This window comes from Nocardia lijiangensis NBRC 108240, from assembly GCF_001613045.1.
GTDB lineage: Bacteria > Actinomycetota > Actinomycetes > Mycobacteriales > Mycobacteriaceae > Nocardia > Nocardia lijiangensis.
This window is the reverse complement of the sequence record NZ_BDBP01000037.1, coordinates 1-91644: the sequence shown is the minus strand read 5'-3', so window position 1 is coordinate 91644 and position 91644 is coordinate 1. Positions and strand designations below refer to the sequence as shown.

At 64.4% G+C, this 91644-nt stretch carries 96 protein-coding genes, 1 pseudogene and 3 CRISPR repeat arrays; of the genes and pseudogenes, 42 read left to right on the top strand and 55 right to left on the bottom strand.

Going from position 1 to position 91644, the window contains the following annotated elements:
* The 5 genes from NL1_RS39475 to NL1_RS37570 all read right to left on the bottom strand — a co-directional run.
* A partial coding sequence (locus NL1_RS39475) for a tetratricopeptide repeat protein (RefSeq protein ID WP_067839796.1) occupies positions 1–1701 on the bottom strand: 1701 nt, incomplete at its 3' end.
* Between the two features lie 35 nt (positions 1702–1736).
* Positions 1737–2207 carry a Het-E N-terminal domain-containing protein gene (locus NL1_RS15170; RefSeq protein ID WP_156094865.1) on the bottom strand — a complete coding sequence of 157 codons (471 nt, stop codon included), beginning with the start codon at positions 2205–2207 and terminating at the stop codon, positions 1737–1739.
* 204 nt (positions 2208–2411) lie between these two features.
* Complete coding sequence (locus tag NL1_RS15165) at positions 2412–2897, bottom strand: DUF4760 domain-containing protein (protein WP_067839790.1); 486 nt, start codon at positions 2895–2897, stop codon at positions 2412–2414.
* Positions 2898–3134: 237 nt separating this feature from the next.
* Positions 3135–3887 carry an ESX secretion-associated protein EspG gene (locus tag NL1_RS15160; protein ID WP_084510614.1) on the bottom strand — a complete coding sequence of 251 codons (753 nt, stop codon included), beginning with the start codon at positions 3885–3887 and terminating at the stop codon, positions 3135–3137.
* Positions 3884–5755 carry a hypothetical protein gene (locus tag NL1_RS37570; RefSeq protein ID WP_156094864.1) on the bottom strand — a complete coding sequence of 624 codons (1872 nt, stop codon included), beginning with the start codon at positions 5753–5755 and terminating at the stop codon, positions 3884–3886. Before NL1_RS37570 ends, NL1_RS15160 begins: the two co-directional genes overlap by 4 nt.
* 184 nt (positions 5756–5939) lie before the next feature.
* Here NL1_RS37570 and NL1_RS15150 point away from each other — a divergent pair, with 184 nt between their 5' ends.
* Complete coding sequence (locus NL1_RS15150; protein WP_067839784.1) at positions 5940–6248, top strand: hypothetical protein; 309 nt, start codon at positions 5940–5942, stop codon at positions 6246–6248.
* Positions 6248–8695: a TPR repeat domain-containing protein gene (locus NL1_RS15145; RefSeq protein WP_067839782.1), complete on the top strand. Its 2448-nt coding sequence runs from the start codon at positions 6248–6250 to the stop codon at positions 8693–8695. The genes NL1_RS15150 and NL1_RS15145 overlap by 1 nt, the downstream gene beginning before the upstream one ends.
* Positions 8696–8751: 56 nt before the next feature.
* Here the strand turns inward: NL1_RS15145 and NL1_RS15140 are convergent, their stop codons facing one another.
* The 8 genes from NL1_RS15140 to NL1_RS15115 all read right to left on the bottom strand — a co-directional run bounded on the left by NL1_RS15140 (position 8752) and on the right by NL1_RS15115 (position 13718).
* Positions 8752–8934 carry a hypothetical protein gene (locus NL1_RS15140; RefSeq protein WP_067839779.1) on the bottom strand — a complete coding sequence of 61 codons (183 nt, stop codon included), beginning with the start codon at positions 8932–8934 and terminating at the stop codon, positions 8752–8754.
* Between the two features lie 368 nt (positions 8935–9302).
* On the bottom strand, positions 9303–9908 hold the full coding sequence (locus NL1_RS40200; RefSeq protein WP_373862560.1) for a DUF3558 domain-containing protein: 606 nt from the start codon (positions 9906–9908) through the stop codon (positions 9303–9305).
* Entirely contained in the window at positions 9905–10300 is a 396-nt protein-coding gene (locus NL1_RS15135; protein ID WP_067839776.1) for a hypothetical protein, read from the bottom strand. The genes NL1_RS40200 and NL1_RS15135 overlap by 4 nt, the downstream gene beginning before the upstream one ends.
* A gap of 143 nt (positions 10301–10443) precedes the next feature.
* On the bottom strand, positions 10444–10941 hold the full coding sequence (locus NL1_RS15130; RefSeq protein WP_067839773.1) for a DUF4254 domain-containing protein: 498 nt from the start codon (positions 10939–10941) through the stop codon (positions 10444–10446).
* Between the two features lie 641 nt (positions 10942–11582).
* Positions 11583–11816 (bottom strand): hypothetical protein, encoded by a 234-nt coding sequence (locus NL1_RS15125; RefSeq protein ID WP_156094863.1) that lies wholly within the window; start codon positions 11814–11816, stop codon positions 11583–11585.
* Positions 11798–11998, bottom strand: coding sequence for a hypothetical protein (locus NL1_RS37565; RefSeq protein WP_156094862.1), 201 nt, complete (start codon positions 11996–11998; stop codon positions 11798–11800). Before NL1_RS37565 ends, NL1_RS15125 begins: the two co-directional genes overlap by 19 nt.
* A gap of 32 nt (positions 11999–12030) precedes the next feature.
* Complete coding sequence (locus NL1_RS15120) at positions 12031–12498, bottom strand: DNA-directed RNA polymerase subunit beta (RefSeq protein WP_067839766.1); 468 nt, start codon at positions 12496–12498, stop codon at positions 12031–12033.
* A gap of 200 nt (positions 12499–12698) precedes the next feature.
* Complete coding sequence (locus NL1_RS15115) at positions 12699–13718, bottom strand: hypothetical protein (RefSeq protein WP_245673286.1); 1020 nt, start codon at positions 13716–13718, stop codon at positions 12699–12701.
* 193 nt (positions 13719–13911) lie between these two features.
* Here NL1_RS15115 and NL1_RS15105 point away from each other — a divergent pair, with 193 nt between their 5' ends.
* The 4 genes from NL1_RS15105 (at position 13912) to NL1_RS15090 (ending at position 17804) form a co-directional block, all read left to right on the top strand.
* On the top strand, positions 13912–14808 hold the full coding sequence (locus NL1_RS15105; protein ID WP_084510611.1) for a radical SAM/SPASM domain-containing protein: 897 nt from the start codon (positions 13912–13914) through the stop codon (positions 14806–14808).
* Entirely contained in the window at positions 14808–15911 is a 1104-nt protein-coding gene (locus NL1_RS15100) for a mevalonate kinase family protein (RefSeq protein WP_067839754.1), read from the top strand. Before NL1_RS15105 ends, NL1_RS15100 begins: the two co-directional genes overlap by 1 nt.
* Entirely contained in the window at positions 15856–17193 is a 1338-nt protein-coding gene (locus NL1_RS15095) for a phosphomannomutase/phosphoglucomutase (RefSeq protein WP_067839751.1), read from the top strand. Before NL1_RS15100 ends, NL1_RS15095 begins: the two co-directional genes overlap by 56 nt.
* A 173-nt stretch (positions 17194–17366) precedes the next feature.
* Complete coding sequence (locus NL1_RS15090; RefSeq protein ID WP_067839749.1) at positions 17367–17804, top strand: NUDIX hydrolase; 438 nt, start codon at positions 17367–17369, stop codon at positions 17802–17804.
* Positions 17805–18082: 278 nt separating this feature from the next.
* Here NL1_RS15090 and NL1_RS15085 read toward each other — a convergent pair whose 3' ends face one another.
* From NL1_RS15085 to NL1_RS15055, 8 genes are all read right to left on the bottom strand, one after another.
* On the bottom strand, positions 18083–18847 hold the full coding sequence (locus tag NL1_RS15085) for a restriction endonuclease (RefSeq protein ID WP_084510610.1): 765 nt from the start codon (positions 18845–18847) through the stop codon (positions 18083–18085).
* Positions 18826–19245 carry a HEPN domain-containing protein gene (locus NL1_RS36545; protein WP_084510609.1) on the bottom strand — a complete coding sequence of 140 codons (420 nt, stop codon included), beginning with the start codon at positions 19243–19245 and terminating at the stop codon, positions 18826–18828. Before NL1_RS36545 ends, NL1_RS15085 begins: the two co-directional genes overlap by 22 nt.
* A 784-nt stretch (positions 19246–20029) precedes the next feature.
* On the bottom strand, positions 20030–20716 hold the full coding sequence (locus NL1_RS15080) for a hypothetical protein (RefSeq protein WP_156094861.1): 687 nt from the start codon (positions 20714–20716) through the stop codon (positions 20030–20032).
* A complete protein-coding gene (locus NL1_RS15075; RefSeq protein WP_067839741.1) occupies positions 20713–21147 on the bottom strand; it encodes a hypothetical protein in 435 nt (144 codons plus the stop codon). Before NL1_RS15075 ends, NL1_RS15080 begins: the two co-directional genes overlap by 4 nt.
* Before the next feature lie 185 nt (positions 21148–21332).
* Positions 21333–21770 carry a hypothetical protein gene (locus NL1_RS15070; protein WP_067839738.1) on the bottom strand — a complete coding sequence of 146 codons (438 nt, stop codon included), beginning with the start codon at positions 21768–21770 and terminating at the stop codon, positions 21333–21335.
* Positions 21771–21853: 83 nt separating this feature from the next.
* Complete coding sequence (locus NL1_RS15065; RefSeq protein WP_067839735.1) at positions 21854–22072, bottom strand: hypothetical protein; 219 nt, start codon at positions 22070–22072, stop codon at positions 21854–21856.
* A 69-nt stretch (positions 22073–22141) separates the two neighbouring features.
* On the bottom strand, positions 22142–22876 hold the full coding sequence (locus tag NL1_RS15060; protein ID WP_067839732.1) for a DUF2786 domain-containing protein: 735 nt from the start codon (positions 22874–22876) through the stop codon (positions 22142–22144).
* 98 nt (positions 22877–22974) lie between these two features.
* Positions 22975–23850 carry a hypothetical protein gene (locus NL1_RS15055; protein ID WP_067839729.1) on the bottom strand — a complete coding sequence of 292 codons (876 nt, stop codon included), beginning with the start codon at positions 23848–23850 and terminating at the stop codon, positions 22975–22977.
* A gap of 625 nt (positions 23851–24475) precedes the next feature.
* On the opposite strand from NL1_RS15055, the gene NL1_RS15050 reads away from it, so the two are divergent.
* From NL1_RS15050 to NL1_RS15020, 7 genes are all read left to right on the top strand, one after another.
* Positions 24476–25186 (top strand): adenine nucleotide alpha hydrolase family protein, encoded by a 711-nt coding sequence (locus NL1_RS15050; protein WP_084510607.1) that lies wholly within the window; start codon positions 24476–24478, stop codon positions 25184–25186.
* Between the two features lie 4 nt (positions 25187–25190).
* Positions 25191–25559 carry a hypothetical protein gene (locus NL1_RS15045; RefSeq protein WP_156094860.1) on the top strand — a complete coding sequence of 123 codons (369 nt, stop codon included), beginning with the start codon at positions 25191–25193 and terminating at the stop codon, positions 25557–25559.
* Between the two features lie 286 nt (positions 25560–25845).
* On the top strand, positions 25846–26184 hold the full coding sequence (locus tag NL1_RS15040) for a P27 family phage terminase small subunit (RefSeq protein ID WP_067839722.1): 339 nt from the start codon (positions 25846–25848) through the stop codon (positions 26182–26184).
* A gap of 158 nt (positions 26185–26342) precedes the next feature.
* Positions 26343–26687, top strand: a complete 345-nt coding sequence (locus tag NL1_RS15035) for a WXG100 family type VII secretion target (RefSeq protein WP_067839719.1) — start codon at positions 26343–26345, stop codon at positions 26685–26687.
* The gene (locus tag NL1_RS15030) at positions 26677–26964 is read left to right on the top strand and encodes a WXG100 family type VII secretion target (protein WP_067839716.1); all 288 of its coding nucleotides are present in this window, start codon (positions 26677–26679) and stop codon (positions 26962–26964) included. The genes NL1_RS15035 and NL1_RS15030 overlap by 11 nt, the downstream gene beginning before the upstream one ends.
* A gap of 6 nt (positions 26965–26970) precedes the next feature.
* Positions 26971–28272 carry a putative toxin gene (locus tag NL1_RS15025; protein WP_067839713.1) on the top strand — a complete coding sequence of 434 codons (1302 nt, stop codon included), beginning with the start codon at positions 26971–26973 and terminating at the stop codon, positions 28270–28272.
* Positions 28269–28892 carry a hypothetical protein gene (locus NL1_RS15020; RefSeq protein WP_067839710.1) on the top strand — a complete coding sequence of 208 codons (624 nt, stop codon included), beginning with the start codon at positions 28269–28271 and terminating at the stop codon, positions 28890–28892. Before NL1_RS15025 ends, NL1_RS15020 begins: the two co-directional genes overlap by 4 nt.
* A 16-nt stretch (positions 28893–28908) precedes the next feature.
* On the opposite strand, the gene NL1_RS15015 is transcribed toward NL1_RS15020, so the two are convergent.
* Positions 28909–29322, bottom strand: a complete 414-nt coding sequence (locus tag NL1_RS15015; RefSeq protein ID WP_067839707.1) for a hypothetical protein — start codon at positions 29320–29322, stop codon at positions 28909–28911.
* A 162-nt stretch (positions 29323–29484) separates the two neighbouring features.
* Between NL1_RS15015 and NL1_RS15010 the strand changes: the two genes are divergently transcribed.
* Genes NL1_RS15010 through NL1_RS14995 form a run of 4 tightly spaced genes read left to right on the top strand, consistent with a single transcriptional unit; the run spans position 29485 to position 33614 of the window.
* Complete coding sequence (locus tag NL1_RS15010) at positions 29485–30096, top strand: helix-turn-helix domain-containing protein (RefSeq protein ID WP_067839704.1); 612 nt, start codon at positions 29485–29487, stop codon at positions 30094–30096.
* Positions 30093–31400 carry a PBSX family phage terminase large subunit gene (locus NL1_RS15005; protein ID WP_218024420.1) on the top strand — a complete coding sequence of 436 codons (1308 nt, stop codon included), beginning with the start codon at positions 30093–30095 and terminating at the stop codon, positions 31398–31400. The genes NL1_RS15010 and NL1_RS15005 overlap by 4 nt, the downstream gene beginning before the upstream one ends.
* Positions 31390–32943, top strand: a complete 1554-nt coding sequence (locus NL1_RS15000) for a phage portal protein (RefSeq protein ID WP_067839701.1) — start codon at positions 31390–31392, stop codon at positions 32941–32943. The genes NL1_RS15005 and NL1_RS15000 overlap by 11 nt, the downstream gene beginning before the upstream one ends.
* Positions 32944–32954: 11 nt before the next feature.
* On the top strand, positions 32955–33614 hold the full coding sequence (locus NL1_RS14995; RefSeq protein WP_067839699.1) for a hypothetical protein: 660 nt from the start codon (positions 32955–32957) through the stop codon (positions 33612–33614).
* Between the two features lie 100 nt (positions 33615–33714).
* On the opposite strand, the gene NL1_RS14990 is transcribed toward NL1_RS14995, so the two are convergent.
* Positions 33715–34668 (bottom strand): hypothetical protein, encoded by a 954-nt coding sequence (locus NL1_RS14990; protein ID WP_067839696.1) that lies wholly within the window; start codon positions 34666–34668, stop codon positions 33715–33717.
* A 387-nt stretch (positions 34669–35055) separates the two neighbouring features.
* On the opposite strand from NL1_RS14990, the gene NL1_RS14985 reads away from it, so the two are divergent.
* From NL1_RS14985 to NL1_RS14965, 5 genes are read left to right on the top strand one after another with little or no spacing between them, the layout of a single operon-like run.
* Positions 35056–36120 (top strand): major capsid protein, encoded by a 1065-nt coding sequence (locus tag NL1_RS14985; RefSeq protein WP_067839693.1) that lies wholly within the window; start codon positions 35056–35058, stop codon positions 36118–36120.
* Entirely contained in the window at positions 36117–36521 is a 405-nt protein-coding gene (locus tag NL1_RS14980; protein WP_156094859.1) for a hypothetical protein, read from the top strand. The genes NL1_RS14985 and NL1_RS14980 overlap by 4 nt, the downstream gene beginning before the upstream one ends.
* Positions 36521–36880, top strand: coding sequence for a hypothetical protein (locus tag NL1_RS14975; protein ID WP_067839687.1), 360 nt, complete (start codon positions 36521–36523; stop codon positions 36878–36880). Before NL1_RS14980 ends, NL1_RS14975 begins: the two co-directional genes overlap by 1 nt.
* Before the next feature lie 21 nt (positions 36881–36901).
* Entirely contained in the window at positions 36902–37201 is a 300-nt protein-coding gene (locus NL1_RS14970; RefSeq protein WP_067839685.1) for a hypothetical protein, read from the top strand.
* Positions 37201–37566, top strand: coding sequence for a phage tail termination protein (locus tag NL1_RS14965; protein WP_067839682.1), 366 nt, complete (start codon positions 37201–37203; stop codon positions 37564–37566). The genes NL1_RS14970 and NL1_RS14965 overlap by 1 nt, the downstream gene beginning before the upstream one ends.
* A 37-nt stretch (positions 37567–37603) precedes the next feature.
* Here NL1_RS14965 and NL1_RS36535 read toward each other — a convergent pair whose 3' ends face one another.
* A complete protein-coding gene (locus NL1_RS36535) occupies positions 37604–39487 on the bottom strand; it encodes a caspase, EACC1-associated type (protein ID WP_245673287.1) in 1884 nt (627 codons plus the stop codon).
* Positions 39477–39887: an effector-associated constant component EACC1 gene (locus NL1_RS40195; RefSeq protein WP_373862559.1), complete on the bottom strand. Its 411-nt coding sequence runs from the start codon at positions 39885–39887 to the stop codon at positions 39477–39479. Before NL1_RS40195 ends, NL1_RS36535 begins: the two co-directional genes overlap by 11 nt.
* A 257-nt stretch (positions 39888–40144) precedes the next feature.
* On the opposite strand from NL1_RS40195, the gene NL1_RS14955 reads away from it, so the two are divergent.
* From NL1_RS14955 to NL1_RS14925, 7 genes and pseudogenes are all read left to right on the top strand, one after another.
* Positions 40145–40819, top strand: a complete 675-nt coding sequence (locus NL1_RS14955; protein WP_067839677.1) for a phage tail tube protein — start codon at positions 40145–40147, stop codon at positions 40817–40819.
* A 1-nt stretch (position 40820) separates the two neighbouring features.
* Positions 40821–41222: a hypothetical protein gene (locus tag NL1_RS14950; protein ID WP_067839674.1), complete on the top strand. Its 402-nt coding sequence runs from the start codon at positions 40821–40823 to the stop codon at positions 41220–41222.
* A gap of 8 nt (positions 41223–41230) precedes the next feature.
* Positions 41231–41674, top strand: a complete 444-nt coding sequence (locus NL1_RS14945) for a hypothetical protein (RefSeq protein ID WP_067839671.1) — start codon at positions 41231–41233, stop codon at positions 41672–41674.
* Positions 41613–45260, top strand: coding sequence for a transglycosylase SLT domain-containing protein (locus tag NL1_RS14940; protein ID WP_218024419.1), 3648 nt, complete (start codon positions 41613–41615; stop codon positions 45258–45260). Before NL1_RS14945 ends, NL1_RS14940 begins: the two co-directional genes overlap by 62 nt.
* 35 nt (positions 45261–45295) lie before the next feature.
* A complete protein-coding gene (locus NL1_RS14935) occupies positions 45296–46183 on the top strand; it encodes a hypothetical protein (protein ID WP_067839665.1) in 888 nt (295 codons plus the stop codon).
* Positions 46180–47316: pseudogene (locus NL1_RS14930) on the top strand (Gp37-like protein); the annotation flags it as partial. The gene NL1_RS14935 and the pseudogene NL1_RS14930, both read left to right, overlap by 4 nt.
* Before the next feature lie 92 nt (positions 47317–47408).
* Positions 47409–47936, top strand: a complete 528-nt coding sequence (locus tag NL1_RS14925) for a Gp37-like protein (RefSeq protein WP_444980020.1) — start codon at positions 47409–47411, stop codon at positions 47934–47936.
* Between the two features lie 63 nt (positions 47937–47999).
* On the opposite strand, the gene NL1_RS14920 is transcribed toward NL1_RS14925, so the two are convergent.
* Together NL1_RS14920 and NL1_RS36530 are read right to left on the bottom strand one after the other, a co-directional pair.
* Positions 48000–49124 (bottom strand): restriction endonuclease, encoded by a 1125-nt coding sequence (locus tag NL1_RS14920; protein ID WP_067839657.1) that lies wholly within the window; start codon positions 49122–49124, stop codon positions 48000–48002.
* 335 nt (positions 49125–49459) lie between these two features.
* Positions 49460–49924: a DUF4279 domain-containing protein gene (locus NL1_RS36530; protein WP_084510604.1), complete on the bottom strand. Its 465-nt coding sequence runs from the start codon at positions 49922–49924 to the stop codon at positions 49460–49462.
* 178 nt (positions 49925–50102) lie between these two features.
* Here NL1_RS36530 and NL1_RS14910 point away from each other — a divergent pair, with 178 nt between their 5' ends.
* Genes NL1_RS14910 through NL1_RS14885 form a run of 6 tightly spaced genes read left to right on the top strand, consistent with a single transcriptional unit; the run spans position 50103 to position 54597 of the window.
* Positions 50103–50696, top strand: a complete 594-nt coding sequence (locus tag NL1_RS14910) for a phage gene 29 protein family protein (protein WP_084510603.1) — start codon at positions 50103–50105, stop codon at positions 50694–50696.
* Positions 50697–50727: 31 nt separating this feature from the next.
* On the top strand, positions 50728–52134 hold the full coding sequence (locus tag NL1_RS14905; protein WP_084510602.1) for a peptidoglycan DD-metalloendopeptidase family protein: 1407 nt from the start codon (positions 50728–50730) through the stop codon (positions 52132–52134).
* The gene (locus tag NL1_RS14900) at positions 52131–52430 is read left to right on the top strand and encodes a hypothetical protein (RefSeq protein WP_067839645.1); all 300 of its coding nucleotides are present in this window, start codon (positions 52131–52133) and stop codon (positions 52428–52430) included. Before NL1_RS14905 ends, NL1_RS14900 begins: the two co-directional genes overlap by 4 nt.
* The gene (locus NL1_RS14895) at positions 52427–53224 is read left to right on the top strand and encodes a hypothetical protein (protein ID WP_067839642.1); all 798 of its coding nucleotides are present in this window, start codon (positions 52427–52429) and stop codon (positions 53222–53224) included. Before NL1_RS14900 ends, NL1_RS14895 begins: the two co-directional genes overlap by 4 nt.
* A gap of 57 nt (positions 53225–53281) precedes the next feature.
* Positions 53282–54211 carry an MBL fold metallo-hydrolase gene (locus NL1_RS14890; RefSeq protein ID WP_084510601.1) on the top strand — a complete coding sequence of 310 codons (930 nt, stop codon included), beginning with the start codon at positions 53282–53284 and terminating at the stop codon, positions 54209–54211.
* Between the two features lie 59 nt (positions 54212–54270).
* Positions 54271–54597: an LtfC-like domain-containing protein gene (locus NL1_RS14885; RefSeq protein ID WP_067839639.1), complete on the top strand. Its 327-nt coding sequence runs from the start codon at positions 54271–54273 to the stop codon at positions 54595–54597.
* Between the two features lie 540 nt (positions 54598–55137).
* A CRISPR array of direct repeats spans positions 55138–56557; the repeat unit is 30 nt; unit sequence GTTGCCAACCCTCGCAGGGGCGATGAGGAC.
* A gap of 114 nt (positions 56558–56671) precedes the next feature.
* On the opposite strand, the gene cas2 is transcribed toward NL1_RS14885, so the two are convergent.
* The 8 genes from cas2 to cas6 form a co-directional block, all read right to left on the bottom strand.
* Positions 56672–56935, bottom strand: a complete 264-nt coding sequence (cas2, locus tag NL1_RS14880; RefSeq protein ID WP_067839809.1) for a CRISPR-associated endonuclease Cas2 — start codon at positions 56933–56935, stop codon at positions 56672–56674.
* A 2-nt stretch (positions 56936–56937) separates the two neighbouring features.
* Positions 56938–57918: a type I-B CRISPR-associated endonuclease Cas1b gene (gene cas1b, locus NL1_RS14875; protein WP_067839636.1), complete on the bottom strand. Its 981-nt coding sequence runs from the start codon at positions 57916–57918 to the stop codon at positions 56938–56940.
* Positions 57919–58416: a CRISPR-associated protein Cas4 gene (locus tag NL1_RS14870; RefSeq protein ID WP_067839633.1), complete on the bottom strand. Its 498-nt coding sequence runs from the start codon at positions 58414–58416 to the stop codon at positions 57919–57921.
* Position 58417: 1 nt separating this feature from the next.
* Complete coding sequence (gene cas3, locus NL1_RS14865; protein WP_218024418.1) at positions 58418–60775, bottom strand: CRISPR-associated helicase Cas3'; 2358 nt, start codon at positions 60773–60775, stop codon at positions 58418–58420.
* 14 nt (positions 60776–60789) lie between these two features.
* Positions 60790–61464 (bottom strand): CRISPR-associated protein Cas5, encoded by a 675-nt coding sequence (cas5, locus tag NL1_RS14860; protein ID WP_067839627.1) that lies wholly within the window; start codon positions 61462–61464, stop codon positions 60790–60792.
* A complete protein-coding gene (gene cas7i, locus NL1_RS14855; protein WP_067839624.1) occupies positions 61461–62513 on the bottom strand; it encodes a type I-B CRISPR-associated protein Cas7/Cst2/DevR in 1053 nt (350 codons plus the stop codon). The genes cas5 and cas7i overlap by 4 nt, the downstream gene beginning before the upstream one ends.
* Positions 62510–63646, bottom strand: coding sequence for a hypothetical protein (locus NL1_RS14850; RefSeq protein WP_156094857.1), 1137 nt, complete (start codon positions 63644–63646; stop codon positions 62510–62512). The genes cas7i and NL1_RS14850 overlap by 4 nt, the downstream gene beginning before the upstream one ends.
* A 257-nt stretch (positions 63647–63903) precedes the next feature.
* Complete coding sequence (gene cas6 / locus NL1_RS14845) at positions 63904–64632, bottom strand: CRISPR-associated endoribonuclease Cas6 (protein ID WP_067839619.1); 729 nt, start codon at positions 64630–64632, stop codon at positions 63904–63906.
* A 234-nt stretch (positions 64633–64866) separates the two neighbouring features.
* A CRISPR array of direct repeats spans positions 64867–67348; the repeat unit is 30 nt; unit sequence GTTGCCAACCCTCGCAGGGGCGATGAGGAC.
* 1040 nt (positions 67349–68388) lie between these two features.
* Here cas6 and NL1_RS14840 point away from each other — a divergent pair.
* Positions 68389–68931 carry a DUF4760 domain-containing protein gene (locus tag NL1_RS14840; RefSeq protein ID WP_156094856.1) on the top strand — a complete coding sequence of 181 codons (543 nt, stop codon included), beginning with the start codon at positions 68389–68391 and terminating at the stop codon, positions 68929–68931.
* Between the two features lie 398 nt (positions 68932–69329).
* On the opposite strand, the gene NL1_RS14835 is transcribed toward NL1_RS14840, so the two are convergent.
* The 14 genes from NL1_RS14835 to NL1_RS14775 are packed head-to-tail and all read right to left on the bottom strand — an operon-like array spanning position 69330 to position 77576.
* Positions 69330–70526 (bottom strand): tyrosine-type recombinase/integrase, encoded by a 1197-nt coding sequence (locus tag NL1_RS14835; RefSeq protein WP_245673283.1) that lies wholly within the window; start codon positions 70524–70526, stop codon positions 69330–69332.
* Positions 70527–70537: 11 nt separating this feature from the next.
* On the bottom strand, positions 70538–70768 hold the full coding sequence (locus NL1_RS14830) for a helix-turn-helix transcriptional regulator (RefSeq protein ID WP_245673281.1): 231 nt from the start codon (positions 70766–70768) through the stop codon (positions 70538–70540).
* A complete protein-coding gene (locus NL1_RS14825; RefSeq protein ID WP_245673279.1) occupies positions 70769–72484 on the bottom strand; it encodes a replication initiator in 1716 nt (571 codons plus the stop codon).
* Entirely contained in the window at positions 72481–73119 is a 639-nt protein-coding gene (locus NL1_RS14820; protein WP_067839610.1) for a hypothetical protein, read from the bottom strand. The genes NL1_RS14825 and NL1_RS14820 overlap by 4 nt, the downstream gene beginning before the upstream one ends.
* Entirely contained in the window at positions 73116–73283 is a 168-nt protein-coding gene (locus NL1_RS37555; protein WP_156094855.1) for a hypothetical protein, read from the bottom strand. The genes NL1_RS14820 and NL1_RS37555 overlap by 4 nt, the downstream gene beginning before the upstream one ends.
* Complete coding sequence (locus NL1_RS14815) at positions 73280–73954, bottom strand: DNA cytosine methyltransferase (RefSeq protein ID WP_067839607.1); 675 nt, start codon at positions 73952–73954, stop codon at positions 73280–73282. Before NL1_RS14815 ends, NL1_RS37555 begins: the two co-directional genes overlap by 4 nt.
* The gene (locus NL1_RS14810) at positions 73951–74244 is read right to left on the bottom strand and encodes a hypothetical protein (protein ID WP_067839604.1); all 294 of its coding nucleotides are present in this window, start codon (positions 74242–74244) and stop codon (positions 73951–73953) included. The genes NL1_RS14815 and NL1_RS14810 overlap by 4 nt, the downstream gene beginning before the upstream one ends.
* Positions 74241–74444 carry a hypothetical protein gene (locus NL1_RS14805; RefSeq protein WP_067839601.1) on the bottom strand — a complete coding sequence of 68 codons (204 nt, stop codon included), beginning with the start codon at positions 74442–74444 and terminating at the stop codon, positions 74241–74243. The genes NL1_RS14810 and NL1_RS14805 overlap by 4 nt, the downstream gene beginning before the upstream one ends.
* Complete coding sequence (locus tag NL1_RS14800; RefSeq protein WP_067839599.1) at positions 74441–74764, bottom strand: hypothetical protein; 324 nt, start codon at positions 74762–74764, stop codon at positions 74441–74443. Before NL1_RS14800 ends, NL1_RS14805 begins: the two co-directional genes overlap by 4 nt.
* Positions 74761–76059 (bottom strand): FtsK/SpoIIIE domain-containing protein, encoded by a 1299-nt coding sequence (locus NL1_RS14795; RefSeq protein WP_067839597.1) that lies wholly within the window; start codon positions 76057–76059, stop codon positions 74761–74763. Before NL1_RS14795 ends, NL1_RS14800 begins: the two co-directional genes overlap by 4 nt.
* Positions 76056–76250, bottom strand: a complete 195-nt coding sequence (locus tag NL1_RS14790) for a hypothetical protein (protein WP_067839594.1) — start codon at positions 76248–76250, stop codon at positions 76056–76058. Before NL1_RS14790 ends, NL1_RS14795 begins: the two co-directional genes overlap by 4 nt.
* Entirely contained in the window at positions 76250–76486 is a 237-nt protein-coding gene (locus NL1_RS14785; protein ID WP_067839591.1) for a hypothetical protein, read from the bottom strand. The genes NL1_RS14790 and NL1_RS14785 overlap by 1 nt, the downstream gene beginning before the upstream one ends.
* The gene (locus NL1_RS14780; protein ID WP_084510615.1) at positions 76486–77094 is read right to left on the bottom strand and encodes a DUF2637 domain-containing protein; all 609 of its coding nucleotides are present in this window, start codon (positions 77092–77094) and stop codon (positions 76486–76488) included. The genes NL1_RS14785 and NL1_RS14780 overlap by 1 nt, the downstream gene beginning before the upstream one ends.
* Before the next feature lie 26 nt (positions 77095–77120).
* Positions 77121–77576: a hypothetical protein gene (locus NL1_RS14775; RefSeq protein ID WP_067839585.1), complete on the bottom strand. Its 456-nt coding sequence runs from the start codon at positions 77574–77576 to the stop codon at positions 77121–77123.
* A gap of 180 nt (positions 77577–77756) precedes the next feature.
* Here NL1_RS14775 and NL1_RS14770 point away from each other — a divergent pair, with 180 nt between their 5' ends.
* A complete protein-coding gene (locus tag NL1_RS14770) occupies positions 77757–78506 on the top strand; it encodes a DUF5919 domain-containing protein (protein ID WP_067839582.1) in 750 nt (249 codons plus the stop codon).
* Entirely contained in the window at positions 78503–79303 is an 801-nt protein-coding gene (locus tag NL1_RS14765; RefSeq protein WP_067839579.1) for an inositol monophosphatase family protein, read from the top strand. The genes NL1_RS14770 and NL1_RS14765 overlap by 4 nt, the downstream gene beginning before the upstream one ends.
* A gap of 184 nt (positions 79304–79487) precedes the next feature.
* Here the strand turns inward: NL1_RS14765 and NL1_RS14760 are convergent, their stop codons facing one another.
* The 5 genes from NL1_RS14760 to NL1_RS14740 all read right to left on the bottom strand — a co-directional run bounded on the left by NL1_RS14760 (position 79488) and on the right by NL1_RS14740 (position 84445).
* Positions 79488–80495: a hypothetical protein gene (locus NL1_RS14760; RefSeq protein ID WP_067839576.1), complete on the bottom strand. Its 1008-nt coding sequence runs from the start codon at positions 80493–80495 to the stop codon at positions 79488–79490.
* Positions 80496–80558: 63 nt separating this feature from the next.
* The gene (locus NL1_RS14755; RefSeq protein WP_067839573.1) at positions 80559–81476 is read right to left on the bottom strand and encodes an HNH endonuclease; all 918 of its coding nucleotides are present in this window, start codon (positions 81474–81476) and stop codon (positions 80559–80561) included.
* Positions 81477–81864: 388 nt separating this feature from the next.
* Positions 81865–82587: a hypothetical protein gene (locus NL1_RS37550; protein ID WP_156094854.1), complete on the bottom strand. Its 723-nt coding sequence runs from the start codon at positions 82585–82587 to the stop codon at positions 81865–81867.
* A gap of 571 nt (positions 82588–83158) precedes the next feature.
* A complete protein-coding gene (locus NL1_RS14745; RefSeq protein ID WP_156094853.1) occupies positions 83159–83566 on the bottom strand; it encodes a hypothetical protein in 408 nt (135 codons plus the stop codon).
* 309 nt (positions 83567–83875) lie between these two features.
* Positions 83876–84445 carry a tyrosine-type recombinase/integrase gene (locus tag NL1_RS14740; protein ID WP_067839563.1) on the bottom strand — a complete coding sequence of 190 codons (570 nt, stop codon included), beginning with the start codon at positions 84443–84445 and terminating at the stop codon, positions 83876–83878.
* Positions 84446–84618: 173 nt separating this feature from the next.
* On the opposite strand from NL1_RS14740, the gene NL1_RS14735 reads away from it, so the two are divergent.
* Positions 84619–85119 (top strand): hypothetical protein, encoded by a 501-nt coding sequence (locus NL1_RS14735; protein ID WP_067839560.1) that lies wholly within the window; start codon positions 84619–84621, stop codon positions 85117–85119.
* Positions 85120–85366: 247 nt separating this feature from the next.
* Here the strand turns inward: NL1_RS14735 and NL1_RS36525 are convergent, their stop codons facing one another.
* Positions 85367–85657 (bottom strand): helix-turn-helix domain-containing protein, encoded by a 291-nt coding sequence (locus NL1_RS36525; protein ID WP_084510598.1) that lies wholly within the window; start codon positions 85655–85657, stop codon positions 85367–85369.
* A 1228-nt stretch (positions 85658–86885) separates the two neighbouring features.
* Here NL1_RS36525 and NL1_RS40190 point away from each other — a divergent pair.
* The 3 genes from NL1_RS40190 (at position 86886) to NL1_RS14725 (ending at position 88459) form a co-directional block, all read left to right on the top strand.
* On the top strand, positions 86886–87191 hold the full coding sequence (locus NL1_RS40190; RefSeq protein WP_156094852.1) for a transposase family protein: 306 nt from the start codon (positions 86886–86888) through the stop codon (positions 87189–87191).
* 29 nt (positions 87192–87220) lie between these two features.
* A complete protein-coding gene (locus NL1_RS36515; RefSeq protein ID WP_162272731.1) occupies positions 87221–87709 on the top strand; it encodes a transposase in 489 nt (162 codons plus the stop codon).
* Between the two features lie 231 nt (positions 87710–87940).
* Positions 87941–88459 carry a hypothetical protein gene (locus NL1_RS14725; protein ID WP_084510595.1) on the top strand — a complete coding sequence of 173 codons (519 nt, stop codon included), beginning with the start codon at positions 87941–87943 and terminating at the stop codon, positions 88457–88459.
* A 1047-nt stretch (positions 88460–89506) separates the two neighbouring features.
* A CRISPR array of direct repeats spans positions 89507–91366; the repeat unit is 29 nt; unit sequence GTGCTCCCCGCGCGAGCGGGGATGAGCCC.
* Between the last annotated feature and the right edge of the window lie 278 nt (positions 91367–91644).

Below are 91644 nucleotides of genomic sequence, written 5' to 3'. Positions count from 1 at the left end.
TGCGGATGTCCGGCCCGCGTCTAGGTAGGCCAGGCCAAGGCTACTACGGGAGGCCAGGGTATCGGGGTGGTCGGGCCCGAGGATCCGCCCTTGATCGGCGAGGTTCTGTTCGTGCAGCGCGATCGCCTCGGATGTCCGGCCCGCCAACCTGTAGGCCACGGCGAGATTCCTGCGGGAGGCCAGGGTATCGGGGTGGTCGGGCCCGAGGATCCGCTCACGATCGGCGAGGTTCTGTTCGTGCAGCGTGATCGCCTCGGACACCTGGCCTGCCGACCTGTAGGCACGGGCGAGGTTGTGGCGGGAGGCCAGGGTGTCGGGGTGGTCGGGGCCGAGGATCCGCTCACGATCGGCGAGGGCTTGTTGGTGGTGGGCCCGGGCGCTGTCGTATAGGCCCTGGTCGAGCAGGAACAGCCCAGTGCGGCTGCGGATTGCGGCGCTGGTAGCGGTAGGGAGTTCGTTATGGGCGTGAGTTGTGAGAGCGTCGATGTGGGGCAACAGCGCCCGCCAGATCGGCCAAGTGACCGGATCCTCGTGGTCGGGCAGGCTGCTGTGCAGCATATTGGCTGCACTGGTGTGGGCTCGTTCGATCGCGGCTGGGTCGTGGTGCGGGTCAGCGGGGTCGGGGGTGCGGGCCACGGCTTGGACCAGCCGATGGATCGACAGCCCTGCACCGCTCGGGTCGGGGGTGATCATGTTGTAGGCCGCGAGGATTCCGAGCGCGGCGTCGACAGTGGTCTGATCGGCTACACCCCGGCAGAGGGTGAGGGGGATGTTGTCGGGTGCGTACCAGGCCAGAGTGCGCAGCAACTCCACCGCCGCAGGCTCGGTCTCGCTGATGCGGTCTAGGGTGACCCGCCAGATCCGGGCGATCGTGCGCTGCGGATCGGTGCCGGCCGCGGCTCGGTCGAACGTAAGACCGGGCTGGTCGATCAGCAACTGCATATAGGCGCGCGGAGTGGTGAACCGCTGATGCGCCAGATACGCCCCGGCCTGCTCGACCGCCAGCGGCAGATTCCCCAACGCGGCGCACAACTCCGCAGCCCCATCTAGATCCCCCGGCCCGCCCGCGGTGATCAACCCGACCAGCAGCTGCTCCGCGTCGTCGGCGGCGAGGACGTCCAGCGAGACCACCACCGCTCCGGCCTGCCACGGCACCGACAAACGGCCGGTGATCAACACCCTGCCCGTCCGGGCTCGCGCCAGCACCGCCGCGATGTCGGCCGGGTCCTCCACGTTGTCGAGGATCAGCAGCCACCCATTGTGGCTGGCCAGCCACTGCAAGCCCCGCTCGGCCAAGTCCTCGACCGTCAGCACCTCGGCCAGCGCGGGCTGTAGCCGGGCCGCGAACCCGGCCAGCCCACGCTCCACTCCGGCCGGGGAGTCCGCGCGGATCCACACGATCGGCGCACACCCGTGCTGGCGGGTGCCCGCCCAGTAAGCCGCCAGGCTGGATTTCCCGACCCCGCCCAGACCGTGTACCGCCGCCACGACCACTGGCTCCCCGCTGGTGACCGCGGCGTCCAGCCGGGCCAGCTCGGCCTCGCGGCCGACGAACCATCCCGGCCACGACTCCAGGTTGTCGATCCCCAGCGGCGCCTCAACCTCGGCCATCGGCCGGTACGCCTCTACTGGCAGCTGCACCACCCGCGTCTGGGTGATGAAGTCGCCGCCGACCTCGACGTCGGTAATCGAGACCGTCACGGGCGCGGCGAACGCGGGCCCGGGTGTCGCCGCGCTTAGCGAGGGTCCGGCCGCTCCGAGACCACCTGCACATCGGTCACCGAGAACTCCCCGGCGGCCTTCACGTCCTCGGCGATCACGCCGCTGGCACCGGAGGCCCGGATCCCGCGAACCTCGACCCGGCCGGCATCCACCCGCTTCAGCTGTACGCCCACCAGCTCGGCGGCCTTGGGCGAATGCTGCTCGATCGCCCCCAGTAGCACCTGGACCGCGGCCGCAAGCTCCGCATCCGCGCTCGCGCCGACGGCTGCCAGCTCCTCGGCCAGCACCGCCTGCCGCGCGGGGACCTGCGGACGGGACTCCACCACCTCTACATCCACCGCCGAATACCGCCGGGCCAGGACGTCTTTCACCTTCTGGTAGGCATCGCCAACGGCCAGTTTCGCTGTCTCGCTCACTCCTGTCGCCAGACCAGCCGATACCGCGGACGCTGCAGCCATCGCTGCTGCCATGATCTCCGGGCTCATCCCGGGCCACCCCTCTCCATCGAGACCGCCCCGCTCGACCACCGGACGGTAAACCCGCACAAGCTAGCGTAAACCCCTGCCACGCACAGTCCTTCGAACCTCCCACACCACGGTGCGTCTTGGGACTGACTCGATAACCGTAGTTATCTGGCAACTGATCGGCACAACCGTCCGGGTGCAGGGGCCTCTCCTCCGGGCGTTCGACTACGGCCCGGCCTCGCCGGGCGAGGACGGCGCGCGGAGGGCGCGTCGCCTACGGAGGTCGTCGACGAGTGCTTGCAGTTCTTCGTAAACAGCGGGATTGGCTAGGCGCTGGCGCTCGGCCTCTATCCACTCCCGGAAGTCCTCGCACGCTCGAATGAGTCGACCACCGATCGTGCGGTCCACGACTTTCGCGTCGAAGACCTCCATGTTCACTGCGGCCGCAAGGTATTCCATATAGCCGAAGTAGGACGTCAGTTGGTGGAACTCGGCACTGTTCACGATTGCTGCCCGTTCCGGGAAGGACGGGTCGCGTTCGATTTCGCCGTACAACTCGTGCTGACGCTGAATCGTCGAGGTGATGTAGTTGATCGTCGCCTGTTGCCGCTGGCGCCGGTTCTCTCGACGAGTCTCCCGCACCAGTCTGGCGAGGCCGAGTACCGCCACCATCAGTGCCAGCGCGGGCACGAGAGCCAGGAATGTGTCCACGTGTCGAAGATGACATGCGCATCTAGCGTGTGCACGAAAACCCGCGAAAGCCACGCTGGGCCGACTGCGACCTGACTTTCGTTAGGTGCCCGTAGAGCGTGGAGCCTTCGACGCCGAGGATATCGACGATCTGCTGCACAGTGTGCTGACACTCGTCGTTGCGGGTACTCATCTGTGACCGCACAGAGCACGGACTTGCATCCACGGCTGCGTCCAGAACGGACATTGAGTTGTGGTTCAGTCGGCGCGGTTACGCAACTCGCGTGCGATGACTTCGGCGGAAGCTGGGGTGACTGTCGTGTCGTGATGAGTGACGTCGATCAAGTAGCGCCCGGCAGCGGCCGGGATGGAGTCGCTGACGTCGATCCAGCTGACGTGTGCGGGAGGGTGCGGGCGTCGGTCGTGAAGGTACCGTTCGATTCGGAGATAGCCTTCGGCAGTTCGTGGTAGATGCAGCAGAGTTCGTATTCGCTCTTCGACCGGTTGTTGTCCGGTATTCGCTGTTGTCCAGGAGCTGGGGGCTTCCTCGCCACGCACACGCGGTGTGTAGCCGACCAGCTGTCCGGCAGCGCCCGCGGATACGGTCGGCATGGTGGCGGCGACGTGGTTGCCGAGATTGTGGCGTTGCGTCACAACGAGTTTGATGTTGCCACCGAAATCGGCTGTGGGTCCGGACTTTTGGAACAGGATCACGCCCAGATCGCCGATGGCGGCGGCAAGTGACCGAAGGCGCTTGGCGGAGTTGTGAGACCATCCCGCGCAGACGATGCGTAAGTCGGGGTTCGCCAGTACGCGTAGCGGGCCGGTCAGATCGGGGTTGTCTCTGTGGGGGTAGCGGGCGCTGATCTCTGCGCGAAGGAGAGCGTGCTCGTCTCCATTGGTAGGAGTTTCGATAATGCTGATCGGGTAGGGGTACACGTCGAGCCCGGTTTCAGCCCATACCCACGCGAATTCGTCGGGAGTGAACTCCCACACGGTTTGGGTCTTCACCGGCCGGTGCCCTCCACCGGGTCGTCCATGATGGGGCCGGTGCCTGAGAGCCTGACGGGCTCGGGTTCGTTGGCGCCCGGAGGGGTGACTGGGTCGTCGTCCATGATGGGGCCGGTGCCCGACAGCCTGACTGGCTGTGCCTCGTCGGCGTTTCCGGTGGTCTCTGGGGCATCATCCATCGTGGGACCCGTGCCACTGAGCGCCGTCGGTTGAGGCTCCTCCGAAATGCTGGAGGGATCGTCGTGGCTCTGGTCTCCGTTTTGAGCGTCGACGCTTCCTGGTTGACGTGAGGCAGTGTCCGATACAGCAGTCGGTGTGCTACTCGGGTTCGCCACCGGCGCTGGACTATTCGGTTCAGGCGTGGAGGCGGGTGATGTGTTCGCCGACCGGGACTTGGGGTAGTCGTCGGTGTACTGGGTGGTATTACCTGACCGGTCGACGGCGCTGAGCGCGGGTGAGACGGAAGCACGGTCGACGGGTGTGGACGGGGTGTCGAATCCGATGCTGGTTCCAGAAGCCTGATCGTCGCCGACGACGCCGACCGGAGCTTCGAGGTTGGCGGTCCAGTCGGAGTGCACCCTGCGGAGATAGTCGGGTGCGTGATGCTCGGCGTCGTCGTCTTTGCGTCGCTGTGCACCTGCGCCGGGAGCCATTGGCCCCATCGGTCCACCCATCCCACTTCGGGGGGTGCCAAACCCGCCACGGGTACCTGAGCCTGCGGGCGCCCCTGGGCTGTTGACGCCCGGCACGCCGCTGCCGGGGAGGCCAGGAACCGATGAGCCTGGTCCGCCGGGCCGTGGGTTGATGGTTCCGGGCCCACTGGGTCCGCCATCGATTCTGGGTCCGGGTGTTGTCGAACCAGGCGAGCCTGGTCCGGTATTCGTGCCAGCAGGTGTTGTGGTGCTGGCGGGAGATGTGTTCGTTGCCGGGTTTTGTGCCTCGACGCCTGCTGGAATGGTGGGCACGCCCGCAGGGTTGGTGTCCTCGGGACCGTTTCCCCCCGGGGTGGTCGGGGCGTTGGTCGGTGTGCCGCTTTCGGTGGGTGAGTCGGTTCCTGGCCCGCCGGGCTGCGGGGTGGGGCTGTTGCCTGTTGGTGGGGCGCTGTCGTCGCCGCCGGTCAGGTTCGGGACATCCGCGTAGCTGGGTACTCCGGACCCTTGGGGCGGAATGGATCCCTTGTACACCGAATTAAGCACCTGAATGGCCTCTTGCCGAGCGCGTTCCCGAGCGGTCGCTACTTGATCGGCGTGTTCCGGATTAATCAGGCCGGGCAGAATCGACTCGACTTGGTTGTCGGGGTCCGGGGTGACATCGGTCACCGAGGCTGGTGGGGGCTGCACTGCCACGCGTACGGCCTCGGCTGCCCATGCGGCCGCATCCAACCGGTTACCCACCGAGTTGAATACCTGCCCGACCTGGTTGGTGACGCGTGTGAACTGTTCCGTCGCGGCTTGTGCGGCGTCGGCGCTGGCGCCCTTCCACAGACCGTTGCCGAAGATCCGGCTCATGCCCATTCCCAGTGTCATGCTGGCGACGTTGACCAGATCGGAGTAGCTGTCGAACCACACCTTTCGCAGTGTCTGCAAGTTCGCAGGACTCAAGCCGCCGTCGCCGTGTACCGCGGCGTACAACTGTTCGTGAGTCATACCCTCGAAACGGTCGTCAGTCGTCGCGAAATCAGGATCCGAGCCATGGCCGAGGTCGTCGAGCCGACCGTCGGTAGTGCTGGTTCGGGTCTGGGCATCCGTCGACTTCTGCTGGGCTTGCTGCGAATTGTGCAGCGCCACAGGATCCTGGAGTCCGGTGGCGACGAGACTCGGTGGAAGCACTGCCTGTCCCGGCAGCGACGGCTCGTTCGGTGCGCCCACCGATCCCCCTTACAAGATCGCAAACCTCGCCCTTGTTGCGAGCCTATCACCGGGCCGAGGTCCTGATCGCGGCTCGATTGGTCCGCTGTGGTCGATGTGGCAGAATCGGCCAGCGGGTTAGGGGCATTGGCCAGTGTGTCCGCGCCATGAGAGCTTGCACCGCATCGAGGGGGATGAGCGCATTATGTTCGAGGCAGATGTCCAGGAGCTGGGTCGGCTGTCAGGCACCGTGAATAGCGTCGCCGAGGAGATCGACAAGATCGATGTGCGCACCAGCGGAAACAAGCTCGCCGAAGCACTGCCCGGTTGCCCGGTTGGTCCTGCGTGCGTGCAGTCGGGAGAGTTCATCGAAGGCGCCTGGATGCGGATCTCGCAACGCCTGCAAGAACTTTCCACGCTTGTGTGGCGCACGGCGGGCGAGTACCAGATCACCGACGAGCAGTTCAAGCAGCGGCTGAACAGGATGGACTTCCAGGTGCGAGGCGAGCGCTGATGCCGACGAGACGGCAAGTCAACGACTGGAAGCTCGGGAAGCTGTCGGAGTGGGCCGGTGAGCTGGAGAAGTCCACACAACAATACGAGTCCCAATTGGGGCGGATGCTTACCCATTTCACCAACGCAACCTGGTCGGGTGCTGCCAAGGACGCCGCATCCGACAGATTCACCGAAGAGCACGACCAAGGGCGGCGGCTCACACAAGAAATCCTCGACGTCGCCACAGCGCTGCGCGCAGCCGATTCCCGCCTCTCCCACGAACGCCAAGCCCTACTCGATCGTGTTGCCACCGCCGAGGGCGACACGACATCACCGCTAGCACTTCGGGTCACCGACAGCTGGGTAGTCGAAACCAAAGAGGTCGTTCGACCCGGCACCTCCGACGAGGACCTCCGCAAGGTCAAGGACCAGATCGACCACCACCAGGGTCTGATCAACGCCGCCTACTACAGCCTCACCGGGGCCTCTAGTGAAGCCGCGACGGCGATCACCGTCGCATCGCAGGAGATCCGTGTCCGCGGCGACCAGCTCGCCAGCGGAATCGACGCCCCCGCCACCGATTTCAGCGAAGCCGCACGGATCGGTGCCGAAGACGGAAAAGCTCTCGCCGAAGCATTGAATCCGAACGGCACAGTGGACCGAACGGTCCTCGACCGCATAGCCAGCCAACTTCCCGCGGGCGTCCTCAGCGACCATGACCTACAAGTCCTCGCCGCCGGCGGCGAAGTCTCCACACTGCCCGCGTCGGTCCAGGACTATTACCGCGAGTTCTACCAGAACTCAGGCAAAGACGGGCTCCTCGCGCTCAACGAACACCTACGCAAACAGGAAGAAGCAGGGAACCCGCTCGCCGCCGGACGGCGCGATGCACTGGCCAACGGCTTGATGGTGGTGTCGAACGAGAAGATCGGCACCGGCCGCAACCCGGATGGAACCTTGCGCTCCCCAGGTAGCTACGAAAACGTACCCAAGTCGGTCCGGAGTCTCATCGAGACACGATTCCCCGTATCCGACGACGGCGCCGACCCGCGGCCCGGATCCAGACCATACCGCCTGCCACCGGAATCAGCGCGTCTCGCTGAGATCGCGGAAATGTCGGACCTTCTCGCCCAATCGAATCCGGGATACCCGCCCGGAACCAAGATGGGCACCGAGCTGATCGAGCAGTCCGCGTATCTCATGTCCGATGCCAAGGACGACCTCAAGGGCGTCCCCTACGTCGGTGATGTATCAAGCCAATTCGAATCCACAGCTGCCCGACTCGTCGACATCGGCGGCCGGAACGAGGAATCCGCGTATCAGATCCTCACCGGCGAGGGCATGCCGGAGGACTACAAACCCGACAAGGCCGTCAACGCCCTCCTCGGAAACGACTGGAGCAACGTCGACAACGGTCGCGGCGCGGCACAGTTGCTCGACTGGATCGGGCCGGACTCCCACAGCCCCGACGAAACACAGGCAGATCGCGCTCGGGCCGCTCTGAAGGAACTACCCGGATTGCTTGCGCCCCAAGAGAACGGCGTGCTCACGGGGGACTATCGGGAGTACAACGAGAACTTCGGCAAGAACCCGGAGCTTGCCACAGCGCTCAGCAAGGCGTTGCAGGGCAACCTTGGTGCGATCGGAGATGTGAACAATCCCCGGGGGTTCGACGAAACTGATGTCATCGAGCAATTCGGCGGCCCTGACCGCGTAACACTCTTGGCCAGCGATGCGGACCGGTTGTTGATGCTAGCGAATGCCAGTGAAGAAGGAAGAGTCGGCCTCCAGGCAGCCGTCAATCTGCATCAGCAAGAGTTGATCACCAAATCCATGGGTGGTGATCCGAACCAGAACGCTCAAATCGGTTCCTACCTCGGTACGCTTTCGGGGCGTATAGATGCAGGAATGAACAACGCGTTGCTATTTCAGGAGCATCAGAAGATAGCCGAAGAGAACAGCAGTCTGCAGTCGTCATACGATGCGAAGCTGAAGGGTGCTGAAATTGCATCCGAACTAGTGCAAGAAGTCATTCCATTCAAACGCGGTGGACCGGTTGGCGAAGCTGCGGGCCAATTGATAATTGGCGAAGCTGCCGATGCGCTAATCGGTGCAGTCATCAGCGAACCCGACTTCAAGTCCGTGCCGATCGAAAGTTGGGAAGACATTCAGAATGGCGACTTGGCGAATCTGAAGTCGCAAATTCTGATGGCCGAATGGCAGGCTTCCGGGGCTTTGCCGCCTGGGTTCGTCGATCAAAACGGCCGTCCGATTCCGTGGTCATCCCTCAACTCCAATCTCCAGACTGAAGGTACAAACCTTATCAATAGTCGCGGATTCACCATGTTCGGCGCTGAGTTCGGAGACTCTTATGGTGATCAAGGTGGCAAGTTCTTCACGCAGGAAGATCAGTTGAACGCCTTCCTCGACGGTAAGTACACACCTGCGGCCGAGGGTGGCAATTGATGGAAAGTTGGCGAATACTCGCGACATGTGCGGCCGTGGGCGTCGTCCTGTCGTCATCAGCGTGTGCGTCGCCCGGTGAAGAAGGCAAACCGCAACCCGTGAAATCCGATCACCATGTCGGTGATCTGTGCAGTCGAATCCTGGACTTCACACGCAGTCTTGGCTTCCATGATGTTTACATTGACGGCCCAGTCGTGGAGAGCGCCCCTATCGGCAAACAAGGAAGCTGCGAGGTTCACGGACCCACTTCGTATGGAACAACGACAAGGGCGGTCACAGCAGTTCTGACGCTGTCTCCCGACGGGATCGGGCCAAGGGTTCCCCAGGTGGACAAGTACCAGCCAGTAGTAGGCTCCTCGAGCGAGGTTTGGTTTGCCAACCTGGGCCCCCAACATCATTACTCGGCGAACATTAATGGTTGGTCCGGAGGGCTAACGGTGGACCCAGGTGGATTGAATACCGCAGCCGGGCCGATTGCGATCGATGAGGAAACATCCAGGTTGTCGGCTGAGTTCCTGGCGACGCTGATACGAGAGCTCGGACAATGGGCTTAGTCCAAGAATCGAACTCCGAATCACAGGAAATCCTCGAGGCGTCGTCGGCGAAGCTACTCAGGCAAAGCGGATTCTACGACTTCTGATACTTCTCGGATCCGATCGCAGCCACGGTCTGGCGTAAAAGCGCCGCTGTTGGCACTCACACGCACACTGATGGTTCCCTCATGGAAGACCATGACCATCGTGCATCTATCCGTCTGCGGATCGGCATAGACGATCGCTTCACGACCACCAACCTGTGTGTCCTGAGCCCTCGCTTGCTCACGTCGACGGAACTCACCGAGGGTGATATTGCTCGACCACACAGCCATCGAGCCGACAACTAGAGATTGGCCGCGAACATCTCCACGTCGGTCGAAGTCACAACCTATGAAAGAGTATCCCTCGAAAATAAAATCGGATCGCTTACGCGTGGCCGGGTCGAATCCCGCCCGGCTGGCGGTCGAATCACCAAGCTCGGCGCAAGGATCATAATTCACCGGTTGTCGACCGTTATTGATCTGACTAGGCGCGGGGGGCACGGATACTTGCATACTCGGAGGAACTGAAGCAGTTGGAGATTCCGCCGCCTGCGGTTGCATCTCATCATTTGTGGAACACCCTGCGAGGGCGATGGTGGAAATTGCAGCGAGAACAACTAGGTGCAGTCTAGTCACGGGCGCATATCTCCAGGAATAGCATTGGCGGCAACAGTCAATGCCCGAGCATTGATCTGATCGGCTTCTTCGATCAGATTTCCGGCACGCAGATATGCCTCCTGGAGACGCATCGCGCCTTCGATGAGTTGGTTGATTACGCCGATCCCTTCCTGTGCCTTGTTCAAAAAACCGTTCTGTAGCTCCAGCCCGGACTGAAAGCCGCCGAACCCTGCCACGGTCATCCCATCCTGCATGCGGTCACGTACACTCATGAAAGTTTGAATCGCCGAATCGTATAACCGGACTGCTTCGCGAACCACCGATTCGTCATAGTGGATCACACCCGCGCGTGCGGCCTCGTTGAATGCGTTGATCTGGGCTTGGCCGTAGTCGATTTGCGTTGATGCCATCAGGTACCCCCAATCCAGTGCTTTCCGGACAGGGTATCAGCCCATCCGCTGGAACCGGCTGCACGTCACCCAGCCGGTTATCAGTATCGATGGCTCGGCCAGCTGATGGTCCGAGGTCCGCCTGCGCCTCGATACCAGTCCAGCTATCGCTGAGCTTGGTCTGAGATTTCAACCGGCTCTTCGTCTGCCGCAGGCTGTGAGAAGTCCGGCAGTCGGCGAGTCCGGGAGGCGATCTCGAAAGCGAGGTCACTGTAGGCGTGAGCAAGCTCAGCAAGTCGATGTCGGGCATTGAGAAGGCGCGACGTCGAGATCGGCCGTTGGGAGGCGGCGCTGGCGTCGACGGAAAGCTTGGCGAGGCGATCGATGATCATGCCAACGGTCTCGGAATGCAAGTGTGCGGCATCGAAGGCAGGTGGCTGCTCCGCGGCCACCCACGCGTCGATACGGCATATCAGTTGTGCACGCTCGCCGTCGATCACGTCGGCGTCGGTGTGCACCTGTACCTGGTACAGGCTGGCCAACTGCTGAGCGGCATACAGGACCGGGTGCTCGAGGACGAGGATCCCGGCGCACGCGCTCAAGACCATGTCCTTCGAGGGCAAAGGCGTTCTCATAGGTTCCTGACTCAAGTTGTCGTTCATGGATTCGAGCCGGGTCTCAACGGAACACCGACAGCAGAGCTAGTCGTCGTCGCGGCGCCGACATGCCAGTCCCGGGGTGCTGGAATAGGTTGCTGGAGTCGGCTTCACCGAGGAGGTTCCGGCCACAGCCAGGGAGGCAGCGTGCGCCGAGCGGTCTCGTCATCGTCGGCCAACTCGCCGTTCGGGCCACGATATTCCGGCCTGTCGAGCATGATTACCCGGAACAGGTGTGCGAGTAGCTTTCGCATGCGTGCCAATACTGTTGTCTGCGTGGTCATTTCCCAAACCTGAAGGGGACTGCGGCGAGCGAGCTCGACACCGAGGTCGGACGCTCCAGTCACAATCGCGACGGTGGTAGAGGTCGCGGCCGTCGTCGGTCAGCTCGTAGGCCGGTTCGGGGCGGCTCCTGTCTGATGGCCCGCGAACCTCGGTACGAACGTGTCCCTCGCTAACCAGCCATCGCAGCGTGAGAGTGAGGGGCCGATCCGGTGCCGCCTGCGAGGTCCCGTGCTGAGCAAGCGCGGCCCGCCTCGGCCAACGAGTCAGCGCCGCGAGTTGCGCGCGACGAATTCTTCGCGTTGGGAGTGCGATTGCGATGTGTCGTTTGTCATTTCGTTGGCTCCTGTACGGGGATGGACGCATTAGGGTTGCAGGTACAGCCGCTCATTAGGGAGGCGCCGATATCCGTTCGCCTCCAAGTCCACGGTTACCGCGTCGACGTAGTGGCGGTCGCGGTGCTCAGCAACGAAGATCAGCGCAGCAGTCAGGCATGCCGCGAAGTCCATCCGCAGCCCGTGCAGGAATACCGACAGGTGCACATCCGGTTCGCTCGGCAGCGGTGACACCGCGTCGGCGGTCATATCACCGTCTGCCACTGCGGTTTGATCACGGCGTCGGCCGCCATCGACACTGCCCACAGCATGCCAGCGGTGAAACCGATGCGGCCCGCTTCCGGTTGCAGCACCGCGAGCAGGTGGCACACGGTGCGGTAGTAGTCCACTCGAGTGCGTGGGGTATCGGCGGCGGTGGCCCCGCTCCGGCTGGTCTGGCCGGTCATGACGACCTCCCTATGCGGTGGAATGCGGGTCATCAACGCGCTTGCGATCCGCTGCGGCGAGTGGCACGGCGGATGGAGTCGATGATGACCACGCCTGAAGGGCGGTAGGGTTCGCGGGGCGGCTCCACCCAGCGACGAAAATTCATCTGCTGGTCGTGTGGCGACGGGAGCGCGATCTCACCACCGGCCCGCACCACCGAGACATTGAGGCGGAATAGCTCGGCGAACAACTTCACCTCATCGGGCAAGTCCGGGCGGATGAGGAATGTCCATCGCTGCGAGCGAGGATGAGAGATGATCGGGCCGACGCTGATCTGCCGATGCTGTAGATCGGTTTTCACGATCTGACCGAGCGCCGCTGGCATGGTCAACGCCCACACGATTCCGGCATTGACGACAATGCGGCCAATCTCTGGGTGCAACGTCGCCGGTAGTCCGCACGTCCTGCGGTAGTAACGGCAGCGGGCCGCCGGAGTTTCCGAAGACGTTCGTTGCTCCATGGGATCCTCGTATCGCATCGGTGGGTAAGGAGCACCGCGACACCAGGAATCCATCAGCCGGTGGCCAGTATCGAAAGGCCACCGGCTGCGGCGACTACCAGCGACGAGGGGATCGATGGCGTCCCGGTGCCGGATGCTGAAACCGACGCTAGGTGTGTGGCCGTCGACCAGGAACCGTTTCGGCGTTGCCTCAGCGTTGCCTATTGCGTTGCGGGGGTCGCTGTCAAAACCTCGTTGTAGAGACGGCGCAGCGCGACGCTGTGTCGGTCGGCGGGCAACTGCGCCAGTGCTTTCCGTGCATGCGCGATTCCTTCGACGCGATCGCCGGATTTCGTGAACGCGAGCCCGCGGTGTATTTCGAGGTGCGTGGCGAAGCGGGCGAACTTCGCTGGCATCGTGCGCAGTGCTTCTTGTTGGACGTGGTCGGCGTGGTGGTCGCCGAGCCGGGCCAGCACAAGGGAGGTGTCGACGTGCATGCGCCACTCGGGCATGGTGTAGTCGGATGCTTCGCTGGTTGTTCCGACCGCGTCGAACACACGCCGGGCCTGATCCATCGAGGCTCGGGCAGCGGGTGCGTTGCTGTTGAGCGCGTAGGCGTTGGCGAGCGACACCAGCGCCATCAGTCTCCCGACCGTCGCGGTCTCCGACATCTTCGCGGCTTCGGCAGCGAGCTGCTGGCAGGTGGACAGGGCGGTGCTCGGGTGCGCCATGCTCAGCGCCGACCGGCCACGTACCCACACCTGAGTGGTCGTGTCGTCCGATCGGTCGGCGGCGTCGACGGCGGCCTGGTACCAGCGGGCGGTGGCGGTCGCGTCGGCGACATCGGCCAGCGGCGCGCCGTGCAGCACCATCAGCCGCGAGGCGATCGCCCACATCTGGGGATTCGCCAACTGCGGGCGGATGTTGATCAGGTCGGCGGCTATGCGGGTCTGCATTTCGGCCGCACCGACGGTGAGGGCGTCGGTGGCGTGGCGCTCCATGCGCTCGACCCAGCTGTCCAGACCTATCGGCGTGGTTTCTTCTTCGAACATGCGCCGGACAGCGTCAGTGACCGCGCTAGGGACGACAGCACCAGCGGCGAGGCCACCGAGCAGTGTTCGACGGCTGATGTCCACTCCGAGTTCTCCCTCGTACTTGTCGATGATCCATTCAGGGGCGACCTTGGGGCTGGTTTCGATCCTGCTCAGGTATCCCTTATCAAGCAGTATGCGGCGACTCATCTCCCGAAGCGATAGGCCCGCGTCCTCGCGTGCCTCCCTCAGCATTTCCCCTGTCACCTGCATCTATCGCCCCCATCGGATTAGGCAACGCTCCGGCAACGCCATAGTGCTTCTCTGAATGCTCTCGTCGTTCGACCCTGGTGTCTAGAAGTTCATTGCCCCGCAACATTTTCGGGCCAACCGAGGAGGTCGAATGCTCCCGTGTAACGGTGCGGCTCACCAGTCTCTGCTGAGAACAACGACGCCCGCGACGGTGGTGCCGCTACCGCGCTATGTCGAGATCGAAACGTCACGCAAGTGCAACCGAACCTGCTCGTGGTGCCCCAACGGCGAACACACGGCCCGCCGAACACAGCAGCTGATGAAATGGGAACTCTACAAGAGCATCATCACGGAACTCGGCGAGCTGGGTTTCGATGGCTGGCTGGCGTTCCACAACTACAACGAGCCGCTGCTGAACCCGCGACTGATCGAAGAGATCGCACTCGCGGTTTCGTCTGCGCCGCAGGCTCACCCGGCGATCTACAGCAACGGCGACGCGCTCAACCGAGACCTGTTCGAGCGCCTGGTCGTCGCGGGCGTCGAGTACATCCGCATCACCCGCTACCCTCACCAGGCGGACACGCCCGCTACCTTCGAAGCGATCCAGAAATGGTTGCGACAGGCCGGGCTCGCCGACCAATTCCCGTGGGAATTCCGCACTGTCCGACAGGGATTCGCCGCGACCACCGAATCGGGCACCGTGCGCGTGGAAGTCATCTCGCCCGATATCGTCGGCACCTATAACACCCGCGGCGGCTCGGTCACCCTGCTACCGCTGCACGTCGCTCAACGCACGACGCCGTGCCTAATGACCAGCACCAGCGCCGTTGTCGACTACCTCGGCCGCATGAAGATGTGCTGCTGCGTCTACCCCGACATCCCGGACCATCGAGGCTACGTCGTCGGCGACCTCAATGACGCGACGTTCATGCAGCTGTGGGAATCGGATCAGATGAACGCCTACCGCACCGCACACCAGGCAGCCGACTGGTCACTGTCACCGGCCTGCCGTAGCTGCACGCAGCCGCTACCGGAGACGAGGCTGTGATGGCATATCCCGGATACCGTTCCTCGGTCACCGCCTCCGCGCCCGGACGCGTCTGCTTGGCAGGTGAATCGCTGGACTGGATGACCGGCGACCCCTCGATCGTGTCCGCAATCCCTTTGCGCACCAACGTCACCGCGTATTCCAGCCACCGGCCCGGCCCGATCGAGTTGCGAGCTGGCGCACCGCTGTGGAGATCACGGTCGATCACCCTTCCAGAGCTGGGCAGCTACGTAGGCGACGACCTCGACCATCTCCAAGCAACCGCGCGGGTACTGGCACGGCGCTGTGGTGAGCGGTTGACGGGCACGATGATCGAATCGACAACTGGCCTGCCGATCGCCGCCGGCGTGTCCTCGAGCGCGGCCGTCACCGTCGCCGCCTCGGCCGCGTTGCTCCTATTGGCCGACCGAAGCTTGCCACGCCAGGATGTGGTGGCCGCGATGGCATACCGGGCCGAGTCGATCGAACTCGAAACCGGCGCAGGATGGATGGACTTTCTCGCCTGCACCTACGGCGGTGTGCGCCAGGTCTTTCCCGGCCAGCGGCCACGCGCCGTCGAGCTCACCGACCGCATCGGCATGCCGATCGTGCTCATCGACACCGGGCAACGGCATTGCACCGCAGAGGTATTGGCATCCAAGCGAGATCGGTTCCGGTCCGGGGAGCCCGGCGTCCGCCACTACGCCGAGCGTGCACCTGGCATCGTCTCGGACATGGCCGACGCCCTGCGCGCAGAGCACCCCGACTATCCGGCGATCGGCGCCCTGCTCACCGAGGCTCACCGGCTGCTGCGCGATCAGGTGCAGTGCTCGACACCGTTGATCGAGGAGTGCATCGCACGGATCCTGCCCGCTGGCGCGTTCGGGGCGAAGCTGTCCGGGTCGGGTCACGGTGGTTGTTTGTTTGCGCTGGTCGGATGGGATGATCTCGAACCTGTCCGACGGGCGCTGTCTACATTGCCGGTGCGGGTCACGGTGTTCACTTCCGGTGATCCGCACGGTGTAGTTTTCCTTCCTGCCGACCACAATTCAGACGAGGGGACATCACATGCGAGACCTGTCCAAGCTGATCAAGGCATACGACATTCGCGGGCTCGTCGGTGAAGAGATCGACGCCGACTTCGTTCGTGATGTCGGCGCGGCGTTCGCGCTCTTGGTCGGAACCACGGTCGCGATCGTGCACGACATGCGCCCCTCGTCCGAGCCGTTCGCGAGGGCGTTCGCCGATGGCGTCACCAGCCAGGGCCAGGACGTAATCCACTGCGGCCTCGGCTCGACCGATCTCGTGTACTACGCGGCCGGTCACCTGAACGTAGCGGGTGCGGTTATCACCGCCAGCCACAATCCGGCCCGCTACAACGGCATCAAGTTGTGCAAACCTGGCGCTGCACCGGTCGGCCAGGACACCGGGCTCGCCGAGATCCGCAAGACCCTTGAGTCCGGTATCCCCACCTACCTCGGTGAACCGGGCACGATCACTCGTCGCGACTTGGCCCATGAATACGCGGCCTATCTGCGCGAACTGGTGGACCTGTCCCGAATCCGGCCCCTGCGCGTCGCCGTCGACGCCGCGAACGGTATGGGCGGGCACATGGTGCCGATCGTGTTCGAAGGCCTGCCGCTGGAAGTAGTGCCGCTGTACTTCGAACTGGATGGCACATTTCCTAACCACGAGGCCAACCCGCTGGACCCGGCGAACCTCGTTGACCTTCAGCGCAAGGTGCGCGAGGTCGGCGCGGACATCGGACTGGCGTTCGACGGCGATGCCGACCGCTGCTTCGTCGTCGACGAAACCGGCGAACCAGTATCGCCCTCGGCGATCGTCGCGCTGATCGCCACTCGCGAGCTCGCCAAGTCGCCCGGCGCGTCGATCGTCTACAACGTCATCACCTCCCGCGCGGTCTCGGAGATTGTCACCGAGCACGGAGGCGCACCGGCCCGCACCAGGGTTGGGCATACCTTTATGAAATCCCTGATGGCCGAACAGGATGCGGTGTTCGGTGGCGAGCACTCCGGGCACTACTACTTCCGCGACTTCTGGCGCGCCGACACCGGCATGCTCGCTGCCCTTCATGTCTTGGCCGCTCTCGGTTCGACCGGCAACCCGCTTTCAGGGCTGGTGGCCGAATACAGCCGCTACGTCGCCAGCGGCGAAATCAACTCCGAGGTCGCCGACGTGGCAGCCACGCTGGCCGCGATCGAGAAGCACTTCGACGGCGCGGAAACCGATCGGCTCGACGGTCTCACCGTCCAGCTCGGCGACGGCGCCTGGTTTAACCTGCGGCCCTCCAACACCGAGCCCCTGCTGCGGCTCAACGTCGAAGCCTCCGACATCGAAACCATGGCCCGCATCCGCGACAATGTGCTCGCATTGGTACGGCGCTGAATGGTGGCCGTTGACGGCGGCCTCTTGCGGAGTCGTGTGGAAACGAAACACCTGCACCGGCGAGTTCGACAACTTGTCACGGCCATCGGCAACCTTGAAGGTGAAAGTTCGACCACGTACCCGGCCGCGAACGATGCTGCTTGGCCTGCGGGAATGGTGTTACCGTCGCCCACATGACTGCCACAGACTATGTGCCGCATCTGTATTCGATTTCGATCAAGGGTGTGGTCGTGCGCGACGGTGCGGTGCTGTTGTTGAAGAACGAACGCGAGGAGTGGGAGTTGCCGGGCGGGCGGATCGAGCCCGGCGAGACCCCGGAGGAATGCGTGGCCCGTGAGATCACCGAAGAGACCGCGTGGCCGGTCACGACAGGCCCGATCCTCGACACGTGGATGTACTACATCAACGAGGCAGAGAAGAACGTCTTCATCGTCACCTACGGCTGCTACCCCGACACCGACGCCGACCCCGTGCTCTCCCACGAGCACAAGGAAATCGGGATGTTCGCCGAATCCGAGATCGCCGGGCTGAACATGCCGGAGGGATACAAGCGCTCGATCAGCACATGGTTCGCGCGCCTGCGCGCCACCGAGGCCGAACCGGTCCGATGAGGACCAAGCGGTGAGCGCCACCGAATACGCGGCGCGGCGCGGCGCTGCCCAGCCACACCGACACCGCCTGCCCGATCTGCCAAACCCGCGCCACCGACCGGCCGTCGGCGGCAACCGGGCGCGCACTGAATCATGAGGAAAACCCTGTGAGCGCGACAATGACCGAGCGGCACAAGCTGATCGGGGACGTCGACCTAGATCGTGTCTCCCAATGATCTGAGCCATTCGATGACTGGACCAGGACAAGGCTCGGTGAAGACTAGCAACCGGCGTCCAGGTCAGCCTGGAGCCAGCAGATCGTTGATTGCGCTGTGCAGTTCGCCGAGACCATGTATTTGGACAGATTCCCAGGACAGAAGCCGAATATCCTGGAACGGCTCTGCTATCGCCAATGCAGATTTTGAGAACCCGCTTCTAGATATGAGTAGCATTCTAATGTTTCGGTATCGCTTTTGCAGGACCTGAAGTTTTCCGAGCAGGGTCATGACCGTCTCTGCATTTGCTGGCATTCGATAGTGCTTCACTTCGACCGCCACCTTTGCATCGGCGTTTTCGATCATAATATCGATCTCAACGGGTGGTCGGCCTTCGGATCTGCCCGATGATCTCATTTGCCAATCGCTGTCCGCGATCTTCCGAACGGCATCGAATATTTCCAATTCAAATATCCGCCACGGCTGGATGCTCACTCCATGCACGCTCGTGAACGACCATGCTCCGAATTCGACAGGAGGATAAGACTTGGCGTACCGCTGTGACATCGCCGCTGCTTGAAGTAGGTTGATCGAAGGATCGCCATCGCGTATGTGCACCACCTGGCCCAAGTTGATGTAGATCTCGAGCTCGCGAGCCGTGAATTGTACTGCGTCGTAGACTGCAAGCTTGGAATCGCCCGCCGAGGTGGCCACCAGGAGCATCCATTGCTCTGCTTCGATCTCGAATGCGACGAAAGCCGCCAGAACTGTTATCCCACGCTCCGGCAAACGTGGAACGATGCGTTCCGCCTTCGCGATCAGACCTTCTACCAATGAGTCTTCACCCATGTCATCACCCCGCTTCTGCGTGCGCCAACCGCTTGGACAAGCTCCTTTGCGTCCTGTTCGGACTTTGTCTCGTAGCGGCTTGTTTCAGTCCAGTCTTTCACAACCGCCCAATATCTTCCGAAGAGAGGATCCGTTCCCGCTTTAATTTGTTGATCCGCAGTTAGATTTGCTTCTTTCAGAAGGGCGGTGAGATCGTGACTCCATGCCTTGTTTATCTTATCCTTGTTGGGCATATGGAACTTCTTGACAGACTTAAGTATGCACGCCTTCAATGCGCATTCGATGGCGTACCCAGCAAGGTAATAGGCACCCGACCACTCGCCCGCTGCGAGCAGAACCTCCGCTTCTTTCAACCGCCGTCTGGCCAAGACGCGCATATCCTCGCTGATCGCTCTCACCCCTCGGTCAGGACACAATCGCCCCGGCCCGAGCCGACGGCAGTCGACGCACTCTATCCCGTCCTAGCGCGGACCCCCAATTGTTCGGTGGTCATGCGGCAGCATTGCACCGTGGTTGTGGTCGGTGATCGGTATCGGGTGTTGACGAATGCGCGGTGGGAACTTGCGGAGTTGCTGCTGCCGAAATCCGAAGGGCGGGTGGGTCGTGCCGTCGCGACGATCGGGTGGTGGTGGAGGGGATGTTGTATCGGTCGCATGCGGGTGTGGCGTCGTGGGACCTGCCGTCGGTGTTCGGGCCCTGGCAGACGGTGTAGCAGTGGCACCGACGGTATGCCGCGGATGGGGACCTGGGACAGGGTGTTGACCGCCTCGGTGGTGTTGGCGGAGGGGACGGGGAACCTGGACTGGGGCAGCGCGGTCGACACCACGATCGTGCGAGTGCATCAGCATGGCGGTGTGCGGCTGGTAGCTACGCTGGTCGGGTGCCGACTGCAGCACCCGATACGGGAGACCGGTCCTGAACTAGAAACCCTCCAGTCGATGCGCGAATCGGTCACCTCTCATCCGTTCGCGCGACATCCGCTACTTCTACGTCGTGCGATTCGGGCGCAAACGCACACGAATCATTCTCTTGCGGAAGCGAATTGTGGACAGCTAGCTTCGGTTTCGCGCCAGTAGTGCGCCTTCATCCCCTGCCGCTACTGGCGTCCAACACAGAACCCCCGGAACCGCCTGGAACTCCCACCCCAGGCTCCGGGGGTTCTGTCGCGTCTACAGCGTTCTCCTACTCCCTGCTTGGAGGTTTGTCATGAGCTACGGTCCCTCCCTTCCCATCTGGCTCGAGGTCATCACCGTCCTCGGTGAGTTGTTCAACTGGATCGTCGGCGGCCCGAACCTGTGACCGCTCCCGACATCCGCACTCACAGCGGCATGGCATCCGCCGATCGAGCGGGAGCCACCGGCGCGGCTTGAACGAGCCGGGGCACTCGTCGTGCCGATTCAACGCGCACAGCAGGCTCAGCCCTTCGGGTCGCTGCTCGTGCACGACATCGACTGCGACACCGGAGATCTCGAGGCCGCGGTCGAGGAAGTAGGTCATCTGCCATCCGTCCGGGGTGAGTTGCTTGATCCCGAGCAGGCTGTAGGTGGCCCAGTACGGTTCGGCGCCACGCTCCAGGTAAGCCTCGAGGTGGGAGTCCTCGGGGTACTCGAGCGGGGTCGCGCTGACACCGAGGCCCGCGACCATCCGGAACCTGCCTTGGCGCATCACCTCCTGCAGGCCGAGGCCCGACCACAGCGGCAGCTCCGCCCAGGACGGGGGATGCCACACCATCTCCCGCATCGCGGTATCGAGTTCGGCGCGAAACACCTCCGGTTCGCTGTAGCGGCGAGCCGCGACCACCCAGTACCGCCACCCGTTCGGCAGCCGGTCTTGCCGCCACACCCCTTCCGGCAGGTGTCTGCCGGTCATGACCGGCTCCACACCGTCACCACGTGCCCGGCGGTGGGAGCGCCGGGGCGGGTGTCGTACCAGTGGATGTCCCCACCGGCCGGGTCGAGGAAGTACGCCCACCCGATCAGCGGATGGGAGCGTGCGTCGTCGAGGGTGTAGTGGTTCATCCGCGGCCCGATGGTGTAGGAGAAGCCGTAGCCGGGGATCACCCGCCCCTTGTGCAGGGGTAGGCCGAGGTTGGTTTCGGCGTCACCATCGTCGAGTTCGGGCCACAGGTAGGCCCACCCGTAGGAGCGGCTCGTGAGGGTGGTCAGTGTTGTTTCGATGCCGTCGCGAGCCATGATTCGCCCGAGCCGATCCAGGATCGCCTCGGGTGTTCCGTCGACGTGGACATAGACGCCGATGGCTTTCTCGCCACCGAGCCTGCCCACAATGCAGGGATCACTCATCGTGTTGTCTCCCGTAGATGTACGAAAAGAAGCCGAGGCCCGGCCAGGTGCTAGCTGGCCGGGACCCGGCCCGTGAACCACGTTGTTCACGGAAACCTGCTGCTAAGCAGCAGGAGTCGAAAACCCCGAAACGGGGCGTCGTGGGTGCGGTCCCGGCCCGTGCTAGCAGGGCCGGGACCACCTGTTCACGAGTGCTTCGCGATCAGCGCCCAGGACGGGGCGTGCGCGGTCACCATCCGAGCCAGCAGCTTGGCTGGCACGGGCCGGAATTCTCTGCGGCTGGTCGGGCGAATGCCAGTCGCGACCGCGTCGTTGATCCACCCACCCGGTCGAAGCATCCACACAGCGGTCATCTCACCGATGTCGGGTCGTGGCTTACCGAATTCGCTTTCCGGCCGCGCGACGACAGTGACTCGGGGAAGGTCGTCAACGAGGATCTGGCTGACCTCGAACTCCCACGCAGCCACGATCAACCCCGAGATCAGCGCGCCGAACCCGAGCTCATCATTTGCGACCAGTTCGGTCGCGATGTAACCGAATCCGTTGCAGTCGCAGGACACGACCTGCCCGCAGCCCGCGCACGTCAACTCGATGTGCTTGCGGCTGCCGCGTTGTTCACTCACTGTTCCGTTGTTCCTTTCTCGATCCCCGCGACCACGCGCCACGGGAAGTTTTGTGGCTAGCCACATTTCGTGCTCGCCGTAACTCACTGCTGTGGTGGGGAAGACGGCAGCTCCACCAGCCGCCACGGCTGGGGCGCTTGCCCGCCTGCCGACAGCCACAGATCCAGATCGCGGAACCACCTAGCGACGGCTTCGAGCACCACAGGGGATTTCGAAGCGAGATAGATTTCGTCATCGCGGTTCTCGCTCAAGACCAGCGCGACACTCGCGCGCAGGTCACGCAGGACGTCGTCGGGATTCATCGGCACTGTCGTTTTCCTTTCCGTGACAGATCCCCGGCCGCCGCCAGGCGGCGGCCGGGGAATCTGGGGTTATGAGCCGAGGGCTTTGCGGCCCCCGCCGACGCGGGTGTGCCCGACATCGGCGGCGTTGCCGCTACGGGCACCGGCCGCGAACCCTTCACCGCTGCTGCGGTGAGCGACGGAACGTTTGAACGTTTTGGGCCACTTCTTGGCGAAGGCGGCCTGCGTGCGTTCCTCGTCCTCGCGGATCGCCAACGCCGCAGACTTGCCTGCAGCGCGGATCGCATCGGCCTCTGCCTCGGCTAGGCGCTGATGGACCGTCGCCGCGAAGCCGTTCATGAACGACTGGCGTTCGCGCACCACTGCGGAGTGATCGAACGGGTCATCAGGCACGTACCTGCTTGTCGCCGAGAGCATTTGCGGCATCAGCAAGCTGTAGAGGAACCTGGCCCGGTCGATGTATCGACGGACACCGATGATCCGCTGCACACCCTCGCCGCAGTCGACACCTCGGTTGTGCAGCGCGGTGTTGACCGCGACGAGCAACAGGATGCGTTGCTCCCGGTAGCGCAGCGGGATGTCGAAACGCACGACGATGACCTGGTTGTCGCGCAACGACCTTTCGCTGTGCTGCCCGGAGGCGCGCACCTTCATCTCGTCCAGGCTGTGTTTGGCCAACAGCTCGTAGGCTTTCGCCCGGAAGGTGTTGGCCTCGGCCTCGTTGTCGGTGCCTTCGGCCTTGGCGAAAAGCCCCTGAACGCGGCGCATGACCTGTTCGGTGGTGGTTTCCTTCTCGGATTCCATGGTTTTCCTCTCCCGTGGGTGATTGGATGGGTGAGGCCCGGGTCGAGGCAGGTAACGACTGCCTCGAACCGGGCCTTTCGACCGGCGTCAGCCGGTATTTAGGCGGCTGCGCCTTCGTCGATCACTTCTTCCTCCACCCCCGCGGCGGCGTCCTCCACAAGTGGTTCGCCGTCGCCGGGATCGGTGTCCACCGGCTCCTGCGCGAGCTCCGGCTGCGGGCCGGGGTCCGGGGCAGGATCTGCGGGTGCGGGTGTCGAGCCGCTGGGCAGGCCCTTGGATTCCGGGTCGATCGTGGGCTCCGGGCCCGCCGGAGAATCCGGCTCAGCATTGGAGTCCTCAGCCCGTGTCGGCTTGGCCGACGCTTTCGCGCTGGCCTTACCACCGCTCTGCTTGCCCTTACGGGCAGGCTTGGGCGCAGCTTCCTCATCGATGGGTGCGAGCACCCATTCGGCGATGTTGCGACCGACATAGTCGGTCAGCTGCTCCGCAGTGCGGTTCTGGAATCCGGTGCCGTCCGGGCGGCTGTAGCCGCACAGCTCGGCCACCTGCACCCACCCGATGTCGGTGCGGTGATGCCATGTCGCGGTCACGATCTTGCGGTTCTTCAAAGCCTGACCGTCGCCGTCGACGGGGGTGCCGACGAGGGTGACGGTGGGTCGGCCGTCTACGACCCTTTGCAAGGTCTGTGACTGCCAGCCACACAGGAACAGAGCACCGTTCAAGTTCGCGAAACCCGAATCGTCGTAGAGCAGAGGCGATCCCAGAAACGGGTCGTTCTCCTCCGGGGCGAGACGGGACCCACACGCGCCGCAGAAGGGCTGCTGCGCCTTGGCCTCCGGTTCTGGGCTCGGCTCGGCCTTCTTGGGCACGGCCTTGGGCTTTGCCTTGGTGGGCTCGGCTTGGGGCTTGGCCTTCGACGGTGTCGCCTTGCGCGGTCCGGTGTTGCCGTTGCCGGTGGTGTTGCGAGTGGACATGAATTCTCCCAGTGAACGACTGCTACCAAAGAATTTGGTGGCAGGAACGGATAGACAGAATTGTTCTGTCTTGCTTGGTTCACACTGTGGAGTTCTCAAAGGACATGCGGAGGCCACGCGAGCGGGTAAAACTCGGTGCGACTTCCTCCGCGATTTGGCATAGCTCCGCTGTCACCGGAATTGCCGAAATTCACCCAGAAGACGATATGAGTGAGCCGTACCAATAGGCTGATTGTTGGGGCGACCCTGCCATCAGTCGAATGCAGGTACCCAGTGGTGAATGAAGCCTGTAAAGCACTTCCACTGACCACACTTCCACACTGGTAATTGCTGTGCAAGTTGAGAATTGAAAAGTGCTGGAAAATGGCCCTTATTTGACTCCCTGAGCCCTGAAATGGCCCTAGGGTGCCCTGGGGTACCCCTAGGGGATTCCAGGGTCTGAGAATGGCACATAGGCCATGATTGAGGGTAGGGGAATTGGTGTGTGGGTGCCCCCTAGCCTGCCCACTGTGGCCCATCTCAGGGCTTCACTGAATAACGCATTGCGAGGATTGCACATGGAAACTGGCAGGACTGGCACCAATGCCGGCCGACCACTCACACAGGCCCCAGGGGAGGGGAAACCGTGATCAGCTTGCCCGGGTATCCCACCTCGACCCAGCTGCTGGACGGGATTGCCGAAACCGGGAAGCCGATCATCCTCAACTTTTCCCGCGGCAAGGACTCCGTCGCTCTCTGGTTGGAGCTGGCCGACCGCGATATCGAGGTCATCCCGATTCACAAGTCGATCGTGCCGGGCCTGAAATTCATACGCGCGGACTTGGACCGCTACGAGCAGCACTTCGGGGTCGGGATCATCGATCTCCCGGCGGATGCGTTCTGGCGGATGCTGTCCAACCTGGTGTTTCAGCCACCGGAGCGATGCGCGATCATCGAGGCCGCCGACCTGTGGGTACCCACCCGCGAGGAATGGGACCAGTTGATGCGCGAGGCGTTCGCCGCCCCCGACACCTGGATCACCGACGGCGTGCGCGCCGCCGACTCCGCCACCCGGATGCTGGCCATCAAACGCTGGGGACCGGTCAAACCCCGCACCCGGCGTCAGTCACCGATCTGGGACTGGGAAACCAAAGAGGTCTGGGCGCGCATCCGGCGGGCAGGGCTCGAACTCGGCCCCGACTACCGGATGTTCAAACGATCCCTCGACGGCATCCGCTACGACTACCTCGGCCCCATCCGAACCCATTACCCCGACGACTACCAAACGATCCTGTCCTGGTTTCCGCTCGCCGAGCTGGAAATCTTTCGCGCGGAGGTGATGAATGCCGCTGCCTGACGACGTGCTCGCCATGCTCAAAGCGGGCAAATCGAAAGTGAAAGCGTCCCGCCAAGACATCGCCGAAGCGCTACGCCGCCAACCGCACCCCGACCCGCTCACCGAGGTTCGCGGCAATTCCACCGGCGACCTCGAAGCCGATGTAAAAGCCGAACTCGACGCCCTCGGAAAAGGCTTGTCGGGGGCGAGTAAACAGTGGGCCGAGAAATTCGCGGCAATGAACGATTCGGAATACTGGGTCGCGATCTGCTTCCGTTCCCGTGAGCAGAAAGACGAATTCCTCCGCAAGGCGGAACTACTGGAACTCGGTGACAAATACCTCGACGGAGAAAAGGTCGCCGACATCCTCGGTATCGACCTCGAGGAGAACTAACTCCCCCGAGAGCCCGTGAACCCCGGCAGGACAGACCTGCCGGGGTTTTCCCATGCCCGCACCCGAGCACCCGGAAGGGAGGAAACACTGATGAACCGATTCGCCGCCGCAGGCCGCCGCCTGGGCACCGTGCTACGCAACGCCGGTCAGCGCGCCCGCAGCCGTATCGCCGGATCGCGGGGCGCAGCCTCGACTTCCGGCTCCTGACCCCATCCGCCAAGTGCCAGCGACACCGACATCTCGGTGTCGCTGGCACACCGACCCCCGCGAATCGAGGTGAGGTGTCGTGACTTCCCCGGACTACCCGGTCATCCCGCTGCGCCGCCCCACGCCGGTGTCGGTGTCGGCGTGGAAGGCCGACCCGCCTGAGTGGCTGACCGCCGAGGCTCGCACCATGTGGGAGCGGCTGGCCCCGCACACCGAACTCACCCCGGCCAACCTGTTCGAGTTCGCCGCTTACTGCGAGGCCCTGGCCGAGTTCCAGGAAGCGACAGTGATCCTCGCCGAAACCGGGCTCCTGGTCATCGACGCCGCCTCCGGCGCCCCGATCCCGAACCCGATCTCGGCGGTGCGCGACCGCGCCGACCGCAAGATCGCCTCTTGGGCGACCCGATTCCGCACCTGAATGCGCGCCCTCAGAGACCAACGCTTGGCTCGATCCGGGTCCCGTGTTTATGATCGAAGCCGCCCCAAGAGCAGCTCGCTATCGAGAACCATCGCGACCGCTAATAGCTTGGTGTGCCGAAGGATTCGACAACGGACGTAGCTGGGGGGCGAAGGGCATTGACCGAATCCGGATCCAGCACTGAATCATTCAAGGTCGTACCGCCAGAGCTCATCGCCGCGGCGCAGGCGGTGCGAACCCTACTCGACGGCCTCACAACGGGATTCGCATCGCTGGACACCGACATCGACACCTTGACCGCAACCTGGCACGGCCGCCAGGGCACCCTGTTCTCCCAGGGATACGCTGAGGTGCGAGAAGGTCTGGCTGAGCTACTCGATGCCATGAGAGACACCACAGTTGCACTGAACACCAGCGCCGAGGCGTACCTGGCGCAGCAACGTGTCAACGCCGATGCCATCGAATCCGTCGCCTCCTCACTGGATTTGCCCGATGTCTCATAGCGTCGACCTCGATCTCCTCGATTCGGTCATCGGACGGATGAAAGGGTTCGAAGGGTTCTTCGATGAGCAGATCGCGGCGTTCGACAGCGCCATCGGCAAGCTTCAAGGCGTGTGGGAAGGCGAAGCCGCCACAGCCCAGCAGCAATCGCATCAACGTTTGATGGCCGCCGCCAAGGACATTCGCGACGGGATCGCGGACATGCGCGCAGCCGCCCAAGCCGCGCACGGAAACTACAGCGCCGCGATCGCAGCCAATCTCGAGATGTGGCGGAGCTGAGGCTCGGTGACCCAGCTCAACGTCGACCCAGAACTGTTCTACGAGCTCGCCGGCGCCTACAGCAAGGCCAGCACCACCGCCTCGTCCGCCCTGCGCAAGATGGACAACGAACTCCGCGCCGCGGAGAAGATGACCGGCGGCGACGACGGCGGATTGGAGTGGGGAGCGAAGTACGCCAAGTCGGGAATCGAAGCCGTTGTCACCGCGGGCATGGCGACCGATGTGATGGTGCGGATGGCGGCGTTGGTCCGCCAAAGCGGAGTCAACCACGACCAGTCGGAGAACGCCGAGGAGTACAACAAACCCGGCGGCGCCCTGCCCGAGGCCGACCCAGGCGGGCAGTCCTTCACCCCACGGCCATTGAAAAACCCCGGCGGTGGTACGCGGGAGGAACCCTTCGGCTGGAAACTGGTCATGGGCGAGGTCAAATGGGTCGACGGCAACACCGAACTACTCCAGAAGGTCGCCGACAGCTGGCTGACCGCCGCGAGCGCCTACAGCGCCCTCGACATCGAGATCCGAACGAAAATGAAGCTGTTACGTGGCTCGACAGCACCGGAGATCCCCGAGATCGACCAAACCAACACCACCGTCCTGGACGGAGTAGAGGTGCTCGCCGACGCGATGCGCCAGCAAAGCAGCGCCACCAGCGGCTACGCAGACGTCCTCACCGCAGCCCAACAAGGCATCGAATACGAACTTCAGCTGCAAACCGTCACCCAAGCCATCAACGTCATCAACGCTGCCACGATCGGCCGACCGATCCAACCAGCTATCCGCGAAGCCGCCGAACTTCAAATCGAAACCAGCCAACGCAAGATCCAGGGAATGCTCGACGGACTCGCCGATGCACGCCGCGTCACCGGCTCTGCCCTCGACGCTGTATCCAGCACCGTCGTAACCAGCGTCAACACCAAGTTCAAACCCGTGCTCGACAAGCAGCTCAAACGACCGCCCGAGCCCACCCGAGCAGAACGCACCAAGGAGAACAAACTCAAAGGCGCCAAAGCAGAGGCACGCGCCGGGATCGACCCCACCAAGAAGAAAGAGTCGTTCCCCTCGCCGAGCGGCACCGCCAGAAACCGCACCCCCGACGATCTCGACCACACCAGCAAGCGGCTGACCGAGGTCAAAAACGTCGACAAGCTGGAATACACTGACCAGATCAAGGACTTCCAGTCCTACAGCCAGACCAACGGCTATGAGTTCGTGCTGATCACCGACCACAGAACCAAACTCGCACCCGAGATCGAGGACCTGATCAAACAAGGCAAGATCAAGCACGTGAGAATGGATTTCCAGACTTGACCGCTACCGACGACGCCGCCGCACAACAGCTGCTCAAGGACTACCACTACGCAGGCGGAAACGGCCAAACCATCCCTGACATCTCTCGACAGCCGACCAGCACCCCGCAGATCGTCGCTGTCCTGGCGGGTTGGTTGTCGGAACTGGAGACCCGCTGGCCCGGACCGGAGACCGAAGGTCGCGAGCTAGCCCGCCTGACCTTGGCCAACGCGCTGGGCCGCAAGGAAGCACGCAAATCAGATGCCGTGCCCGCGTTGATCTCTCAATTCGATCTCACGAAACAGACGAGTTCGCGTGCGCGATGGGCCGCAGGCAATGCACTGTGCGACATCCCCGCGGACTCCGCCTATTTCGACCAATTGGCCGCCATCGCGACCAACCGTGAATTCGGTGCAGATCGCCAGATGGTCATCTCCTGGCTCGCGAAATCACGCCACCCCAACGCAGCCGCGCTTGCTCTTTCTCAGCTCGATGACGAAACCGTCCAGGGCCACGTCCTCGACGCACTGGCCAGGCTCCGTGCTCAAGGGGTACGCGAACAGATCGAACCGTTCTTGACCTCGAAGAACAAGTGGCACCGGCGAAGCGCCGAGCGCATCGCACGCTACGACCAGAGCTGAACCAACCACCTACACATCACTGCCAGATGCGACGCTGCGCGGTGAACCCCTCCAACGCCTCGGCCACTACCGAACCCTGCTCGATCCTGTAGGGCTCCAACACACTGATCGCCGGGCCCTCGGCATGCTCGAGGTGCACCTCGACCCCATCAGAATCTGTCTCGGGCAACCGAACATCGGCAACCAACGCCGCCGCCCGGATCTGCGAGCGCATCGAGGAGACCGCCTGGAAGTTCATCTGGTGCGCACGCTGAGCTGAATCAGCTTCCGAGGTGATCACCCGCCTGCCGCCCGAGCGGTCGATGACCACACCGAACGGGACGAACTGACCTCGCTCGGACAGACGTTCCTCAGCCATGTTCAAGGCAACGTCCAACAGGTCATCGATATCGGCCTGGGCAGCCTCCGACGTAGTGTCACGCCACGACATTCAGTTCTCCCCTCCACGAGCGGCTGTCCGAACACTACCTCCCACTGAACGGCCGCCTGCCATGCCGCCCACGTACCGGGGCACACCGCACCTTCTCACGGATCCGACAATTCGGCACTCGACTGCCGCAGCTACCGGCCAGGCCGTACGAGGAGGTGCCGCATGGGCGACGCCTCAGACCAGCCCACGGAGGATCGACGGTCCCGCCGTCGGCCAGGCAAGCTCACCGACACCGACCGTGAACGCATCATCGAGCTGCACGCTGCGGGCAAGGGCCGCAACGAGATCGCCGCCCTGCTCGGTGTCGATCCGGCCACCATCACCTACTGGGCGCGACGGCTGGATATCCGCTTCGACGAGTCCCAGACCGCCGAGGCCACCGCGGCGCGGCTCGAGCAGCTCAAACGCCGCCGCCTGGACTTCGCCGAAATGATCGAATCCCAGATCCCAGCCCTGCACGAGCGGCTGTGGAGCCCGGTCACCACCTATGAACGCGGCCTGGACTCCCTGGTGCCCGTCACGGTGCCGCTGCCGCCGCTGCGGGATGTCCGCGACGGCTACACCGCACTATCCCTGGCGTTGCGTAGTCTCTCCGAGCTGCTGACCAGCCAAAGCAACGAAACCGTCGCCTCGGACCGCAGCATGCTGGGCGACCTGTTCGGCAAGCTCAAGGCCGCGGTCGAGCAGGACCAAGCCGAAGAACTGGCGGCCAACGGCGGCACCACCGTCGACGACTTGGGCTGCGAGCCAGACGATCTCGAGCCGCGGTCGTGAGCGTGCTCGATGAACTGCCGATCTCCCGCAAGCAAGCGATCTCGATCGTGCAGGCCACGGCCCGCTGCAACATCTGGGAAGGCGCAATCAGGAGCGGCAAAACCATCGCCTCGATCCTGTGCTGGCTGATCTTCCTCGCCCATCCACCCACCGGTGGACAGTTCGTCATGGTCGGCCGCACCCGAGAATCCCTGGCGCGCAACGTCATCGAACCCATGCGCGATCCGGCACTGTTCGGGCATCTGGCCGGGCGGGTCTCCTACACCCTCGGCGCACCCACCGCGACCATCCTCGGCCGCCGCGTTTACATGCTCGGAGCCTCCGACGCCAAAGCCGAGATGAGCCTTCGCGGGCTCACCGTGGCCGGGGCCTACGTCGACGAGATCACCGTCATCCGCCCCGACTTCTTCCGCCAACTCCTGGGCCGCATGTCCCTCGACGACGCGCGCCTGTTCGGCTCCACCAACCCCGACAACCCGGTGCACTGGCTCAAACGCGAATTCCTCGACCGCATCGGCAAAACCGACGCCGAGGGTGAGCCGCTGTTGCCGGACTGGCGGACATGGCATTTCGAGCTCGATGACAACCCGGCCCTATCCCAGAAGCGGAAGCTTCAGTACAAGCGCGAGTACTCCGGGCTGTGGTACCGCCGCTTCATTCTGGGGCATTGGGTCGCCGCCGACGGGTCGGTGTTCGATTCCTGGGACGACGATCACGTCATCGACTGGGCCGAGCTGCCGTTGATGCGGGAGTTGATCGCGGTCGGTATCGACTACGGCACGACCAATCCCACACACGCTGTCCTGCTCGGGCTCGGTGTTGATGGCGTGCTGTACGCGGTCGACGAATACCGCTACGAGCCGACCACGATGAGCCAGCGCAAGACCGACGCCGAACTCTCCGCCGACATTCGCGTCTGGCTGGGGCAAGGCCACCTTCCCGATCTGCGCCAGTCCCGGATGCGCGCCGAGTACGTGATCGCCGACCCGTCTGCGGCCTCTTTGCGGGTGCAGCTCGACACCGACGGCGTCGAAACCGCGGCCGCCGACAACGACGTCCTCTACGGACTCCGCGTGCTGGCGATGCTGTTCGCTCGCGGCCTACTCAAGATCTCCACCCGCTGCCCCGCGCTGCTGCTCGAGCTACCCGCCTACTCCTGGTCGACCACCGCCACCGAAGAAGGCGAGGACGCACCGATCAAGGTCAACGACCACGGCATCGACGCCCTGCGCTACGCCGTCATCACCACCGAACGCCTGTGGCGACCGGCCATCGGATTCGACGAGGTGCCCGATGCTGCCTGACACCGACATCGCCTGGCCGCCACCACCGTTCGACCGCGCGCAGAAGGCCATGCAAGTCTGGGACACCTGGTACGCAGGCGACACCGACCGCCTGACCGAGATCTACCAGCGCTACCCGGCCTACCGACCCGCACAGTTCGCAGGCGGACTCGTCGGCCGCATCGCACGCTTCTTCTGGGGCCGCCCCAACCCACAAGCGACCAAACGGCTGCACGTCCCCCTCGCCGCCGACCTCGCCCGCGGCTCGTCGAGCCTGTTGTTTTCCCAGCCACCACGGTTCGTCATCGGCGAGACCGATGCCCGCGGGGACCGCAAGACCGCCCAAGCCCGCCTAGAGCTGCTGCTCGGGGGAGCCGACACCGCCTCGACCCTGCTCGAGGCGGGAGAACTCGCCTCCACCCTCGGCGGGGTATATCTGCGGGCCTGGTGGGACCACAGCATCAGCGACCGCGTGAACATGGGCTCGATGTCGGCTGACTGCGCGGTCCCGTTCTGGCGCTACGACCGCCTCGCCGCCGTCACCTTCTGGCAGAGCGTGGCCGAGGACACCAGCAGCGGCGTCGTGTGGCGACACCTCGAGCACCACGCGCCCGGCCGCATCCACCACGGCCTCTACCGAGGCAGCCGCGACCGCCTCGGCCAACGCCGCAACCTGCTCGAACACCCCGCCACCGCCTGGGCCGCACCACTGATCGACAGCACCGCCGCCATCGCGACCGGCGTCAACACCGTGTCGGCCTGCTACGTCCAGAACGTGCGCCCCAACCGCGCCTGGCGCCACACCCCCGGCCTCGCCCCCCTCGGTCGCTCCGATCTCGAAGGCCAGGAACCATTGCTGGACGCACTCGATGAAACCTGGTCGGCGTGGATGCGCGATATCGACCTCGGCCGCGCCCGCCTGTTCGTCGACAAATCCGTTACCCACAACCGCGGCCCTGGCTCGGGGGCTGTGTTCGACTCCGAACAGGCCATCTACACGACCCTGCCCGGATCGGCATTGGGCAGTCTCAAAGACGGGCAACCGCCGATCCTTCCGCAGCAGTTCACCATCCGCTGGGAAGAACACCAGCAGACCGCCGCCGAGATCACCGAACTCATCCTCCGCGGTGCGGGACTGTCGGCCTCCGCGTTCGGTGACGACCGGGCCGCCGGGATGATCACCGCCACCGGCGTCAACTCCCGCGACAAGCTCTCCGAAACCACCCGCGACCAGAAAATCAACTACTGGAAAGCCGAACTCGCCCCGTTCGCACGAACTCTCGCCGAACTGGATCGCGTGCACTTCGGCTCCCGGATCGAGCTCAAAGCCAATCCCGAAGTGCGCTGGCCGGTCCGCGCACAGCTCCCGCCCCTGGACAACGCCACCCGGCTCGCCGCCCTCAAGACTGCCGACCTGATCTCCCTCGAACAGGCCGTGCGCGAACGCAATCCGAACTGGTCCGGCGACGACGTCAACGACGAAGTCACCCGCATCCACCGCGAAACCGCTGAACGAATCCGCACTCAACAGCTGCAACCCGCACCGCCACAGACCACCCCCTGAGGGAGGAACCCATGCCCGACGAACCCAACCCGCCCGCCGAACCGGCCACACCGGCCGCCGAGCCGACAGAACCGTCCGCGCCGGCCGAACCCGCTCCGATCGCACCCGAACCGGGGGACGGGAGCCAAGACCCGGTCCAGCTCTCGGCGGTCATCGCGGAATTGCGTCGTGACCTCGACAGCGCACGCAGCAACACCGAGGCAGCACTCGATCAGGCCGCCCAACAAGCCCGCGACGCCATGGTGCAGGAAATCGGTCGCGCCCTCGGCCTGGTCGGCGACGAGAACACCGACCCCGAGCAGGTGATCGCCGAACTCACCGAACGCGCCAGTGCCTCGGACCGCAAGCTGCGCGACTACCGCATCAAAGACGCCATCGCCACCGCGGCTGACACCCACCGCGGCGACCACAAACTTCTCGTCCCGTACCTGCGGGGCCTCGGTGCGCTCGATGAACTCGACCCCGACGCCACCGATTTCACCACTCGCGTAGACGGCCTGGTCGCCGAGGCGATCACCACCAACCCCAAGCTCGCTAACACCCCCACCGTCGAGCGGTCCGGTGGGGACTTCACCGCGGGCAACGCGACCCCACCCGCCCCGGCGCCCGACGACGACATCGAGGCCATCCGCCGCAAGGTCCGAGACTCGATCGCCGACTCCCGGACCTAAAACACAAACGGGCTTGATTGGAGACGTGCTGGGGTGATCGGCTGAGGCAGCAGACCCAGCTGTCACCAGTACGTGCTGATCGCGGTTGAAGCAGCGCAGGTCAGTCGTTGCACCGCGAATTGATCGGGCTGCTCGATGATTTGGTCGATTCTGCTGCGACCATCACATCCCGTGTGGGTAGCCGCACCGTGGTTTCCTCATCAACATCGAACAGGATGACGATGCCTCCCGCCTGACCGAGATACATCAGGCAATGCGATAGGGTCTCGTCCAGCGCAGGGTTCGGCGCACCCATCCAGGCAACGGAAGCCGGGAGAGTGGGCGGAAAAAGCCCGCCCGAAACACCGTGTCCTGCCGCCACTTCTCGCGCAGCCCTACTGGCGCTATAGGGCAACATGCCCAGGTGGGCAATCACGAGCAAAGCCACCGTCCAACCTGCCAAGTAAACTGCGATGCGCGATTTGTCTCTTTTGTCCTGCTGATGCGATTCTGGCTCGGGTGGTTCCACTGCCAGAAAGAACTTTCTGTTCAAACGTGCAAGGACCACCCACAGCACAATGAAGCCGAGGGTTACGACAGTTACCAGGTTGGCCCAAGAGGATCCGAACGACCCCTGGCGGTCGTTGACAACCGCCACGGCGGGGAAGAACGCCACCACCGACCCGACGACCGCAGCGCGATGAAGAAACCACAAGGCGACCTTGCGATTACCCCCAGCCGAATACAGCGATTGCATGGTGCCACGAAGTTCGAGCCACATGCCGGCGACAAGCACGCGCCCGTACACGTACATCAATACGGCCATCGCCACCGAAATCAAACCCAATATCAGCACTGAGCGTTCAACAGCAATAGCGGTTGCACCGACCCCGACCTCTTCCGGCGTGACACCCAGCCGGAAATAGAACATCGAGATCGCCAACCGATGGAACGCGAACACGATCCCCACAGCCCCAGCCACCAGCACCGGCCACGTGATTCTGTCCTCTGGCAGCAGACGCCGCAGGCCAAGATTTTTGGCCTGCTGGGGCTCGCCTTCCGCTGAGCGATCCACCTGTCACATCCCTCCACGCTCGCAAGAGAAACGATGTATCGCGAGATGCATTGCCGATCAGCGCGATGCATTCGCCGACCTACTTCTAAGTTTCTGCATGATCGGCCACAAAAGGCACACCGACATGGTCGAGTGCTGTCGCCGGGTGCCAGCACGCGTGATCACCACGGCCCGCAGCCGCCCCGGTTCATCGTACGGGCGGTAGACGCTGACCTGGCGGAACGCCCACCGTGGGCAGGCCGTCGCGCGCGTAGAACACCGATAGGTACGCGTCGAAGGCCACCTGGCCTAACACGGTGGCGCCGCACCCGGTCGGTTCCGAGGAGGCCGTCGCTGATCTCCACTCCGTAGATATCGAATCAGAACTCGAATTCACAGGAGACCGCTGTGTCCAACACATTCCTCACTCCCGACATCCTCGCGCGCCGCAGTCTGGCCAACCTCTATGAGCTCACGGTCATGCTGCCGTTGGTCTACCGCGACGTCTCCAGCGACTTCGGCCCACAGAAAGTCGGCAACACCGTCAACGTCAAACGCCCCCCGCGGTTCGAAGCAACCACCTTCGACCGTGAGCGCGGCATCGTCATCCAGGACACCACCGAATCCAAGATCCCCGTCGTCCTCGACACCATCGCCGACGTCTCGGTCGAAGTCACCACCGAAGAACTCACCCTCGACATCGAGAACTTCGACGAACAGATCCTGCGCCCGGCCATGGAAGCCATCTCCCAAAAGGTCGACCGCGACATCCTCTCGCTGCGCCGAGAGGTCACCCAGCACTGCGGCGCCGAACCCATGGACACCGGCAGCGGGCTGGCATGGGAGAACCCGGAGAACCTGATCGAAGCCGGACGGCTGCTCGACATCAACAGCGTCCCGGCACCCGGCCGCCGCGCCGTGGTCGGCCCGACCACCAAGGCCCGCTGGCTGGGCAAGCCGCTGCTGCTGCACGCCGACAAGAGCAACTCCACCGCCGCGCTGCGCCAGGGCTCCATCGGGCAGCAGATCGTCGGGTTCGACGCCTTCTGGACCCAGAACGTCGGCCAACCCGCCCCAAACCCGGCACTCGGCGATCCCACCACCGAAGTCGGTGTGGCCTTCCACTCCACCGCATTTGCGTTTGCCTCCGCGCCGATGGAGCTGCCGCCCGGTGCCGAGGTTTTCACCGTCCAGTACAAGGGTCTGTCGATGCGGGTGGCCATGGACTACGACATCCGGCACAAGACCACCGTCATCTCCGTCGACACCCTCTACGGCGTCAAGTGCCTCGACCCTGACCGCGCCGTCCTGCTCAAGGGACCCCACGCGAGTGCCCCGGCACCGGCAGCCGAGCCCGCTACACCCCCTGAAGGCGGCACCACCCCTGACGACAGCACCCCTGCCGGCACCGCTTCCGCGACCGGTAAGCGCACCGCCGGCAAGGACGCCCCGAAAGCCCAGGCGGCTGCGTGATGCTCGTCTACGCCACCCCGAGCGATCTCACCGGACGCTTGGACCCCGTCCCCGCCGACGCCGCCGCACTGATCGCCTCGGCGTCGACGCGTGTGCGCGACATCACCAGCAACGACCTCTACGACATCACCCCGTCCGGATTGCCGTCAGACCCTGACCTTCGCCAGGCCCTGCGCGAAGCCACGTGCCTTCAGGTCGTGGCGTGGGTGGAGGCCAGGATCAAACCCTCCACGAGCGCGTTGCGGGTGCAGGTCGCCAGTCAGTCCGTCGACGGCGGGTCGGTGGCCTACCGCCTGCCCGATCCCGAGGCGATCCGTCGCGCTTCCGAGAACCTGTGCCACGAAGTGGTTCTCGTGCTCCGCAACGCGGGTTTGGCCAGCGGACGGCCCCTCATCTGCTGATGGACGAAGCACCCGAATATCCGTTCGGGGTGATGGTCGAGGTCTACCGCGAAGGCGAGCCCGACGCCTACGGCGACCTGCGCGACCCCGACGGCCAGCTCCTGGACCGCTACGCCCGCCCCAGCCACACCATCGGGCCCTGCCCGATCTCCTGGACCACCAGCGAGGAATACCTAAACGGCGAAATGATCACCATCGCCGCCCAACTCACCGCGCCGCTCGGGTCCGATATCCGCGCGACCGACCGCGTGAAGGTCGACGGCCAACCCTTCCGCATCGTCGGAGCGATCCTCACGCCGCGTAACCCGCTCACCGGCTGGTCACCCGGCCACCGATTCCGCATCGCCCGCGGATTCTGAACCCCCGGAAGGAGAATCGGTGTGGACTACGACCCCGACGGCAACACCCTGGATCTCGCCGTCGGCACCGGCGAGGACACCCGCCAAACCCTTCAGACGCTCGTGGACCTCGGCGCGGACTACTGGCGCACCCACTCCCACCGGCGCACCGGCCACAACGCCAGCTCCGTCACCGGCTACGTCGACCCCGGCGGCGGCCACCAATACGGCGTCGTCTACGCCTACAGCCACTACGCCCGCTACCGCGAGGAAGGCACCCGCCACAACCCGGCCGAGCACGTCATGGCCGACTTCCTCCACAGCATCGACGGACTGCTGTGATGCCTACCTACCCGAACGTGCACGAAGTGCTCATCACCCTGCTCACCCCGATCGTCCCGACCGTCAAGAGCAGACGACCCGGACAACGACTGCCCTACACCGTTGTCCGCCGCATCGGCGGTGCTGAGGACGGCATCACCGATCGCCCGATCGTGCGCGTGGACACCTACGCCGACACCGACGAGCAGGCCGAACGGATCAAGGAAGCGTGCCGCCAGCGGATCACCGAATCCGGCGGCACCCTCGCCGGTGACGTTCTCATCGACACCGCCCGCGAGATCACCGGCGGCCAGGATGGCCCGTCACTTGATCCGACCGACCGACGATTGACGGCGGTGTATCAACTGACGTTCCGTGCAATGTAGTTAATGCCCTGTCTGTCTACCGGTCGATCTCCAGACTTCACTGAGCGCTCACCAGATATCTATCGATCATTCCGTGGCCGATATTCACCGCGACCAGCACCGCCGCCCCGAATGCGATCCCGTATACAACGAAAGGATAGAATGTGTGACGTACCGAATACCGCAACATTAATGCGATTGCGGCGTACGCGCAGATGAATGAAATAATCAACGCTACCGTCACATGTGGCCACTCGGGTATGTAGCTCTTGGCGGATTTGTCGAGAGATAGCATTGCCAACCAGAATTTGGACTGCCAGTATGCTTCAGTACATGTTGCGACCAATAGTGAGTATCGGAGTGCGGCCTGTCTCGTGAATCCGAGAAATAGAGCTGCGGCAAGTGTGAGCGCAAACGATGCTCCCGTTGTGAGCGCAATGGGTTGCACGGCGACGAATATGCCAACATCTCGGAAATTTATTTCGCTGAGGTCGCGCGCTTTTCGTCCGCTTGCTTCACTGATGCCGAGGATCACCGCTATGCCGATCATCAATATCGCGGTCGATTGTCGATCGATATCCAGAGCATCGATCTGATGCCCTAACGCGAGCAGTGCTGCGGCCGATGCCGCCGTCCCGAGCGCGAGCGAAAGACCTATGCGGTATTCGAAGCCTCGTTTTGTTCGATCTGCTACACCGGCTATCAGGCGCCCCGATGCGCGCCAGATATCGTCACCAAAGTAGAAAATCAATGCCCCGGTGGCACTCAGATGCACTACAAATGCGAACAGTCCGGGGCTATATGCGGAGAAGAAAAATAGCGTAGTCGATATCTGGGCTGCCGGCGAAATTGGCGTCGGCGTAAGTCCGCCGTCGATAACCGCCAATGAAATGGTTCTTCCCCAGGAATTATGCCATCTGGCCTCTAGCTGAAGGCTGAGAATCACTGTAGCGAAAAAGAGGCCGAGAGCAACAGGGAAAATGATGCGTCCTGGGTGTTGTCGTATCGCTCTAGCCGATATTCTTCCCAGATCAGATATTGGTCGGCGTGGCCTACCCGTCTGTAAACCGTGTGAAAGGACACTCTGTCGGGCAGGTGATTCCAGTGTTTTCGATGCTGACGGTGTCGGGTGGTGATGAGTGCTGGTGACCGGCGCCGCGCGGGGAACCTTTACCGAGTAATGAGCATTGCGGCTTATCGCAAGAGAGTCGACGGTATGGGTGTTCTGCTGCCCGGGCGTGGGGAGATTGTTTTCTATTGTGGCTCGCAGCAACTCCCGATAGATCATGCCGAACGTCAGAAATTCAGGCGCCCCTGGCACGCCAGACCGTAGGAGGCGGACAAGCTCGCCGGTGAACGCGGTAAAGTGTGCACCCTGAAAAGCTTTTGCGATTCCATTGTCTCGGGCTGCTGTCAAAACGTACGTGCCCCGGATGCCGATCTGCCCGCCGACGAAGTCGTTGGACATGGCGTCGATAACCTGCCCGCTGAAACAGCAGTCCAGGAGCACTACTCGGTTCAGGGCGATGCTGTCGAGCAAGATCTCTCGTATGTGAGAATATGCGAAGCCGCTGACGCTCAGTTCGTCAGGATCGGTAGTCGTTAGCGCCAAATACAGCTCGTCACGGAACCCTCCGATGCAACCGTGTCCCGCGAAGTACACGATCAGTGTATCTGTCGCCATCTTCGCGTACGAACGGACGGCCCTGTATACGACGCCGATATCGGTGGGATCCAGCACTACTTGGATATGATCAGGTAGCAACCCGCCGAAGTGGGGATCGGAGAGAATAGACGCCAACTCGCTGAGGTTGTTCCGGACAGCGGGCAACTCAGTCAGTGTGGGAGGTTGGCCGCTGTATCGATATGTGCTAGTGCCGATTAAGATTGCGTACGAACCCTCAGGGGAAGGCAAGCGCACATCAGGGTATTCACCGGTCATTTTCAGTGCCGGCCTCATCGGGCGCAGATGGTGTATCGGGAGATTCCAGAACCTCCCGTAGCAGTGATTCCGGATCGGCGACGCGTTTCGCGGACAGCGAGACCTTCCTGCCGTCGGGCCCAGTTACCGTCACAGTGAGATCCGCCGTTCGCCCGATGGTCCGTTGTGACAACCATGGCGGTATGGACCGGGCAAGAGCAGTGGCGATGGGAGCGGTCGCTGCCAACGCCACTGCTAGCTCGGCCAACGCTCCCATCGCCTCCGTCGGCACCGGGCCCGTGACTGTTCGGACCTTCCCCCGGAGTTCGGGCTCACGCCGCAACCATGTACGCAACGACTCCAGATCCGCATCCTGCCCCTCGACAATTATCCTCGCCTCTGAAGCCGATTCCGAATGCACGAAACCCCTCCTCCACCGAGACCCTGCGTACAGGGCCACAGTTGACAATGCTGGCGTCGATAGTATCCGCCGCGTTCCCTATCGGTGGCCGAATCTGCCGTGAGCTGAGGACATCCCGGCTTCTTGCTTGGCCGAGCCCGCTACGCGGACAGGTGAGCGCCGACCAAGCCCACTGACCGGCAAGTGAAAGTCATCAGGTACCCGAGGGGGCGCCGGCCCTGAAACCATCGCCAACCAGCGAATTTTAGGAGGTATCTATGGCAGTAGCTACGTTCGAGCAGATCGTTGACGCGAACAAGGACCTGCTGCTCAAACCACTCAAAGGCGCGGTGCTGCTCGCGCCGATGTCGGTGCCGGTGCCGATCGCGTTCACTGCAGGCGCGGACGCCAAATTTCAGTCCTTGCAGGGCTTCTCGTCGCTCGGATTGATCGATAAGTCCGGTGGCCCGCAGTTCCGGCCCGAACAGCAGCTCTCGGAGACCGAGAGCTGGGGGTGGCTGGAACCGACCCGCTCCGACATCGTCAAACGCGACATGAGCGCCACCCTCACCGCCCAGGAGTTCAAACGACCAGTCCTCGAGCTGGTTTCGGGGCGCAGCCTGGCCGACGTGCAGGCCGACCCGGTGACCAAGGAACTGTCGTGGAACGAACCCACCTCACCCGACACCATCCACTACCGGATCATCTTCTTGTTCGTCGACGGTGTCGGCGCGCGGGAGAAGTGGGTGTTGCGGGTGATGCCGCGCGCCAGTGTGACCGAGGTCGGCCAGCAGCAGTGGAACGCCGAGAACATCGCCTCCTGGCCGATCACGGTCAAGGCCACCGTCGACGACAAGCTCGGCTACTCGCTGCGCAACGTCCTGTGCGGGCCCGGCATCGGAGACCTGGTGATCCCGATGGGCTTCACCATCGGCACAGGAAAGGCGACCTGACATGGCAACCTCACGACGCCGCAAAGCCCGCCGCAAGAACACCGACGTCAGCGCGCCCGAGAAGTCGACGTGGTTGCAGATGCGCGACGAAGCCCGCGCGACCCGGAAACAGAAACGCAAGCCGCCCTACATGTTCGACGGCACGACCCCGGCCACACCGATCCACGAACCCGACACCGTGTGGCAAGTGCTGACGTTGGCCGCGCTGCTGGATGGGCAGGACATGCCCGTGGGCCGGATCCGGGAGTTGTTCGAAGCCCTGTGCGGGGACGGGTTCGACGCGGTGTGGGCGGTGGTGCGCGAGGAGCCCGCCGAGGTGCTGTGGCCACTGTTCGACGCCATCAACCGCCACTTCAACGCCCTGCCCGATCCCAAGCAGGCAGGTGAGTTACCGGGGGGCTGACGGGCCTCGTGCTCCTCATCGACGAGCGCGGTGAGGAGATCGAGGCCGACCTGTTCACCCGCGGCTGGGACCTGCTCGACTACATGCGCGGCGAGCGCCCGTGGTCGCAGTTGCTCCGCCTGTTGCGGCGATTGCCGATGTGGTCGCACTACCAGGCCGCGCTGCTGATGGACCCCGAACTCGGCGAACTACGCGCCCGACAGGACGACAGCGAAGCCGTTGAGCCGCAGCCTCTTTCACCGCTGCACTATGACCTTCCCGCGCTGCTGGCGTTGCGGCACATCGACGTCACCAAGGAACTCATTCGCGTGGTCGCCTCGGTGTTCGCCGAGCGCCCGGCCGCGCCGTTGCCGCCGGAGCCACGACCGATGACCGCTGAAGCCCAAGCGCGTGCCCGCGCTGACCGCGACCAGGTCCTCGACGTCCTCGCACGCCTGGGGGTGCAGACCTAGACAGGCGGGTGAGCCGGTGGCGCAAGCGTATTCCGCGGGCTCTGCTCGGCTCACTGTCTTCCCTGAGCTGGCCCGCAACTTCGTCAACCAGATCCGCATCCAGCTCCAGCGCGTACAAATCACTTACGGGTTGAGGGTCGTTCCCGATCTCAGCGAGTTCAGCGAGCTGCTGCGCACGCGTTTGTCGTGGCGACGGGAACCGAGCATCGGTGTGCGGGTGATCCCGGACATGACCGGCTTCGCCACACGCCTGCACACCGCGCTCGCTCCGTTTCGGAACCTGTCGATCAACATCCGCATCACCTTCGACCACGCCCAGCTGATGCTGCTACTGGCCCTGCTGGCCCAACTCCGAAACCAGCTCGGCCCCACAGGATCCGGTCTCGGCCAATTCAACCTCGCCATGAGTTTGGCGTCGGCGGCGGTCACCGCGCTCAAAGTCGCGGTGCTGGCGTTGATCGTCGGATCGCTGTTCCCGCTCGTCGCTGTCGCCGCCCAAGCCGCAGGCACCCTCGCCTTGCTGCCCGCGGCCGCAGCGGCCGCGGCCTCCGGGATCGCGGCGATCGCCGTCGGTGTCTCCGGGGTCAGCGCGGCGTTCACCGCGGCACGGCAGATGTCGGAATCCGCGGGCCGCGACGCCGCCAGCCAAGCCCGCGCGGTCGCCGCAGCTCAGCGTGGCGAGCAGCAGGCCACCCGCGGTGTCGAGCGCGCCCGCACCGATCTCAACACCGCCTACGCCGACGCGGCCCGCCGGCTGCGTGACCTCGAGCTGCAAGCCCGTGGTGCGGCGTTGAACGAAGGCGATGCGCTGCTGTCGATCGCCGAGGCTCGCCGCGACCTCGCACAGCTGCAATCCACCGATCCGCTCGAGTACGTGCGCGCTAACCAGCGCATCGCCGCCGCCGAACAAGCGCTGCTCGAGGCCCGCGCCCGCCGCGCCGACATCGACGAACAAGCCGCCGACGCCCAAGCCAAAGGGATCGAGGACAGCGACGAGGTCGTCGCCGCCCGCGAACGCCTCGCCGACGCCGAACAAGGGCTCGCCGACGCGCGAGCCGCCGTAGCCGCGGCCGCCACCCAAGCCTCCCCAGCGGTCGAAGCATTCAACCGGGCGATGTCGCGACTGTCGCCGTCGGCGCAGGAGTTCGTCACCACCATCCGCGGGCTCGGCGGGCAGTGGACCAGCTTCCGGATGGCGGTCCAAGAACCATTGTTCACCGGCCTCGCCGACTCCGTCGTCGGCCTGGCCGATGCCCAGCTCGGCCGCGTCCGCGAGGGCCTGGCGGGCATCGCCGCAGTGATCAACGCCGGGGTGCGCGACATCCTGGCCGATCTGGCGTCCCCAGCGACTGGGGCCACGTTGGAGAAGATCTTCACCAACGCCCAGGCCGCGATCGGCCCGCTGCTCGCCGGTGTCAACGACCTCCTCCAAGGCTTGTTGTCGCTGGCTGGTGTCGGCTCGGAGTTCCTGCCCGGCGCCGCCCGCGGCTTCGCCGAATCCATGGCCGACTTCCGGGCCTGGGCCGAAAGCGCAGATGGGCAGAACCGGTTCCGCGACTTCCTGCGCGAGTCCATCGACGCACTCGGCCGGGTGTGGGACCTGGTCACCTCCATCGGTTCCGCGCTCGGGGGTCTGCTCGACACCGCCGAACCGTCGGGCGAGTCGATGATCGATTCGATGGTCGCCAACCTGGACCGGTTCTCGGCCTGGCTGAACTCACCCGAAGGCCGCCAAACGATGCGGTCGTTCTGGGAAGACATCCGCACCACCGTCACCAACCTCGCCAACCTGGCGGTGGGGATTGGGCGCGCCGCCGAAAAGCTGTATGAGTTTCTGGACTGGCTGCGAGATGTGACCAGCCTGAACATCTTTCAGGGCGCGCTGTTCACGTTGATCGACACGATCGGCCTGGTGGTCGAGGCGTTCGGGTGGATCCGGGAATGGTTGGCCGATCGGCTCCCTGACGCTTTGCTCGGCGGAGTGCTGGATCTGAGCAATTTCGGGGACTCGCTGGATGCGCTGCGGGAACGGGTGTCGGGCATTGTCTCCGGCATCGGCGACGCCTGGGACGGGCTGCGTGACCGGATGGCCGCACCGATCAACTGGGTGATCGAGCACGTCGTCAACGGCGGCTTCCGCGGCGCGTGGAACGCCATCCGCATCGTCCTACCGGTCCTGCCCGAATGGGCCGGTGACGTGCCGCTGATCCCGGTCGCCCGCCGCGCCACCGGCGGCCCCGCCGTCGAAGGCCAGATCACCGGCCCCGGCTCGCGAATCTCGGATTCGGTGCCCGCGCTGCTGTCGCGGGATGAGCATGTCTGGACTGGCGCCGAAGTCGACGCCGTCGGCGGACACACCGAAATGCTGCACCTGCGCCGCGCCGCCCTCGCCGGGCACCTTCCCCGATTCCGCGATGGTGGCGGGCTGTTCGGGTCGGTCACCGACTGGGCGGCCGACCGCTTCGACCGCGTCACCAGCAGCCTGCGCGACCGCATCGCCGAGCTGTTCCTCACCCCAGTGCAAGCGCTGGCCGACGCGATCCCGGACTTCGGCGGCGGTATCGGGCAAGTCCCCGCCGCGCTGCTGCGCCAAGTCAGCGAGTCCGCCGCTCAGCTGATTGGCGGGCACGCCGCGTCGGCGGGTGGCTCGACTACTCCGGGGCTGCCGCCAGGGGAGGCGGTGCAGCGGTGGCGGACGCTGGCGCTCGAAGCGCTCAAACGAGAGGGCTTCGACCCGGCCCAGGTCGACATCATGCTCTCCCAGATTCAATCCGAGTCCGGCGGTAATCCTGGCATCGCCCAGCAGATCGTCGACATCAACGGCACCGGCGAGGCGGCGGGTGTCGGGTTGTTGCAGATCATTCCGGGAACCTTTGCCGCCTACCGCGATCCGAGCCTGCCTAACGACCGGCGTGACCCTTTCGCCAACATGGTCGCCGCACTCAGGTATTACAAAGCCCGCTACGGCATGGACCTGTCCGAGCAGTGGGGGCACGGGCACGGCTACGACAACGGGGGAGTGTGGGAGCCGGGCACGCTCGGCTGGAACACCTCCGGCGAGCCCGAAGCGGTCCTCACCAACGAGGAATGGCGCTGGTTCCGGGAACTGATCGACTCCCTCGCTCTACCGGTCCCCGGCCAAACCCAGGGCGGACTCTCCGACCCGGCCCGCACCGGGCTGGGTCTGGACACCTGGGAAACCCTGAGCGCCAACGCTGTCGACCGGTTCACCACTGCGGGCGAAGAGTTCCTGGGTGGTCAGCTCGATGACGCGCTGTCGGTCGTCGGCGCCCCGGACCTGCTCACTTCCGACCGCGCGCGAGCACTCGACGACTACCGGCGCTCCTACGAAGTGTTCGAAGCCACCCGCGCCGCTCGCGCGGCCGGGGCCGCCGACTACCAGTCGCTGATGAGCCAGGTCGCTCCGCCACCCGCGCCGACACCCACTCCCACGGCGGGACCGGTGTCGAACGTCGACAACTCCACCCACATCACCGTGCAGACCCGTGACATCGACGAGGGCTACCGCCGTGCACAGCAGATCGCTGATCTGCGGGCTCTGCAATACACCGCCAGGAGGCGATAACGCTGCTGGTACACCCAGATTCCGTTGCTGTCGAAGTGTTCGGCGTCGATGACTCGCACTGGATCATCAACGGCCCCGACGCCGATCGGGACGTGATCACGTTGGCGACGAGCCCGAAGGGGATCGGAGACGCCCCGGTCACGACCAGCTACAAGTCCTCGGTCTACCAGCGCGGCGCGACCTACCAGGGCAAACGGTATCTCAAGCGGGACATCACCTTCGCGGTCAACATCCACGGCGCCGACCCCGAGGAATGGGAGCAGCGGGACTCGGCGTGGCGCAACGCCTGGGACTACGAACTCGACGCCTGGGACCCCGACGCCACGTTGACGAAATTGCAGATCAGCACCGAACGCTCCACCCGCTGGCTGTGGCTCGCACTCGACAAAAGCATCGAGTTCGAGTCCGAACGCGACCCCCACCTACTGCGCAAATCGGTTGTGCCAATGGCGGTCACGGCCGCGCAGCCGATGTGGGAAGAACCCATGAAGGTCACCTCCTGGGAAACCGGGGCGGGATCGAGTGAGGGGTTCATCGAGGTCTCCAACCCCACCGACCTCGAAATGGCTCAGAAGTGGCTGCTCACCCGCGGGAAGTGGCGTGTCCCCGATGTGTCGTGGATCGGGAAGAAGTATCGGCGAACCCCTGGAGGCCGGTACGGCACCCGCATGATCGAGATGCCGATGCTCGGCGACCGGGAAGGCGGTGCCCGCATCGACCTCGACCCCGCCCGCCTCTACGTCCGGGACCTCAACGGCACCAACCTCATCGGTCGACTCGGCGGGCTGCATTTCATGCACCGCATCCCGCCCCGAACCCCGCCGACCCTGTTGCCGATCAGCGTCACCGACGCCCCTGCCGGTGGTGCCCGCGCCGAACTGCGGCAACCACGGTTGTGGAGCCGCGCCTGGGGGCTGCGATGAGCGTCAACCTGGACAGCTTGTCGCTGGCCGAGCAGAGCGAGGCCATATGGCAAGCCACTCTCGCCGCCGATCAAGCCGACGACCTCGACCGCCGCGCTGAACCACTCGTCCGTTTGTGGGACGGACACTGGCGACTCGCCGGGCTCGTCTGCTCGGAATACCGCGCCGAGTTCACCTGGATCGACAACGACACCGGCACCGCCCTGGTCGAAATCCCCCTCGACGATCCACTGGCGAAGTGGGTGTGGCGCACCCGCGCCCGCGTCGAGGCCGGTGAAGGCCGCAACATCCACATCACCTGCGACAAAGCACCCGGCTCCCGCTGGTCCGGACGGCTACACGACCACTCGATCGAACGCCGCGCCGACGGCACCCAGGTCCTGACGCTGCGGTTCGTCGACGACTTCCAGCACTGCAAGTCGTATCTGATCTGGTCAAACCCCTTCTTCGACGCCTCAGTTCAGATACCCAGGACCTTCGGCCCAGTCCCCGGACCAGCCCGCTGGGCACTCAAGCTGCCGCTGTTCCTGAACGTGCTGCGCGAGCAAACCCAGCAGCACGGCTGGCAGCTGCCCGACGACCCGCTCGACCCCGCGTCCTGGCTCGCCGCACTCGGCCTGGACATGTCGCAGTGGTCGGTGGTCGTCGCCCCGACCAGCTTCGCCGAAGACCTCGCCGCCGGAACACTCTGGGCTACACCGCATTCGCGGTTCAAATACTGGTACGACATGGCCCGCGACATCCTCGCCGACGCGGAACTGTCGGTGCGCTGCCGTCGCTGGCTCGAAGGCGACCCACCACCGTGGCCCGGCGCACCCAGGCTGCGGCACGGGACACTGGTCATCGACCTCGTGAACTCCTCGGGCTACTACAGCGAAACCTCCGGAGGCGGCAACCCCTTCGACGGACTGGTGCGCACCGTGGCCCGGTTCTCCGAGGACTTCATCGACAGCGTCGAAGAAGCCATCATCGACCCGGTCACCCCCGCCGACTACCTGGAACGCGGTAACCGTCGTACCCACGTCACGACACCATTCGTGGTGTATTTCGACGCCCCGGACGCCGGGATCGAGACCTCCAAGTTCACCGAGACCGCCTCCACCGCAGTGCAAGTCGTGACCGGAGGGTCCTCGATGCCGGGGGTCGTGGGTGCCCCACCCCGCAACAGGGGGTGGGGCACCCACAACCCGAACCTGCCGACGAAGGTCTCTCAGCCGGGATCCAGATGGCCGGCGATCTCCTGGCGGCCGCATTGGTGCTCCCGCCAGTGGGCGGCGCAACCGACAGTTTGCTCCGCCCCCTGTACCAGGGGACGCTGCTCGCCTGGCACGCGGTCAAATCGCGAGCGCGAGAACACAACTCGGGATGGTCGCGGTTCTTCGAATACATGGCCGACTCACCCGGCCGCGCCTACACGATCGCCGCGATGATGGCCCTGCGCAAGGGCTTCCACGACACCCGCTCCTGGTTCTCGCACGAGATCACCGTCCGCGACGGCGCACCCTACGTCATCGGAGAAGACGGGCACTGGTTCCTCGGCGACCGCATCGGCGCCACCGCACCAGGCGATGACACCTACACCATCCGCATCGACCGCGTCCGCGAACTCACCCTCGCCTGGGACCGCGAGATGTTCCCCGAATGGCGGCCGGTCATCGGGGATCCGACCAGCAACAAAGACCGCGGCCAACGCACCCTGGACATGGTTACCGACCTCGTCTCCGGCGTACACGAGCTCGGAGTACTGGCCTGACAGCGTCCGCGAATCCGCAGGATGCACACTCGTAGCTGCGCCTTGTCCGCCGACGTGTCGGACTCACCGGCGGCGGTGCGGCTGGTACAGCAGGCGCAGGAGTCGGTTGCCTTGGAAGACGACGATCGAGGACAACATGCCTCGCTTGATGTCGCGCACCCGCGGTGCTGCGGGGCCGTCGCTGTTGAGCAGCCAGTCAGCGAGCAGTTCCGGCAGCGCGAAAATCAAGCGGAACTGCGGCGAACCATGAGTGGGGACGATGACCCAGTCGCCGTCGTGTTTTCCACGATGAGCGAACTCGATGTGCACGGGGATCTCCGAGCCGGGGTACCGGTCGAGATAGGTCCTGAAGTCTGCCCTGGACTCGATCCTCAGAACCAGAATGAAGGGCGCGGAGGGAAACCCGACGATCAAGTCACCGAGCCGTTCGCTGTGCATGTCAGCCACGATCGTCATGAGCCGGGCGTGTGGAAGCACCTGCGAACTTCGATTGCCAGGCATGCGACCCACCGTCATATAGGGCGATACCTCCTTGTCCGGGATCCACTCGTCCTGTGCGTCTGTCTCGTCGTTCTCAGCGGGTGTCTCGAATCCTCCGGTCCATGTGCCCAATGCGCCCCGGAGGGCTGCGCGCACTTGCCCAACAGGGAAGCGGTTGATCTGGTGCGTAATCGCGAGATCGCGTGTGGTGTCAGCGATATCGCTGACTAGCGCGCGAAGCTCTGCGAAGCCAGAGCCCGACAAGTCGACGAGCGAGATCTGTTGGGCCAGCGCGTATCGCTGCGCCTCTGGAGCGAACCCGCTGGCCGAGAACAAGGTGTAGCGGTACTGGTACCGCCTGATCGGCACCGAGTGCACGCCCGAGGAGAAGGGCGAGTACTGCTCGTTGACGTCGTGGATGGTGCCGTGGGCGTTGCGCACCACCGCTATTCCGACCTTCTTGTTGGTGAACTTTGCTTCGACGAACAGTCGCAGTGGAAGGGAGAACGGCACAGGTAGGTCGAGCTCGCCGATGACGTCGGCTTGATGCTCGCCGCCGCGCCCACGTACGAGCAATCCGTGCTTGGCCTGCTTGAGCGCATCGGGATCCTGATGCTCGGACACGAGGAGCTTGTAACCGTTGTCCTGTAGTAGCCGCGCCAGCACCTCTTCGAGAACGATTCCACGCAACGCTTCGCGACCAATCACCGAAACTCCCTCCCTGAATCCGAACGTACCGATGGTAGTTCGCGACGATCGGCGGGGCTGGCGGACCAGCAGCACGATCGCACCGCTCGCAGGCCGGAAGCATCAGGATGACGCACGGTAATCGGTATTTCAGTACGTTCAACAGCCACGCCGAGCTGATGGGACACACCGGTCCACGACGTCATATTTCGCCGATATCAATCGATCACAGAGCCCTCAACCGACGCCACGGTTCGCCGATGAACTACCTCGGAATTCACCAGCGTAGCCAAACGGCTTCGCGACCCGTCCAGCTAGCGTGAACCTCTGAACGACTATCGCCGCTGGCTGTCAAGCTATCGATCCAAATCATCGGTTGAGTCGTATTCGTCGACGTCGAGCTCGGTTCGCGTCGACACCATGAAGTCCAGCACCGACAGCGACAGATGCCATCCCAGCGGTCGAGGCCAATGCTGAGCCTGATCCAATGCAGTGCCACCGGGCGCGCCTTGGACGCCATCTGGATCACCGAAATGACGCACGACCTGTATCACTGGGCTGACATTGTCGTCGGCGCAAAGAGAGACCAGTGCGCCACGAACCGGTTCCAGCCGATTCACCAGATGCTGAATCTGGTCATCGACGCTCTCATCGCTGCGGCGGAGGATCTTCCAGGCATGAAAGCGCGGAAGAACCCGTTCGGGCGAGCGGCTTCCCATGACGAGCACCTTGTCGGGCTCCATCCCTAGCCGCGTGGTTACATCCGCCGCGGACAGCGACACGCTCTTGACCGAGAAATAGCAGTACTGGCGGATCTTCACCCGCCCGATCCCACCACACACTCGACGGGCACACGACTCGGTTACCTCTCCGCAGGTCGGAGGCCCCGCGCGCCGACTTCTTCGGCCTTCGAAGTCGAAACCACACCGTAGTCCGACGAGTTCGGCATAAGCGCTGGGGATAACTGTTCCGCACAACCCGAGGTCAGGTGATCTACCGATGTCATCTGACGGGCAGTTCCCCACCCGTGAGAACTGTGACCCCAGCGACCCCGAAGAAGCCTTCCTATGGATGCTGGTCGGGCTCCCCGGGTCGAAGGGTGCGCCGCTGCTGCTGCCGATCCAGCACCTGCGGGCGGTCTCTCGCCGGTTGTGGGACTGCGGTGCACGCCCGGTCGCAGACCCGGTGATCAAGTATCGGCCGCCGCGTGCCGGTGACCCGCACTGGCTGGTCTCGCCCGGCACCTGGGCCGACATCGATGACCCCGACCCCGAAGAGGTCTTCGATATCCGCCAGTTCGTCGCCGAACTCCCGCTGCGGCAACGTCAGCAGCTGGCGGCCGCGCTCGGGCTGACCGGCACCGTCCCCGATGAACCGCCAACGCCGATGCTGCCGGTCACCACCGCGGTCTCCACCGAGGCGACGGCATCCAACGACCCACCACCGCTGTTCGATCCGACCCGCCGCAGCGTCAAAGCCGTCCTGACTTACCTGCGCCGTGCCGACGCCGAGGAACGCGAACGCGTGCTGGCCATCGAACGCCACCTCGGCAAAGCCCGCCCGGCGATCCTGTCGCGCTATCAGAACGTCTGAACCAAAATCACTCCACTCCAGGGGGTTTCGTATGTCTGCACGCTTTTGGCCGCTGCAAGGCGGCCATGTGATCACCTCACCGTTCGGGCCGCGTGAGGGCCGCTTCCATTTCGGTGTCGATATCGGCTGGCCTGGCGGCTCAGCCGGGCTACCTGTCTACGCCTGCCAGGGCGGCACCGTCGTGCGCGCCGGTCCGGCCCGCGGGTTCGGGCAATGGGTGGTGATCGACCACCCCGACGCCGACGGTGGGGGCACCACCGTCTACGGCCACGTCCGCCCACAAGCCGTTGTGGGGCAACGGGTTCAGGCCGGACAGCAAGTCGCGGTCATCGAACCCGATCGAGCCTTCAACGGCGGTGTCGCGCCGCATCTGCATCTGGAGTGGCACCGCCACGTGCTCAGCCCACCGGGACCCGAGGTCCTCGACCCGTTGCCGCTGCTGGCGGGCGCGGCCTACCCATCACCGGAAGGAGCGCCGATGACGGTGTTCGGTATCGATGTCAGCAACAACCAGGACGCCTTCGACTTTGCGTGCGCGGCCGCCGAAGGCATTGCTTTTGCCACCCACAAGGTGGTCGAAGGCACCTGGCGTGATCCGTTCTGGCCCCGCGCTCGCGAGCAGATGGCCGCCCACTTCGAGTATTGGGGTGGCTACATCTACTGCCGCCTCGACACCCACCCCGACACTGAGGCCGACGCTGCCCTGGACTACATCGGCGACACCAGCGTGCCGATTCAGCTCGACTACGAAGACGACCACGGCACACCCAGCCTCGCCGATCTGCTCGCCCGCGCCGACGCCGTGCGCGCCCGCGGGTTCGCGCTGTTGCCGGTGTATCTGCCGCGCTGGTATTGGCGCGAGCACATGGGCGCACCCGACCTGTCCGGGCTGCCTGTCGGGATCTGGAACAGCCACTACGTCACCGGCACCGGCCCCGCCCACCTGCTCTATCCCGGGGATGACCATTCCGGCTGGGAGGCGATGGGCGGCAAGCACATCGACATCCTCCAGTTCTCCTCCACTGCGGCGATCGGCGGCCAGCTCATCGACGTCAATGCCGTGCGCGGCGGGCGAGACCAGCTCGCCCGCCTGTTCAGAAAGGAACCTGATATGCAGCTCACCGACATCGTCATCAACAAAGACGGCAACCCCGTTACCGTCGCCGACCTACTGGCCTCGATCGACATGCACGCCTCCTGGGTGGTCGACCAGCTCGCCGGACCCGACTCCCGCCACCAGCCCGGCCCCACCCTCGACCCGACCGGCTGGCCGCAGCTCGAGGACAAGTCGGTGGTGGATTCCGTCGCCTCGGCACACGGCAAGATCGACGCCGTCACCGAGACGCTGGCCCAGGTGCAAGACAAGATCCAGGTGATCCTGGAACACCTGGTCACCGACCCCTACGTCGGTCGGCACCGTAAGCCGGAAGGCCAGTGATCGCGGTGGGATGGCTCACCGCCGAGGTGGTGCAGGCGTTCGGGGTAGCGCTGGCCACGGTGATCGGCGCATTCACGGCCCACCAGGCCGGACAGGTCCGCCAACTCCGCACCCGTGTCACCGAACTGGAAAGCCAGGACCGCACCGACATCGAACGATTCCGCACCCTGGTGCGCCTCATCCGCCAGCTCCTGCAGCACGGTGACGAACTCACCGTGCTGCTCACCCAGCACGCACCAGCAGCGAAACCGCCTGCACCGCCTGTGATCCCGGACTGGCTCCAACCCGAGCTGTGACCACCCCCGATAAGCCGATCCCGGACGGGTCCTGGAACCTCGGCGCGTTCCGCCGATACCAACAGCAGTCACCTGAGGATGCCAAAGCCGCCATCCGCTCCGGGGTCATCGGCGCCTACACCGGCGCCCAGAACATTCACAAACGCGAAGTACGCCAACCCATCCAACAACGCCCCACCTACACCGAGATGCCCACCGACATCCCGCTGTGGGTCAACCTCACCGCCACCGACGACACCACCTTCCCCCTCGCTCTGCTCGCCCGCACCCCCGACGGCAACGGAAACCTCTCTCAGCCGCCGTTCTACGGGCCCGCCACCGGCGCCATCGAAATCGGCATGATCCGCACCCTGCGCGACCGCGAATACCGGCAAGTCGGACTCATCATCGGCCCCGCCGGATGGTCGCGCATCACCAACGCCTACGTCACGGTCTACCGATTCGACGAAACCACCGGCGACCTGAGCCTGTATTGGGACAGCGGCGACATCCACACCGTGCTCACCAACGCCTCCACCCAATACCGGTTCGACATCCCACCCATCCAGGCCCACCAAGGCCAGATCCACGGGGTCGGGTTCCTGTCGAACTACTTCGGCATCGGCTACAAACTCGCCACCGTGCCCCGCTGGGTCATCAACCAACCCGGCGGCACCCAACCCCGCCAACCCTACTACTGGAGCCGCGGCCTCGACGGCGGCGGCAACGGCCCCGGCTACCCCACACCACCCCCATACCTCCGCAGCGACCACGTCGGCACCAACCACTGGTGGCCCTGGTTCCTCCTCGGCTGACCCACCGGAGCCCCCGCTGAACGCACTCTCGCGCGAAATTCGAAAGGACACAACGTCATGACCGAACCCGCCACATCATGGAGCGCCGACGACCGGCTGCGCCGTCCGGCGCGCATGCGCACCATCCGACTCGGCCGCCTGCGCATCACCTACATCCCCGACGGCCAGGTCGCCCTCAAACCCCGCGGCTGGCTACCGGACACCACCGACGCCGACTGGGCACCCTACCGCGACCACCTCGACGACCACGGCAACCTCGTCGCCGGCATCGGTGCGCTGCTGGTCCAGCGCGGACGCCGCGCTCTGCTCATCGACGCCGGAGTCGGCCCCATCGATCTCCCCGATAACCCGGCCAACCCGATGATCGGTGCGATGCGCGGCGGACAGCTGCTCGACAACCTCGCCGGCGTCGACGGACTCCGAGGCATCGAGGCGGTCGCGATCACTCACCTGCATTTCGACCACATCGGCTGGGCGCTGCACCCGGCGCCCGGCGGCGATAGGTCACCGTTCCACGGCGTCCGCCACTACATCGGAGAGTACGAGTGGAACTGGTGGCGCTCGCTGACTCCCGCGATGGTGGACACCTTCCCCGCGTGGGCGAAGGCGGGCGTACTGACCTCACCGATTCTGGACACCATCGCCGACACCCGCCTGATCACTCACGGAGCCACCATCTTTCCCGGCGTCCGCGCAACGATCGTGCCCGGCCACTCCACCGGCCACATGACCTTCACCATCAGCTCCTGCCGCCAACGCATGATCGTGCTCGGCGACGCACTCCACACCCCCGTCCAAGTCCGCCACCCCGAATGGCCCTCCGCCTCCGACTACGCCCCCGCCGAAGCCGCACACCACCGCACCCAGCTGATCAACCAGCTCGCCGACACCGGCGACCTCGCTTTCGGCGTCCACTTCGCCGACGTCCCCTTCGGCCACGTCCAGCGCAACAACACCGGCCGAACCACCTGGGTTCCCTACGACTGATCTGCCCGCGGGTTGGGCGCCACCGACGTGTGCTCAGCCCACAATCTCAACGGAACGCGATGGTCGACTACCTCGGATACCGCCCCAACAAGTACATACTCGTCCTTACACGCGGTGCCGCGTTCACCCAACGCTTCGAGGTCACCGACACCCCGCTCCCAGACGGCACGACCTCTTGGATTGACATCTACGACAGCGACGACGAACTCGTCAATACCTGGCGGGCTACCAGCATCACCTCACTGGCTGTGGAATACCTCATCGAACCCCATCACACCGACGCCATCGGAAACCGAACACGCGCCCAGTACAACCTGTACATCAACTACCCGGGCCCGGGTCTCCCGTACTGCTGGTTCCGCGGACCTGTCGTCAGGGAACAGTGACGGTGCCGCCTGGGCGCTTCGCTCGCTTCGGCGAGCCACAACCCGTGTAACCACGCTCCGGTCGACTCACCATCGGGTCCGAAATAGGGCTGCTGATCGAAATCCGACTCTGCCGACGCATCTGTCATGACTACAACGACGCAACCAGCAGCCCTGCGGTTCCACCGACTGGTGACAAATATTTCTCGACTGCCCCCACCGATCAGTTGGCGGCTGAGAAAGCGCACTCAACCTGTTCACTCACTCAAAGCGTTCAGCCAGTACCGACGACGAGGTGCACATGACTTACCCCGACCACGAGCGCCGACCCCCGCGAGCTAGCGCCCCGCGGCAACCAGTCGCGGCAGTAACAGCCACCCGCACCCCGGTTTGTTCGGCACCGATGCCCGCCCAGCCGAGCGACCAGCAGGCAGAATCAGCCTCGGCCGCCTCGATGAGGACAAGCTGTGTGCGACGCGAGGCGGCCGTCGGTCAGCCTTGCCAAACCTCGCAGGGCGATGAGGACCACCATGTGGCAGTGCCCCAGCGGAACGCACACCAGTTGTCAACCCTCGCAGGGGCGATGAGGACGATCACCGTCAGACCGGGACGCACAGCCGGATCGGGTTGCCAACCCTCGCAGGGGCGATGAGGACTTGCGGCGCGCGAGCGTCGGCGCGGGCCTGTTCGGCCAGTTGCCAACCCTCACAGGGGCGATGAGGACTTGCGGCGCGTCTGGAGAAGGACATCCCAGCTCACATGTTGCCAGCCCTCGCAGGGGCGATAAGGACCGCCGACGGCTGGGTCCGCATCACCGACCACCGGATCGCGTTGCCAACCCTCGCAGGGGCGATGAGGACCGGACGCTTCGACACAGCGGCGCTCCAGCGGGCAATGTTGCCAACCCTCGCAGGGGCGATGATGACCCCCATCCGCACATCGCGGAAGCGTTCGCCGAGATCGTGTTGCCAACCCTCGCAGGGGCGATGAGGACCGCCCCCGTCGACGGCATCGGCGAACAGCAGACCATGTTGCCAACCCTCGCAGGGGCGATGAGGACACCGGGGGCCTCCTCTCCAGGATGCGCCCCACCCTGTTGCCAACCCTCGCAGGGGCGATGAGGACCCCACCCGCGCCAAGCTGGTCGGCCTGGTCGCCGTGTTGCCAACCCTCGCAGGGGCGATGAGGCTCAAGGACCCGAGCATCCTTGCGGAGTGCCTCGGTGTGTTGCCAACCCTCGCAGGGGCGATGAGGACATCACAACCGCGACCGTGGCCGGCGCCCCTACCATGTTGCCAACCCTCGCAGGGGCGATGAGGACCGCCTTGAGGATCGGGTCCTCTTGCTTGCGCTCGCGTTGCCAACCCTCGCAGGGGCGATGAGGACGTCTACGACAAGACCACCCAGGAGTGGAAGGACGGGTTGCCAACCCTCGCAGCGGCGATGAGGACGCCGGACTGTGTTGCCTGCCACTGGTTACCCCTCCCCTGTTGCCAACCCTCGCAGGGGCGATGAGGACAGGAGAACATCAGGCGTATGGGGCTCGGCATGGACTCGTTGCCAACCCTCGCAGGGGCGATGAGGACAGGACCTCTTTCGTCACCGTGGAGTCGTTGCGATGACGTTGCCAACCCTCGCAGGGGCGATGAGGACCTGAGGGATGGTTCGCGGTGCGCGTCGAGTCGCTGCGTTGCCAACCCTCGCAGGGGCGATGAGGACAGGAACAGGTACGGATCGGGGTTCACACCGACCGTTGCCAACCCTCGCAGGGGCGATGAGGACCGCGAGGACGGCGCTCAGGATCGGTCGCCCGTCGGCGTGTTGCCAACCCTCGCAGGGGCGATGAGGACCAGCGGCGGCGGCGGTGGCCTCGTCGTCGGCCGCCTGTTGCCAACCCTCGCAGGGGCGATGAGGACGGTGGGGGCAAGGACTGTGTAGAGGTGGCGTTCCTGTTGCCAACCCTCGCAGGGGCGATGAGGACCCCACAGTAAAATTGCAGGTCACGGCTTCGTTGGGTATCTACTTTGAACCCTAAGTTGCAGTGGACCGTCGGTAGTGCTCGAGTGTTCGGTGTGTCGCTGCAATGATCTTGGTGTCAGAGAATGGTGGATGGTGCGGGCTGGGTGGTTCCCCAGGATTCGCGGTGGGGTGTGGTTCCGGGCGGGAAGGTGTAGACCAGGACGCTGTCGTAGGTGGGATCGATCGCTGTTTCTATAGCAATTTGGAAGCGGCGGTATTGCGCTGAGCTGAGTGCTCCTTCGAACACGCTGCGTTGTACATGGTGGAGATACCGGCGGCAGGTTCGGAGTATCACAGGGTTGCGTTCGACTGCGGTGTCGTAGACGACGATCACGTACATGCTCACCACCAGATCCGGAATGGCGTATATGGGGTTTGTTCGAGCGATGTGCGGGTGAGTTTGAGTGCTTCGAGGTATAGCAGCTCTTCGTAGGCGACTTTGCGTTTGAGGCTGCGATGTTGGATCGTGGTTCCGAGTTCGTCACGGACGTTTTGGACGACGAATTTGCGTCCGACATCGCTCAAGGTTGCATGGTCGACGCCTTGATCAAAATGCTGTGGTGTGAGTTGGCCTCGGTGAGCCAGCCGCAGCAGAAGTCGTTCGGCGAATAATGGTTTGAAGACTTCGGCGAGGTCCAAGGCGAGTGAGTGGCGTTGCCGTTGGATGCTGCTGTGCAGAAAGGCTATGCCGCTGTGCAGCGGGGTGAGTCGTATCGCTGTAAGGGCACGGGTATAGACGATGCTGTTGACGTAGCTGATGAAGGTGTTGCCTGCGTTGCGTGGTGGGCGCCTGCTACGACCGCGAAGTTGCAGCCAGTCGGGTAGGTGAGTGTCGATGACCTCCCACGCGCTTCGCCGAAACGTACCTTCCGCCCCCATCAATTGTTCGCGTGTATCAGCCTGGCGCACCGAGGCTTCCAGCACCTGAAGCGGATGTGTGAGGAGCTCTCGATCCACGACGCGACGGACGTTGAACGCGGTGGCACGAACGATCTGTCTGGCAATCTCGAGGCCAGCTGTCGCGTCAGTGGCCAGCATCGCTTGTGCGAGGACGGTCTGGCCGGAGGTGCTGGATTCTGCGGTGAGCAGGGATCCGATGTAGTCGCCGTAGTGTCCGAGCAAATGAAGGTCGATGTTGTGGGTGTTGAGCAGGCTGATCACCGCGGTGTTCACATCCACCGGTTCGCAGGCGACGATGTCGGCGACATCGGTGATCGGAATGTGGACAGGTGTGCCGTCGGCGCGTTCGATGACCAACGACTGATCTTTGCGGCGAATCCGACACGGTGTGGTGAGCCAGTAGGTGCGTGTGGCAGCGGGCATTCAATCCGTCCAGCAATAGTCGAGGTAGCTGCAGCCGTAGCAGTCGCGCCGTCTCAGCCGAGGTGGAGAAGTGTCTGCGGTGAGGGTGTCGAGGGCGGAAGCGATCATCGCCGCCGCAGCGGCACCTTCGGCCTCGGTGTAGGAAATCCGCACGGTGCGACGGATCTTCGGATATTTGAGTATCGCGCCCTCGACGTCGATTCCGAGATGGCGTAGTCGGTAGCAGTAGTGCATGGCCTGGGCGTGGTCGGCTTCGGTTGGGTGGTTGGAGGATTTGACCTCATGGACCCAGCGCTGTCCGTCGAAGTGATCGAGTTTCGCTGCACCCAGATCGACGGGGTGTTCTCGCCGGTAGCTCGTGTCGTGGACGGCTTCACCGAGTTGTACGCGGTCACTGCGTGATTCCGGTCGGACACCGCGGCCGTAGAGCCAAAGTTGGCGTGGGCAGTCGCTCAGGTATTTGACGTGGACTCCGCCGATGTCGTCTGCGGTGAGCATCTCAGATGACCTGTCCGAGTTGGTAGTTGGCGTGGGTGTCGCGATGGATCGCCTCGAGGCCCTGGACCGGGTCGTAGTCGCCGTCGACGACAAGCACGTTGAGGTCTTTGTCGTAGCTGCCGAGGAACTTGCCGTAGTGGGGTAGCGGGATGAGGTATTGGCTGCCGAGCAGTCGCCCCGCACGCAGGTCCTCGACAGCATCGAGAGCGGCAGCGTAGCGACCACGGTCTTCGCTGAGTATTGCTTCGACACCGTCGAACAGGTCATCGAAGCGCTCGGCCAGTTCGTGGCGTGCGTGATCGAAGGGGGCTTCGAAACTGAGGAACTGGTCATCGAAGTGAGCGAGGCTGTGGCGGACGTGGTGTGTCCATCGTTGTCCCCACGGGGACTCATACAGTTCGTCGAGCCATCGGCCGAGTAGCTGTTCGTCCAGGGTAGTGCCGGTGTGGGCTTCGAGCACAGCCATGGTGAGTTCGGTGGGTTCGTGTTCGTAGACGCCGTCGGCCCACTCATCGGCGCTCCCGCCGCGACGGCGATAGTTGGGTCGGTGCACGACGACGTCGGCGGGCGGACGATCCGCGGTCCGGTTGACCCGTCCGAAGCGTTGGATCAACGCCTCGAGTGGGGCGCCGCTGGTGTGCAGAGCGTCGAAGGACACATCCAGGGACACCTCCACGACCTGGGTCGCCACCAGCAACCCCGGCTGGTGTGGGCGGCCGGTGCCGAAACGCTGGCGGATCTTCGACTCGATCGCGGCGCGATCAATCGTCTTGAACCGGGAATGCAGCAGCAGCACCGAATCGTCGCCGAGCAGCTGCCGTGCCACCGGCGACAGCGCAGTATGAATCGCGCGTGCATCGGCGACGTTATTGGCGACCACCAGCACCGACTGCCCCGCTCGCAGCCGTCGCTCGATCCGCGCCCGCGAACCCTCGCCGGTCAGGTGGCTTTCATCCACCAGGAGTCGGTGACGTTGCGGCCATTGACCGTCCTGGGCGTAGATTTGCTGGAATCCGGTCGGTGCGGCGCATTCGTCGAGCAGTTCTACGAGTCGCCGCGGCAGGGTCGCCGAGATGACTGAGATGCGGCCGCCGAGACGGATCCAGAATCGGATCATCGACAGGATCATGCCCATCCGTTGCGGCTCGTAGGCATGGAGTTCGTCGAGCACGAACACCGAGTTGGCCGCATCGATGAGGATCGATGCGCACGCCGGCCCCGCCAGAGCCCCACGCAACAGCTGATACGGCGTGCCGATGCGAACGAGTTCCCGAAACAGACGGGTCGCGGCGGTTCTCGACACCGCTTGCCGCGCTGCCTCGACCGAATCGTCGGTGACACACAGTGAACGGTTGAGGTGGAACGCCGCCGCTTTGGAATGCACGACGCCCACGGCATCGGGGTCGCCGAGCATGGTGGCGAACCGATCGACCATCGCGTTGATCGATGCCAGATACGGCAGCAGGTAGAACAGCCGCGGCTGCCCAGCGCCGCGCGCCTGCAAATGCCCGACCTGCCCAGCAGCCCACAGCACAGCCGCTTCGGTTTTGCCCGAACCCGTCGGGGTCCGCAGCAGCATGTGTCCGTCGAGTGCGGCGGCCTCGCACTGGTGTCGGCGAAGCTTGCGGCCCGCGGCGGCCATGTCGGTGCTCAGCTGGTGGGCGAAGGCCGTATCGACGGGTTGATGGGGGAGTAGTTGGCTGTGGGCGGAGGAGACGTGGTCGGCGAAGGTCACCGCGCCTTGGACCAGGACTGCGGTCAAGGAGTCGTCAGGATCGTTGTCCTCGGCCCATTCCCATTGCTTGCGCAGCGCTTCGAGCAATCGGTACCCGGACTCGGCAAGATCGACACCGGGATCGGGAACATCGGTTGCCAGCTCTTCGGCACGCAGCACTGCTGCCAACCATTCCCGTAGCTGAAGCTGCGCGGCGGGGTCGATGCGACCGAATCGGGCGGCGAACGCGGTCGGATCGGTGTCCTGGTGGGTGGGGAATATCGCGCGTCCCGTCGGCCCGGTCAGCGGGCGGTGGTGGGTGAGGACACCCAGCCCCACCCATGACCGGTCGTCATTCGACCATCGGGCCAGCAGATCGGCGACGAAACCGAGCGAATACACCTCGTGGCGTTGCCCCCACACCGGGCCGCGTGGTGCGGCGACCATCGCCTGGAAACCTTCAGGCACCTTTCCCGCGTCGTGCAGCAACGCCGCCACCATCACCCACCGCCAAAACCCTTCGGGCACCGCGTCGATGCGACCGACCCGCGCGTGCAGCAGCCGTGCACCGGCAAGAGTGGCCGACAGGTGGTCAGTCAGTGCTTCGCCGTGCGGGTAGCCCGCATGCGGGCTTTTGGCACGCAACCGGCGCAACGCATTCATCGCCCGTGCCCGGAATCGAACTGGCCCGGATGAACCTCACCCAGCAACGCCACCGCTTGACCCACTACTCCCGGCTCAGTGGGGGCCACACTGCATCCGGTGTCGATCCTCTGATCCGAACCACTTCTCGCGTACCGGTACCCGTCCCAACGGTTGCGCGCCCGATCCACGCTCAACACGGTCGGCAGCCGAAGCAACGTTCCAGCGACGCTCATGGACGCCGGCACGATCGCATGCCCCTGTCGCCCGGCCGCGGCGACCAACTCGACACGTTCGGTGCGTGCCGCGGCCAGATCCTGACTACGCCCCAGCCGCAGCGGCCACACCGGCCGCCGGAGCGCATCCCCCCAGAAATCGAGGTCATCGACCAGCCACACAGTCAGCACGACATCGGCGAGAAACTCCCGATCCTTCGGCGTCGCCGCGGTTGCGCGTCCACGCCCATCCAGCGGGTGATAGGTCTCGAGATCGGTACCGGCACCGGCCGCGGTGAACGCCGCACCGAACCGCAGCCCGATCGGCACCCGATCCCACCCTCCCGCCGCGGCCGCCAGCATCCCCGCGATCGTGGACGGAGGCGGGCACGGCAACCCGACCTGCACCCCGGCATACAACGGGTTCCGAAACGACGCGACGGCCGCGGTGACGGTCACCTGCAGCGCATCTGTCACCGCTGCGGATCCTCGAACCAATCGTCGTGCTCGCCGGCCTCGACCTGCTTGGCCAACCCCCGCAACAGCACCCGTGGATGGTCGATCACCACCGTGCCATCGCTGATCAGATCGTCGAGTTCCTCACGAGCACGGTCCCGTTGACCGCTGAGGAACCCCGGCGCCCACCCCACACGGACCGGCCCTTCGAGCACGTCGTGCCAGGCCTCGATCTCCTCGCGCAGAACATCGGTGTCGAACACCGTCTCCAGATGCGGGTACCCCTGGTCCTCGCGTGCCGCGCGACCGGTCAGCACCCGGGTGAACGGGTTGTTACCGCCTGTGAGCGGTGCCAGCACCATCAGCGCAGGGGAGCGCTCCCCGTAGTGCAGGGCTCGTTTCGCGCCGCCGCGTACTTCGGCGAGGGTGTTGAGCAGCAACGCCAACCGGTGACGGCGCTGCTCGATCGGCAACCGAATGCTGTCCAGGCCACGGAAATTCGTGCGCTCGGCGCCAGCGGCTTCGGCCTCCTTCGCTGCCGGGTCGGTGAGGTTGCGCCGCAACCCGCTGCCCTGCAACTGGAACACACCTACCCGCGCGATGTCGACGAGGACATCACCAGCCAGCTCCGCCGAGTAGTGCTCGTGCTCGTGGATGACCGGGTTCTCGTCGGGACCGAACCCGCGACTCATCGTGCCGAAGTCCGGGGTCGGTCGCCGCGGTACCACCGACACCAGGGTGCCGGTCGCCAACACCGTGTCTCGTTGATAGCTGCCGTCTTTCAGCGCAACCATGTAACCGAACAGATCGTCGTCAATGTAGAGGTCCGGGCGTCCGGCGGTGTACGCCTGCTGATTGGCCTTCGAACCCGACCGAGTCACCGGCGATACCGCCACATCCGGTGGCAGACTGTCGCGCACCCACCGCCGAAACGCTTGCGCCGACACATACGGGTGGAGGTTGCGGCCGATAAACATCTTCTTTACTTCACCGACGTTGCTTTCGCCGCGGGCGTTGTTCGGCGCTCCGGCGGTGATGTCCAGGGCGATCTTGCCCACGAGATAGGTCACTGGTCTTCCTCCACAAGAATGGTGTCGTCGTGGTCATCACGGTCACTGGCCACGCCCGCGAGCCACTCATGTCGCGCCAGGTACTCCAGCACCGAGATGAACAGCAGATCGCGGTGGAACCGCACTCGGTCACCGGGTTCGAACAACAGCCGCCACTGTTCGGTGGTGACCAACGGTTCGGCTACCCCCCGGTGCAGGGTCCACGCCGTGGCCTGACGTTTGAGCCAGCTCTGAAGCTTGGCCGCATCCGAATGGGCGTGCTCGAATTCCTTGAGGGTGCCCCGTTGCGGCTTCTCGCGTAGCAGCTCACCGATCCCGCTACCGAGCCGGACTATCTGATCGACGTCACGCTGCGCCACGTCGAAAACCTCCTTGATGAACGATCGATACACCTCGGCGAGCGCGCTCGTCTCCGGCGGAGGCGCACCCAATTCTTTGGTCAGCCGTGCGAGATAGGACACCGCCGCCATCGGCACACGGTGCGGAGCGTGGAAGGCGTTGTAGGCCAGACGAACCGACCCCGCCACCTTCGCCGTGTGATGGGCGCGGACCAAATAGCGAAACCCTGTGGTCAGCGCCGTCGAATGCAGGGTGGAGCGCAGCCACTCGGCCAGCGGCTGCTCGATCACGTAAACATCGAGGGTCTGGGCCTTGTTGGAGTTGCTGAACACATACAGCTCCACCCCATCGCGCATCCGATCCTCGTAGGTGCGCAGCGCACGTAGCGCCTCCACCTCACGGGAATACGGTTGTGCGGTGGCCTCTGTCGAGGACATCCCGACCTGCTGGCGAGTCCGACGCACCTGACGACCCGTCACCTGCGCCAAAACACCGTCGTCCCAGCTGTGCAGCGCAGCCGCCTTACCGCCGCGGATCGAACACCCGTAGGGCAGCGCGTAGAAACTGGTCAGACAGCCCGCGCACAAAGCCATACCGTCGTGGCCGGGCACCGTCGTGTTGCGGTGCTCGGCACTGGCCGCCAACGGCACATCGACCTTGCCGTAGAAACCACACGCCTCCTGACCGCACAACGCACACGGCACCCCCACCAGCTGCGAGGGAAGTTGGCGCCACTGCTCGATCTGCTCGTGACGCTGCTGTACGGTCAGCGATTTGCGATTGGTGGTGTTCATCTTCGAGTTCGGCCAGAACAGATAGCTCGCCGACAACCAAAACGACCCGGGCGCTTTGGTGTCTGCGAGTCTGGAGGTCGCAACGACATCACCGGTCATCACGGCACGTGCGGACTCGACTTCCCGCGCCGTCAACGACTCCGGGTCCCTTTGCGAACCCTTCACTCCGGCCAGGCGAAGCAGCGCGTACGCACCCACCCGTTGGAGCGGGTGAGGTGTCAGCTGCACCCGTGTCTCGACGGTGCTAGGGGCGGATTTCATGCCGCCACCCAGCCGAACCCGGCTGCGTTCGCCTGCCCGAGCCCCCAATCACGAATCGCATTGAGCACGTTCGCATTGCCGCGCAGGATGACCTCGACCGCGGCACCGGGTTTGAGTCCGTCACCCACAGCGAACGACCGCTTCGGACCCACCCAGCTGATGTTGTCCAACGCCACTTCCGGTGCCAAATCCAAGGTCTCGGCCTTACGGCGCAGATTGTGCTCTAAGTAGTGGTGGAACTCAGGTTCGGTCGGCAACACCCACGCTTGCCGCGTCGTCCGCTGCCCGCTGTCATCACGACCGGAACCCTTCATCACCACAGGCGTCCGGGTACGGAACCGCGCGGTATCGGTATCCGCTGCTGTCTCGACCAACGCGATGTCGTGGACACGCAACGCCACACCGCCCCAATCGATCAGCTGACGCCCCGACAACGCCACCGACCACGCCGCGATCACCTCCGGTAGCGGGCTGCCAAGCTCCAGATAGCCGTTGCCGCCCGCGGAGTAGACACCGCGCCGTTTCGCCGCATGTGGAAAGACCGGCCCGGAATAGCCGAACGGCACCATCCCGTACCGACCCCAGCCATGCTCGTGCAAACGTCGAGCCAACGCAGGCGCCGCATCAGTCAGCAACCGATAACAAACCGCCCGGCCGGGTTCAAGAACCTTGTCCCACGGCACTTCTCGCGCCGACGTCGACACCCCAATTCTCAGCCGCACCATACCTCCATCCCCAATGTGAAGCAGCTCGGGCAACCGTACCGGCACCCACCGACAACCCGCAGCAGACTGCTCGAACTGCCTGCGTGCAGGCTTAGCCGCAAAGCACGGACCTCTGCGGGATTATGAGTCTGCATCTGCCCCTTCACTCGACGGTGTCTATGTATTCGCTGCCCGCCCTCGCGCGGGAGATCGGGATGACACTCGGGGCTCCTGTCGCGGAGACCGCCCAGACTGGGTGCCACCGCGCGCAGGGGCGATGAGGACTACCCGTCGACCGCAGCGGGCCGTGGCGGTTCAGCTCTTGCAACCCTCGCAGGGCCGATGAGGACGTTCGAGCGCGACTAGTACGCCTTCGACCCGTTGACCGAGTTGCTAACCCTCGCAGGGGCGATAAGGACAATGAGGACTTGATCGAGGACGCGGCCGAAGCCGTGGAGTTGCCAACCCTCGCAGGGCCAATGTGGACCTGGTTCCTGACGGCGCTGGTGCTGATGCCGTAGTTGCCAATCCTCGCAGGGGCGATGAGGACCGCTCGACCTCATCGTCCGCAGCTTCCAGCAGGGCGGGTTGCCAACCCTCGCAGGGGCGATGAGGACGTCGGAGTCCTGCCCGGCTGGTCACCCGCTCGGGCCGTTGCCAACCCTCGCAGGGGCGATGAGGACCAGCGGCAGCGGCAGCGGTAGCCGCTTCACCTAGGCGTTGCCAACCCTCGCAGGGGCGATGAGGACCTTGTCTGAGGAGCGAATTCGTGAGCAGTCCCGTCATGTTGCCAACCCTCGCAGGGGCGATGAGGACGTCCACCGTGGCCAGCATGCTGCGCCGCCGCGGCCCGTTGCCAACCCTCGCAGGGGCGATGAGGACGAGGCGCAGCAGCCCTACCGCGCGGTGTGGTCCGAGTTGCCAACCCTCGCAGGGGCGATGAGGACGTGTCGGCTGTCGACTCTGCGCGCGAGGAGATGGGGTTGCCAACCCTCGCAGGGGCGATGAGGACCGGCGGCCCACCGGTAGCCGGTGCGCCGGGCGATCGGGTTGCCAACCCTCGCAGGGGCGATGAGGACCAGCGCGGCGAAGTTGGTCAAGCGGTGGCTGACTCAGTTGCCAACCCTCGCAGGGGCGATGAGGACGCCTCGGCGCTCGGCACGGCCCCGTCGGAACTGCTCGCGTTGCCAACCCTCGCAGGGGCGATGAGGACCGCTGATCGAGCACTGGCGCACCCAGCGCGCGCACCAGTTGCCAACCCTCGCAGGGGCGATGAGGACATATCCCGGTCTTCCACGGCACTGCCTCACACGACCGTTGCCAACCCTCGCAGGGGCGATGAGGACTACTCGGCGACACCAGCCGGGGGCGTGACGCATTGGCCGTTGCCAACCCTCGCAGGGGCGATGAGGACCTGGGTGAATCGCGCCGCGAACGGGCTCGTCTTGGCGTTGCCAACCCTCGCAGGGGCGATGAGGACCGCCCACGCACCGCCTGCGATACCCGAGCAGTCCCAGTTGCCAACCCTCGCAGGGGCGATGAGGACGCGTCGAGCTGCCACCGGGGCCGGACGGGAAACGCGTTGCCAACCCTCGCAGGGGCGATGAGGACCTGCGGATCTGGACCCGGCCGCGCTGGCCGAGGCGTTGCCAACCCTCGCAGGGGCGATGAGGACTTCCGTGTATGTGGTGTAACCGTCCCGCCACTCACCGTTGCCAACCCTCGCAGGGGCGATGAGGACCCGAGATCCCCGAGCTTGCTGTCGAGCTCGGGATCGCGAGTTGCCAACCCTCGCAGGGGCGATGAGGACCCTACGCGACCTTGCTGTTCGAGTGCTGGGCGGCCACGTTGCCAACCCTCGCAGGGGCGATGAGGACCCGTGGCGAAGATGACCTCACCGCCGTAGATGTCGACGGGTTGCCAACCCTCGCAGGGGCGATGAGGACTGGAGGATCGGGAGCTGGCCCGCGGCCGCGGCAAGAGTTGCCAACCCTCGCAGGGGCGATGAGGACCTCGTAGACACCTATACCGAGATCACCGGATGGACCGCGTTGCCAACCCTCGCAGGGGCGATGAGGACGCGCGCATTCGGGCCACTCGGCAGCCACTACTCAGAGTTGCCAACCCTCGCAGGGGCGATGAGGACCGCCCGCTCCGGCGAAGGTGGCGGCTTCATGCCCAGTTGCCAACCCTCGCAGGGGCGATGAGGACGCCGGGGGTGCCCGACATCATGGACAGGTGACTCAGTTGCCAACCCTCGCAGGGGCGATGAGGACCGGCGGCGACACACGGTGGATCGACGAGCTGCTCGCGTTGCCAACCCTCGCAGGGGCGATGAGGACACACGACGTCGTAGTCGGTGAGCTTGGCTTCGCCGTGTTGCCAACCCTCGCAGGGGCGATGAGGACCGGCCATGACCGAGAGGGCATGGAGCGGTGAGCAGCGAGTTGCCAACCCTCGCAGGGGCGATGAGGACACGGCGGTGACCCAACTGCTCGACAGCGCCGCCGTGTTGCCAACCCTCGCAGGGGCGATGAGGACGGTCGGGTCCACCTTCACCCCGCGGTGCCAGAAGCTGTTGCCAACCCTCGCAGGGGCGATGAGGACTCGATCGGCTTCTACCGCAACGCCTACTGGCTGCGTTGCCAACCCTCGCAGGGGCGATGAGGACCTGGCGTCCACCCGCCCGCCGCGTCACCGATCCCACGTTGCCAACCCTCGCAGGGGCGATGAGGACCCCAGGGTAAAGGCCCAGTCCAGAACGACGTATTGCAGTGGGAAACGATCGGATCTGCAATGAACCTCCGGTAACGTCAACGGATACGGCGTGTCGCTGCACCAGCGTAGAGGGAGCGGTCCTAGTCGGCCCGTCACGCAGCTGGCGGTGGGCTGGCGATCCGTTCCTGAGCTGGCGGCTCTCGGCGGTTGCTCCAGAGGGCGACTCGGGGAACGAACCGTCGGTGTATATGCGCATCCGCTGGCGCAGGTTGAGCAGTGGCGATGTTGCGATGACAAGCCCTCTTCGCTGGGCCTTTGCTCATCCGCCATGTAAATGGTCAGGTTGACAGTCGATCGAGTACGAGATTCGACCACCGCGTGCACGACGGCTCCTGAAAGTCTCTATTTACTCTCTATTTTCATCCGAAGATGGTCAAGTGCCGCCGAACCTCAACGAATCCGACTTGTTGCCAACTTCTTCCATTCGTCCTGATAGGAGTATGGAAAGCTACTTAGTGGAATCCGAACGGATAAATAGGCATGCCACGGACTTCGACTCCATTGGTCGCGGGTTCTACCAACCTGCTTACGCTCAATGGATACCTTCTGTAGGTAGTCACAGCCCGGATCGTCGAGTGGGTCGGAGTTGTTCCATCTCACCCACGCACTCGCCGTGGGGCGCGGCGGACACCGACGTCGGCAGGGCTTCTGGGGCAGAGCTTTGGACGCCCAGGCGTGCGACAGCTTGGACCAGGTGATAAACAGAGAGTGCTCCGGGTGGGGCGCACGCTCACCCGGAGCGTCTCTATCGACGCACCACCTCGAGTGGCCGGGAGTACCATGCCCGAATCGCAGCAATCCTGTCTTGATCTCAGGATCGCAGTATCCCGCCTAACCGCTCCATGGCGCGATGCGTCCATACCCGTCGTATCAGGGCGCAAGGTGATACCCCCACGCGCACAATCGAGTTGGGAATCAACACGCGGGACAACAGCTATACCGGCATCTAGGCTTAGAGCCCGGAGTCTTCCCGCCCCGGTGCGCACAGTACGGATAGACATGTTGACGATACTCATCAGTTGCATCGCACTTCTCGTCTCGATAGCAGCGGTAGCTGCATCCTCGACCTTGGCGATCCGGCAACAACGCCTGTCGCGCTACTCAAACCACCTACCGACGATGGCCAGCATGATGGCCGAGTTCAGATCCGTCAGGTTTCATGACCACCACAAGACGGTTGTCGAGCTTGCGCCACCTGCAGATCCAAGCATCGGCTTCTCCGATCTTCCTCCGGATAAGCGAGAGGCCTTCGTCGACGTTGTGTACTTCTACCAGTTCATCGCCACGCAGATAGCGATGGGAGTACTGCAAGAGGATCTGATTCTTGCGCAAGTACGTTCAAGGATGATTGCGGTCTGGGATGCCGCCGTACCGTACATCCGTGCTGAGCGAGCCAAAGCCTCATTCGGCCAAGAGCATTGGCTAAGCCTGTTGGAGTTCTACGTAGACCGCGCCCGCAGACTACCTCCTGACTCGCACAAGCTTCTGCTGTCGCGCCGATCTCAAGCTCGAAACCATGTCTTGCCTTCTCCGTCGGACTGATGCGAGTCCCTGACACCACATCAGTGGGAGTGTCCGCGGGCTGATCGGCTAGCCGCGACGGTCTTGCGAGACGCCGTGAGCGGAGCCCGCCCAGTCGGCACAGTAGTGCGCTCGATACGGCAACTCGCGGTGTGGCGGCGCGCGCTGCCGCGCAGCCGTCGACGACCGGCCGCGACGGCTGGCGAATAACAGAAACTCCACACTTTGAGGCACATTCGTCCGCATTCGCGCGGATTCGGCGGCTTGTTCCTGAGGGTGAAACAGGCATTGATCAGGTCAGATTCGTCTAGTTCACCGAGGTCAGGAAAAATTGATCTTGTGTCAAGTGGTCGCAGGTTCAAATCCTGTCAGCCCGACAGACTAGAAACCCTCTCCGACCTGGATCGGAGAGGGTTTTGTCATTTGCCCACCACCCGGAGAGCGGGACCAGAACGGGACCGCAGGTGTCCGGAGAGCTTGTCACCGGCCCCGGTGATCTCCGACAGATCCGGGTGCAGATATCGCTCGGTGGTGCGACTGTCGGCATGTCCGGCGATTTTCTGAAGGACATGCAGACTCACACCGGCATCGGCCATCCACGTCAGCCCGGTATGCCGCAGATCGTGACGCCGAAGATGGTCGTAGCCGAGAGCTGAGACGACCTCGTCCCAATGGGTCGCATCCCGCAGAACACCGGTAGCGATACGTCCCCCGCGCGGCCCGGTGAATAGTCGCGCATCCGGGTCGCGTCCGATCGCGGCGAGCCGATCGGTCACCAGTTGTCGAACTTCCTCGATCAACGGAACCTCACGAGCACGGTTGCCCTTGGTGCCCTTGTCCTCCATCCCGCCCGGTGACGGCGTGGTCTGTCGACGCACCTTCCACGTCCACGACTTGACGTCGATGTCCTTGACGCGACAACCGGAGACCTCCCCGATTCGACAGGCGGTGCACGCAGCGAAGATCACCACGTCACCCCAGCCTCGATAGTGATCTGCCGAACCGTTCACCAGAGCATCCGCCAGCGTCGCCAGCGCCGACCAGTTGGGCAATGCCAGCGACCGCGGGTCGTCCAATTCGTCTTCGATCTGCTGGTAGAGCTTCTGCCAGCCCCGTACCCGCGCCGGGTTGGTATCGCGGATCTCGTCGCGAACGGCCTGTTCCATCACCCGGACCAACACCGCGAGACTGTTCTTCACTGTCGACTTGCCCGCACCGTCACCTATCCAGCCCACTACCGCCCGGTCCACCGCACCGTTGGTCACCATCGCCACCGGCAGATGCCCCAGCGACGGCACCACCCGCTTACGCCAACCAGCCTTGTACGGATCGAGGGTCTTGTTTTCCAGCCCGCGCAGCGCCAGGTCCATGTTCGCGTCGCCGTACTCGGCCAGCCGCATCGTGGCCGTCTTCGGATCGATCCCCTGGGCCGCTTTGCGTTGCAGACGCGCAATCCACGCCTCGGCTTCTTCCCGGGTCTCAAACGGCTCCGACACAGACGGACGCTTCTTTGTCCCCGGCTCGGTCCAACGCACCCGAGCCTTGAACGGCCGGCGACCGTAGTCCGCACGTTCCTCAATATCCACCGAAAGGCGAAGACCGACAGGGATATTCACATCTGGGCTCATCACGCCGCCAGGTGGCGCGGGTCGGTGCGCGAATCGCGAAGCCAAGCTTCGATATCCTCGGCGGCGTACTTCACCACCCGAGGCGACACGCGCACGAACGCGGGCCCCGTTGGCGGGTTTGCCGTACGCCACCGCCGTAAGCTCGACGGATCGATTCCCAGCAGCAACGCTAACTCGGCCGTCGAATACAGCTTGCCGTCCACCAGACGTGTATCCATGATCACCACCACCTATGCCGCTTCTCGAATGGTCGAATTTTGTTGTGCCACAACATTTTCACGTGAATGTCCCAACCTGGGCGGACCTGCTTCCAACAGTGCGCGGGTGTATTCGGCTCGCCAGGTGGTGCGTTGAGCAATGGCGGCCATGATCAGGTGATCGCGGGGCGGCACTGATTTGTCGCCGGGTTCGACCGGGGTGACGATCAGGTGGGAGCGATCGGGTTTGACGATGCCGACCGAGGCGAGGAGTTGCCGAACGAAATCGGCGCGGTCGGCTTTGTGGTCGGGCAGGTTCTTGCCCGACCAGTTCCGCGAGACCAGGACCCGCCGCCCCGGCAGACCGAGGGTGTCTCGGCGGTGTGCTTTGCCCTTGCAGCGGCCCGGGATCGTCTTGTCGGTCGCGCCCTTGGGCACGATGCCGTAGCGGAGCCACACCGCGCAGCGAGGCGAGCACGGGGTGCGTTGCAGTTCGGCGTGCAGGCGGTCGTAGTGCGCGGCGGTGCGGTCGGAATCGGTGTCGAGGACTTCGGCGATGGACTTGGTGAGGTACTTGGTGACGTAGCGGATGGTCTTGTCTGCTTCGGCGCCCGGCACTACGCCCCGGACGTGACGCGGGTCGACCTGGACACCGAAGCGCAGCACGTGGGCGGGTTCGAGGTCGTCCACCGAATCCATCACGTCCAGCGCGTCGTCGAAGGACTGCAACGGTCGGCGGGTGTGCGGATCGGTGAAGGTCAACGCTTTCGGGTCCCACACCGCCATCACGTCACCGGTGTAGGCGGGGTGGTCGAAGTGCGGCCACCACACCTGGTGATAGGTGGCGTCGGTGACTTTCCGGATCAGTTCGCGGGGGATGTCGGTGCGGATCAGGATGTGCAGATGCGGGGCGCCGCGTTTCTGGGGTTCGACGGTGGCGTAGTACTGGAGGTTGTAGCCGACTGCACGGCGCATGTTCTGAATCCAGCGATCGAACAACCGCGAGAAGTGCACGATGTCCCGCGCCGCCCGCACATAGTCATAGGTGCCGGGGTTGATCGGTGAGCCGTCCGAGCACACCTTGCCCTCGGCATCGACCGCGCCGTCGCGGTTGATCCGCCCGTAGGAGGGCATGGTGAGGGTGATGAACATGCCCGGTCGATGCCCACCCGGATACGCCTCACGGATCGTGTACTTCTGCACCTTGTGCCGGGGCAGGTCCGGGGCATCCTGGCGGCGTCGGGTCGAACGCTTGCGCCGATCCTTCGATTTCGCGTCCAGGGCAGGCAGTCGGCCGCGGAATCCGGTCTCGCGCATCTCCCGATCCAGATCGGCGACGACCTCCCGGATACCGGCCATCAGATCGAAATCGCCATCGTCTTCCGCTGCCCGGTACCGATCGAACAGGTCGCAACGCGCAGCCAGGATCGCTTTCTGAACCTCGGACGGTTCTTTCGACACATCCACCGGTTCACGATCCAGATGCCACCCATCACTGCACTGAGTCATGCGCAGATGCCTGTTGTTGGCCGCACACGACGGACACGTCGAGGCGATCGTGGACTTGCAGGGGGCACCCACATACGACACCGTCAGGGTGCGGGGGTCTTCGGCGCGCATCGGGACCGGGCGACGGCACACCTTCTGCTCATCGGCCAGGGATTCGGCTACATCCCGGAAATCCGGCAGGCTACGACGCTGGGCCGCGGTCTGCCGGACAACCGGAACCACCGGATCAGTGGTGGTCACGCTGCCTCCTTTCCCCAGTCGAGCCCGCCATCGATGTGCGGGAGCGCGATCGGGTCGGCCAGCGAATCACCGTGGCGGAAGGCGAGTTCCACGGTCGCCGGTCCAGTGATGGTGGCGCGGCATTCCTGGGCGCCGAAGGCGTGCGCCAGGTGGTCGGTGCGGTTCTCCCAATCGGCCGGGCAGTGGCCGGGCAGCATCCGCACCCGCACCAGATCCACGCTGTCCCCGATCCGCACATCCAACAGGCGCGGCACGGTGGTGCGGTCGTCGGTGGTGACGGTCAGGTGGCAGGCGGTGAGCAGCCGGGTCCAGCGTCGGCGGTAGCGGAACCAGGTAAGGAACCGGTGCCGTGCCCGGGTGGTGATCCACCGCTCGAACATCTCCGGACGCTTCCAGCGCCAGAGCATGATCCCCGCGGCGAACACCACCCCGAACCCAACCCCGAACGGCCACCCCAACGCCACGCCGGCGAGCACCACCAGCACGGTCGGGATCGACAGGACCGGGAACAGGATGGCCCATTTCACCACCAGCGCGGCAGCGAACACTGTCCCCAGGATCAGGTGGCCGAGTCCGGTGAGAATGGCGTCGAACGGGTCGGCGTCGGTCTGGATGGTAGTCGTGGTCTTGGTCATGACGGGTCCCCCTCGGACAGGTCGAACAGCGACAGTTGCCCCGGAGTCGGAGCGAAGGACGGCATCGGCGCCGGCTTGCGGGTACGGCGTTTCCGGACCCCGGCCGCGGCTTTGGTGGTGAGCGGATTTACCTGCGGTGCTTCGGGTGTGGTGTTCTCGCTCATGCCGCCACCGCCTCGGGATCGGTGAGGTAGTCGAGCAGGAACGCACCGAGGTGGTGGGTATAGGCGGGTGGGATGGCTTGGGCGAGTTCGTCACCGGTCATCCAGTCGATGCCCATGCACGCCGGCCCGACCCAGGCGTTCACGTCCCCGGTGACGGAGATGTTCATGCCGGCGTCGAAGTCGCGGCGGCGCTTCTTCATACTCGTGCGCACGGTGTGGGCGGGATGCCACGGGATCGGGGGCAGCAGCGGAATCCGCGGATCGATGGCGAACTGGCGATGCCGGTAGGTGCGGAGCCCGAACATGCTGCCGCACAACACCACGTCCCGACGCATCTTCGCGCCCATGACGTTCTCCACGATCCACGGCATCGGCTGAGCCGCCAATGCATCCAGGGTGGCTTCCAGCAGCCATCCGGATCCGTTCACCCCGGCGCGGGAGGCGAGGGTGGTGTGGTCGTGGCACGGTGGGGAGGCGGCGATGGCGTCGTACTCGTGGCCGTACTGAGCCAGGTATTGCAGAGCGTCGGCCTGGTGGAAGGTGAACGGGTAGTGCGGTTGTGCTTCGATGTCCACGCCGACGACGTCGAACCCGGCGAGGTGGTAGCCCATGCTGGCGCCGCCGGCCTTGCAGTACAGGTCCAGTAGCCGCGGCCGTTTGCTGGTAGTCATGGCGCACCTCGCTCATCGGTTCCGACCGCCTGGCGGATTGCTGCTTGCAGCACACGTACTACTGCGATCGCATCGTCTACGGTCATGGCCAGGTGCGCCACGGCCGCGAACTGTGCTTCCTTGTGCAAGACCAATTGGATTTGTCGGCCCTGTTCGGCAGCGGGAACGACATTGGCGAACACCTCGCACGATTCGCGCACCCGGCCACGATCGACAGACACCGCCACTCGGTGGAAATCAATGCCCGCGGCGGGCTTCCAGTAGCCGCGCGCCTGCTCGGTGGTGCTCATGCCGCCCAGTCCCCACCGTCGTAGTCGTCGCTGGCGTTCCAGGCCAGGACCGAGCCGGTTTCGGCCAGGACGTTGACCGCGATCGCGAGCGGGTCCAGGCCGCGCGCTTCCAGCTGGCAGCGACGGCGAGCCTGAAGGTCGATGACGTTGTCGGCGTAGCGGGCCGCGGTGGTCTTGCGGGCGGTGTTCTTGCTGGTCATTTCTGGGCCTCGATTTCGGGGACGCCGCATCGGTCGCAGGTGCGGGAACGGGTGGTGCCCAGCGGCCAGGTGGTGGCCTGCCAGGTGGCGGGGAAGGAGTGGCCGTGCTCGATGCAGTAGTTGGTGGCCCGGCAGCCGTCGCAGACGACCGTGTTGCCGTCGAACAGCCAGCCGACGCCGGCGGCCTGCAAGTCCAGGTGGTTGATGGCCTGGGCGATGGAGTCGAAGCAGATGGCTTCGTTCTCGTCCTCGGTGTAGTGGTCCCCGCAGCTTTCGCAGTAGACGACTACGTGGGTTTCGGTGACGAATCCGCGTTTCATGCCGCCACCCCGTCCACGTCACCGTCGCCGAGGTCGTCGGGGTCGAAGCCGCTGTAATCCTCAGCAGGAGCGAAGTTCTCGACTGGGGCGTAGGCGTCGACGATCGCGTCGGCGGTTTCGTCGGAGACCCAGAAGGCGCGCACCCGCACGAACTCGGTGGTGCCGTCTTCGCCGACGTAACCGACACCCGGTGTGGTGTCAGGGATTTCGTGGCAGCGAGCGCCGCGGTCCTTGGCGCCTTGGCCGTGGACCATGCTGGTTTGGGTGGGTTCGTCCAGGCGCAGGCCGACGCGGACCGGGAACAGCTGCCGATTCGGCATCGTCTCCTTGGACGGGTCCTGCAAAGCGGCGATCAGCGCGACCCCGACCGCGCGGCCCTGCGACAGCAACAGCCCAGTCAGGCGCTGGAACTCCAGTTGCTGATCACGAGTCGCATACGCCGACAGGGCGGCAGACTCATCGATGATGATCAGGATCAGCGGCTCATCGGTGGTCGGGACGAGCTTGCGGATACCGGCCTCACGCAGCCGAGCCGCGCGTTCCTGCATCAGCTTCTCGGCCTCGGTGAGCATGGCGAGGATGCCTTCAGCGGTCCATTCGAACCGCACCCACAACTTGGCGCCGCGCCCGAACTCCATGCCGCCCTTGGGGTCTGCCATCCACACATCCACCAGCCCGGCTTTGATGGCGGGGCCGATACCGGCGATGATCGACCACAACACCGAGCCCTTGCCCGAGCCCATCGCGCCGGCGAGCAGGATGTGGGCATACAGCAGACGCAGCAGCCACAGCCCGCCGTCCTCCCGAACCCCGACCGGGACCGCCTCCAGGTCCACACCGTTGTGAACCGCACCCGGCAACGTTGACGGAGCAGCGAGGGTGTCCCACGCCCTCACCTGGAGACGGACCCAGCTCGGAGCAGGCGACGACGCTGTCACCTTCGGGACGCTCAAATACGTGGCGAACTGAGCCAAGGTCTCGTCGTTCGACCAGTCCGACAGCGATTGACCGCCGAGCATCATCACCTCGACGTCGAGGCCGTGATCGGTGTAGTCGTAGCGCTCCACGTACGGGAATCCGCCATCGAGGGAGCCCAACCCGAGTGCGGCGAGCATCAGGTTGGTCTGTCCGGGGTCGGCCAGGATCGACACCGCGGTCCGCAGCTCGGGCGGCGCGTCGGCGGCGATGTCGGCGACGGTCAGCGGCCGCGGGCCCGAACCGAGGTGACGCAACCAGACCAGCCCGCCCGATGCGGCGACGACGCCCGTGGTGACCAGCAAACTTGTCAGCGTCATCGCCGATCACTCTCTCCGGCAACAGGATTCGGGCAGAACATCACGCAGCCATCCGGGCGGGCCGGGGTCCATGGGATCTCGCCGGAGGGTTCGCGGTCCACGGTCAGCAGCAGCGTCACGGGCAGCACGAACAGGGCGGCGAACACGAACAGGGCAACCAAACCCGGGCGGGCGAACATCACCGCGAACATCACGCCACCGCTTTCGTGTCGCCGGGATCGATGGTCAGCGTCTGCGTGAGCTGTTCGGTCAGCACCTCGCCCAACTGGGTGTGCAGCTTGGCGGCATCCAGCAGCGGCAAGAACATCTGCCCTTGACCGAGCGAGATCACCACCATGTCGACGGCGCTGCCCCAGCGAGCGTTCAACGCCTCGCCCGAGCCGCTATCGCTGCCTGTCAGAATCGAAATGAACGGATGGTCAGACATCAGGAAACACCTCCAACGGGAACCGCGATCGGCAGCATCGTCTGCACCGGCCGCGAACGAACTGGTTGCACCGGAACCGGTTTCGGCACCGGGCGGAAATCGGGAGCGGCCACCGGCACCCGTTCGGGTTCGGAAGCCGGATCGGCCACGAGCTCCGAGGCGGCAAGGTCTTCGGCCATCTCATCCACCACCGCAGCGGGCACTTGGACGGGAGCCGAATTGCGTTGTGCCACACGAACCAGCAGCGCCAGGCCGTGCGTGTCGGCGAGCAGGGATATCGGGGCGATGGCCGCGACCAGAGCCGAAGCCCACCCCGGCAAGGCGTTTCCCGCCGCGACCGCGTGCAGGGAGTTACCTGCCACCGAGACCGCCGAGCCGATGACCAGAACGCCGAGGAAGAACCGACGCTCCGGGGCACCGGTGCACACCAGCACCCCGAACGTCGCCAGAAGGATGGTGCCGTCCACGATTAGCGGGAACAGCCACGCATCCTGTGCGGGGATGTGGGCGAGGACAGCCAGATCACGCAGAGTGGTGAAACTGAGCCGGAACGCCGCCGCGCCCACCGCGACGATGATTGCTGCGGCGGACCAACGCACATACCGCATCCCCGCCGACTGGCCCGCCGCCCACATCACGCCGCCTTCGACTGGCGGGCCGCGCCCGGATCGGCCGGAACCTGCTTGGCGCCGGAGGTGTCACCCTTGATCCCGCTCGCGCGGACATACCAGCCGATCGACTTGTACTCGCCGTTGCCCACCACCCGCGGCTTGACCATCGCGCCTTCCAGCTCGATCGGGGTAATCCCCGGAGCGATCTCCGCAGCCGCCGGGACCGGTTGCACATCCGCGACGAACACCACATCGAAGCTAGAGTTCTTCGCTCCCATCGCGGTCGGGTCCGACACCGTGCCCTTCCACAACCGCTTCCCCGTTCCAGTGCCGTCCTCGTTCAGGTCGACCTCCTGACGCTTCTTCGCGTTGCGGTCCGAACTGAACTCCAACACCGGCGCGATCTCACCCATCAGGTACAGACCCTTCGGCCACGCCTCCGCGCCCACCGGTGCCAGCCACACATCCTTCAAAGCCATCGCTCAAACTCCTTGTGTTGATTGACATTTCGGCGTTCGACTGACGTCTTGGCCGCTGGAACTAACACACTCAGAATCCCGCGATGGATAGGGACGGAATAACCCCTGAAATAGACTTCCGAGGACGTCCAGAGACGTCTATGCTCGTCCCTAGATGCCCCTAGGTTGGAGTGATGGACGATGGCGAATGAACGACTGCGGACGGCCCTGCTCCAGAACGGACTCACCCCACAGTCCGCGGCTGAATCCCTCGGGGTCGACGCTAAGACTGTCGAGCGGTGGATCACGAAAGAGCGGGTGCCATATCCCAAACACCGCTATGCACTCACAGCGCTTCTCCACGAATCGGAGGACTATCTCTGGCCCGAGGCTGCGCCCCGCCGGCAGTTCGCCGATGTCGAAGCCGTCTACACCACTCGCGCAGAGTTCACCCAGGCCATGCCGCCAAGGCAGCTGTTCGAAGGTGCCACCACGATCGACATGTCTGGGCTGTCGCTAAACTTGCTCTGCCAGCAGTACTCCGACAACGACCTCCTCAAACTCGTCGCAGCAGGAACGACGATTCGATGCCTATTTCTGGACCCTGACGGCAAACACATCCGCGCACGAGAAGAGGAGGAAGGCCACAACACCGGAGTGCTCACCAGCTTGACCGAGATCAACATCCGATCTCTGATTCGCCTGCAAAACAAGATCTCGGCACGGAGTACCGGCGCGATCCTGATCCGAACCTATGACGAGCCAGTCAGGTTCAACATCACCGTCATCGACAAGAAGACGTGCATCACTCAGCCGTACTTGCCCAGCGCGAGAGGTGTTGAGTCTCCGACGTTTGTAGCTCGCAGGACGGATCAGCCGGGGATCTTCGACACCTTTGCCCAAGTGTTTGAATCGATGTGGAGTACCGGAAAGGAAGTCGCCGCGGAATGACAGCCGGAGCGAACGCATTACTGGAGATCGCTCGACGAGCGGTTGCGATCGGCGGTGAGCTTCTAGCGAAGGCGGAACCAGGCCAAATTACGCAGAAGGGCGACCGTGATTTCGTCACCGATCTCGACCTGCGCGTTCAAGCAGCAGTCCGCCAATACCTTGCCGAGACCACACCCGAGATAGATTTTCTCGGCGAAGAGCTCGCCGAACTCCAGCCGAGTCTGGCGACCAACAACGCCATGTGGGTACTCGACCCGATCGACGGTACGTCCAACTTCATTCACGGAATCCCGCTGTCCGCTGTCTCGCTCGCACTCGTCGAGCACGGGCACCCGAGCATCGGCGTCATTCTTGCGCCATTTCTAGGACTGGAGTACTACGCTGCCGCCGACGGCGGAGCATTCTCGAACGGCGAGCCCATTAGCTCCAGCCGAGCGCGGGCATTAACGGAATCCATTGTGTCCCTTGGCGATTATGCCGTTGGTGTCGGGGCCAACACCAAGAATCAGCGACGAATCGTCTTGACAAGTGCGCTTGCAGCCGCCGTCGAACGTGTGAGGATGTTCGGATCGGCCGCACTGGATCTCGCATGGGTGGCAGATGGCAGGACCGATGCGTGCGTCATCCTGTCCAACAAACCGTGGGATACCGCAGCTGGCGTTCTCATAGCGCGTGAGGCTGGAGCCCTGGTCACCGACTCCGCAGGCCATGACCACAGCTTGATGTCGACCGACACGGTGGCCGCCACGCCGGCAATCGCGCGTCAGCTGCTCGAACTCATCCGAAACACGGCCTGACCTTCGCCATGCGCGGGCCCACGATGGCGTCAATCTCTTCGCCACCTAACGTGAACTGCCCCCTTGAGGATCGTTATGTCGGCCGAACTCGGTAGCTGGTCTCGATCCGACCGGCATCGCTGGAGCAGATAGCGACTACGAAATCCTTTGCGAGCTCACAACATGTGGTGCTGGCCCCGAACTATCAGGTATGGATGTCGTCGGCCAGATCTTGGAAGACATGGTCACGATGCCAAGCAAAATAGGGCTCCCTGGACTCTTTCCACCAGTGCGTAGTCCGGCCACGGAGGTGATCGGTGACATGCTTTTCGACTTCGGTGGATGCAGTGACGGCGTTGCTTATGAGCAGTTCACCACCGCTACCGACGCCAATGTAACCCCGCTCGAATAGGCTGTCGCAGCCGAGGACACAGGCGAGCATTCCTATGTTGTCGAAGTCCTTTCGTTCCTCATCTGAGCAGCGCCAACGCTTCTTTATGTGCGCACCGACCAGGAACTCTGCTGGAAGGCTCCGCCCGCACAACGCACACCTGTCCGCGGCTAGCTCGACGAGGCGACGTTTGAGCGCCGAATGCTCACGGCGCCAATTTGCGACCCGAGTTCCGTCGGTCGGCCCGTCCGGTGCGGCGGAACTCCGTCGACTTTTCGTCTCAGCAGGCGAGGAATCATCAGCTAGAGCAGTGGAGGGCTCCAGGTTGATCAGGTCAGCCAGATCGATGGCTTCGAGGCCACGGACCACGGTGATGCCCATGACGGAAGCGGTGGCGCTCCAGCCGAGGACTTCGCGCACTTCCTCGATCGGAACGGAAATCGTGCGGTGCTCGGCGAGCGCGAACATGTATTCCCACGTCTGGCCGTCTTCGTCACGCCCCCAGAGACGTTCGGCGAGATCGGAATTCTGGAACAGCAGGGCTATGTGGCTGGCTGCATACAGCTGCTTGTTGCCGTAGAACGTGACAGGGTCTCCGGCCCGCAGCTTCTTCCACTTGCCGATGTTGACGCTTCTCTTCCCGGGCGTCACGGCCCACATTCGGGAGGCTCCGTCCGGGAAGATCTCCATGAGCCGGCCAAAAGTGTCGGCGGGTATCAGGTCGGCGTGCTCGTCAAATCGAACCTTCGATTCGATAGTGGCTTCGTATCGCTTCCGAACCGGCCTATTCTTCGGATTGGCAGGAAGCAGGGCTACTCTCACGGTTCCCCCGTCGATCTCTTCAGCTGAACTCAGCGCGCCACGGACTGGTCTCGGCCTATGCCATCACCAGGAGGATGTTGCTTCTCGGTGATGCGCGGACAAACCATCAACGTACACCCCATCTTTGATCGAAACACCTTGCAGCGCTTTGTAATGCGGATACTTGGCAAGAGTTGGCGCGATGACAACTTGCATCGTTGTCGTGTCGACCGCGAGGAGGCCGACGTCGAACAGTTGGTGGATGTCAGACCGCAGCAGGATCCCGTCGGCGAAGTCGTGGGATTCATGCTTGGCGAACTCGCGCAAGTGCGCCGCTTGCAGTGCGGGCGCCGGGCAGGGGCCGGTAACCGCACAGACGAGCCCATATGCGCGAAGCAGTTGCCGCCGAAAGGCCGCCTGTCCTTTGCGGACGTTCACCAGCGCCCGACGACGTCCACCTGCCGGGGCAGCTAGCCGCGGTGCAGGCTCCGCGGGAACAGCAACAGCGATACGGGTGAGCAACTGTTCCAGCTCTTCGAAATTGCATCGCCGGATAGCGTTCTGCTGCGCCCGGTCCAGCGCCGGTTCGACATCGGCGTACGACAGGGCGCCATCGATGGGCTCCCACTGTGCCCCGTAGCTGGCGATGTACAGCGTGACCGGCACATTCTCCTTGTACGGTTCGTCGAACTCGTTCCGACAGTCCTTGTGCCGACACAAGAACGTCGGAGTCGCGATCTTCCGCTTGACGTAACCGGTCTTCCGGCACTTCGGACAGCTGAGCCGCAGCTTGGTTCCCTGCGATGTATCGACACGATCGATACGTGAAATACCGTGCACAACATCGGAATCACGCAGTATGACCACATCACCTTCTCGGATCTGAAGGTGATTCGCTACGCCACTGTCATAGGCGTAATGCGACCCCAGAACGTCGGGGTAACCCTCATTGCTTTCCCAGCTGCGGCCCTCCGCCTTCGACAGCAGCGCCCACGCCTTCATCCCAACCCCTTCGCCAACCACACGAGCGACGCCGCCCGTGATCGAGGTCAGAGTACGGCGCGGGTATGACAGAAACCGGCGCCTGGTACTCCGCGGGTTGTTGCCGAATTTCGCCATACAGGATCAAGAGCGCCCGCGGCGGCGCTACGCGCCGCCGCCGCGCTGCGACGCGCAGCGCGTACTGATAGGGCGCCGTACGCGGCGCGTCGGCGCGTCGGCGGCGCGTAGGGAGCCGCCGCGGGCGAAGTGGGTCCTGTTCGGCTCCAACGGCATCCGCTTTGGCGACGGGGTAGCACCGGCCACTATTCTTATCTGATCGCTTTTCGCAACGACCGAGCAGGGCTGGGCACGCCGCCTGCCGTACCCGACTTGCTCTCCCGCAGCCTGCTCATGAATCGCCACCGCCGTTCGTGGGGCCTGGCCGTGGTCCGGTTGCAGACCCTTCCAGAGAAGATCCGGCCTGCGTCTCGCCATCTCCGCTAGGACGAACCGGGACCGATTGAGCAGGTGGAGGGGTGCCGGGACGTTCTGGATTGTTCATGAACTGCCGCATCGCTTCAAGCTCCGCAACAAGTTCACGGCCACGTGCCTCAAGCTGCTCACCACGGACTGTCTGCTGCCTGTTCCGCTCTTGCAACTGCGACATCTCCTCGTCGTACAGTTCGGTTGTCTCCTTGACCTCCGCATTTCTGCGGAGCCAGCGAAGCACCAGGAAAACGGCGGTTGACCCTAGGAAGGCGATGATCGACACGATTCGTTCGCCTCGGGTAGTGGACAGCCAGACCGCATCGACATAGGAGAACAGCATTAGACCCGCGGCGACGACCATTCCCCATGTGTAGGCAATCCGCCGTCGGCGGTGGGGGCGATCCAGTCGCCATACTCGTGGCAATGCAGAAGTAGCCAGGAGCCGAACCCGACGGTCGATGCTTGTCATCAGGACGCCGCGGGCGTCAAGTGTCTCAGGCAGCAGCTCAAGTAGCTCAAGGTCGGCACGAATCTGAGAACGCTTGTCGCGCAGCTCCGACCGCGTTTTGAAGACAGGAGCAAAGACAGCTATCAGGGCGATCAGAATCGGGCCGACGAACGCGAGCCAGTCAGTGCCTTTCATCGGAAGATGATCGCACGTGTCGCTATGACGTACGAGGCGCGACCTTCGGCCGCGTGGCCCTGGACTGTGGTGGCCTGCATTGTGATCCCGCGCCCCTCACACCTCAAGAGCGCCTTTGGCGTCAGCTGCGCTGATCGGCGTTCGCCGACTCTTGACCTGTGAGCCTCTGCGCGTGAAGGGCAGGCCCTATGGGCAGGCGGGTAGCCTGCTCCCGATGTGTGCAACCCACCACCGACCAGGGCCAATCCCGTGCCCCGCACGTGCGCCAAACACCGGTGAGCAGCGGGCAATTGCGTAGTCCGAGGGAGGTTCGGCCAAGTTGCCGAATGGGACGAAAGCCGCTGGCCTGGGCAAGAATCCCCCGAAAACCGTCGGGGCGACAGGATTTGAACCTACGACCCTCCGCTCCCTCCGATGAGGGCGGCCAGTATGAGGGAAGCAGTTCTCGCCAATGTTGCCGGACCACCAGTACGCCATCTTCCCCTCCTTGCCCCCGGCTTCAGGAACCAAACCTACTGCGGCGCTTCAACCCGGGCGCTCCTCCACGGAAAGCAGGCCGATAAGGCCGGGCTCAGCCAGCCCGTCTCGGCGTAGACCGCATATGGTCGAAGCCGTCGTCAGCGAAGACCTCGACACTAACGACCGAATCCACATCAATCACAGCTAGCACCGAGCCGGGGCGGTTATCTGGCGACAGGATTTCGACGTTGTTGCCCTCGAAATCCCAGACCAATCCGGGACCAGCCGACCGAACCTGGCCACCATCGACGTAGCGGACAGTGACCTTGTGGCCGAAATGCAACGCGGCTACGACGATTCCGCGTGGAGTGTACGCACCACCGTTGCCATACTTCGGATGCCGGCCGCCCCACTGATCGAGACAGTTGTTTCCTGCATCCAGCAGCCCTTCCACCAGAGTCTCCGCCCCTGGACCCTTGAGATACGCCTCGTAGTCGACCGTCTTGTCTGGCGTGCTCATCCTGGTCCCCACCTTCCGCTTCGCGCTCAACTACCTTCGCTTGCACCCTATTCGGAAGCACCGACAACGGGACCGGAACGGGACCACACGCTGCGCGCGACCACGAACAAGGCCCACGTCGGCGACTCTCAGCACACACGTGAGAATGCCCGGCGATCTGGGAAACCACCCCAAGGACCGACCTGGGGGTCAAGTGGTCGCAGGTTCAAATCCTGTCAGCCCGACAGATGAAACCCCTTCCGACCAGGTCGGAAGGGGTTTCTTCGTTCGGCGACACGCCGCCGCATTCGAACCGAGCCAGTCAAAATCTCATACTTTCGGGCTCTGGTCGCCCCGCGCCCAGGCCTCGAGCACCGCGCGATTGTCCGGCACGGTCTCGGGGATGTCGATGTAGTAGGTCTTGGCCACCTCCCGGGTGTTGCCGAGCTGGCGCGCGGCACGCTCGGGGTCCTCATAGACGTGATCGACCGCGGTCGCGGCACCCTTGCGGAAGGTTCGCGGGGTCACCCAGGCGAAGTTCTCCCCCCGCGCCGCCCGCCAGGTGCGCTCGAAGTTGTTCGGATTGCGCACCGACCCGTTGCGCGCCGGGAACAACAACCCCATCGGATTGGGCCGAGCGGTGACCTCGAGATCCTTGATCGCCTCGCGAGTGGCTTCCACGGTGTGCTCGGGCAGCAGAATCCGCCGCCACCCGTTGTCGGTCTTCGGCGCGGGTTTGCGCACCCAGCCACCCGCTCCGGCGCCCTTGACTTCCACCAGGGTGCCGGTGACATCGAGGTAAGGCTCGCTCGCGTCCAGATCGATGTCATCGAGCAACAGCGCGAACACCTCGTGCGGGCGCATGCCGGTCCCGGTGAGCACATCGACCACCCACACCACCGTCCAATCCCGCGCCGGCCCACTGACATAGCCGGGAGTACCCGGGATGGTCTCTCCACGTGCCCACGCGCGTACCTGGGCCCGGAACGCGGGCAGCGGACCTTGCCGCGCGCAGGATTACGGCGCCGGACGAACTGTCCCACGCCGTCGACGGGGTTGGTCTCTATCGCGCCGTGGCGGACCGCGATCTGCATCATCGCCCGCAGGATGATCTTGTGCTGCTTCGCCTTTCGTCGCAGCCCCTGGGCGACGAGGCGTTTGAGGTGCCGGTCGAGCTCCCCGGAAGTGGCTTGCCACAGTTGCAGGTTGCCGACCGAGTTCTCGATCTTGATCGTCTTGGGGTTGGCACGCCGGTCGGTCGAGACGAAGATCTCGCGGCGGTAGTCCTCGACGTTGCCCTCGGTGTAGGCGTCGTCGTTCTCCAGCTCCACCAGCAGCTCCGCGGCCAGGTCGATCAGCTTGGTAGTCCGGGTGATTCGCCCGTAGCCGAGCTGCTCACGGTGATCACGCATCGCCTCGGCAAGGCGGTTGCGCGCCTCGTCCGCACTGGCGCCGACCCGCTCGAGCTGGGTACGTCCTGCGGCTCCGTAGTAGTACACGGTGGTGCGCCAGCGTCCGTTCTTCTGCTTCTTGGGCCGCGTGGGCACCCCGAAGGTGCCCACCGGCTTCGGTAGTCGACCTCCCACCTGCCGCCTTCCTAGTTTGGAGTGATTGCTGGATGTTCGCCCTCGTTGCCGACAACAGGGGTGCCGCGGAGCGCTTCGTCTCGGAGGTCGGGCACCCCGCCTCAGCGAGGGTGATCTCAGTGCACTGGGTAGCCTGGGGAATCCGCTCAGCCGACCGCAAGAGGCAAATGTTTGCCAACTGTTTGCTACGGGCGCCAAGTCGTTGATTCCGCGGCTTCCGCTTCCGGCGGGCCCGTCACCGGCTTCCGCTACGACTGCCGCCTCCGCGCTCTACCTGTTCGTGCTCCCAGGCGAGCAGGTCGCTGAGTCGGTAGCGGCGATACCTGCCCATTCGTGCATAGCGTGGGCCGCGACCACCCGCGGCCCACGCTGCGAGCGTTTTCACAGGGATTTTCAGACGGCGCGCAACCTCTTGCGTGCTCAGCCAGATCTCGTCCGATCTGCTGGCATCGGCATCCGACGAAGGTCTGGACGGTGCGAAACCATCCCGCCCTCCAGGCGGTTTCGACGTCGGCCTACCGCGCATGGGAGAACGCTTCGATCAAAAGTTCAGGGCGACCATGGATCCGGCGACTGCGAAGCTCAGTGATGATCGGACGACGTTTTCGCCTCGAAGGCATGTGAACGATCGCGCGAAGTGTTGTTGTGACGGCGTCCCGGTTGGGGGTGTCCGGAGCAGTTGCGAGCGTCTGCTCGCCTGAGCCGTTCTGCGAGTGCCCTACTCGCGCTCTGATGTGTGAAACCTTGCCCCTACCAGGCGCTCTGACATATCGCATGGCGCAGCAGGCAGTTTTCGAATTCGAATTGGACATGACGAACTCCTCGCGGGCCCGTCTGCATGATTCCCCAGCTGCGAGCTTATCAGAACACGCCCACCGGCCAGCGTCATCGCAGCGGGATCGAGGCGCCACAACGCATGGCCGACAACGGCGTTGACGTGCCAATCATGACTGAGGATCGGTGCAGGTGTGCAAGCCCGACACGTCGGAGTGGACTTCTCGCCGCAGCCGGATTCGTGTCGGACAACCCGCTCGTCCCCGCGAATAGGTCAGAGCGGTTCCCGAACGTGGCGACGTTCCCCTGCCGACCGGGGAAGGGGCCCGCCCCATCTGGACCTGTGGAGGACGAGCCAACTCCCGGGGAGCTACGTGTTAAGGATGCGGCCGCTCGTAGGCCGCGACGACATCCGCTGGCACCCGCCCGCGCCGGGACGCGTCATGAGCCACTGGTTCGATCCCAGCCTGGACCACTCAAAAGCTGCAGGTCAGCGCTATTTCGAGAGAGTAGCGCGCCTGCGTCAATAAACGTGCGACAAGTCAGCCGAAACGGCCCCCAGCCGGCGGTTGCAAACGTCACGGTTCTCTCGTGCGCAAGCGTCGGAACCACGCCCGGCCAAGGTTTGAGTTTGGACTCCATCCCGCCAGTCGGCAACCAACCCTTGCGGACGGGGTACCTGTTCTCACACTCGGGGCCAGTGGGTTTGGCCGTTTCTCAAATCGGCGGCACGGGCCACGGTTTGCTTCCCTGGACCAGCGCCGGACATGCCACTCGTCCGGAATGCGAAAGCCTCCTTCGCCAATGTCGATTCCGGCCCAATACTGGATCTGGCACGAATTGCGTGATTGACCCAAACGGGATACAGACGGGCGCTTGATAATTCATCATGCCGCAGGTGTTCTGATCTTGGACTGCTGACAGTCGTGTTCCCGCACTTGAGTGGACTGCAGATCCAGACCGTTCGCGCCGTCGGGGCCATGGTCCGGATCGACGCCAGCACGGACAACGTGGCAACTCCGTGTCCGGAGTGCGTGCGGTTGTCGAACCGGGTCCACAGCCGTTATCAGCGGCAGTTGTCGGATGCGGCGGTCGCCGGTCGCGAGGTGCTGATGAGGTTACGAGTGCGCCGACTGGTTTGCGACAACTCCGATTGCAGGAGAAGAACTTTCGCCAAGTCGGTCCCGGGCCTGGCGGAGCGACACGCACGTCGCACAACGGTCTTGCAGAACGTGTTGTGTGCGGTCGCGCTGGCGCTGCGGCGGGCCGTGCCGGTGCCCGGATGACGCGGAATCTGGCGGCGACGGTGAGTCGGATGACGCTGCTGCGCCAGATCCGGGCAATGCCCGATCCGGCCCGGCCGACGCCGCGAGTGCTCGGCGTCGATGATTTCGCCCTGCGCCGCGGGCATCACTACGGAACGATTCTGATCGACATCGAGTCTCGGCGGCCGGTCGACGTGCTCGGCGACCGCACCGCCGGAACCCTCGCCACCTGGTTGCAGGCGCATCCGGGAGTCGAGATCGTCTGCCGCGACCGTGCCGGTGTCTACGCCGACGGCATCGGGGGCTGGAGTGCTAAGCGACCTGCAGGTCGCGGACCGCTGGCATCTCTGGCACAACCTCGGCGAAGCCGTCGAGCGCGGCCACCGATACACTCGCAGGCTCACCAGTGCCGCCTCGGCGGCCATCCGCCGAAGGTAGCAGCGAATACCCAGTTTCGCTGGAATTCAAACATTCTCGCCTGCGCCGCTCGCTACACCCAGATAGCTCCACACGCCCGGCAGCATGCGCCACGAGACTGATCGCACAACGAGCCGCAGCGCCAGCTTCACCAGAATGCACCAGACCCCGGCGAGCGCACTCGACTTCCAAGACTGGTAGAACCGAGCTAAAACCAGCCAGTCTGTTTGAATCCTCCTATCCATCAACATCTTTCACTCAAATGCCATTGCGGCCGCGACGCCACTCCTCGTACTATCCAATGGCCCAGCGTTGGAGCTATCACCCATCTTCGAAGAACCAGGCGGGATCACATGCGGCCCAACCTGTACGTCGACGAAAGCAAGAGCGGCAACTTCCTCTTGACCGCCGTCCTCGTCCAAGCGAACCAGCACCATCAGGTGACCCGCGCTGTGCGCGCACTACCCTTGCGGCATCAGACCCGCATACATATGTGCAAGGAGAGCGATCCGCGCAGACGACACATCATCAACTTCGTCCTGACGCTTGGAGTTACCTGCGAGGTCTTCGAGTCCACCGCCAGATCGGACCTCGACGCGCGCACGAGCTGCCTTCGTGCACTTGCCGACCGCGCAGCCGAACTGAAGGCACGAGCGATTGTCATCGAACGCGACGACTCGGTAGTGAAGCAGGATCGAGCCGTCCTGAGGTCGGCCCTATCCACAACCGACATCGAATACCGTCACCTTCGAGGACGCGAAGATCCGCTGTTGTGGATCGCAGATGTGGTCGCTTGGTGCTGGCAGCGGGGCAGAGAGTGGCGCCGTCAAATCCAGCCGATCGTGTCCAGGGTTCACATCGTCGAGGAGTGACCGCTGAGCACCCCAGGCCAATCGCATTGTTGGACTGCCGTGGAACCCACCCCGCGTATTGTCATAGTGTCTTCTGCGAAACACCTCCCCGCGATGCGCGGGGATGAGCCCGGCCCGGCGTTCGAGCTGAAACGTTGGCTCAATTCCTCTCCCCGCGCTTGCGGGGTTCGTGAGGTTCGGGATGCGGCTGTAGCGCATCCCTGGACCTCCACCAAACTAATCCGCACGGCGGGTACAACGCCGCGCTGGCGTCAAGCGGGCCATTACCCAGAAGCAAAAGCGACGCCGGATCGGTTCGACCCGCCCGGCACTCGGCTGCTCTGCCAGGATCACATAGCCTGCAACCGTTCGAAATGCCCTAGAGCGAGTCCATTTTCGACTCGAACCCGTAGCGGACGCGCTTGGCGCGTCCATGCATGGACTGACAAAGCAATCTACGGCACACTAGACATTGCAGGGCGCGCTGCGCCTCTGAAGTGGACCCGGCAGCCATCCGGACGGTTGGTGGGCCGGGTTTCGCGTAAAGCCCAAGGTATCTGCCAGTAGCGATGACTTACCCACGCATGCACGGAGAGCACAAACCGGGTAGTGGCGGCGCTTCGCCGTCCAGGGCTCATCCGCGCGTGCGCGGGGAGCACTCCTGACGACCTGCATGTCTTCGAGTAGTTCAGTCGATTTCATTCACTTTCGCACGGTCAGTTGTACGAGGCTGTGGCGTTGGTGACGTGGGTTCGGAGGAGGCTGGCTGGTGGCTGGTTTCCGGCGGCGGTGTGTGGTCGATAGTAGCTGTAGTGGATGTTCCAGCAGTGGCCTCGGTCAGTGGTGCTGGCGATGGACCCAGAGTCGCCCCGCTTAGGAGGTGTTGTGAATTAGTGGAACAGGTTGCGGCTCAAGCGATGGCAGCCGCCCTGTGGGTGATGTCGGTGCCTAATACTGTAGCTGCGGGGTCGGGAGGACAGCAGATTGATGTTTAGGTTCGGGACCAAGGGCCAATCGAAAGTAAATGAAATTTGGCAGTTTCGCGAGTAAACACGCAGGTCAAGAAGTGTGCTCCCCGCGCGAGCGGGGATGAGCCCGTGAGGAGCTGATCCGCGCCCTGTCTCGCCAGGTGCTCCCCGCGCGAGCGGGGATGAGCCCCTGTGCGGCAGAGCCCTTTACGGTCCCGCACTGTGCTCCCCGCGCGAGCGGGGATGAGCCCTGGGCGGAGGCGGATTTCTTCAGCGCCGAAATGTGCTCCCCGCGCGAGCGGGGATGAGCCCAGCAGGCAGACCGGCACAATTACGAATACGGCGTGCTCCCCGCGCGAGCGGGGATGAGCCCGGCGACCTTGCGGCGGAAACGGCGGCGGCGAAGTGCTCCCCGCGCGAGCGGGGATGAGCCCAACCCGCTCACCGCGACGGTCAAGCTCGACCTGTGCTCCCCGCGCGAGCGGGGATGAGCCCTCCGACGAGGCGGTCGCCACCTATCTCGAGGCGTGCTCCCCGCGCGAGCGGGGATGAGCCCTGGCGTTGGCATGGCTCGCACACACCGAGGCTGTGCTCCCCGCGCGAGCGGGGATGAGCCCCCGCAGCAGGGGCAGCCATCGCAGAACACCAAGTGCTCCCCGCGCGAGCGGGGATGAGCCCATGGGCTCGCCCGGCTGGACCGGCCCGGCCTCGTGCTCCCCGCGCGAGCGGGGATGAGCCCTCTGGTTCCACACCGTGTGTCACGGCGGCGGCGTGCTCCCCGCGCGAGCGGGGATGAGCCCTGTGCCGGATTGCGGCCCGGGGGACCAGATTTGTGCTCCCCGCGCGAGCGGGGATGAGCCCATGAACGACGCCCAGGAACTCACCGAGCAGCAGTGCTCCCCGCGCGAGCGGGGATGAGCCCGAGGACGCGCTGGAGCGGTTGAGCGCCTACTTGTGCTCCCCGCGCGAGCGGGGATGAGCCCCCTTCCGAGGTGCCGGACGAACCGGTTTCGAAGTGCTCCCCGCGCGAGCGGGGATGAGCCCCGAGTACCCTGCCGCAATTTTCAGCGGCTGCTGTGCTCCCCGCGCGAGCGGGGATGAGCCCGGTGCGCCATGCCTGCCAGGTACTCGCGGCCTGTGCTCCCCGCGCGAGCGGGGATGAGCCCAAGTCGAAGAGGTCGCGATGACCGCCGCAACTGTGCTCCCCGCGCGAGCGGGGATGAGCCCCGTTCTCCGGTGTCGTCGTCACGGGCGTCGCTGTGCTCCCCGCGCGAGCGGGGATGAGCCCCGGGCGATCTTCTCGCCCGACACGGCCATATTGTGCTCCCCGCGCGAGCGGGGATGAGCCCCGGCCTTCCCGCCGCTGCGTGCGGTCGGTCATGTGCTCCCCGCGCGAGCGGGGATGAGCCCCAGGGTTACAACGGCGTGGTCGAGCCGCCGGAGTGCTCCCCGCGCGAGCGGGGATGAGCCCGAGCTTGCCAAGGGCGGGTTCTCGGTCCAGCAGTGCTCCCCGCGCGAGCGGGGATGAGCCCGGCAAGGACTTCCACATCTGTGGCGGCGACCTGTGCTCCCCGCGCGAGCGGGGATGAGCCCGCTCGGAGCTGAGGCGATCGAACTCGCCGCCAGTGCTCCCCGCGCGAGCGGGGATGAGCCCCGGTGCCATCCAGGTGCCGGGTGTCTCTGTCCGTGCTCCCCGCGCGAGCGGGGATGAGCCCGTCGTGGAGCAGTTGGGCTCTACGCTCCAGGTGTGCTCCCCGCGCGAGCGGGGATGAGCCACTACCCGTTCGAGTTCCATCAGGGCGACGCGATGTGCTCCCCGCGCGAGCGGGGATGAGCCCGCCGCCGTGCCGAGCGAGCCCGCAATGCCGACGTGCTCCCCGCGCGAGCGGGGATGAGCCCAGCACGACGTACAGGAGTGGGTCGCGGAGCTGGTGCTCCCCGCGCGAGCGGGGATGAGCCCTCTTCGACGAGATTCCGGTACAGCTTGTTCGTGTGCTCCCCGCGCGAGCGGGGGATGAGCCCTTGCCATCATCATTCAAATGTTTTGCCATCACGTGCTCCCCGCGCGAGCGGGGATGAGCCCCGCGATATGCCCTGATCGCCGACGACATTCGGGTGCTCCCCGCGCGAGAGCGGGGATGAGCCCTGGCCGGTGACCTCGTATCCGAGGAACTCGCCGTGCTCCCCGCGCGAGCGGGGATGAGCCCCGATGTTGGCGTGGTTGCTGTAGGCCGGTCA

Coding starts and splice junctions, on each gene's coding strand:
- NL1_RS14790 (WP_067839594.1), bottom strand. CDS start 76,250: ATGTTCGCGGTGATGTTCGCCCGCCCGGGTTTGGTTGCCCTGTTCGTG.
- NL1_RS15145 (WP_067839782.1), top strand. CDS start 6,248: ATGCCGACGAGACGGCAAGTCAACGACTGGAAGCTCGGGAAGCTGTCG.
- NL1_RS14815 (WP_067839607.1), bottom strand. CDS start 73,954: ATGACTACCAGCAAACGGCCGCGGCTACTGGACCTGTACTGCAAGGCC.
- NL1_RS15170 (WP_156094865.1), bottom strand. CDS start 2,207: ATGAGCCCGGAGATCATGGCAGCAGCGATGGCTGCAGCGTCCGCGGTA.
- NL1_RS37550 (WP_156094854.1), bottom strand. CDS start 82,587: ATGAAAGGCACTGACTGGCTCGCGTTCGTCGGCCCGATTCTGATCGCC.
- NL1_RS14800 (WP_067839599.1), bottom strand. CDS start 74,764: ATGAAACGCGGATTCGTCACCGAAACCCACGTAGTCGTCTACTGCGAA.
- NL1_RS14840 (WP_156094856.1), top strand. CDS start 68,389: ATGTTGACGATACTCATCAGTTGCATCGCACTTCTCGTCTCGATAGCA.
- NL1_RS14905 (WP_084510602.1), top strand. CDS start 50,728: ATGTCTGCACGCTTTTGGCCGCTGCAAGGCGGCCATGTGATCACCTCA.
- NL1_RS14950 (WP_067839674.1), top strand. CDS start 40,821: ATGGCAACCTCACGACGCCGCAAAGCCCGCCGCAAGAACACCGACGTC.
- NL1_RS14995 (WP_067839699.1), top strand. CDS start 32,955: ATGCCCGACGAACCCAACCCGCCCGCCGAACCGGCCACACCGGCCGCC.
- NL1_RS15115 (WP_245673286.1), bottom strand. CDS start 13,718: ATGAGTCGCCGCATACTGCTTGATAAGGGATACCTGAGCAGGATCGAA.
- NL1_RS14795 (WP_067839597.1), bottom strand. CDS start 76,059: ATGACGCTGACAAGTTTGCTGGTCACCACGGGCGTCGTCGCCGCATCG.
- NL1_RS14775 (WP_067839585.1), bottom strand. CDS start 77,576: ATGGCTTTGAAGGATGTGTGGCTGGCACCGGTGGGCGCGGAGGCGTGG.
- NL1_RS14785 (WP_067839591.1), bottom strand. CDS start 76,486: ATGTCTGACCATCCGTTCATTTCGATTCTGACAGGCAGCGATAGCGGC.
- NL1_RS14885 (WP_067839639.1), top strand. CDS start 54,271: ATGGTCGACTACCTCGGATACCGCCCCAACAAGTACATACTCGTCCTT.
- NL1_RS15135 (WP_067839776.1), bottom strand. CDS start 10,300: ATGGCATCAACGCAAATCGACTACGGCCAAGCCCAGATCAACGCATTC.
- NL1_RS14810 (WP_067839604.1), bottom strand. CDS start 74,244: ATGAGCACCACCGAGCAGGCGCGCGGCTACTGGAAGCCCGCCGCGGGC.
- NL1_RS15085 (WP_084510610.1), bottom strand. CDS start 18,847: ATGGGTGAAGACTCATTGGTAGAAGGTCTGATCGCGAAGGCGGAACGC.
- NL1_RS15130 (WP_067839773.1), bottom strand. CDS start 10,941: ATGAACGACAACTTGAGTCAGGAACCTATGAGAACGCCTTTGCCCTCG.
- NL1_RS14820 (WP_067839610.1), bottom strand. CDS start 73,119: ATGACCAAGACCACGACTACCATCCAGACCGACGCCGACCCGTTCGAC.
- cas1b (WP_067839636.1), bottom strand. CDS start 57,918: ATGCCCGCTGCCACACGCACCTACTGGCTCACCACACCGTGTCGGATT.
- NL1_RS14725 (WP_084510595.1), top strand. CDS start 87,941: ATGCGGCCCAACCTGTACGTCGACGAAAGCAAGAGCGGCAACTTCCTC.
- NL1_RS15015 (WP_067839707.1), bottom strand. CDS start 29,322: ATGTCGTGGCGTGACACTACGTCGGAGGCTGCCCAGGCCGATATCGAT.
- NL1_RS14890 (WP_084510601.1), top strand. CDS start 53,282: ATGACCGAACCCGCCACATCATGGAGCGCCGACGACCGGCTGCGCCGT.
- NL1_RS15030 (WP_067839716.1), top strand. CDS start 26,677: ATGTCTCATAGCGTCGACCTCGATCTCCTCGATTCGGTCATCGGACGG.
- NL1_RS15055 (WP_067839729.1), bottom strand. CDS start 23,850: ATGTCCACTCGCAACACCACCGGCAACGGCAACACCGGACCGCGCAAG.
- NL1_RS14965 (WP_067839682.1), top strand. CDS start 37,201: ATGCCTACCTACCCGAACGTGCACGAAGTGCTCATCACCCTGCTCACC.
- NL1_RS14850 (WP_156094857.1), bottom strand. CDS start 63,646: ATGAACACCACCAATCGCAAATCGCTGACCGTACAGCAGCGTCACGAG.
- NL1_RS15100 (WP_067839754.1), top strand. CDS start 14,808: ATGGCATATCCCGGATACCGTTCCTCGGTCACCGCCTCCGCGCCCGGA.
- NL1_RS14910 (WP_084510603.1), top strand. CDS start 50,103: ATGTCATCTGACGGGCAGTTCCCCACCCGTGAGAACTGTGACCCCAGC.
- NL1_RS40190 (WP_156094852.1), top strand. CDS start 86,886: ATGGTCCGGATCGACGCCAGCACGGACAACGTGGCAACTCCGTGTCCG.
- NL1_RS14955 (WP_067839677.1), top strand. CDS start 40,145: ATGGCAGTAGCTACGTTCGAGCAGATCGTTGACGCGAACAAGGACCTG.
- NL1_RS36535 (WP_245673287.1), bottom strand. CDS start 39,487: ATGACCGGTGAATACCCTGATGTGCGCTTGCCTTCCCCTGAGGGTTCG.
- NL1_RS14770 (WP_067839582.1), top strand. CDS start 77,757: ATGGCGAATGAACGACTGCGGACGGCCCTGCTCCAGAACGGACTCACC.
- NL1_RS15000 (WP_067839701.1), top strand. CDS start 31,390: ATGCTGCCTGACACCGACATCGCCTGGCCGCCACCACCGTTCGACCGC.
- NL1_RS37555 (WP_156094855.1), bottom strand. CDS start 73,283: ATGAGCGAGAACACCACACCCGAAGCACCGCAGGTAAATCCGCTCACC.
- NL1_RS15150 (WP_067839784.1), top strand. CDS start 5,940: ATGTTCGAGGCAGATGTCCAGGAGCTGGGTCGGCTGTCAGGCACCGTG.
- NL1_RS14765 (WP_067839579.1), top strand. CDS start 78,503: ATGACAGCCGGAGCGAACGCATTACTGGAGATCGCTCGACGAGCGGTT.
- NL1_RS36525 (WP_084510598.1), bottom strand. CDS start 85,657: ATGCGCGGTAGGCCGACGTCGAAACCGCCTGGAGGGCGGGATGGTTTC.
- NL1_RS15010 (WP_067839704.1), top strand. CDS start 29,485: ATGGGCGACGCCTCAGACCAGCCCACGGAGGATCGACGGTCCCGCCGT.
- NL1_RS36515 (WP_162272731.1), top strand. CDS start 87,221: ATGACGCTGCTGCGCCAGATCCGGGCAATGCCCGATCCGGCCCGGCCG.
- NL1_RS15060 (WP_067839732.1), bottom strand. CDS start 22,876: ATGGAATCCGAGAAGGAAACCACCACCGAACAGGTCATGCGCCGCGTT.
- NL1_RS37565 (WP_156094862.1), bottom strand. CDS start 11,998: ATGACCGGCCAGACCAGCCGGAGCGGGGCCACCGCCGCCGATACCCCA.
- cas6 (WP_067839619.1), bottom strand. CDS start 64,632: ATGGTGCGGCTGAGAATTGGGGTGTCGACGTCGGCGCGAGAAGTGCCG.
- NL1_RS14745 (WP_156094853.1), bottom strand. CDS start 83,566: ATGAGCACGCCAGACAAGACGGTCGACTACGAGGCGTATCTCAAGGGT.
- NL1_RS14870 (WP_067839633.1), bottom strand. CDS start 58,416: ATGCTCACCGCAGACGACATCGGCGGAGTCCACGTCAAATACCTGAGC.
- NL1_RS15105 (WP_084510611.1), top strand. CDS start 13,912: ATGCTCCCGTGTAACGGTGCGGCTCACCAGTCTCTGCTGAGAACAACG.
- NL1_RS14975 (WP_067839687.1), top strand. CDS start 36,521: ATGGACGAAGCACCCGAATATCCGTTCGGGGTGATGGTCGAGGTCTAC.
- NL1_RS14780 (WP_084510615.1), bottom strand. CDS start 77,094: ATGCGGTATGTGCGTTGGTCCGCCGCAGCAATCATCGTCGCGGTGGGC.
- NL1_RS15080 (WP_156094861.1), bottom strand. CDS start 20,716: ATGACCGGCAGACACCTGCCGGAAGGGGTGTGGCGGCAAGACCGGCTG.
- NL1_RS14755 (WP_067839573.1), bottom strand. CDS start 81,476: ATGAAGGCGTGGGCGCTGCTGTCGAAGGCGGAGGGCCGCAGCTGGGAA.
- NL1_RS15120 (WP_067839766.1), bottom strand. CDS start 12,498: ATGGAGCAACGAACGTCTTCGGAAACTCCGGCGGCCCGCTGCCGTTAC.
- NL1_RS15065 (WP_067839735.1), bottom strand. CDS start 22,072: ATGAATCCCGACGACGTCCTGCGTGACCTGCGCGCGAGTGTCGCGCTG.
- NL1_RS15075 (WP_067839741.1), bottom strand. CDS start 21,147: ATGAGTGATCCCTGCATTGTGGGCAGGCTCGGTGGCGAGAAAGCCATC.
- NL1_RS15090 (WP_067839749.1), top strand. CDS start 17,367: ATGACTGCCACAGACTATGTGCCGCATCTGTATTCGATTTCGATCAAG.
- NL1_RS14805 (WP_067839601.1), bottom strand. CDS start 74,444: ATGACCAGCAAGAACACCGCCCGCAAGACCACCGCGGCCCGCTACGCC.
- cas2 (WP_067839809.1), bottom strand. CDS start 56,935: ATGTACGTGATCGTCGTCTACGACACCGCAGTCGAACGCAACCCTGTG.
- NL1_RS14925 (WP_444980020.1), top strand. CDS start 47,409: ATGGCCGGCGATCTCCTGGCGGCCGCATTGGTGCTCCCGCCAGTGGGC.
- NL1_RS15095 (WP_067839751.1), top strand. CDS start 15,856: ATGCGAGACCTGTCCAAGCTGATCAAGGCATACGACATTCGCGGGCTC.